Consider the following 115,343-nt stretch of genomic DNA (forward strand, 5'->3'; position numbering starts at 1 on the left):
GTCGTCGGGTAGCGTCGGGCCCGTGACCGAGACGCCGCGCGACTTCGACATTGTGCTCTATGGGGCGACCGGCTTCGTGGGAAAGCTCACCGCCGAATATCTGGCCAGCTCGGCGCCGGACCAGCGGATTGCGCTGGCCGGCAGATCGGCCGACCGGTTGCGGGCCGTCCGCGACACGCTCGGCGGTGCCGCGCAGTCATGGCCCATTCTGAACGCCGACGCTTCGTCGCCCTCGACGCTCAATGAGATGGCGGCCCGTACCCAGGTCGTCATCACCACGGTCGGGCCCTACACCCGCTACGGGCTGCCGCTGGTGGCCGCCTGCGCCGCCGCGGGCACCGACTACGCCGATCTGACCGGCGAGGCGATGTTCGTCCGCGAAAGTATCGACCTCTACCACAAGCAGGCCGCGGACACCGGCGCCCGCATCGTGCATGCCTGCGGATTCGACTCTGTCCCTTCGGACCTCAGCGTGTATGCGCTCTACCGGGCGGCGCGCGACGACGGCGCCGGCGAACTCGGCGACACCGACCTGGTGGTGCGGTCCTTCTCCGGCGGCGTGTCCGGGGGAACCGTCGCGTCGATGTTGGAAGTGCTCGATACCGCCTCGCGCGATGCGGACGCCCGCCGCCAGCTCGCCGACCCGTACACGTTGACCACCGATCGCGGCGCGGAACCCGAAATAGGCCCCCAGCCCGATTTGCCGTGGCGTCGTGGTCGCCGGATCGCGCCCGAGCTGACCGGGTTGTGGACGTCGGGCTTTTTGATGGCGCCCTATAACACCCGAATCGTGCGGCGCAGCAACGCATTGCTGGACTGGGCCTACGGACGCCAGTTGCGTTACACCGAAAGCATGAGCCTGGGCTCGTCGCCGCTGGCTCCGGTGGCCTCCGCCGTGGTGGGCGGGGTCGGCGCGGCTACCTTCGGATTGGGCAGCCGGTATTTCCGTTTCCTGCCACGCAAGCTGGTAGAACGCATTGTGCCCAAGCCCGGAACCGGCCCGAGTGAGGCCGCCCGGGAACGCGGCTACTACCGGATCGAGACCTTCACCACTACGACTACCGGCGCGCGTTACGTGGCGCGCATGGAGCAGCGCGGCGACCCGGGCTATAAGGCGACGTCGGTGCTGTTGGGGGAGTGCGGCCTCGCTCTGGCGTTGGACCGCGACAAGCTCCCGGATCTGCATGGCGTTCTCACTCCCGCGGCCGCGATGGGCGACGCACTGCTGGACCGATTCCCCGCCGCGGGTGTGACATTGGAGGTCGACCGGCTGGGTCAGTGACCCGGCTCACGCATTCGGGCGCTTACATGCGAGCAAACACCGCTCCCTAGAATTGACGGGTGACCGCCAGCCGCAGCCCCGCCACCGACCTGCCCAAGTCGTGGGAGCCGGCTGCGGCCGAAAGCGCGATCTACCAGAAGTGGGTGGACGCGGGGTACTTCGTGGCGGACCCGAACAGCGCCAAGCCCGGGTATTCGATTGTGCTGCCGCCTCCGAACGTGACCGGCAGCCTGCACATGGGCCATGCACTCGAACACACCATGATGGACGCCCTGACCCGCCGCAAGCGGATGCAGGGTTATGAGGTGCTGTGGCAGCCGGGCATGGACCACGCGGGCATCGCGACGCAGAGCGTGGTGGAAAAGCAGCTCGCCGTCGACGGCAAGACCAAGGAGGACTTCGGCCGAGAGCTGTTCATCGAGAAGGTCTGGGACTGGAAGCGGGAGTCCGGCGGCGCCATCGGCGCCCAGATGCGCCGCCTCGGCGACGGCGTGGACTGGAGTCGCGAACGCTTCACCATGGACGAGGGTCTGTCGCGGGCGGTCCGGGCGATATTCAAGCGCCTCTATGACGCCGGGCTGATCTATCGGGCCGAGCGCCTGGTCAACTGGTCGCCGGTGCTGCAGACAGCGATCTCGGATATCGAGGTCGACTATCAAGAAGTCGAAGGCGAGCTGGTGTCGTTCCGGTATGGGGCGATGGACGACTCGCAGCCACACATCGTGGTGGCCACCACCCGGATGGAAACGATGCTCGGTGACACTGCGATCGCCGTGCATCCAGACGACGAGCGGTACCGACACCTGGTCGGTACCAGCCTGCCGCACCCATTCGTGGATCGTCAGCTCGTCGTGGTCGCAGACGAGCATGTGGATCCCGAATTCGGCACCGGCGCAGTCAAAGTCACGCCTGCGCACGACCCGAATGACTTCGAGATCGGCCTGCGGCATCAGCTGCCGATGGTTTCAATCATGGATACCAAGGGCCGAATCAGCGACACGGGCACGCAATTCGACGGCATGGACCGCTTTGCGGCCAGGGTCGCGGTGCGCGAGGCGCTGGCAAGCCAGGGCCGGATCGTCGAGGAGAAGCGGCCGTACCTACACAGTGTCGGACACTCCGAGCGCAGCGGCGAGCCGATCGAACCACGCCTGTCCCTGCAGTGGTGGGTCCGTGTGGAATCGCTTGCCAAGGCCGCCGGCGACGCGGTGCGTAACGGGGACACCGTGATTCACCCGACCAGCCTGGAACCGCGATGGTTCGGCTGGGTCGACGACATGCACGACTGGTGCATCTCGCGCCAGCTGTGGTGGGGCCACCGCATCCCGATCTGGTACGGCCCCAACGGCGAACAGTGCTGTGTTGGGCCCGACGAAACGCCACCGGAAGGGTGGGAGCAGGACCCCGATGTGTTGGACACCTGGTTCTCCTCGGGCCTGTGGCCGTTCTCCACGCTGGGCTGGCCGGAAAGGACTCCGGAACTCGAAAAGTTCTATCCGACAAGCGTTCTGGTCACCGGTTACGACATCCTGTTTTTCTGGGTGGCCAGGATGATGATGTTCGGCACCTTTGTCGGTGACGACGAGGCCATCACGCTGGACGGTCGTCGCGGTCCGCAGGTGCCGTTCACCGACGTCTTCCTGCACGGGCTGATCCGCGACGAGTCCGGCCGCAAGATGAGCAAGTCCAAGGGCAACGTCATCGACCCGCTGGATTGGGTGGAGATTTTCGGGGCCGACGCTCTGCGGTTCACCCTGGCCCGTGGTGCCAGTCCCGGCGGCGACCTGGCCATCGGTGAGGACCACGTCCGGGCGTCGCGCAACTTCTGTACCAAGCTGTTCAATGCCACCCGCTACGCGCTGCTCAACGGTGCGAAGCTGGCCCCGCTGCCCGCGCCGGCCGAGCTCACCGATGCCGATCGATGGATTCTCGGGCGACTGGAAGAGGTTCGCGCGGAAGTTGATTCGGCGTTCGACAGCTACGAGTTCAGTCGCGCTTGCGAGGCGCTCTATCACTTCGCGTGGGACGAATTCTGTGACTGGTACGTCGAATTGGCCAAGACGCAACTGGCCGAAGGGATCATGCACACGACGGCCGTGCTGGCGGCGACACTGGACACCCTGCTGAGGTTGCTGCACCCGGTCATCCCGTTCATCACCGAGGCCCTGTGGCAGGCGCTGACGGGCGACGACGCCCAACACGAGTCGCTGGTGATTGCCGATTGGCCGCAGACCTCCGGTATCAGACTGGATCAGGTTGCCGCACAGCGGATTACAGACATGCAGAAGCTGGTGACCGAGGTGCGGCGGTTCCGTAGCGATCAAGGCCTGGCGGACCGCCAGAAGGTACCGGCCCGGCTGACCGGTGTCGACGAATCGGATCTGGGCGCCCAGGTGAGCGCGGTGACGTCGCTGGCGTGGCTGACCGCCGCCGGCCCGGAATTTCGCGCATCGGCGTCGGTCGAAGTGCGGCTCAGCGGTGGCACCGTCGTCGTCGAGCTCGACACCTCGGGCACCATCGATGTCGGCGCCGAACGTCGCCGGCTGGAAAAGGATCTGGCCGCCGCGCAGAAGGAATTAGCCTCCACCGCAGCCAAATTGGGCAACGCGGACTTTTTGGCCAAAGCGCCGGAACAGGTCGTCACCAAGATCCGGGACCGCCAGCGCCTGGCCCAGGAGGAAACCGAGCGGATCAACGCGCGGCTAGTCGGACTGCAATGAGTGTCCGATGACTGAGCCGCCCGAGTGGCCGCAGGACCCCGACTGGCCGCGAGACGAGGTTCGCGACGAGATCCCGGACCCGGCCCCCACGCCGGATGAGATCGCATCCATGCTGCAGGTCGAGCACCTGCTGGACCAGCGCTGGCCGGAGACCAAGATCGAGCCGAGCCTGACCCGGATCAGCGCGCTGCTGGACCTGCTGGGCTCACCGCAACTGGCCTACCCGTCCATCCATGTCGCGGGCACCAACGGCAAGACTTCGGTGGCACGGATGATCGACGCACTGATCACCGCGCTGCACCGGCGCACCGGGCGCACCACCAGCCCGCACCTGCAATCGGCGGTCGAACGCATCTCCATCGATTCCAAGCCGATCACCCCCGCGCGGTACGTCGCGACGTATCGCGAGATCGAGCCGTTCGTGCAGATGGTCGACGCGCAGTCGCAGGCGGACGGCGGCCCCGCGATGAGCAAGTTCGAGGTGCTGACCGCGATGGCGTTCGCAGCATTCGCGGACGCCCCCGTCGACGTCGCCGTCGTCGAGGTGGGAATGGGGGGACGCTGGGACGCCACCAACGTGATCAACGCCCCGGTAGCGGTCATCACCCCCATCTCCATCGACCATGTCGAATACCTGGGTGACGATCTCGCCGGCATCGCTGGGGAAAAGGCCGGCATCATCTTGCACGCGCCCGAGGGCGCGCCCGATACCGTCGCGGTCATCGGGCGTCAGGCTCCCGAGGCGATGGAAGTGCTGCTGGCCCAAACGGTCCAAGCCGACGCCGCGGTGGCCCGCGAGGATTCGGAGTTCGCCGTCCTGGGCCGCCAGGTCGCGATCGGCGGGCAGGTGCTGCAGCTACAGGGTCTGGGCGGGGTGTATTCCGATGTCTACCTGCCGCTGCACGGCGAACATCAGGCGCACAACGCCGTGGTGGCGCTCGCGGCGGTTGAGGCGTTCTTCGGTGCCGGCGCGCAGCGTCAGCTCGACGTCGAAGCGGTGCGTGCCGGTTTCGCCGGCGTCGCCAGTCCCGGCCGGCTCGAGCGGATGCGCAGCGCACCCACGGTGTTCATCGACGCCGCGCACAATCCGGCCGGCGCGGGGGCGCTGGCACAGACTCTGGCCGGTGAATTCGACTTCCGCTATCTCGTCGGAGTGCTCAGCGTGCTCGCGGACAAGGACGTGGACGGGATCCTGGCCGCCCTGCAGCCGGTGTTCGATGCGGTCGTGGTGACCCACAATGGATCCCCGCGGGCAGTCGACGTCGAGTCGCTGGCCTTGGCGGCCCGCGAGCGGTTCGGGCCCGACCGGGTCAGCACCGCCGAAAACCTGCGCGACGCCATCGACGTCGCGACGGCGCTGGTGGACGACGCCGCGGCGGGCGGGCCAGCCGAAGCCTTCTCCGGCACCGGCATCGTCATCACCGGCTCGGTGGTCACCGCCGGGGCGGCGCGCACCCTGTTCGGTCGTGATCCGCAATGACCGACGTGCCCGGCAACCCCGAGGAGGAGCAGGCCCCGGCGCCACCGGCGGACCCGTGGCGGAGCTTCGGCGCGGTGATGGCCTTGACCCTCTTTCTGGAAGCGATCGTGGTGCTGCTCGCGATCCCGGTGGTCGGTGCGGTCGGCGGCGGTCTGACGACGGCGTCGCTGGTCTACCTGATCGGGCTGGCCGGATTGCTGATCCTGATGGCCGGCGTGCAGCGCAAGCCCTGGGCGATCTGGGCCAACCTCGGCGTGCAGGTGATCCTGCTGGCCGGCTTCGCGGTCTATCCGGGCGTCGGTTTCATCGGGGTGCTCTTCACCGGGCTGTGGGGGTTGATCGCGTACTTCCGGGCCGAGGTCCGGCGCAGGCAGGGGTAGGCCCGCGGTTGGGCGGCCTGAGCAGGCCCCTTGCGGTCACCCGACCCCGCGCCGGCCGATTATGTACGCTGTCCGCCGTGACCGAACGGACATTGGTACTGATCAAGCCCGACGCCGTGCAGCGCCAGCTGGTGGGGGAGATCATCGGCCGCATCGAGCGCAAGGGCCTCTCCATCGCGGCGCTGGAGTTCCGGCCCGTCGGCCGCGACCTCGCCGCCCAGCACTACGCGGAACACGACGGCAAGCCCTTCTTCGAGTCGCTGCTGGAGTTCATCACGTCGGGACCGGTGGTGGCAGCCATCGTGGAGGGGCCGCGGGCGATCGCCGCATTCCGGCAGCTCGCGGGCGGTACCGATCCGGTCGAGAAGGCGATCCCCGGCACGATCCGCGGCGATTTCGGGCTCGAAACGCAGTTCAACCTCGTGCACGGGTCGGATTCGGTCGAGTCCGCAAAGCGCGAAATCGCGCTGTGGTTTCCCAAGGCGTAGACCTGCGACGATGGTGATCGCGGCGCGGTCCTGCGCAACTTCGCCGAAGCGGCTGCATCATGTGTGGCTGGGGCGGCGACGTGATGTGGGATACTGGTCTCGGGTGAACGTCGCCGGACCGGCGTCAGACACCCGAATGAAGACTTAGACAAGCGCGATCATAGCCCTGTCGCCTTGGTTCGCTGCATGTCAGGCCGTCATTCAGCACGGCGCCGAGTAGGTCTGCGATCCTGGACCGCTCGGGGCGAGACCATCACAAGCCCGGGAGAAGTGACCCGGGTCCATAGCGAAGCCCTCGCGTGGCCGCGTCGCAATAGACGCGCCCGGGGGCTTGAGGAGAATACGTGGTAGACGGTGCACCGACTGCAGACCCATCAGAAGAATCGACTCGGCCCGAGGAACTGCCGGACCGCCTGAGAGTTCATTCGCTGGCCCGCACGCTGGGAACCACCAGCAAGCGGGTGCTGGACGCGCTGAGCGAACTGGACGGGCGAGTCCGCAGCGCACACTCCACCGTGGACCGCGACGACGCGGTCCGGGTACGGGACCTGCTGGCTTCCGCGCAGTCCCCTGCCACCGGAGAGGACGGGGTCGACTCGCCGGCGACCGAGGCGAGCGCCGGCGACGAGCCCGAATCCCGGCTGCTGCTCGGGAGCCCGGACACGGCCGCCGAGCGGCCGCATTACATGCCGCTGTTCGTCGCGCCGCAGCCGATCGATGCCAGCGAGGAAGACGCCGGCACCGACGACACCTCGGACTCCGACGATTCCGACAGCGACGACGACGAGCAGGCCGATCGGCCGTCGAACCGGCGGCGGCGTCGCGGCCGTCGTGGTCGCGGCCGCGGGCGCGGTGAGCAGGGCGGATCCGACGGCCAGGGCGACGACGGCGACGACGACGAGGGGCAACCGCGGGGCAAGAAGGGCGGTCAAGCGGACTCCGCCGACTCCGAGGACTCCGACGGTCAGGATTCCGACGACTCCGATGATTCCGACGACTCGGACAACGGTGACGACGGTTCGGCAGACGGCGGCAATCGCCGGCGCCGTCGCCGCCGGAGGCGCAAATCCGGATCGGGCGACGACAACGACGAGGGGTCATCGCCGGATGACCCGCCGAACACCGTGGTGCACGAGCGGTCGCCCCGCAACGGCAAGGGTGGCGGCGACGATTCCGCCGGCTCGAACAACGAGATCAAGGGCATCAACGGCTCCACTCGGTTGGAGGCCAAACGGCAGCGCCGCCGGGACGGCCGCGATGCCGGCCGGCGCCGCCCTCCGGTGCTGACCGAGGCCGAATTCCTGGCCCGCCGCGAGGCCGTCGAGCGGATGATGGTCGTGCGCGACCGGATCCGCACGGAGCAGCCGCATCAGGGGTCGCGCTACACGCAGATCGCGGTGCTCGAGGACGGCATCGTCGTCGAGCACTTCGTCACATCGGCCGCGTCGGCCTCGCTGGTGGGCAACATCTACCTGGGCATCGTGCAGAACGTGCTGCCGTCGATGGAGGCGGCGTTCGTCGACATCGGCCGCGGCCGCAACGGTGTGCTCTACGCCGGCGAGGTCAACTGGGAGGCCGCCGGGCTCGGCGGCTCGGACCGCAAGATCGAACAGGCGCTCAAACCCGGCGACTATGTCGTCGTCCAGGTCAGCAAAGACCCGGTCGGGCACAAGGGCGCGCGGCTCACCACGCAGGTGTCGCTGGCGGGCCGCTACCTGGTCTATGTGCCGGGGGCATCGTCGACCGGGATCAGCCGCAAGCTGCCCGACACCGAACGCCAGCGCCTCAAGGAGATCCTGCGTGAGGTGGTGCCTTCGGACGCCGGGGTGATCATCCGGACCGCGTCCGAGGGCGTCAAAGAGGAGGACATCCGCAGCGACGTCACCCGCCTGCAGGAGCGCTGGAGACAGATCGAGGGCAAGGCGATCGAGATCAAGGAGAAGGCCGCCGGCGCCGCGGTGGCCCTCTACGAAGAGCCCGACGTGCTGGTCAAGGTCATCCGCGACCTGTTCAACGAGGATTTCGCCGGCCTCATCGTCTCCGGTGACGAGGCCTGGACCACCATCAACGAATACGTGAATTCCGTTGCCCCCGACCTGGTCTCGAAGCTGACGAAGTACGAGGCGCCCGCCGGTCCGGACGGGCAGGCCGGGCCGGACGTGTTCGCGGTGCATCGGATCGATGAGCAGCTCGCCAAGGCGATGGAGCGCAAGGTATGGCTGCCGTCTGGCGGCACCCTGGTGATCGACCGGACCGAGGCCATGACGGTGGTCGACGTCAACACCGGCAAGTTCACCGGGTCCGGGGGAAACCTCGAGCAGACGGTCACCAAGAACAACCTGGAGGCGGCCGAGGAGATCGTGCGCCAGCTGCGGCTGCGCGACATCGGCGGCATTGTGGTCATCGACTTCATCGACATGGTGCTGGAGTCGAACCGCGATCTGGTGCTGCGGCGGCTGACCGAGGCGCTCGCCCGCGACCGCACGCGTCATCAGGTGTCCGAGGTGACGTCGCTCGGTTTGGTTCAGCTGACCCGCAAGCGGTTGGGTACCGGCCTGATCGAGGCCTTCTCGACGTCGTGTTCGAACTGCGGTGGGCGCGGAATCCTGCTGCACACCGACCCGGTGGATTCGGCGTCGTCGAACGGGCGCAAGTCGGAATCCGGTGGTGGTGGGCGCCGGGGCAGGCGCAAGAAGAACAAGGCCGAAGAGCAGGTGGTGGCCAAAGTGCCGGCCCACGCTCCCGGCGAGCATCCGATGTTCAAGGCGATGGCCGCCGGCTCCTCCGCGCAGTCCGAGGACGACGAATCCGATGAGGTCAGCGACGACACCACCGACGAGCTCGACCAGGAGAAGGCGGGTCGCGCCGGCGACGTCGCCGACGCCGAGGACTTCGACGACGCCGACGACGAGGACTCGGACGACGATTCGGACGATGACGACGACTCCGACGATGACGACGACTCGGACGATGACGACGATCTGGACGACGATGACGAGGACATCGACGACGAAGAGGACCTCGGCGACGATGACGAGGATCTCGAGCTCGACGACGACGATCTGGACACCGAGGACGACGATTCGGACGACAATGGGCAGGGCCCCGCTGGGGCGGTGGGGGCCGTCGCGGGTCGCCCCCGGCGCAGACGCGCTGCGGGGAGGCCGGCCGGACCGCCGATCCACGCGGACTGAGCCTGCTGACGCCCAAGGCGCGGGTCGTGTCCGGTTTGACCCTGTAGCCGCTGGTCACGTACCCTTGGACAGTTGTCGTCAGGCCGGGCGAGGAAAACTTCGGCCGGCGGCAGCGGGACTCCCGGGGAATCGGCCAGGCCCGCAACCCAGACCCACCACGTGCACCGCGGTTGGTTCGCGCGCGACGCGCAGAGCAGCGGTTGGAAGAAGGAGCAGGAGCGACGATGGCGACCTACGCAATCGTGAAGACGGGCGGCAAGCAGTACAAGGTCGCCGTCGGGGACGTGGTTAAGGTCGAGAAGCTCGAATCCGAGCCCGGCTCGAATGTGTCGCTGCCGGTGGCCCTGGTCGTGGACGGCGCTAAGGTGACCACCGATGCGGCCGCGCTGGCCAAGGTCGCGGTGACCGGCGAGGTGCTCGAGCACACCAAGGGCCCCAAGATCCGTATCCACAAGTTCAGGAACAAGACCGGCTACCACAAGCGTCAGGGTCACCGTCAGCAGCTGACGGTCCTGAAGGTCACCGGAATCAAGTAGCGAAGGCGACACAACATGGCACACAAGAAGGGCGCTTCCAGCTCGCGCAACGGTCGCGATTCCGCCGCACAGCGGCTGGGCGTGAAGCGATTCGGCGGCCAGGTCGTCAAGGCCGGCGAAATCATCGTTCGGCAGCGCGGCACCAAGTTCCACCCGGGCGTGGGTGTCGGGCGCGGCGGGGACGACACCTTGTTCGCCAAGGAGGCCGGCGCCGTCGAGTTCGGCATCAAGCGCGGCCGCAAGACCGTCAACATCGTGGCGGCCGGGCAAGCCACCGACTGACCCGTGTTTCCGGGCCCAGCCCGGTGATTTCGGCGCCCGGTGGTAGGTGAGAGGATCCACGATGCCTCGGTTCGTCGACCGCGTCGTCATCCATGCGCGCGCCGGTGCCGGGGGTAACGGCTGCGCCTCGGTCCATCGCGAGAAGTTCAAACCGCTCGGCGGCCCCGACGGTGGTAACGGCGGCCGCGGCGGCAGCATTGTCTTCGTCGTCGATCCGCAGGTGCACACCCTGCTCGACTTCCATTTCCATCCGCACGTCACCGCGCCCTCGGGTAAGCAGGGGATGGGCAACAACCGTGACGGCGCCGCGGGCGCCGACCTGGAAGTCAAAGTCCCCGACGGCACCGTCGTTGTCGATGAGAACGGTCGGCTGCTGGCCGACCTGGTTGGCGCGGGCACTCGCTTTGAAGCCGCCGCGGGTGGTCGCGGCGGGCTGGGCAATGCCGCTCTCGCGTCGCGTGCTCGTAAGGCTCCCGGTTTTGCGCTGCTGGGCGAGCAGGGCCAAGCACGCGACCTGACCCTGGAACTCAAGACCGTCGCCGACGTCGGCTTGATCGGCTTCCCGTCGGCCGGCAAATCGTCGCTGGTGTCGACGATCTCGGCGGCCAAGCCCAAGATCGCCGACTACCCGTTCACCACGCTGGTGCCCAACCTCGGTGTGGTGTCGGCGGGCGAGCACACCTTCACCGTCGCCGACGTGCCCGGCCTGATCCCGGGTGCATCCCAGGGCCGCGGCCTGGGGCTGGACTTCCTGCGGCACATCGAGCGATGCGCGGTGCTGGTGCACGTCGTCGACTGCGCCACCGCGGAGCCCGGCCGCGATCCGATCTCCGACATCGACGCGTTGGAGGCCGAACTGGCCGCGTACACGCCCACCCTGCAGGGCGATGCGACGCTGGATGATCTCACCGAGCGGCCCCGCGCGGTGGTACTCAACAAGATCGACGTCCCCGAGGCGCGCGAGCTTGCCGAGTTCGTCCGCGACGAGATCGCCCAGCGTGGCTGGCCGGTGTTCCTGGTCTCGACGGTCGCGCGAGAAGGTCTGCAGCCGTTGATCTTTGGGTTGTGGAAAGTGATCTCGGAATACAGGGCCGCACAGCCGGCAATCGTGCCGCGCCGTCCGGTGATTCGTCCGGTACCCGTTGATGACAGCGGTTTCAGCGTTGAGCCCGATCCGGGGCAGTCGGGCGCCTTCGTGGTCAGCGGCGCGCGTCCCGAGCGGTGGATCCGACAGACCAACTTCGACAACGACGAGGCCGTGGGCTATCTGGCCGACCGGCTGGCGCGCCTCGGTGTCGAAGAGGAGTTGCTGCGGCTGGGCGCTCGACCGGGTTGCGAGGTGACCATCGGGGACATGACGTTCGATTGGGAGCCGCAAACGCCTGCCGGACAACAGGTTGCAATGAAGGGCCCGATGTCCGGGAGAGGAACCGACGCGCGATTGGAGCGCACCGAGCGCGTCGGCGCCGCCGAACGCAAGGCCGCCCGGCGCCAGCGCCGCGAACGCGGTGAGGAGTCGTGAGCGAGCACCGCGACGTCATCCGCAACGCTCGCAGCCTGGTGGTCAAGGTGGGGACCAACGCGCTGACCACGCCGGTGGGGGTGTTCGACGCCGGCCGGCTGGCCGGGCTCGCCGACGCGATCGAGGCGCGGATGAAGGCGGGTACCGACGTGGTCATCGTGTCGTCGGGAGCCATCGCCGCCGGCATCGAACCGCTCGGATTGTCCCGCCGTCCACGAGATCTGGCGACAAAGCAGGCCGCCGCCAGCGTCGGGCAGGTGGCGCTGGTGAATTCGTGGAGCGCCGCTTTCGCCCGCTACGGCCGAACGGTCGGGCAGGTGCTGCTGAGCGCGCACGATATCTCGATGCGGGCCCAGCACACCAACGCCCAGCGCACGCTCGATCGGCTGCGCGCACTGCATGCGGTGGCGATCGTCAACGAGAACGACACGGTGGCCACCAACGAGATCCGGTTCGGCGACAACGACCGGCTTTCGGCGCTGGTGGCCCACCTGGTCGGCGCCGAGGCGTTGGTGTTGCTGTCCGACATCGATGGGCTCTACGACTCGGATCCGCGCAAGACCGAGGGCGCGAGGTTCATCCCGGAGGTGTCGGGCTCAGCGGATCTGATCGGTGTAATCGCCGGTCCCGGAAGCGATTTGGGTACCGGCGGGATGACGTCGAAGATGTCCTCGGCGCTGCTGGCCGCCGACGCCGGCGTGCCGGTGCTGCTGGCGGCCGCCTCGGATGCCGCGACAGCGCTCACCGCCGCATCGGTCGGCACGGTGTTCGCCGCACGTCCGGTGCGGATGTCCGCACGTCGGTTCTGGGTGCGTTACGCCGCCGAGGCGGCCGGCGCGCTGACGCTTGACGAGGGTGCCGTGCGCGCGGTGGTGCGGCAGCGTCGCTCGCTGCTGCCCGCCGGGATCACCGCGGTGGCCGGGCGGTTCTACGCCGGCGACGTCGTCGAGTTGCGCGACCCGGACGCGGTGATGGTGGCCCGTGGCGTGGTCGCCTACGACGCGACGGAACTGACTGCCATGATGGGCCGCTCGACCTCCGAATTGCCCGGCGAGCTGCGCAGGCCGGCGGTGCACGCCGACGACCTGGTGGCGGTGTAAGAGGCGCTTCGGCGCGGTGCTGCACGGGTGATGCAGGGTCTGCTGACCATGACGACCCTCACGAACGTGATAGCAATCGCGAACTCGCCTTGTGCAGGGCCAGCGAGTCCGGCCGCGTCAGCGCTCCGAGGCGGGCTTGAGATACAGTGCACCCCAGGCAATCTCGGCCAGGGTGGCGGCCAGCTCGGCGTCGTAGTCGGGTGGCTTGGTCGGCAGGTTTTGCTGACAGGCTCTTTCGACCATCCAGGTCAGCGCGCTGGCGGTGGTCGGCGGGGCCAGCTCCGGGCGGATCGAGCCGTCGGCCTGGCCGGCCTCTATGACGTGGGTGAACTGCTCGGAGATGCCGGTCAGCAGTTCGCGATAGGTTTGCCCCGTCAGCGGGTCATAGGCGGCCATTTCGTTGAGTGCGACCAGCACCGCCTGATGGCGCCGGTAGGTGGCGATGATGCGGCTCATCGCCACTCGCACGTCGTCCGGGTCATGCCGGCCGGCCACGCTCCACCAGCTTCGCGCGCTGTCGGTCAGGTCACCGAAAACCTGGCCCGCGAGCCGTCGCAACAGATGACCCTTGTCCTCGAAGTAGATGTAGAAGCTGGCCCGGGAGATGCCGGCCTCGCCGGAGAGCCGATCCACGCTCAGTTCGGTGAAGCTCGCGCCATCGCGCATCAGCCGCTCGGTGGCGTCGAGCAGTCGGCGCTCCATTTGCTCGCGCCGCTGCTCGCGCCCCAGGCTTCGGTGGCCCGGCGGCTTGCGGGTGAGCGACGGCATTCGACGAGCATAAACGAAGAATCGACATATTGACTAGACACAGTGTCTAGGCATATTGTCGCGGAGTCTGTGACCGGTGTCATAAGGGAGGATCACCATGGCCGTAATGACAGGGAAGTCTGGGACCGACAAGTCCGGTCGTGCCTATGACGAGATCGATCTGTCCTCGCGGGCGTTCTGGTCCACCACCGCGGCGGATCGGGAACGTTCCTTCGCCGTGCTCCGCGCGGAGCGCCCGGTGAGCTGGCATCCACCCGTCGAAGACTCGCTGATGCCCGACCCCACCGACCCCGGCTTCTGGGCGGTCACTCGGCGATCCGACATCGTCGCGGTCAGCCGCAACAACGACGTCTTCCTGTCCGGCCAGGGGGTGATGTTCGAGAGCATTCCGGTGGAGCTGCTCGAGGCGTCGCAGTCTTTCCTGGCGATGGACCCGCCGCGACACACCAAGCTGCGCAAGCTCGCTCACGCCGCCTTCACCCCGAGGCAGGTCCGGCGCATCGAAGACTCGATCAAGGCCAACGCCAAAGCAATCGTCGAAGAACTGCGGGCCGCCGGCACCGGCGCCGATTTCGTCGATCTTTGTGCCAAGGAACTACCCATCCGCACCCTGTCCGACATGGTCGGTATTCCGGAATCCGAGCGCCAACAGGTGGCTCATGCAGTCGACGCCCTGGTGTCCTGGGCTGACCCCGCCTACCTCAACGGCCGCCACCCGCTGGAAGTCTTATTGGAGAATCAGACGTACCTCCACCAAGTCGCCGCGATGCTGGCCGCCGCGCGCCGCGAGCACCCCGGCGATGACTTGTTCAGCAGCCTGGTGACCGCCGAGGTCGACGGCGACCGGCTAACTGACGCGGAGGTGGCCGCGTTCTTCGTCCTGCTGTCGGTGGCGGGAAACGACACCACCCGGCAGACCATCAGCCACGCGATGAAGGCGCTCAGCGATTTCCCCGGCCAAAAGGCTTGGCTGCTCGAGGATTTCGACAACAGGATCGGGACGGCCATCGAGGAGTTCATCCGCTGGGCGACCCCGGTCATGACCTTCCGACGCACGGCCGCTACCGATACCGAGCTGGGCGGCCAACGAATCGCGGCGGGGGAGAAGGTGGTCATGTTCTATTCGTCGGGCAACTGGGACAGCGAGGCGTTCGAACATCCGGAGCGCTTCGATCTGAGCCGCGACCCCAATCCTCACCTCGGTTTGGGCGGTGGCGGGGTGCACTTCTGCCTGGGCGCCAATGTGGCCCGCGCGCAATTGCGCGCCATCTTCGGCGAACTGTTCCGGCAAGTCCCGGACATCCAGGCGGGCGAGCCGGCGTACGTCGCGGGCAATTTTATCCATGCCATCGGCAGCATGCCGTGCACCTTCTAACGCGTTGACGCCGGCGCTAACTCGTCGGCGAGCAGGGCCAGCAACTCCGAGCACCCGCCGTCGACCTTGACGGTGGCCAGATCGTCACCGCGGGTACCGCCCCGGTTGACGATGGCCACCGGAATGCCCAGCGCGGCGGCATGCCGGACGAACCGGTAGCCGGAGAACACGGTCAGCGACGAGCCCGCGACCAGCAGCGCGTCGGACTGCTCGACTAGCTGGTAGGCCGCTGCCACAACGTCTTTGGGGACGCTTTCGCCGAAGTAGACGATGTCTGGCTTCAGCATCCCGCCGCAGCGCTCGCAATCCAGATAATGGAACGACGCGGTATCGGCGACCACGGCGTCGGCGTCCGGAGCCACCGCCAGCCCACCGATCGCCTCGGCGCGCTCGATGAAGCCGGGGTTGAGCGCCTCCAGCCGCTCGCCGAGTACGGCACGCGGCATGGTGCGTCGGCAGTCCAAGCAGACCACCTGCGCGTATGTGCCGTGCAGGTTGATGACGTTTCGGCTGCCGGCCTTGGTGTGCAGCAGATCGACGTTTTGGGTGATCACGCCGGTGACCACCGCCGCGGCCTCGAGCGCCGCCAGCGCCCGGTGGCCCGCGTTGGGCAGCGTGTCGTCCATGTGCCGCCAACCGACGTGGTTTCGTGCCCAGTACCGCTGCCGAAACGCAGGATCGCTGGTGAACTGGCGGATCGTCATGGGATTGCTAGGCGGCGAATCGGGCCCGCGGTAATCGGGAATGCCCGAATCGGTGGAGATGCCCGCGCCCGTCAGCACCGCGATCCGGCGACCGGCCAGCAGAGTGACCAGTTCGGGCGATTCTGCGCAGCCGACGGTCACTCATCCAGGGTAGGGGCTTTAGCCCAGGCAGTCCGCCGCGGTCGTGAGCTCGGCAGACATGTTTTGCTGCATCATCTTGCACGCCGCCTCGCCCAGGTCGTGGTCGATGTGCGCGACGGCATCGGTCGGGATCACCACGGGGAAGTGCCGTACGTAGGCATCCAGAGCCGTGTAGAGGATGCATTGTTCGGTGACCTGACCGGTGATGATCAGCCGTTTGGTTTCCAGCCGGTTGAGCAAATACGCCAGCGGCGTCGCGTAGAACGCGCTATGCCGGACCTTGGTCATCACGCGGCAGCACCCCTCGGTCGGCAGGATCGGCTTCACCAGATCGGGCCGGGCCCCGTCGCAAGCGGAATGGACGATGTCGGAGAACTCCGCGGTGAAATCGCCGTAGTTATCGTTGACGTACACCAGGTCGACGTCGTCGCGCTCGCGTGCCCGCCGAACCAAATCGGTCAACGGCTCGATGATCCTCTCGACATTGGGTATTAGATTTTCAGCGTCGGGATGCTGATAGGTGTTCATCATGTCGACCACCAAGACTGCCGTGTCGCTCATGGCGTCGGGGATACCCGCCGACTCCGGGTTGACACGCATGGGACGACAATGGAAGGGCGATGGACTTTTACAACGCTTACAGCCAGGGCTTTGCCCGCGTCGCCGCATGCACGCACCACACGGTCATCGGCGACCCGGCCGCCAATGCCGAATCGGTCCTGCGAATGGCCAGGGAGTGCCACGACGATGCCGTCGCGCTGGCCGTCTTCCCGGAACTGACGCTGTCCGGGTATTCGATCGAAGACATCGTGCTGCAGGACCTGTTGCTCGACGATGTCGACAAGGCCATCGCGGAGATCGTCGCGGCCTCGGCCGAGTTGTTGCCCGTTCTGGTAGTCGGTGCCCCGCTGCGCCATCGGCACCGGATCTACAACGCCGCCGTGGTCATCCACCGCGGTGAGGTGCTGGGGGTGGCGCCGAAGTCTTACCTGCCTACCTATCGAGAGTTCTACGAGCGCCGCCAGATCGCACCGGGAGACGACGAGCGCGGCACCATCCGTGTCGCCGGCGTCGAGGTGCCGTTCGGTCCCGATCTGCTGTTCGAGGCCTCCGACGTGCCCGGTTTGGTGCTGCACGTGGAGATTTGCGAGGACATGTTCGTGCCGATCCCGCCGAGCGCGGAGGCCGCGCTCGCGGGTGCGACGGTGCTGGCCAACCTGTCCGGTAGTCCGATCACGATCGGCCGCGCCGAGGACCGCTGCCTGCTGGCCCGTTCCGCCTCGTCGCGATGCCTGGCCGCGTACGTGTATTCGGCTGCCGGGGAAGGTGAATCGACGACCGACCTGGCGTGGGACGGCCAGACCATGGTGTTCGAAAACGGTGTGATGCTGGCTCAGTCCGAGCGTTTCCCCAAAGGGGAGCGACGTAGCGTCGCCGACGTCGACATCGAACTGCTTCGCTCGGAACGGCTCCGGATGGGCACGTTCGACGACAACCGGCGCCACCACAGGACGACGACGGACACCTACCGGCGCATCGAGTTCCGGCTGGACCCACCGGGCGGCGACATCGGGCTGCGGCGCGATATCGAGCGCTTCCCCTTCGTTCCCGCCGATCCGCAACGGCTGGAACAGGACTGCTTCGAGGGTTACAACATCCAGGTCGCCGGTCTCGAACAGCGCCTGCGCGCACTGGATTTCCCGAAGGTCGTCATCGGGATCTCCGGCGGCCTGGATTCCACGCATGCGCTGATCGTGGCCGCCCGCGCGATGGATCGCGAACAACGCCCGCGCAGTGACATTTTGGCGTTCACCCTGCCCGGCTTTGCGACCGGCGACCACACCAAGCGCAACGCCGCCGAGCTGTGCCGCACGCTGGGTGTGACGTTCTCCGAGATCGACATTCGTGAGACCGCGGAATTGATGCTCAAGGAGATGGATCACCCGTTCGCCCGGGGCGAGAAGGTGTATGACGTCACCTTCGAAAATGTTCAGGCCGGTTTACGCACCGACTACTTGTTCCGACTGGCCAACCAGCGTGGCGGGATCGTCCTGGGCACCGGCGACCTGTCCGAACTCGGGTTGGGCTGGTCGACATACGGCGTCGGCGACCAGATGTCGCACTACAACGTCAATGGCGGCGTGCCCAAAACGCTGGTCCAGCACCTGATCCGCTGGGTGATCTCGTCGGAACAATTCGAGCCGGAGGTCGGCGAGGTGTTGCAGTCGGTGCTCGACACCGAGATCACCCCGGAGCTGGTGCCCAGCGGCGAGGAGGAAGAGCTGCAAAGCAGCGAGGCCAAAGTGGGACCGTTTGCGCTGCAGGACTTTTCACTGTTCCACGTGCTGCGCTATGGATTCCGGCCATCGAAAATCGCATTCCTGGCCTGGCATGCGTGGAGCGATCCCGAACACGGCATCTGGCCGCCCGGTTTCCCGGAGGACAAACGGCCGTCGTACTCGCTGAAGGAGATTCGGCACTGGCTGCAGGTTTTCGTGCAGCGGTTCTACTCGTTCAGCCAGTTCAAGCGCTCGGCCCTGCCGAATGGGCCCAAGGTGTCGCACGGTGGTTCGCTGTCGCCGCGCGGAGACTGGCGCGCCCCGTCGGATATGTCGGCGCGCATCTGGCTCGACGAGATCGAACGCGAGATCCCCGAGGACTAGTTCGCGCAGCAGCGGGCCCGCCCGGGACTGCCGGGCGGGCCGTTCGGACTCACGCCTGTGCGCGGCGCCAGCCCTGGTACTGCAACTCGGCGAACACCAGCGTGTAAACGCCGGCCGCCAGGTTCAACACCACGCCGGTCGACGTCAACGGGAATACGTCCGCGAGCACGAGGACGATGGCGGCCACCGTGTAGGCCACGTTCGCGATGATGACGGCCATGCCGGCGCGCCGTACCGACGGTAGGGCGGCCAGCCCGAACACGACGATGCCGTAGGCGATCAAGAACGCGCCCATGCCGTACTCGAACGCTTTCGTGGTGCCCGAGATGTCGGCGAGCCAACCGGCCAGCGGCATACCGGCCAAGCCGACCAGTCCGCTGATGGCGGCGTCGGCCCGCATGGCAAGGCGAAGCAAACCGTCCCGGGTGCCCGTGCGGTCAATCGTGGTTGCGGACATGATGTTCCTTTCTCGATGGCGACTGCGATCGCTATCGACGCTGCTCGCGAACCACTGCCAGATCGATCCAGGGCGCTGCCAAACACTGCCATCCGCAGGTCAGGGGGTTGCTCGCCCCCGCTCAGTACGGCATCGAGCGCAAACCGCGAAAGCGGTAGCGGCGCCTAGGACGCGTTGCGGAGTGCCCGCTCGATCGCCTGGGCGTCCGGTGCGCAATCGCCCGCGCCGGCCACCAGCGTCGCCAACGCGCCCGCTGCACAGGCGCGCTGCAACGCGTGCCGCCGCTGATCCGGCGAGCCGGGATTGAGTGGCCAGGTCGCGGCCAGCACACCGGCGAAGACGTCGCCCGCCCCGGTGGTGTCCACCGCATCCACCGCCGGAGCCGGCACCACGTACTCGCCGTCCGTGCCGACGTAACGGGCGCCTTGCGCGCCCAGGGTGACCACCAAATGCTCGGGACGCGAGAGCCATTCGTCGGCTTCTTCTTCGTTGGTGATCACCACGTCCGCGGCGGCCGCCAGGTCGCCCAACGCGCCGGAGTCCTGACCGGCCGGCGACGCGTTCACAACGACGACCGCTCCCGACGAACGTGCGTGTCGTGCCGCCGCGACAGCGGTGGCCACCGGAATCTCCAGCTGGGTCAACATCACGTCGCAGTTTGCGACGACCGCGCGGGCACGGTCGTCGGTCAGTGTGAAACGACCGTTGGCCCCCGGTGCGACCACGATCGTGTTCTCGGCATTCGCGTCGACCAAGACGATCGCCGTGCCGCTGGGGCCGGGAATTTCGATGGCTCCGTCCAGCCCGACGCCGTTGGCCTCCAGGTGCGCGCGCAATTGCCCGGCGGCCGCGTCGTCACCAACCGCTCCGACGAATTGCACGTGCGCACCCGCGCGCGCCGCCGCCACCGCCTGATTGCCGCCCTTGCCGCCGGGGGCGTGCGTCAACGACAACGCCAAAACCGTTTCGCCGGGCCGTGGAAGGGCGTCGACACTCAACGACAGATCGAGATTCACACTGCCCACCACACAGACGCCTGTCATGGCGCCGACGTTAGTCGCGACGAGCGGCAAAGCGCACCAGGGCACCGGCACTTTCGACGCCGAATCGCTTCCCGGCAAACCCCGAATAACTCGATCTCCGCGCGATATTCTGCTGCGTTAGGGGTGCAGGATCCGAAAGAAAAGGGCAGGCGATTGACCACGAGCGAGCTGACGGACGCTGAACCCCATACCGATCCCGAACCGGCTCAACCGGCCGCCAAGCGCGCACGCCGGAATGCCCTGGCCCGATTCCGTTTCGGCATCCAATCCAAAATTCTGATCACCATGTTGCTGTCCAGCATCCTGGGCGTTGCGGTGATCGGCGCCATTGGGGCGGCGTCCGGGCGCAGCGCGTTGCGGCAGGTGGAGTCCGAACGCCTGATCGAGATGCGCGAATCCCAGAAGCGAGCGGTGCAGGCGCTGTTCCGTGAGGTGTCGAATTCGCTGATCATCTGGAGTGGCGGGTTCGGCATCAACCAGGCGACGACGGCCCTCACGGCGGATTTCGCTCAATTGAACAATGCGACGATCTCGCCCGCCCAGCAGCAGTCGTTGGTCGATTACTACGACAACGACATGATCAAACCGATCAAGCAGATCACCGGGGACACCATCGACATCAGGGCCGTCCTGCCAAGTTCGAACGCGCAGAAGTACGTTCAGGCCTACTACACCGCCCCGCCCCGGGCGAACCCAGATGCGTTGCCCGTCCTGGACGCCGGCGACGGCAGCGCCTGGTCGGCGTCCAACGCGCGCTTCGACTTCTACATGCGCGGCATCGTCAACCGGTTCGACTATCGCGACGCGCTGTTGTTGGACATGCAGGGCAATGTCGTCTACAGCGTGCGCAAGGGTCCCGACCTCGGGACCAACATCCTGACCGGCCCGTACCGCGAGTCGAAGCTGCGGGAGGCATACCAGAAAGCCCTGGCGTCCAACGACGTCGACTTCGTCTGGATCACCGACTTCCAGCAGTACCAGCCGGCACTCGATACACCCACGGCGTGGGTGGTGTCACCGATCGGCATGAACGGCAGATTCGAGGGAGTGATGGCGCTGCCGGTGCCGGTCGCGAAGATCAACAAGATCATGACCGCCGACAAACATTGGGAAGCGGGCGGGATGGGGCCGGCGACCGAAACGTATCTGGCGGGTCCCGACGATTTGATGCGTTCCGATTCAAGGGATTTCATCGAGGATCCGAAGGGCTACCGGCGCTCGGCGATCGACGCCGGTACCCCGCCCGACGTGGTCGATCGTGCTATCCGGCTGGGCACCACCACCCTGGTGCAGCCGGTCGACACCGCCGGTCTGCGGGCCGCCAAGCGCGGCGAGACGGGCGTCGTCAGCGCCACCGACTACATGGGCAACAGGGAGCTGGAAGCCTACGCCCCGCTGAACATCCCCAATTCCGACCTGCACTGGTCGATCCTCGCGACGCGCGACAACTCCGACGCGTTCGCCCGCCTGGGCAGGTTCAGCAAGACGCTGGTGATCGCTGTCGCGGCAATGATCTTCGCCATCTGTGTGGCCTCGATGTTCGTCGCACAGGCAGCGGTGCGGCCGGTCCGGCGCCTCGAAGAGGGCACCCGCAAGATCAGCTCGGGCGACTACGAGATCAACATCCCGGTCAAGCGGCGTGACGAAATCGGTGATCTCACAGCGGCATTCAATGAGATGAGCCGGAGTCTGGCGATCAAGGAAGAGCTGCTCAACGAGCAGCGCCGGGAAAACGACCGTGTGCTGCTGGCGTTGATGCCCGAATCGGTGTTGCGACGCTATCGCGATGGCGAGGAGACCATCGCTCAGAAACATCAGGACGTCGCCATCATCTATGCCGACATCATCGGCCTGGACGAGATGTCGAACGACCTGCCCGAAGACGAGTTGGTCGCCACCGTCGACGGTCTTTTCCGGCAATTCGATTCGGCCGCCGAAGCCCTCGGCGTCGAACGGATTCGCACGTTCCACAACGGTTATCTGGCCAGTTGCGGGGTGGTCACCCCGCGGCTGGACAGCATGCATCGCGCGGTCGATTTCGCCCTCGAAATCGGTCGCATCATCGACCGATTCAACGCGCAATCGGCCCACCAGCTGGGCCTGCGAGTAGGTGTGAACACCGGCAATGTGGTGAGCGGGCTGGTCGGCCGCTCCAGCCTGGTCTACGACATGTGGGGCGGCGCGGTCAGTTTGGCCTATCAAATGCACAGCGGCGCACCGCAGCCCGGTGTCTACGTCAGCTCGCAGGTGTACGAGGCGATGCGGGATGTCCGGCACTTCACACCCGCCGGCACCATCTCCGTCGGCGGCGCCGATCAGGCGATCTACCGGTTGCAGGAGCGCTGATGAACCTTTCCAACTCGACATGGTTCTACTGGGCGATCGGCATTGCGGTCGGGTTGCCGATCGGGTTGATCGCGCTCACCGAGCTGCACGACGCGCTGCTGCGCAGGAACAGTCCTCTGGCCCGGCAGGTCGGCCTGCTGCGCAACTATCTGCTGCCGCTCGGTGCGCTGTTGCTGTTGTTGGTGCAGGCCTCGCAGGTCCCGGCCGGCGACGTTCCGGTGCGCGTCCTGACCACGGTGTTCGGCCTGTTGGTGCTGGTGCTCGTGCTGTCCGGCCTCAACGCGACGATGTTCGAAAGCGCACCCGAAAACAGCTGGCGTAAAAGGCTACCCACGATTTTTGTGGACTGTGCCCGCCTGGCCGTGATCGGTGTCGGTCTGGCAGTGATGTCGTCCTACATCTGGGGTGTGCGCATCGGCGGTATCTTCACCGCGCTGGGTGTCACGTCGGTCGTCATCGGTCTGATGTTGCAGAACTCCGTCGGCCAGATCGTGTCGGGCCTGTTCATGTTGTTCGAGCAGCCCTTCCGCATCGATGAATGGCTGGACACCGGCGCGGCCCGCGGCCGCGTGGTGGAGGTGAATTGGCGTGCCGTGCACATCGATACCGGCAGCGGTATTCGGGTCACACCGAACTCGGTGCTCGCCAGCAATGCGTTCACGAATCTTTCTCGCCCGCCCGGGGCGCACAAGCTGTCGGTGACGACGACGTTTTCCAGTGTCGATCCGCCGGACCGCGTGTGTGCCTTGCTGTCGCGTATCGCCGAGCGCTTGCCACAGCTCAGGGCCGGCAGCGTGCCGCGTACCGTGCCGGTCGGCGCGGCCGAGTACCGCACGACCATCGGGTTGAACTCGCCGGCTGACGACGGCGCCGCCAAGGCCACCTTCCTGCGTTGGGCCTGGTATGCGGCGCGACGGGAAGGTCTGCACCTCGACGACGCCGACGACGACTTCTCCACCATCGAACGCGTGGAGCATGCGTTGCACACGGTGGTGGCGCCTGCGTTGCGGATCGGCGCCGAGGAGCAGCGATCGCTGCGGTCCGCCGCGAGGATCGTCCGCTACGGCGCCGCCGAGGTGGTCGAGTACGCCGGCCAGGTCCCGACGAGCATGACGTTCCTAGTTTCCGGGCGCGTGCAGCTGACCGCGACCGCCGACGACGGCTCGCTGGTGCCGATTAGCACGCTGGTCGAGGGGTCGTTCCTGGGACTGACCGCGCTGACTCGGCAACCGAATTTGGCCAGCGCTTACGCGCTCGAAGAGGTCACGGCGCTGGAGATCGAGCGGGAACACATCGAGCACCTGGTGACGCGTGCGCCCCTGTTGCTGCAGAACTTCGGCAACATCATCGAAGAGCGGCGCAGCAAGGTGCGCAGTGCGCGGCGTGGGGAGCGGGTCGGGTAGGGCGTCGCCACCATCTGGGGTCGCGATCGGGTCGCCTCACCCGGGGTTTTGCCGCCCGATACCCTGGTTTGATGAGTCTGCAGGCACCATCGCTTCCTGACTTGCGCCAGGAGGTGCACAACGCCGCGCGCCGCGCCCGTGTCGCGTCACGTGTCCTGGCGTTGCTACCGACGGTTGCCAAAGATCAGGCACTGCGATCTGCGGCCGACGCGATAGCGGCCCACAGCGATCTGATCCTGTCGGCCAACGCCGAAGACCTCGACGCCGCGCGGGCCGCCGGGACACCGTCCGCGATGCTCGACCGGCTGGCGTTGGACTCCAAACGCGTCGAGGGCATCGCCGCCGGCCTGCGTCAGGTCGCAGGGCTGCCCGATCCGGTAGGGGAGGTGCTGCGGGGTTACACCTTGCCCAACGGGCTGCAGCTGCGTCAGCAGCGGGTGCCGCTGGGCGTCGTCGGCATGATCTACGAGGGCCGGCCCAATGTGACCGTCGACGCCTTCGGACTGGCTTTGAAGTCCGGCAACGCCGTACTGCTGCGCGGAAGTTCGTCGGCGACGCGGTCCAACCAGGCGCTGGTCCAGGTACTGCGGGCTTCGCTGGTCAGCGAGGACCTGCCCGCCGATGCGGTCCAACTGCTTTCAGCCGATGACCGCGCCACGGTGACACATCTGATCCAGGCCCGCGGCCTGGTCGACGTGGTAATTCCGCGTGGCGGGGCGAGCCTGATCAACGCGGTGGTCCGCGACGCGCAGGTGCCCACCATCGAGACCGGCGTCGGCAACTGTCACGTCTATGTGCACGAAGGCGCCGACTTGGATGTGGCGGAGCGAATCCTGCTGAATTCCAAGACCCGTCGGCCCAGTGTCTGCAACGCCGCCGAGACGCTGCTGGTCGACGTCGCGATCGCCCAAGACGCGCTGCCCCGGCTGATGACCGCCCTGCAGGACGCCGGCGTGACCGTGCACGGCGGATTTTCGAAGGATGCGGACGAAGAGGACCTGCGCCGCGAGTACTTGTCGATGGACATCGCGGTGGCCGTGGTCGACGGTATCGACGCCGCGATCGCTCACATCAACGAGTACGGCACCGGGCACACCGAGGCCATCGTGACCACGAATATGGCTGCGGCGCAGAAGTTTACGGACGGTGTGGACGCGGCCGCGGTGATGGTGAACGCATCCACGGCCTTCACCGACGGTGAGCAGTTCGGCTTCGGCGCCGAAATCGGCATCTCGACCCAGAAACTGCATGCGCGCGGTCCGATGGGGCTCCCCGAATTGACCTCGACCAAATGGATTGCGTGGGGGGACGGACAAACTCGTCCGGCCTGATAACCGCGTGGCGAAAGCGTTTTAGGAGAACCGATTGTGAGTGTGCCCGCCCGGTCCAAGCCGTTGTTCGACGACATCGACGACGTGTCGCGGCGGCTGGCCGAGACCGGCTACCTGCCCGACACCGCCACCGCGACGGCCGTGTTTTTGGCCGACCGGCTCGGTAAGCCGTTGTTGGTGGAAGGTCCGGCCGGCGTCGGCAAGACCGAACTGGCCCGCGCCGTCGCGCAGGCCACCGGCTCTGGACTGGTCCGCCTGCAGTGCTACGAGGGCGTCGACGAGGCCCGCGCGCTCTACGAGTGGAACCACGCCAAGCAGATACTTCGTATTCAAACCAGCAACGCTGCCGGACACGGGGACTGGAATCAAACCAAGGACGACGTCTTCAGCGAGGAGTTCCTGCTGCAGCGTCCGTTGCTGACCGCCATCCGGCGCACCGAGCCGACCGTGCTGCTCATCGACGAAACCGACAAGGCGGACATCGAGATCGAGGGCCTGCTGCTCGAGGTGCTGTCCGACTTCGCGGTGACCGTTCCCGAACTGGGCACCATCACCGCCGAGCGGACTCCGCTGGTAGTGCTGACCTCCAACGCCACCCGCGAGCTGTCCGAGGCGCTCAAGCGTCGCTGCCTGTACTTGCACATCGACTTTCCCAGCCCCGACCTGGAACGCCGCATCCTGTTGTCCCGCGTCCCCGAGCTGCCCGCGCATCTGGCCGAGGAACTCGTTCGCATCATCGGGGTGCTGCGCGGCATGCAACTCAAGAAAGTTCCGTCCATCGCCGAGACGATCGACTGGGGCCGCACGCTGCTCGCGCTGGGCCTGGACACCATCGACGACGCGGTCGTCGCGGCCACGCTCGGGGTGGTGCTCAAACATCAATCCGACCAGCAGCGCGCGACCGGCGAGCTGCGGCTGAATTAGGACGACTGCAATGGCATCGCGCCGCACCCGACCCTCCCGGCCGCTCGCCCCGCACGGGCTGCCCGGCCATTTGGTCGGATTCGTGGAAGCGCTTCGCGGGGCCGGGATTTCGGTCGGTCCGTCGGAAACGGTGGACGCCGGGCGGGTGATGGCGACGCTCGGCCTGGGTGACCGGAAGGTGCTGCGGGAGGGGTTGGCGTGCGCCGTGTTGCGCCGGTCCGATCACCGCGAGACCTATGACGCCATGTTCGACCTGTGGTTCCCGGCGGCACTGGGCGCACGCGCGGTGGTCAGTGACGACGACGCCGACGACTCGTCGGACGACAGCGCGTTGCCGCCCGACGACGTCGAGGCGATGCGCCAGATGCTGGTGGACCTGCTCACCGAGAACCCCGACCTCGCCGACATGGACGAGCGCCTGGTCGCGATGATCGCCCGGATCGTCGAGGCATACGGCAAATACACCTCCAGTCGCGGCCCGTCCTTCTCGTCGTACCAGGCGCTCAAGGCGATGGCGCTGGACGAGCTCGAGGGCAAGCTGCTGGCCGGGCTGCTCGCCTCGTACGGCGACGAACCCACTCCCAGCCAGGAGGAGATCGCGAAAGCACTTGCCGCGCAGCGGATCAGCCAATTGCGTAAGATGGTCGATTCAGAGACCAAACGGCGCACCGCGGAGCAGCTGGGTCGCGATCACGTCCAGATGTACGGCATTCCACAGCTTTCCGAGAACGTGGAATTCCTGCGCGCTTCCGGTGAGCAGCTGCGCCAGATGCGCCGCGTGGTGGCCCCGCTGGCCCGCACGCTGGCGACCCGGCTGGCGGCCCGTCGGCGACGCGCCCGGGCCGGGTCGATCGATATGCGCAAGACGCTGCGCAAGTCGATGTCCACCGGCGGGGTTCCGATCGACGTCGTGCTGGCAAAGCCGCGACCCGCACGACCGGAACTGGTGGTGCTGTGCGATGTGTCCGGCTCGGTCGCCGGATTCAGCCACTTCACTCTGCTCCTGGTACATGCTCTGCGCCAACAATTCTCGCGGGTTCGCGTGTTTGCCTTCATCGACACGACCGACGAGGTGACCCACATGTTCGGCCCGGAAGCCGACCTGGCCGTGGCCATCCAGCGGATCACCCGGGAGTCGGGAGTTTACAGTCGCGACGGCCATTCCGATTACGGCAACGCGTTCGCGTCGTTCATCCAGGCGTTCCCCAATGTGCTGTCGCCGCGCACCTCGCTGCTGGTGCTCGGGGACGGCCGGACCAATTACCGCAACCCGGAGACCGAGCTGCTGTCCCACATGGTGACCGCCAGCAGGCACGCGCACTGGCTGAATCCCGAGCCCAAGCATCTGTGGGGCAGCGGCGACTCGGCGGTGCCGCGCTACCAAGACGTCATCCGGATGCACGAGTGCAGGTCTGCCAAGCAGCTGGCCGCGGTGATCGACCAACTTCTGCCGGTGTAGGGGCCGAGCGCGTCGGGTCACTCCAGCCACAGCAGTCCCCGCCAGAACGGACACTGCATGTGCCCACCTTCGAGCGACCAGCCCGCCCGCGCCGCTTGTTGTCGCTCGGAGGCAGGCAAAAGGCATGCCACTTCGAGCAGATGCTGGTGTGGCGCATGTGACCACAGCCTGGGAAATCGGGCGGTAACGTCGGCTCAAGTAAGCTGGCAAATCGTGCAAAAGCAGCCTCGCAGGTTAGGAGTGATGGGTGGGACATTCGACCCCATCCATTACGGCCACCTGGTTGCTGCCAGCGAGGTCGCCGACCTGTTCGACCTCGACCAAGTGGTGTTCGTGCCCAGCGGCCAGCCCTGGCAGAAGGAGCGGCACGTTTCCGCTGCCGAGGACCGCTACCTGATGACGGTGATCGCCACGGCGTCCAATCCGCGCTTCTCGGTCAGCCGGGTCGACATCGACCGCGCCGGGCCTACCTACACCAAGGACACCCTGCGCGACCTGCACGCCCTCAACCCGGACTCCGAGCTGTACTTCATCACCGGGGCCGACGCGCTGGCCTCCATTCTGTCGTGGGAGGGCTGGGAGACGGCGTTCGAGCTGGCACGCTTCATCGGCGTCAGCAGGCCCGGCTACGAGCTGCGGCGCGAACACATCACCGGCGTGCTGGGCGAGTTGCCTGAGCACGCGCTGACCCTGGTCGAGATCCCAGCGCTGGCCATCTCTTCGACCGATTGCCGTCGCCGCGCCGCCGAGCGCCGGCCGCTGTGGTACCTGATGCCCGACGGCGTCGTGCAGTACGTCTCCAAACGCCGGCTCTACCGCGATGACGAGGGGCCGCCGGTGATCGTGAACGAAACACGCCTGACCACAGGGGAACGCCCATGAGCGCCACCGACGAGGCCATCGACATGGCGACGGTGGCCGCCGGCGCCGCCGCCGCGAAGCTGGCCGACGACGTCGTCGTCATAGACGTCTCGGCCCAGCTCGCCATCACGGACTGCTTCGTGATCGCCTCGGCGTCCAACGAGCGACAGGTCAATGCCATCGTCGACGAGGTCGAGGAGAAGATGCGCAAGGCCGGCTACAAGCCGGCCCGTCGTGAGGGCACCCGGGAAGGCCGCTGGACGCTGCTGGACTATCGCGACATCGTCGTTCACATCCAGCACCAGGAAGATCGGGACTTCTATGCCCTGGACCGGTTGTGGGGTGACTGCCCGGTGGTGCCGCTAGACCTCGACGAGGGCCGCGACGACTCCGAAGTGCCGGGCGCGCAATGAAAATTCGTCGTCTGATCATGTTGCGGCACGGCCAAACCGAGTTCAACGCCGGCAGCCGAATGCAGGGCCAGCTGGATTCCGAGCTCAGCGAACTCGGGCGGGCACAGGCGGTTGCGGCCGCCGAGGTGCTGGGCAAGCTGCAGCCACTGCTGATCGCGTCGTCGGATCTGCATCGGGCCTACGACACGGCGATCAGGCTGGGGGAGGTGACCGGCGTGCCGATCCGGGTGGACCAGCGGCTGCGGGAAACCCATCTCGGCGACTGGCAGGGGTTGACCCACACCGAAGTCGACGCGCAGGCTCCCGGCGCGCGGCTGGCCTGGCGCGAAGACGCCACCTGGGCGCCGCATGGCGGTGAGAGCAGGGTCGACGTCGCGGCGCGCAGCGTGCCGCTGGTTGCCGAATTGGTGTCCGGCGAGCCGGAATGGGGTGACCCCGACGGCCCGGATCGCCCGGTGGTGCTGGTGGCTCACGGCGGCTTGATCGCCGCGCTGTCGGCCGCGCTGCTGAAGCTTCCGGTCGCCAACTGGCCGATTCTGGGTGGCATGGGCAATGCCAGCTGGGTGCAACTTTCCGGGCATAACGACGATCCCGCGGACGAATTCGACAGCATCCGTTGGCGTCTGGACGTGTGGAACGCTTCGGCGCAGGTGTCCAACGATGTCCTCTGAGCGGCGGCCCAAGCCCACACTGCTGATCTTCGCGGACTCGCTGGCCTACTACGGGCCCACCGGGGGCCTGCCCGCCGACGATCCCCGGATTTGGCCGAACATCGTTGCGGCACAACTTGGTTGGGATGTCGAGTTGATTGGCCGCATCGGCTGGACGTGCCGCGACATCTGGTGGGCGGCGACCCAGGACCCGCGGGCTTGGGCGGCGCTCCCGCGCGCCGGCGCGGTCATCTTCGCCACCGGCGGCATGGATTCGCTGCCGTCGGTGCTGCCCACCGCGCTGCGCGAGCTGATCCGCTATGTGCGGCCGCCCTGGCTGCGGCGCTGGGTCCGTGACGGCTATGGCTGGCTGCAGCCCAAGCTCTCACCGATCGCCAGGCCGGCACTGCCTCCGCACCTCAGTGCCGACTATCTCGAACAGACGCGGGGCGCAATCGATTTCAATCGCCCCGGCATCCCGATCGTGGCCTCGCTGCCGTCGGTACATATCGCGGACACCTACGGCCGCGCCCACCACGGACGCGCGGGGACGGCGGCCGCCATCACCGATTGGGCGCAACACCACGAGGTGCCCTTGGTCGATCTCAAAGCCGCTGTCGCCGAGCAGATTATGAGTGGCCGGGGAAACCCCGACGGCATCCACTGGAATTTCGAGGCCCACCAGGCGGTCGCGGAGTTGATGCTCAAGGCGCTGGCCGAAACCGGCGTTCCCAACGAGAAGCCCCGCGGGTAGTTCGCGTGACTGTGGTGGTGGTGACCGACTCGTCGGCACGTGTGCCGGCCGACCTGCTCGAAAAGTGGGGCATACGCGTCGTTCCGCTGCACATCCTGCTGGACGGCAACGACCTGCGCGACGGTGTCGACGACGTTCCCGGCGACGTCCACAAGCTGCCGGCCACCACCGCGGCGGCCACCCCGGCCGAGCTGGCCGACGTGTACCAGCAGGCGCTGGCCGACAGCGGCGGCGACGGTGTGGTGGCCATCCACATTTCCTCTGCTTTGTCGGGCACTTGCCGGGCCGCCGAACGCACCGCCGCCGATCTCGACCCGAACGTGCGCGTCGTCGACTCCAGATCGGCCGCGATGGGCACCGGCTTCGTCGCTTTGGCCGCCGCCCGGGCCGCGGCCGACGGCAAGGACATCGAGGCCGTCGCGGACGCGGCGCGCGCGGCCGTGGCCGGAGGGCACGCCTTTATCGTGGTGCACCGGCTGGACAACCTGCGCCGCAGCGGACGCATCGGCGGGGCGAAGGCATGGCTGGGCACCAAACTCGCGCTCAAGCCGCTGTTGCGTATCGATGACGGCAAACTCGTTCTGGCCCAACGGGTCCGCACGGTGAGCCATGCGACGGAGGCGATGATCGACCGGGTCTGTCAGGTCGTCGGCGACCATGCCGCCGCCCTGGCGGTGCACCACGTCAACAACCCGGACGGCGCACGCGAGGTGGCGACCGCGCTGGGTGAGCGGTTGCCGGAGTGCGAGCCGGCGATCATCACCGAACTGGGGCCGGTGCTCGCCTTGCATGTCGGCGCGGGCGCCGTCGCGGTCTGCCTGCAGCTGCCGGCTAGCTAACCCGCCGGGGCCGGCACCGGCCGCCGCGCGTTGTCGCCGCGCGGATGAACCACCTGCGGCCACCAGAACCACCGCCCGAGCAGGGTGGCGATCGAGGGCATCAGCAATGTGCGCACGATCAGCGTGTCGAGCAATAGACCGATGCACACGGTCGACCCGAACTGGCCGAGCACGCGCAGATCGCTGCCCAGCATGGACGCCATGGTGAAGGCGAACACCAGGCCCGCCGCCGTCACCACACCACCGGTGCCGGCCATCGACCGGATGATCCCCGTCTTGAGCCCGCGATGGATCTCTTCACGGAACCGCGAGACGAGCAGCAAGTTGTAGTCCGACCCGACGGCCAGCAGGATGATGACCGACAGCGCCATCACGATCCAGTGGATCCGGATTCCGAACAAGTCCTGCCAAATCAACACGGACAGACCGAACGACGCCGCGATCGAGCTCGCCGCGGTGCCGACGATCACCAGCGCGGCCACCACACTTCGCGTCAGCAGCAGCATGATCATGAAGATCAGCGTCAGAGCCGACACCACCGCGATCATCAGGTCGTACTTCTCGCCGTCGGCCATGTCCCGGAACGTCGCGGCGGTCCCGCCGAGGTACACCCTGGCGTCCGACAGCGAGGACTGCTTCAGTCCCTCCTGCGCGGCGGTGCGTTCGGCGTCGACCCGCGCGATGCCTTCCGGCGACATCGGATCGCCCTGATGGGTAATGAAGAACCGCGCCGACTTACCGTCCGGCGACAAGAACATTCGCAGACCCGTCTGGAAGTCCGGGTTTTGGAAGGCCTCAGGCGGCAAATAGAAGAAGTCGTCGTTCTTGGAGTTGTCGAAGCTTTGCCCCATCACGATCGCCGTGTTGCTCATCGCCTCCATCTGGTCGATCATCGCCTTGAACGTCTGGTAGAGCGTCAGCGTGATGCCCCTGGTGTTCTTCAGCGTGTTGATCAGTATGGGGAATAGCGCATTCAGGTCGTGCGTGGCTTTCGCGGTGTGCGCGATATCGGTTGTGAGGTAATGGAACTGCTCGGCGAGCTGATCGAACCCGTCGAACGTGTCAAAGAGGGACCGCAGCCCGATGCACAACGGAATGTCATAGCAGTGTTTCTCCCAGTAGAAGTACGTGCGCACCGGCCGGAAGGTGTCGTCGAAATCCGCGATGTGGTCGCGCAAGTTGTCGGTGATCTGCGACGTCACCGCCGTGGTCTTTGCGCTGTCGTCGGCGGCATTGGCCAGGTCCAGCGACACCTCGTACTGGCGCTGCGTGGTGTTGATCTGGGTCTGCAGGTCATCGGCCATCTTGAGGATGTCGTTCATGCGCTCCTTGAGGAAGCCCATGTTCTGCATCGTGGTCTGGCTTTGGATGCTGTTCTGGAACGGAATCGAGCTGTGCTGGATCGGAATCCCCAACGGCCTGGTGATGTCCTGGACCATGGCGATGCCGAGTGTGCGCATCTCGTTTTTCGCCACCCTGTCCAACACCAGCATGTCGGCCGGATTTCGCATGTCGTGGTCCGATTCGACCATCAACAAGTCGGGATTCATCCGGGCCTCGGAGAAATGCCGATTCGCGGCCTCTTGCCCTTGATTGGACGGGGCTGACAACGGCAGGTAATGGCGGTCGTTGTAGCTCGTCTTGAAGCTCGGCAGGGCGATCATGCCGACCAGCACGACGGCGGCGCTGACGACCAAAATGGCTGCGGGCCAACGCACCACGGCGGTGCCCACCCGGCGCCACAGCCGTCCTCGCTTCGCCTGCTTTTCGAAGAGGTGGAAGCGACTGCCGAGGAAGACGACCGCGGGGCCCAGGCTGAGTCCGGCCAGCACCACGACCAGCATGCCGATCGCCACCGGCGCGCCCATCGTGTTGAACCAGGGCAGCCGAGCAAAACTCAGACAGTAGGTGGCTCCCGCGATCGTCAGGCCGGAGCCCAAGACAACAGGGGCGACTCCCTTGAATGTGGTGTAGTACGCGGTTTCTCGGTCCTCGCCCGCGGCCAGCGCCTCCTGATATCGGCCGACAAGGAAGATGCCGTAGTCGGTTCCCGCGGCGATCGCCAACATGGTGAGGATATTGGCGGCGAATGTGGTGAGCCCGAATGCGTTGTTATAGGCCAAGACCGCGACGACGCCCCGCGCGCACGCGAGCGCCACGAAGGTCATGAACAGCTGCACGAGCGTGGTGACGATCGACCGGTAGACCAGCAGCAACATGATCGCGATCGCGCCCAGGGTGAACAGCGTGATCTTTGCCAGGCTGGCATTGCCGATGATGTGCATGTCGTCGGACAGCGCCGCGGGACCGGTGACGTAGGCCTTCACGCCGGGTGGCGCCTTGTTCTCGTCGATGACCTTGCGGACGGCGTCCACGGAGTTGTTGGCCAGCGTGGTGCCCTGATTACCGGCGAGGTTGACCTGTACGTACGCAGCCTTGGCGTCGGCGCTCTGCGCACCCGCGGCGGTCAGCCGGTCTCCCCAGAAGTCCTGGATGTGCTCGATGTGCGCGGGATCCTGGCGGAGTTGCCGAATCAGGTTGTCGTAGTACTTATGTGCGTCGGGGCCGAGGGGGTGCTGACCCTCCAGGACGATCATGACGGTGCTGTTGGAGTCGAACTCGTGAAAGTTATGGCCCAGGCGCATCATCGCCTTCATCGACGGCGCATCCAGTGGTGCCATCGGCGCCGAGTGCGCCTCCCCGACAACTTCCAGGGTGGGGACCAGCATATTCACCAGGACGGTCACCACCACCCAGCCCAAAATGATCGGTATCGCAAAAATGCGGATCGCATGCGGCAGGTAAGGCCGGTGACCCCGCTCGGCCTTGGACAGGCCCCCCGTTTTGATCGGGCCGGTGTCTGCGGCGCTCAGGTCGCGCTCGGTCTTGCTGTTCACATCGCTCATGCGGACTTCACCAGGCAGAAGGTCTGGGCGTTATGGCCATCGGAGTTCTGGTTGTCGCGGACGATGCCGTCCACGGTGATCTTGCAGCTGATCGTCCCGCCGTCGCTCTGCGCCATGATGTTGGCGCTCACCGACGGCAGCGTGGTCGAGATCGTGGTCGACCAGGGCAGCGGAGCGTTGTTGACCTGGTGCGTGTTGGCGTTCTCGTCCCAGTAGTTGATGTTCGCCGTGGTACCCGGCGAGCCGGAGATCTCGTACACGACGACCTTCGGGTTGAACTGCACGATTTCGATCCCCTTGCCGGCGTTTGCGTTGAGATCTTCCGAGCCGAAGATCTTGTGCAGCCGCGACACGACCAGCGCCGAGACCGCCAGAACGACCACCAGCACCACCGGGATCCACCCTCGTCTCAGGGTGCGGGTCAAGAAGCCGGGGCGGGAATCCGAGTCTGGCCTAGTCACCACCTGACCGCCTTCCGCAAAGCTCACCAACCGTCGCCGACGACACCAATGTCAACGGAACATTTGCTCAGTTAGGGATACTAACCTTAGTGCACGCAAGCGTTCCTCGCGGGGCGGCCGGTTGTGGCGAACGGCATAACCGCTAGCGGGCCAGCCGACCGGTGACCGGCGGCAAATCCGCCAGTGTCACGATTCCGGGCGGGGCGGCCACCACGGCCGGGACGGCATTGGTAACCGGCATCGCGGTGTAGATCATTCCGAGTCCCATGAACCCGGGTTCCGCCCAATCCTTGGGTGGCAGGCAGTGCAACACGGTGCGCATGTTGGGCAACCCGAACACTTGAATGACGTGGCCGTGCTCGAGGGGCTTGGGCGGGACGACGTGACTGCCCATGGTCCAGTTGAACCCGACGCTGACGACGTTGCGATCGCCTACCCAGCCGCGGTGGTAGCCGTAGACGCTGCCGACCGTTCCGGCAGGAATCTTCATAAAGCCCAGATCGGAGTCATCGGTGGCCGCGGTGAAGGTGACGTCGAAGGTCATCTTGTCCAGCTTCGCCCCGATCGCGTCGGCCATCATCGCAGCCGATTCCGCGAAGACCTCGCTTTCCCGCCGGACGTTCTCGGCCAGCCCCGGCGTATCGGGGTCTTGCGAAAACCCCATCGCCGTCTGGGTTTCCGCCGACTCGTAGGTCGAGCAGTCGACCGACTCGGTGATCCGGATCTCGTCGACGCGTTCGCACGAGGCGGACAGCACCATGCCCACCATGTTCGTCATGCCCGGGTGCGCGCCGCTGCCGAAGATCGTCGAATTGCCCCTCGCGCAGGCGTCCTCGATCCGTTTGAAGTCCTGCGGCGTCTGCTTGCCGCCGGTGATCCATGCGGCGCTGGTGCATACGCTGACTCCCGATTCCAGCAGCCGCACCAATTCGTCGACGCTGGGCCACAACGGGTTATAGCAACACGCGTCGGCGCCCAGGGCCAACAGCGCGTCGATGTCGTTGGTCGCGTGCACGCCCGTCGGCTCCGGCCAGCCGGCCAGGTCGGCGGCATCGACGCCGACCTTGTCGGCGCCGTGCGCATACACCCCGGCCAGTTCCAAGTCGGGCCGCCCGATGATGGCGTGCAGCGAGCGGCGACCGATGTTCCCGGTCGTCCACTGGATCACCCGCAGCGGACGGTCTGCGCTTGTCTTGCTCATCGCGGCTCCTTTGCCGTGGGCGAATTAGTTGCTGATATCGAATCCTGCGTTGACCTTGGTCGGCCGCACCCGCACCACCAGTTCACCGGGAACGGCGTTGCGACGGCCGAATTCGTCGGCGCGGTCTTCGCCCATGTAGCGGCGGCCGGTGCGGGTGGCGATGTCCAGCACGTCCTGCATATCCTCGCTGACCGTGGCCAGGCCCTGTACCTGGACGAACGAGTACGGCGGATGGGGATCGTCCACGCAGATCACCACTCGCGAATCCCGAGCCAGGGCCCGGCCTTTGGACGTGTCACGCCCGGTGTTGAACGCCAGTTGGGCGCCCTGTTGCCCGACGTCGACCACGAACCACACCGGCGCGACCAGGGGCCGGCCGTCGGCGGCGAGGTAGCCCAGCATCCCGGTGCGGGTGCCGGCCGATAGGAACTCGATGACCTTCCGGCTCAGTTCCGGGGGCTCGGCCATGCCTTACAGACGCGCCAGGTCGTAGTCGCCGATGTGGTCAATCAGGTTGTGCAGGTGCTCGCCCGAGGTGCCCAGGGTGTTTTCGATCGCGGTGAGACGGGCGGCGTAGTGGCTGACCGGGTATTCCGCCGTCACGCCGATGCCGCCGTGCATCTGGACGGACTCCTGCGCGATGTGCCGGCCCGAGCGACCGATCTGCAGCTTGGCCCGCGAGGCGATCAACGGGTCGATGTTGCCGTCGGCGATCGACATGGCCGCATACAGGGTCATGCTGCGCGCCATTTCCAGCGACACGTACATGTCCGCCGCGCGCTGGGTGAGCGCCTGGAATTTGTTGAGCGTGACGCCGAACTGCTTGCGACTCTTGAGGTAATCGGTGGTCAGCCGCAGCGATTCCTCCATCGCCCCCAGCGCTTCGGCGCACAGCGCCGACTGGATGCGCACGACGGCGTCGCGGATGGCACCCGATGCGTCGCCCCCCTCGCCGAGCGGTTCGGCGCCAGTGGAATCCAGATCGATCTGGGCGCCGCGCTGTCCGTCGAACGTTCGGTACGGGGACCTGGCCACCGACGCCGCATCGACCAGGAACAGCCCGGTGCCACCGTTCGGCAAACTGGCGCTGACCAACAAGGTGTCGGCGCAGTCCCCGGCGAGCACGGGGTTCTTCCGGCCGGTCAGCGTCCACGAATCACCTTGCTGCACAGCCTTCGTGCCCACCTCGACGGACGGCGTGCGCTGGCCCGGCTCGAGATGGGCGAAGGCCAGCAGCCGCTGTCCGCCCGCGACCTCGTCGAGCAGTTGCTTCTGCTCAGCGCTGCCCAGCTCGGCGATCAGCGCACCGGGACCCAGCGCGGCGTGTAGCACCGGTTCGGGCGCCAGCCGGCGCCCGACCTCGTGCAGCACCACCATGATCTCGATCTGGCCGGACTCCTCCGGCTCGAAACCGAGACCGAGAATCCCGGTGTCCGCGAGCTGATTCCAGACCTCGCGGCTCCAGCCGAGATCGGAGCCGATGATCTTGTTGCGGCTTTCCGGGTCATAGGTGCGCGACAACAGGTCGCGGGTGGTGTCGCGGAGCAGGGCTTGCTCGTCGCTCAAGTGAAAGTCCATGGCTGCCTCACAATCCCAGAATCGTCGACGCGATGATGTTGCGCTGCACTTCGCTGCTGCCGCCGTAGATCGTCGTCTTGCGGTAGTTCAGGTAGTGCGGCGCACTGTGTTGCGCCCAGGACGGCGATGAAATGTCTTCGCCGTCGGCCGGCAGCGCATCCGGCCCGGCCACCTCGACGAGCAGTTCGGTGGCGGCCTGTTGCAGTTGGCTGCCGCGCAGCTTGAGCACCGACGAGGCCGGGTTGGGCTGCCCGTCCGCGGAGTCGGTCACCACCCGTGATTGCGTGAGTTCCAGTGCGAGCAGCTCGTTTTCGGCCTCGGCCAGCCGCGCCGCGAACAGCGGGTCGTTAAGCACCCCGGTAGCCTCGGCGTGCTTCTTGACCTCGGCGAGGCGTACCTTGGTCCGCCCTACCCCGGCGATGCCCGTGCGCTCGTTACCCAGTAGGAACTTCGCGTACGTCCAGCCCTGATTCTCTTCTCCGACAAGCTGGTTGGCGGGCACCCGGACGTCCTCGAAGAAGATTTCGTTGATCTCCTGCCCGCCGTCGATCGTCTTGATGGGCCGCAGCGTGATGCCCGGCGTATTCATCTCGAAGAGCAGGAACGAGATGCCGGCCTGCCGCTTGGGCGCCTGCGGATCGGTGCGCACCAGGCAGAAGATCCAGTCCGCGTACTGGCCCAGCGTCGTCCAGGTCTTTTGGCCGTTGACGACGTAGTTGTCGCCGTCGCGGACTGCGGTGGTGCGCAGGGACGCCAGATCGGAGCCGGCTTCGGGTTCCGAGAACCCCTGGCACCACCAGATGTCGAGGCTTGCCGTCGGGGGCAGGAAGCGTTTTTTGACCTCCTCCGAACCGAATTCGGCGATCACCGGGCCCACCATCTTGGTGTTGAAGTTCAGCGGCTCGGGGACACACGCCAGCTGCATCTCGTCGGCCCAGATCTGATGCTGTGTCGGCGTCCAGTCCTTGCCGCCCCACTCGACCGGCCAGCTCGGTACGGCCAGCCCGTGCTCGTGCAGGATCTTGTGACTGGTGACGATGTCGTCGTGGATCGCCTGCGCTGACCCCTGGCGCACCCGCTCGCGCAGCTCCTCGGGAATCTTTGTCGTGTAGATGTTGCGAAGCTCGTCGCGGAACGCGGCTTCCTCGGGTGTGAGCGCCAGTTGCATTGGCAGCCTCCTGTCGTTTTGGGGTGACCGTGACGACACAGCGCCCAGAGCTGTTTTCTGACGGTGCCGGTCGTTCGCTCGACCTCCATCTTGACCCATCCGTCGCGGGCCCTGTGCACAGCCTCGGGTTAATCCACAGATCGGCCCGGCGGCACCGCACATCGGTGCCGTTGCGGTGGTGCGCGGACCTACCGTCGGCCCATGCGAACAGAACTCCCGGCAGAGCGCCTGCAGCGACGGCTCAACGCTGAACCGGAGACCGATGTGCACGCCGAACCCGAGGATGCCCCGACGGAGGACACCGGGGACGACGACCAGAATTCGCTGCTGCCCCGGTGGCTGCCCCACGCGTCGCAGGACCGCGGCTGGTTGGCCAAGATGCGTGCCGACCCCGGACGAGCCGGCGCCATCGGACTGGCGATCGTGGCAGCGCTGGCGGTGCTGATCACCGTGTTCACGCTGCTGCGTGACCGGCCCGCGCCGGTGATGTCGGCCAAGCTGCCACCGGTGGAGAAGGTGTCGACGGCCGGCCCCAGGTCATCGGCAAGCCCCGGTGCCGCACAGCCGCCGAGTCCCGACCGCCCGGTCGTCGTCAGTGTGGTCGGCCTGGTGCGCACGCCGGGCCTGGTAACCCTGGCACCGGGCGCGCGCATCGCCGATGCGCTCTCGGCTGCCGGAGGTGCGGTGAACGGGGCGGACACCATCGGATTGAACATGGCCCGGCCGCTCGGTGACGGCGAACAGATCGTGGTCGGTCTCGCCCCGGTGCCCGGGCAGCCGACGTCGTTGGGCAGCTCGGTGGCCACCGGAACGACGCCCACATCGAAGGCACCGCCAGCCGTGTCGGGATCGGTCAAGCCGAAGGCCGGCCAGGCCATCGACCTGAACACCGCGACCGTTCAGGACCTCGACGCGCTGCCCGGAGTCGGACCGGTCACCGCCGCCGCGATCGTGGCGTGGCGGCAATCCAACGGCAAGTTCACCAGCGTCGACCAGCTCGCCGAAGTCGAGGGCATCGGGCCGGCGCGGTTGGAGAAGCTGCGCGCCTTGGTCCGTGTCTGACCCCGGTCATCCCGGGCCAGATGGATCGCCGACCGGGCACGTCGATGTGCGCCTGGTGCCGGCCGCATTGACCTGTTGGACGGTGACCGCCGGCGGGATCTGGTGGCAGGCCGGCCCGATCCTGGCCTGGTGCTGCGTCGGGCTGGTCGCCGCGTCCGGTGCGCTGGCGTGGCGCACTCTACGCCGGCCCGTCCGAAACGCTCGGCTCGAAGCGATCAGCGCCGGCCTCGCGGCGGTCGGTGTAGTCGGGGCGGGATACGGCTTCGCCATCGCGCTGCGCACCGACGCCGTCGTTCACCACCCGATCACCGCGGCCTTCGGCAGCACCGCCTCGGTCACGGTCACGCCCACCGAGAGCACGGTATCGCTCGGCAGCAGCCGGTTGATGTTTCGGGCCACGCTGCAACGCTTGCGCACCGCCCAAACATCCGGGCGGGTCGTCGTTTTCGCGCGCGCCTCGGACTTTGGCGCCGTGATGGTGGGCCAGCCGGTGCAGTTTTCCGCGCGCATCACCCGGCCGACCCGTCGCGACCTGACGGTCGCGGTGCTCAACGCTTCGGGGCGGCCGACCATGGGCACCGCAAGCGCCGTGCAGCGCGCCGCGCACGGGGTGCGCACCCGATTCGCCGCCGCCGCCCGCGACACGCTGTCCGGTGACCAGGCCGCGATGCTGCCCGCGCTGGTGCTTGGCGACACCACGGCGGTGCCGAGCGATTCCAGCCGCGATTTTCGCGCGGCCGGCATGACGCACCTGATGGCCGTGTCGGGCGCCAACGTGATGATCGTGTGCGCCGCCGTGCTGTTCTCGGCGCGGCTGATCGGCCCTCGGGCGGCCGTCGTGCTTGCCGCGCTGGCACTGGTGGCGTTCGTCATCGTCGTGCAGCCCACGGCGAGTGTGCTGCGGGCGGCGGTGATGAGTGCGATCGCGCTGGCGGGGATCTTGTCGGCGCGGCGGCGCCAAGCCATTCCGGCCCTGGCCGCCACGGTGCTGGTGCTGCTGGCCATCGCCCCCGCGCTGGCGGTCGACGTGGGGTTCGCGCTGTCGGTGGCCGCCACCGCCGCCCTGATCGTCATCGCGCCGGTCTGGTCGCGGCGCCTGGTTGGGAAGGGGTGGCCCAAGCCGCTGGCCGACGCGCTGGCCGTCGCCTGGGCCGCGCAGGTGGTGACCGCGCCTCTGGTCGCAGCGATCTCGGGCCGATTCAGTGTGGTTGCCGCGCTGGCGAACCTCGTCGTGGCCGCCGTCATCGCGCCGATCACGGTGCTGGGCACCGCGGCGGCCGCACTCTGCGGGATATGGCCGGCCGCCGCGCGGCTGCTGATCCGCTTCACCGGTCCCGAGTTGTGGTGGGTCGACGGTGTGGCCCGATGGGCGGCCAACGTGCCGGGCGCGACCCTGCCGGTACCGCAGGGTATGCCCGGCACGCTGATCGTCGGCGGTGCCACGGTGCTGGCAGTGGTGTTGTGGCGGTGGCGGCCATTCCGCGTCGTCGGGGGCGTGGCGGCGCTGGCCGGGCTGGCGTGGGCGCTGTCCGGCCTGGGGTAGGCCGGGTCGTCGAGCCGATCGATCCCCGGGCGGCGCAGTCGGTGGGGCGTGACACCATCGTGGGGTGAGCGAGGTTTCGCCGTTGCACCTGGTCCTGGGAGACGAGGAACTGCTGGTCGAGCGCGCGGTAGCCGACGTGCTGCGGTCGGCGCGAAAGCGGGCCGGCACCGACGACGTTCCAGTCAACCGGATGCGGGCGGGCGACGTCAGCACGTATGAGCTCGCCGAGCTGCTGAGTCCGTCACTGTTCGCCGACGAGCGCATCGTCGTGCTCGAGTCCGCCGGCGAAGCCGGCAAAGACGCTGCGGCGGTAATCGTTTCGGCCGCGAGTGACATGCCTGCGGGTGTGGTGCTGATCGTGGTGCACTCGGGTGGCGGGCGAGCCAAGGCACTGGCCACCGAGTTGCAGTCCCTGGGCGCCGAGGTGCACGCGTGCGCGCGGGTCACCAAACTCAGCGAACGCATCGACTTCGTCCGCAAGGAATTTCGCGGCCTGCGCGTCAAGGCCGACGAGGAGACGGTGACCGCGATGCTGGATTCGGTCGGTTCCGATCTGCGGGAGTTGGCCTCCGCCTGCTCCCAGTTGGTGGCCGACACCGGCGGGGCGGTCGACGCCGCCGCGGTGCGCCGCTATCACAGCGGCAAGGCCGAGGTGAAGGGCTTCGACATCGCGGATAAGGCGGTGGCGGGCGACATCGCGGGCGCCGCCGAGGCGTTGCGGTGGGCGATGATGCGGGGGGAGCCACTGGTGGTGCTCGCCGACGCGCTGGCCGAGGCGATCCACACGATCGGTCGGGTCGGGCCCCTGTCGGGTGATCCCTACCGGCTCGCGTCGCAGCTCGGGATGCCGCCCTGGCGGGTGCAGAAGGCCCAGAAACAGGCCCGGCGTTGGTCGCGTGAGTCGGTGGCGTCGGCGATGAAGGTGGTGGCGGCGCTCAACGCGAACGTCAAGGGAGCGGTGGTGGACGCCGACTACGCCCTGGAATCCGCGGTCAGACAGGTTGCCGAACTAGCCGCCCAGCGCGGCCGCTAAGGGACGCGTCGTCGGCCGGCAGGGCCTCAGATCTTGTTGAGTGCCTGCGCCAGCGCCGACTTCTTGTTCGCGGCCTGGTTCTTGTGGATCACGCCCTTGCTGGCCGCTTTGTCCAGCTTCCGGTTGGTCGACACCAGCAACTCGGCGGCCTTCTCCTTGTCGCCTGCGTGGGCGGCCTCGCGGAAGGCGCGGACGGCGGTACGCAGCGACGACTTCACCGACTTGTTGCGCAGGCGAGCGCGCTCGTTCGTCTTGTTGCGCTTCTGCTGCGACTTGATGTTGGCCACGCTGGAGTTCCTTCTTCGATTAGACGTTTTGTGGGGCGCCGGATATCACCACAGCGACTGCCCAGGTTATCAGTGAGTTACGTTTTCTCCCAAAACGGGAACACGTGGGCTGCCAACGTCGACTTGAGGCAGCATCTGAACAGTGAGTCTTACGAACCAGCTTGACGACACCAAGCGGGGTTTCAGCGCTGCGCGTTCCGAGCGCATTTTCGGCGGGTACAACGGGTCTTCGGACGCGTACGAGATGGCCTTCGACGAGATGTTCGATGCCCAGGGCGCCGTCCGTGGCCCTTACCGGGGTATCTACGCCGAGCTCGCGCCGTCGGACGCCTCGGAGCTCAAAGCCCGCGCCGAAGCGCTCTCCCGCGCCTTCCTCGATCAGGGCATCACCTTTTCGCTATCGGGTCAGGAGCGGCCATTTCCGCTGGACCTGGTGCCGCGGGTCATCTCGGCCGCCGAGTGGACGCGCCTGGAGCGCGGCATCACCCAGCGGGTCAAGGCGCTCGAGATGTACCTCGATGACATCTACGGTGACCAGGAAATACTGAACGATGGGGTGATCCCGCGCCGACTGGTCACCTCTTGCGAACATTTTCACCGCCAGGCGATGGGCATCGTCCCGCCCAACGGCGTGCGGATTCACGTCGCCGGAATCGATTTGATTCGCGATGAAAAGGGCATCTGGCGGGTTCTCGAGGACAACCTGCGCTCGCCGTCGGGCGTGTCCTACGTCATGGAGAACCGGCGCACCATGGCGCGAGTCTTTCCGAACCTGTTCGCCACCCACCGGGTGCGCGCGGTCGACGACTACGCCTCGCACCTGCTGCGGGCGCTGCGCAACTCCGCGGCCACCAACGAGGCGGACCCGACCGTGGTCGTGCTGACCCCGGGCGTCTATAACTCGGCCTATTTCGAGCACTCCCTGCTGGCCCGCCAGATGGGCGTCGAGCTGGTCGAAGGGCGCGACCTGTTTTGCCGCGACAACCAGGTGTACATGCGGACCACCGAGGGCGAGCGTCAGGTGGACGTCATCTATCGGCGCATCGACGACGCCTTCCTGGACCCACTGCAGTTCCGCGCCGATTCGGTGCTGGGTGTGGCCGGCTTGGTCAACGCCGCCCGCGCCGGCAACGTGTCCATCTCCAGCGCGATCGGCAACGGCGTGGGCGACGACAAACTCGTCTACACCTACGTCCCCACGATGATCGAGTACTACCTGGGCGAAAAACCTCTGCTGGCGAACGTGGAGACGTTGCGCTGCTGGCTGGATGACGAGCGGGCAGAGGTGCTGGATCGCATCGACGAACTGGTACTCAAGCCGGTGGAGGGGTCCGGAGGCTACGGCATCGTGTTCGGTCCGGAGGCCTCGGAGAAGGAGTTGGCCGCCGTCGCCAAAAAGGTGCGCGACGACCCCCGGAGCTGGATCGCGCAGCCGATGATGGAGCTGTCGACGGTGCCGACGCAGATCGGGAACACCCTGGCGCCCCGCTACGTGGATCTGCGACCGTTCGCGGTCAACGACGGCAACGACGTGTGGGTGCTGCCCGGCGGGCTGAGCCGGGTGGCCCTGGTCGAAGGATCGCGGGTGGTCAACTCCAGCCAGGGCGGTGGTTCCAAGGACACCTGGGTGCTGGCGTCGCGAGCGGCCGCGGGCGACCATGAGCTCGAGGCGGCGGAGGTGGTGCGCTCGTTGCCCACCTCGATGCCCGACCCGATGGAAGACGCGCAGCGGCTGACGTCTCAGCTGGCGCAACCCACCGACCTGCCCCAGCGCGGCAAGCTCAAGCAACAGCAGCAACAAAAGGCGGCGGACTGATGCTGGCACGTAACGCCGAGTCGCTCTACTGGATCGGTCGCTATGTCGAACGTGCCGACGACACGGCACGAATCCTGGATGTGGCGCTGCACCAACTGCTCGAGGATTCCAGCGTCGACCCGGATCAGGCCTCGCGCCTGCTACTGCGGGTGCTCGGGATCGACCCGCCGGATCACCACCTGGACGTGTGGTCGTTGACGGACTTGGTGGCGTATAACACCAACACCCAGGGCGGCAGCTCGATCGTCGACGCCATCACCGCGGCGCGTGAAAACGCGAAATCGGCGCGCGAGGTGACCTCCAGCGAGATCTGGGAGTGTCTCAACACCACCTATCACGCCCTGCCCGAACGTGAACGTGCCGCCAAACGCCTTGGGCCACACGACTTTTTGTCATTTATCGAAGGACGTGCGGCAATGTTCGCCGGCCTGGCCGACTCGACCCTGTCCCGTGACGACGGTTACCGGTTCATGGTGCTGGGCCGTGCGATCGAACGGGTCGACATGACTGTGCGACTGCTGCTGTCGCGGGTCGGTGACAGCGCCTCTTCCCCGGCGTGGGTGACGCTGCTGCGGTCGGCGGGCGCTCATGACACCTACCTGCGCATCTATCGCGGCGTGTTGGATGCGAGCCGAGTGGTCGAATTCATGATGTTGGACAGGCTGTTTCCGCGTTCGGTGTTCTACTCGTTGCGACTGGCCGAACACAATTTGGACGAACTGGTCCGCAACCGGCAGAGCCGGATCGGGGCCACCGCCGAGGCCCAGCGGCTGCTCGGCCAGGCGCGCAGCGAATTGGAGTTCGTCCAGCCCGGCGTGCTGCTGGAATCGTTGGAAAGCCGACTGGCCGGGCTGCAGCGGACCTGCCATGACGTCGGAGAGGCGTTGGCGCTGCAGTACTTTCACGTGACGCCCTGGGTGGCGTGGTCGGACGCGGGCCAGCGCGCCCGGCTGGCCGGCAGGAAAGGGAACGGCTGATGTGGCGGCTGCGGGTCGTGCACACCACGGGGTACGCCTACCAGTCGCCGGTGACCGCTTCCTACAACGAGGCCCGGCTGACCCCACGGTCGAACACCCGGCAGAACGTCATCCTCAACCGCGTCGAAACCATCCCGGCGACGCGGTCGTACCGCTACATCGACTACTGGGGCACCGCTGTCACGGCGTTCGACCTGCACGCTCCCCATACCGATCTCACGGTGATGTCGTCCTCGGTCGTCGAAACCGAGCGGGCCGACCCACGCCCGACCGACGCGGTCTGGAGCGACCTGCAATCGGAGGCCGTGATAGACCGCTACGACGACCTGCTGCGCCCCACCGAACACACGCCCGCCAGCAAGCGGGTGGCGTCGGTCGGCAAGAAGATCAGCAAGACCCACGAGCCGGCCGAAGCCGTTGTCGCCGCAGCCGATTGGGTGCGCAATGAACTCGAATATCTTCCCGGGACCACCAGCGTGGCCTCGTCGGGGCTTGACGCGCTCAAAAAGGGCAACGGCGTCTGCCAGGACTTCGTGCACCTGTCGCTGATCTTGTTGCGCAGCATGGGAATTCCGGCGCATTACGTCTCGGGTTATTTGCATCCCAAGCGTGACGCCGTGGTGGGGGACACCGTGGACGGGCGAAACCACGCCTGGATCGAGGCGTGGACGGGCGCGTGGTGGAGCTATGACCCCACGAATGCCACCGAGATCACCGAGCAGTACGTCGGCGTCGGCGCGGGCCGCGACTACGCCGACGTTTCCCCGTTGAAGGGCATCTATTCCGGGGAGGGCGCCACCGACCTCGACGTGATCGTGGAGGTGACCCGGCTCGCCTAGCCGGGATGATGTTCGCTCGCCGTGAGCGGCGCGGGGATACCGTTGCAGGAATGAACGATTCAGCCGAGGGGGCGAGTCGGCCATATGAGAACCGACCCAGATGTGGCCGGTGGTGGGCCCTGACGGCGCTGTCCGTGACCTGCATCGGGCTGCTCGCCGGTGGGATCAGCATCGGGGTCGCCGTGGGCGGCGTCATGCCGTTGCCGTACGGCCCGGCGGGCGCCGTCACGAGCTACGTCCGGGCTCAGCCGGTGGCCGTGCGCATCATCGCCGTTGCGACGTTTGCGTCCTCGGTGCCGCTGGCGCTCTACGCGGCGATCGCCGGTGCCCGGTTGCGGCAACTCGGGGCGAGGGCCAGGTCCGCCGCGATCGCGCTGACCGGTGGCGCCCTGGCCGCCGGTGCGCTCGGCCTGGCCGGGTTGCTGGGCTGGACGATGTCGGTCCCGGAAGTAGCGGCGAACGCGGCGTTGGTCCGGGCGCTTTACCTGCTGGTGTTCCTCGTCGGCGGCCCGGGACACATCGTGGCGCTGGGACTGCTGGTCGGCGCACTCGCCGCGTCCGGCACAGGGGCGCTGCCCAGAACGGTCGCCCGGATCGGTCTGGCGACCGCCGTCCTCGCCGAAGTGACGGCGGTGGTGCTGATCTGGCCGGCGGTGGGCGTCATCCTGCCGGTCGCGCGGATCCTGTCGCTGACGTGGCTGACGGTGGTAAGCGTAGTGTTATCACCTGCGGCGCAACGAGATTCGACAGTCCGGTGAGCGGCGCCCGTCACGTCCGTGCGTCGACCTGGACCCGATGCAGATCGTCACCAAGTTCGATGCGCCCACCGAACTGCGCGGCCGCCAGAGCCCGCCACTGTTCTTCCTGGCCGGGCACCAGTGCCGGGACGTAATGCGTCATGACAAGGGTGCCCACCCCCGCGCGGGCTGCGGTCGCGGCCGCTTCCTCGACCGACGAGTGGTAGTCGCAGATGTCCTGCAGTCGCTGCTGAGGGATGGTGGCGACGATGTCCTTGCGGATCACGGTGTGCACCAGCGCGTCGGCGCCGGCTGCCAGCTCGTCCAGGCCGGCGCACGGGACGGTGTCGCCGGCGAGCACCACCGAGGCGCCCTCGTGGTCCATCCGAAAGCCGATGGTCGGGGCCACCGGCCGGTGATCGGTGGGGGCCGCCCGGATGGTTATTCCGTCGCCGTCCCAGACGGGGCCTTCGGTGTATTCGTGGACGTCGACCGCCGGCGGCTCGTTGATGTCGCGGTGATGGGCGATCCGGTAGCCGATGTCGTGCCGGAACGCGTTCAGCGTCGCCGCGACCGCCTCGGCGGTGCCGGGCGGACCGATGATGGGCAGCGGTGCGGGATCGGGGGTGAAGGTGCTGATCCACCGCGTGATGAGGATGTCGCCGAGGTCTGCGATGTGGTCGCTGTGCAGGTGAGTGAGCAGCAACGCCGTCAACCCGGCCGCACCCACACCGACCGCGGCCGCGCGCTGCAGCACGCCACGCCCGCAATCGACCAGAAACGACTGCCCGCCGGCACGCACCAGAGTTGACGGCCCGGCGCGGTTCGGATCGGGAATCGGACTTCCGGTACCCAGCAGCGTGACCTCGATCATGGCCCTATTTTGCAAGTCCGCGGTGCCCGCAGTTGACCAATCGGCCGATCAGCGGGCTTTTCACCGATTTGGACACGATCTGTATGCAGGTTCTTTTGGTGGCTGTTGCGCCGCGCGAGGAAGCCGTAGCCTGGTGTGAAGCGGATCACGACCCGGCTGGAGGCCTCGATGCGGATAGCGGACGTCTTGCGGAACAAGGGCGCGGCGGTGGTGACCATCAACCCCGACGCGACGGTTCGCGAGCTGCTTGCGGGGCTGAGCGACCAGAACATCGGCGCCATGGTGGTGGTCGGCGACGAGGGCGTGGTCGGCATCGTGTCGGAGCGCGACGTGGTGCGCCAGCTGCACACGCACGGCGCCAGCGTGCTGTCTCGTCCGGTGTCCAAGATCATGACGTCGATGCTGGCCACCTGCACCAAGACCGACGAGGTCGACGCCATCAGCGTGCTGATGACCAAGAATCGGGTGCGGCACGTGCCGGTCCTCGACGGCAAGAAGCTGATCGGCATCGTCAGCATCGGTGACGTGGTGAAGACCCGGATGGAAGAACTCGAGGCCGAGCAACAGCAGCTGCAGTCCTACATCACCCAGGGCTGACTGAACAGCACTCGGGTCCGCGCCGCTCGACGACCTGTCAACGCCAGGAGTATTCGGCGCGCAGGCGCGCGGCCACCACATCGAAGATCTCGCGATCCAGGATGGCGCCTTCGCGGCGAATGCCCTCTTCGGGCACGTCAAGCACCCGGTCCAGCCGGACCCAGCTGGGCCTGCCTTCGTAATCCCAAGGGCCAGAACCGATTCCGACCCAGTCGTGATCCGCGGCGTGGCGCTCCTGGCTGGAGACCATCAAGCCAAGCAGGACGCTGCGGTCCCGTCCCACGACCAGGACTGGGCGGTCCTTGCCCCGGGTGGGGTCGTCCTCGTAGACCACCCACGTCCAGACGATCTCACCGGGGTCGGCCCGGCCGTCCAGGCTCGGCGCGTACACCAACTTGCGGGCCCGGTGCGCGGTCGGCAGGCTGCCGCTGGTCACCGGCCTGCCGGTGACGGGCGCGTCGGAGGAAGGAGGTGAAACCGCGGCAATCACGTTCGCGGTGATCCGCACCGCCTGTTGCAGCTCACGCAGCACGGTCTGGGAATTCTGCACCTGGCGGACCAGGCGTGGGGCGCCGTTGAACACCAAATTCTCGGCAAACCGCTGAAACGTCTTCCACTGGGATTTCCGGGACGACGCCATATTCGCAGCATAGACGCGAGCGGCGGCGCGCGATCGTGACCAAGTAGGTCACGGCGGCCCTGTCTGGATACGCTGGACATACCCGCGATCCGCCTCAGAAACGGCGGCAAAGCACCCGTCGAGCTTGCACGCACCAGGAGATTCCCATCAGCAGTTTCGCCGACAAGACCTTCACTGCGCCGGCGCAGATTCGGAATTTCTGCATCATCGCCCACATCGACCACGGAAAGTCCACACTGGCCGACCGGATGCTCCAGCTCACCGGCGTCGTCGACGAGCGGTCGATGCGCGCCCAGTACCTGGACCGAATGGACATCGAGCGTGAGCGCGGGATCACCATCAAGGCCCAGAACGTGCGCCTGCCGTGGAAGATCTCCGGCGGCCCCGACGCCGGAAAAGAATACGTGCTGCACCTGATCGACACCCCCGGCCACGTCGACTTCACCTACGAGGTGTCGCGCGCGCTGGAGGCGTGCGAGGGCGCGGTGCTGCTGGTCGACGCCGCGCAGGGCATCGAGGCGCAGACCCTGGCCAACCTCTACCTGGCGCTGGACCGCGACCTGCACATCATCCCGGTGCTGAACAAGATCGACCTGCCCGCGGCCGACCCGGATCGCTACGCCGCCGAGATCGCACACATCATCGGTTGCGAGCCGGGCGACGTGCTGCGCGTCTCCGGCAAGACCGGAGACGGCGTCGCCGACCTGCTCGATCACGTGGTGCGCGAGGTGCCACCCCCGCAGGGTGAGGCCGACGCGCCGCTGCGGGCGATGATCTTCGACTCGGTCTACGACATCTACCGCGGCGTGGTGACCTACGTCCGGGTGGTCGACGGCAGGATCACCCCGCGTGAGCGCATCGCGATGATGTCGACCGGCGCGACCCATGAACTACTGGAGGTCGGCATCGTCTCGCCGGAACCGAAGGCCAGCGACGGCCTGGGCGTGGGGGAGGTGGGCTACCTCATCACCGGTGTCAAGGACGTCCGCCAATCCAAGGTGGGTGACACCGTGACGACGGCCCGCCACGGCGCCGCCGAAGCGCTGACGGGATACCGCGAACCCAAGCCGATGGTCTACTCGGGCCTGTACCCGGTGGACGGGTCGGACTACCCGGTCCTGCGCGACGCCCTGGACCGACTGCAACTCAACGACGCGGCCCTGACCTACGAGCCGGAGACGTCGGTGGCGCTGGGCTTCGGATTCCGTTGCGGCTTTTTGGGTCTGCTGCACATGGAGATCACCCGCGAGCGCCTGGAGCGCGAGTTCAACCTGGACCTGATCTCGACGTCGCCCAACGTGGTCTATCGCGTGATCAAAGAGGACAGCACCGAGATCCGGGTGACCAACCCGTCGGACTGGCCAGAGGGCAAGATCCGCGAGGTCTACGAGCCGGTGGTCAAGACCACGATCATCGCGCCAAGCGAGTTCATCGGCACCATCATGGAACTGTGCCAGTCGCGTCGCGGCGAGCTGGGCGGCATGGATTACCTGTCACCTGAACGGGTCGAGTTGCGCTACACCATGCCGCTGGGCGAGATCATCTTCGACTTCTTCGACTCGCTGAAGTCGCGCACCCGCGGCTACGCCAGCCTCGACTACGAGGAGGCCGGCGAGCAGGAGGCTCAACTGGTCAAGGTCGACATTCTGTTGCAGGGCGAGGCGGTCGACGCGTTCAGCGCGATCGTCCACAAGGACGGGGCGTCGGCCTACGGCAACAAGATGACCACCAAGCTCAAAGAACTCATCCCGCGCCAGCAGTTCGAGGTGCCCGTCCAGGCCGCCATCGGATCGAAAATCATTGCGCGCGAGAATATTCGTGCGATCCGCAAGGACGTGTTGTCCAAGTGTTACGGCGGTGACATCACCCGCAAGCGCAAACTTCTCGAAAAGCAGAAGGAAGGCAAGAAGCGGATGAAGACCATCGGGCGCGTCGATGTGCCGCAGGAGGCGTTCGTCGCGGCGCTGTCCGCCGACGCCGCGGGGGACAAGGCCAAGAAATAGCCATGCGAACACGTGGGGTCGCGGCGGCGTTGATGGCGGTCGCCGCGTTGGCGGCGGGCTGCGGAGGTGTTGTTCAAGGCACGGCGAAGCCGGCGCCGAACCTAAAGCCGGGACCGCTGCGCGGCGCGACGGTCAAGCAGGTGCTGCTGGACGGCGCGACGCTGTCGCGGATGCTCAATCAGACCTTCGTGGCGCGTGAACCGGCCGTATTCGGCGGGCCCGAAAAGCTTTATCAGGTCAAGCGATCGACGTCGCAGGCCGGTTGTCTGGGCGTGACGGCGATGTTGCAGCAGGGCGTATACCGGTCCGCCGACGTGAAAGACGTTGCGTCAGAATCATGGTGGAACAACGGCGAACCGGCGCAGGTGATCGTCGTTGAGGAGGGCGTGGTCACGCTTCCGTCGGCCGCGCAGGCGCAGGCGTTGTTCGCACAGTTCTCCCAGCAGTGGCAACAGTGCAACGGGATGACGACGTCCGAACAGTCCGGTCCGATCAGCACCACCAACGTGATAAGCGATGTGCGCGCCACCGATTCGACCCTCGCGGCCACCAAGACCGCGACGTCGATACTGCCCAACATGCCGCCCCTGCGGCCCACCCCGCAGGCGCGCGCCATCGGCATCCGGTCGAATTGCCTCGTCGAGGTCCAGGTGGTGTTCTTCGGCGGCCGACGGTCCTCCGACCCGGGATCGGCGGACATCAACTCCAGCGCCATCGACGTCGCGCGTGCCCTGATGGACAGAGTCAGCACACTGGGCTGACGCCGCGCCGGGAGCGGAAGGGCAGGGACGAAGTGAAGCGCAGCTGGCGCTCGCTGGCCGTTTGGATCGCGGTGCTGTTGACGCGCGGGTGCACCCAAACGACCTTTGGCACAGCAGTTTTGGCGCAGAACGCGGGCCGGGTGCCGGCAATCAAGGGGGCGTTGTTCGACGGCACCGCGCTGGCCAGGCTGCTCGGCCAGCCATTCCAGCCGTACCCGCACTACTCGGAGTTCGGGGGCGTCGACAAACTGGGGATTAATTGGGATAACGGGCAGCCGGCCGACTGCATCGGGGTCGTGCACCTGATGCAGCGGGTCACGTACGGCTCCGCACCGATCCAGCAGACGGCCGCCAAAATGTGGGTGCACAAAGGTGATTCCGTGAAGGTCGACAGCGTCCAGGAAGGCGTCGTCGCGTTGCGGACGGTCCCGGAGGCCAACGCGCTATTCGCCAGGTTCATCGCGCAGTGGCAGAAGTGCGACCGGACTACGCTGACCGTGGAGCCCATCGATGTATGGGGGTCGGACGTCGGACTCACCCACGCGCTGATGGACAAACTCAGCGTCCGCGGTTGACGCGCCCTACATCGGCGCGTTCGCCGGCTGGAACATTCCGGATCCGTCGGCTTCCTCCTCGGCGCGGATGACGTGCACCACCGCATTGATCAACGCCAGGTGGGTGAACGCTTGCGGGAAGTTGCCCAGTTGCCGTCCGGTGCGCGGCTCGATCTCCTCGGCGTAGAGGTGCAGCGGGCTGGCGTAGGACAGCAGCCGCTCACAGAGGCGTTTGGCGCGCCGCACCTCCCCGATTTCGACCAGCGCCGACACCAGCCAGAACGAACAGATCGTGAAGGTTCCCTCCTCGCCGGACAGCCCGTCATCGGTCTCCTCGACCCGGTAGCGCAGCACCAGGCCTTCCTGGGTGAGTTCGTCGGCGATCGCCAGGACGGTGTTCCGCACCCGCGGGTCATCCGGGGGCAGGAACCGCGTCAGCACCACCAACAGCAGCGAGGCGTCCAGCGCGTCGCTGCCGTAGCGCTGGGTGAACACCCCGCGGGAGTCCACGCCGTGCTGCAGGATGTCGTTCTTGATCTCCTCGGCGATCCCCCGCCACTGCTGGGCATAGCTCTTCTCGCCCTGCCGCTCGGCCAGCTTGGCGCCGCGGTCGAGCGCCACCCAGCACATCACCTTCGACGACGTGAAATGCTGCGGTTCCCCGCGCACCTCCCAGATGCCGCGGTCCGGCTCGCGCCAGTGCTTGATCGCCTCCTCCACCTGCTTCTTCAGCACCGGCCACAACGTCTCCGGGACTTGCTCGCGCGACTTGGCGTGCAGGTAGAAGGAGTCCAGGATGGAGCCCCAGATATCGTGCTGAATCTGGTCGTAGGCGCCGTTGCCGATTCGCACCGGGCGGGCGTGGTCATAACCGGACAGGTGATGCAGCTCTTCTTCGACCAGGCTGCGCTCACCGCCCACGCCGTACATGACCTGCAGGGGATGCCGCTCGTTGTGGTTGGCGCCGGAGACGTCGGCGATGAACGCGAAGAAATCGTCGGCCTCGCGGTCGAGTCCCAGCGTGTACAGGCCCCACAACGCGAACGTCGAGTCGCGCACCCAGGCGTAGCGGTAATCCCAATTGCGTTCGCCCTGCGGCGTTTCCGGCAGCGACGTGGTGCTGGCCGCCAGCAGCGCACCCGTGGGCGAGTAGGTCAGACCCTTCAACGTCAGCGCGCTGCGCTGCAGGTAAGCCCGCCACGGGTGGTCCGGGAAGTTACCGATGTTGATCCACTGCCGCCAGCACTCGGTGGTCTGCCACATCTTGTCTGCGGCCTCTTGATACGTCTGGGGCGCCGGGTGCTTGGTCCAGCTCAGGGCGACGAACACGTCGTCGCCCTCTTTCATCCGGGTGCGCGCGCGTGCCTCCCGGCCCTCCAGCCCGATGCGCAGATTGCTGGTGAGCCGCAGCGTCGGGTGGGCGTCGGGGTCCTTGGTGGCGCGTGCGACGGCCTCACCGTACGCGTTGGCGGAGTACTCCCAGGCGGCGCCGACGCGGTGGTAGTCGAACGCCGGCTCGCAGCTCATCATCAATTCGACGGTGCCGCTGACGCAACGCACGGTGCGCAGCAGGATGTGCTCGGCGTCCCAATCCATCGGCGTGCGGCGATGGGTCCGCGACCGGCGCTCCACATCGTGCCAGGGGCCCATGACCAGCGCATCCCGCACGATCAGCCACCCGGTGTGGGTCTGCCAGGTGGTCTCCATGATGAGGCTGCCCGGAAGGTACCGGCGCGCCGAGGGCACCGAGACGCCGTACGGTCCCAGCCGGAAGTGGCCGGCGCTGCGGTCCAAGATGGCGCCGAACACGCTGGGGGAGTCCGGTCGCGGCACACACAGCCATTCCACCGACCCGGCCGGCGAGATCAGGCAGGTGGTCTCCCAGTCCGACAGGAACGCATAGTCGGCGATCGGCGGAAACGGATTCCGCAGGGCTGCGCTGGGAGCCAGCGGCCCGGCCGTGCGCAAGTCGATCGACGCAGACAGCGCGGCCGTGGCGGCCGCGGGAAACGCTTCCTCGGGCGCTGTGTCGGCCGGCTGGTCTTCGGGTTGGGCGTGCAGAACCATCTGGACATCATTGCTGCTCAGTGATCGCGCGTCCAACGTTTCGCCGACGTGGCGCGCCCCGGGCCGTCATGCGCCGGCGTTCACCCATTGGTCTGCGGCAGCCGGGCCGAATAGGGTAAGCCGCGTGAACGCGTTCCTCAATTGGTGGGACGGCAACGAGCTTTGGCTTTCGGGGCTCCCTTTCGTACTCCAGGCCATGGTGGTGATGCCGATCGTGCTGGTCGTCGCCTACGCGGTGGCAGCAGCGTTAGACGGCCTCCTGGGCAAGGGCATCGAGCTGATGCGCCGGGCCCGTCATGCCGACGGAACGCCCGAGTAACACGCATGCCTCGATCACACGTGACCCTGATCCTTGGCATCCTGGTGGCGCTGGTGCTCGTCACGTGGTTGGTAACCCACCTGATGCACCACTAGCGTGCGTTCGCTCACCCCCGTTGCGGTGGCGGCAACGTCAATTCCTGTTAGGCTTCCCGCCATGCGCGTGGCATTCGGCATTCCGGGTTGCTATGCCTTTGTGCACTGTTGTCGCTGACTCCCACACCCGTACGCGGTCTGGTCTGGAGTTTTCGAACCCTCCTGAAGTTCTAGGTGCCTATCCGCAGTAACGGGACCAAATCCCCCCGTTCCGCATCGGAAGGCCCTCCATGGACATCAGGACCGCATCACATTGGCGGCCCGTCCTCGCCCTCGCCCTGATTGCCGGCCTCATCGCCGGGTGCCACGGCGGTGCCAGTGATGCCGTCGGCGGCGGCGGGCTGGACAACGCGCGCACCAGCATCACCCTGGTCGCCTATTCGGTCCCAGAACCGGGGTGGAGCAAGATAATTCCGGCGTTCAATGCCTCCGATGAGGGCAAGGGCGTGCAAGTCGTCACCTCCTATGGGGCATCCGGCGACCAGTCCCGCGGTGTCGTCGACGGCAAGCCGGCCGACGTCGTGAACTTCTCCGTCGAACCCGACATCGCTCGTCTGGTGAAGGCCGGCAAGGTTTCCAAGGACTGGAATGTCGACGCTACCAAGGGAATACCGTTCGGCTCGGTGGTCACACTCGTGGTACGAAAGGGCAACCCGAAGAACATCAAGGATTGGGATGACCTGCTTCGGCCGGGCGTCGAAGTCATCACCCCCAGCCCGCTGAGTTCCGGATCGGCCAAGTGGAATCTGCTCGCGCCGTACGCCGTCAAGAGTGAAGGCGGCGCACACAGTGACGCCGGTGTGGATTTCATCAAGAAGCTGGTGACCGAACACGTCAAACTGCGCCCCGGATCGGGCCGGGAAGCCACCGACGTCTTCGTCCAGGGCAGCGGTGATGTGTTGATCAGCTACGAGAACGAGGCCATCGCCACCGAGCGGGCCGGAAAGCCGGTCGAACACATCAATTTGCCGCAGACCTTCAAGATCGACAATCCGGTGGCCGTCGTCACCACCAGCCCGCATCTGGATGCCGCCGTCGCCTTCAAGAACTTCCAATACACGGCCGCGGCCCAAAAGGTCTGGGCGCAGGCCGGTTTCCGCCCGGTCGATCCGGCCGTCGCCGCCGATTTCCGAAACCAGTACCCGGTGCCGGCGAAATTGTGGACCATCGCCGACTTGGGTGGCTGGGCCACAGCGGATCCGCAGCTGTTCGACAAGACCACCGGGAGTATCACCAAGATCTACACGAAGGCCACCGGATGACGGCCATCACGCCGGACCCGCTGGCAATCCGGCCCGAGCGCGGCGGCGACGCACCACCCGGACCGGTTGCCGGCCGCGGCCGCGGGACCACCGCCCTTCGGGTCGGAGCGGCCACGGTGTGGCTGTCGGTGATCGTGTTGCTGCCGCTGGCGGCAATCGCCTGGCAATCCGCCGGTGGCGGCTGGCGCGCCTTCTGGCTCGCGGTCTCCTCGAATGCCGCGGTCGAGTCGTTCCGGGTGACCCTGACGATCTCGGCGGGGGTCACCGTGCTCAACCTGGGCTTCGGCCTGGTGATCGCGTGGGTGCTGGTGCGGGATGACTTTCCGGGCAAGCGGCTGGTCGACGCGATCATCGATCTGCCGTTCGCACTGCCCACCATCGTCGCCAGTCTGGTGATGCTGGCGTTGTACGGCAACAACAGCCCGGTCGGCCTGCACCTGCAGCACACGTCGTGGGGTGTGACGGTGGCGCTGGCCTTTGTCACGCTGCCGTTCGTGGTGCGCGCCGTCCAGCCGGTGCTCTTGGAATTGGATCGCGAAACCGAGGAGGCCGCGGCGTCGCTCGGTGCCAGCGGTCCGAAGATCTTCACCTCCGTGCTGCTGCCGTCGCTCCTGCCCGCGTTGTTATCCGGGGCGGGCCTGGCATTCTCACGAGCGATCGGCGAGTTCGGATCCGTGGTGCTCATCGGTGGTGCGGTGCCGGGCAAGACCGAAGTGTCATCGCAGTGGATACGCACCCTGATCGAGAACGACGACCGCACCGGCGCCGCTGCAATATCGATTGTCCTGTTGGCGATTTCGTTTGTCGTGCTGCTCATCCTGCGAATCGTGGGCGGGCACGCCGCCAAGCGAGAGGAACTGTCCGCATGACATCGTCTGCGGGAGTGCGCTATTGGTTGCGGTTTATCGCGCTCGGCTACATTTTCGTCCTGTTGGTCGTGCCGGTGGCATTGATACTGTGGCGGACATTTCAACCCGGGCTCGGCCAGTTCTACGCCTGGGTGAGCACCCCGGCCGCGATATCGGCGTTGAACTTGACGCTGCTGGTGGTGGCCATCGTGGTGCCCCTCAACGTCGTGTTCGGCATTCCCACGGCATTGGTGCTGGCGCGCAACAGGTTTCGTGGCAAGGGTGTGCTACAGGCCGTCATCGATCTTCCGTTCGCGGTCTCACCCGTCATCGTGGGTGTGGCGTTGATCGTGTTGTGGGGGTCGGCCGGCGCGCTCGGGTTCGTGGAGCAAGACCTCGGGTTCAAGATCATCTTCGGCCTGCCGGGAATCGTGCTTGCCAGCATCTTCGTCACGCTTCCCTTCGTCGTTCGCGAAGTGGAGCCGGTGCTGCACGAGCTGGGCACCGACCAGGAGGAGGCGGCGGCGACGCTGGGTTCGGGCTGGTGGCAGACCTTTTGGCGGATCACCTTGCCGTCCATCCGGTGGGGTCTGACCTACGGCATCGTGTTGACCATCGCACGTACCCTGGGGGAATACGGCGCCGTGCTGATGGTGTCGTCGAACCTGCCGGGGAGGTCGCAGACGCTGACCCTGCTCGTCTCCGACCGCTACAACCGCGGCGCGGAGTACGGCGCCTACGCACTGTCCACGCTGCTGATGGGAGTTGCCGTGCTGGTGTTGGTTTTCCAGGTGGTGCTTGACGCCCGCCGCGCACGAGCGGCCAGACAGGCCTGACGAGGGGAATGACCATGACTGGTACCGACAGCGACGACCTCGCCATCATCGTGCGTGACGCCAACAAACGTTATGGCGATTACGTTGCCCTGGACCACGTGGATTTCGTCGTGCCCACCGGCTCGCTGACGGCATTGTTGGGTCCCAGCGGTTCGGGCAAATCGACCCTGCTGCGTACCATCGCCGGCCTCGACCAGCCCGACACCGGAACCGTCACGATCTACGGCAATGACGTGACGCGGGTGCCACCCCAGCGCCGCGGCATCGGCTTCGTGTTCCAGCACTATGCGGCGTTCAAGCACTTGACGGTCCGCGACAACGTGGCCTACGGGCTCAAGGTCCGCAAGCGACCCAAGGCCGAAATCAAAAGCAAAGTGGACAATCTACTGGAAGTGGTGGGACTGAGCGGGCTGCAGGGCCGCTACCCCAACCAGCTGTCCGGCGGTCAGCGGCAGCGGATGGCACTCGCGCGGGCGCTGGCCGTCGACCCGCAAGTGCTCCTGCTCGACGAGCCGTTCGGCGCGCTGGACGCCAAGGTGCGTGAGGATCTGCGAGCGTGGCTGCGGCGCCTGCACGACGAGGTGCACGTGACCACGGTGCTGGTCACCCACGACCAGGCCGAGGCATTGGACGTCGCCGATCGCATCGCCGTGCTGAACCAGGGCCGAATCGAGCAAATCGGCTCCCCAACCGACGTCTATGACGCGCCGGCGAACGCATTCGTGATGTCGTTCCTCGGTGCGGTGTCCACGCTGAACGGCACCCTGGTGCGCCCGCACGACATCCGGGTGGGTCGCAACCCCGAGATGGCGATCGCCGGCGGGGACGGCACCGCCGACTCCGTCGGCGTGGTGCGCGCCGTCGTCGACCGGGTGGTCACGCTGGGTTTCGAGGTACGGGTCGAGTTGACCAGCGCCGCCACCGGCGGCTTCTTCACCGCCCAGATCACCCGCGGTGACGCCGAGGCGCTGGCCCTGCGGGACGGCGACACCGTCTACGTGCGCGCCACCCGCGTCCCGCCGATCGCCCTCGATTCGACCGACGCCGGTCGTGCGGCCGGGGCCGACGAGGATGACAACACACTGACGTCGGCGTAACGGCCCGAATCGTCATCGGTTTGCGCGCTGTCGTTACGACGCGTGCAATCCGCATTCGGTCTTGGCCCGCCCCTGCCAGCGTCCGCTGCGCGGGTCCGCGCCCGCCAGCGGCTTGGCCGTGCAAGGCTCGCAGCCGATCGACGAATAGCCTTCGTAGATAAGCGGATTCACCAGCACGCTGTGCTCGTCGATGTAATTCTGCACGTCTTCGTCGGACCATTCGACCAGCGGGTTGACCTTCACCAGCTTGAAGCCCTCGTCGAAGCCGACCACCGGGGCGTTGGCGCGTGCGGCCGTCTCGCCGCGGCGCAGCCCGGTCACCCAGGCGGAGTATCCGCGCAGCGTCTTGCCCAGCGGCTCGACCTTGCGAAGCCGGCAGCACTCACCGGGGTCGCGCGCGAACAGGTCCTTGCCCAGCATCTTGTCCTGCTCGGCGACGCTCTGCTCGGGCGTGACATTGAGCACCCGAATGTCATACACGGACTCGATCGCGTCCCGGGTGCCGATGGTTTCCACGAAGTGGTATCCGGTGTCCAGGAACACTACGGGCACGCCCGGACGCGCCTTTGCCGCCAGATCGATCAGCACGGCCTCCTGCATGCTGGAGGCCACCACATAGTTACAGGTGGCCCAGCCCCGCGGCCCATTGACACCGCCGAATGTCCGGTCAGTCCAGCGCAACACGTCGGCGGCGCTGGCGCCCTCCAGCTCGGCCGCCCCGCGCGCGGCCAGCGCGCGCAGTTCGGCTTCCGGAAGTCTGGTTGGTCGTTCGCTCATCGCAAATCGTCCTCGTCTGCCCTCATAGCCCACTGTGCGAAACGTTCACCCTCGCCGCGATATTTCAGGAAGTTGCGTGTGACCCGTTCGATGTAGTCGCCGAGCTCGTCGCTGGTGACCTTGTGCTGACGCAGCTTTCGGCCAAACCCGCTGTCCAGGCCCAGGCTGCCGCCCAGGTGAACCTGGAAAGCCTCGACCGAGCCCCCCTGTCCGTCGTCGACCATCTGGCCCTTGAGCCCGATGTCGGCAACCTGGATGCGCGCGCATGAATTGGGACAGCCGTTGATGTTGACGGTGATCGGCACGTCGAGTTGCTCGTTGATGTCCGCGAGGCGGCGTTCCAGGTCGGGCACCAAAGACTGCGCCTTGACCCGGGTTTCGGCGAAGGACAACTTGCAGAACTCAATCCCGGTGCACGCCATCACATTCCGGCGCCAGTGCGACGGCCGCGTGTGCAGGCCGAGTGCCTCCAGGCCCGCAATCAGCTCGTCGAGCTTGTCGTCGGGTACGTCGAGGATGACCAGCTTCTGGTAAGGGGTGAGCCGGATCCGGTCCGAGCCGGTCCGCTCGGCGAGGTCGGCCACCGCGGTGAGGATGGTGCCCGACACCCGTCCCGCGATCGAGGCGACGCCCACCGCGTTGAGCCCGTTTTTGAGCCGCTGCACGCCGACGTGGTCGATCGGGTGCTTCAGCGGCTCGGGAGCCGGGCCGTCGATCAGCGGACGCTTGAGGTATTCGGTTTCCAGGATTTCGCGGAACTTTTCGACGCCCCAGTCCTTGATGAGGAACTTCAGCCGCGCCTTGGACCGCAGCCGTCGGTAGCCGTAGTCGCGGAAGACGGAGGTCACCGCGTTCCACACCTCGGGCACCTCGTCGAGCGGCACCCAGGCGCCCACCCGCTGGGCCAGCATCGGGTTGGTCGACAGCCCGCCACCGACCCACAGGTCCAGTCCCGGGCCGTGCTCGGGGTGGTTGACGCCGATGAACGCGATGTCGTTGACCTCGTGCACCACATCCTGCAGGCCCGAGATCGCGGTCTTGTACTTGCGCGGCAGGTCGGCGAAGTCCGGCTGGCCGATGTAGCGGCGCGCGATCTCCTCGATCGCCCAGCTGGGGTCGAGCACCTCGTCGAGTGACTCCCCGGCCAGCGGTGAGCCCAGGATCACCCGGGGGCAGTCGCCGCACGCCTCGGCGGTCTGCAGCCCCACCTCGGCCAGCCGCCGCCAGATTTCGGGAACGTTCTCTACCTCGACCCAGTGGTACTGCACATTCTCGCGGTCGGTGATGTCGGCCGTGTCGCGGGCGAATTCGGTGGAGATCTGGCCCACCGTGCGCAGCGCGGCCGCCGAGAGCGCGCCGCCGTCGCAGCGCACCCGCATCATGAAGTACTTCGCTTCCAGCAATTCCGCATTGTCGTCGCCGGTGAACGTGCCGTCGTAGCCCTGTTCGCGCTGGGTGTAGAGGCCCCACCAGCGGAAACGCCCACGCAGATCGCTCTTGTCGATGCTGTCGAAGCCGTTGCGGGCATAGACGGTCTCGATGCGCTCCCGCACGTCCAGCGGGGCGCCGGCCTGCTTCATCTCTTCGTTCGGGTTCAACGGCTCACGATTCCCCAGTGCCCATTGGCCCTCGTTACGAGGCTTCGCGGGTCGGGCGGTGGTCATCGGAAGTTCTCTCCTCTAAAAAGATCGCCAGCGCGGCCAGCACAGTTCACCGGCACTTATGGGTGGCGCGGAACCGTCGGCCAGCTGGAGACGCAGGGGGCCTGGGTCTACCACGTCAAGGCAGACAGATACAGCTGCAAACGCGCTTGAGATCAATGTGCCGTCTCGCTACCAGCACGATGTGCACGCTGGGCTGGTCGACAGTCACCGCACCATTGTGCCACGGATGCCGAAGGGCGGTGCGAGCAGGTTAAATCTTGGCTCACGGTGATTAAAATTACCGGCCGACCCTGGGAGATCGCACTGGCAAAGCCTTAGAAGTTCATGCGACCTTCGCTCGGGTGAGCGCCGCACCCGAGCCGACGACCCGGGCCTATTCGAGCCCTCGTGGGATCATTTGGCATGGCCATTCGCGAGGCACCGGTCGACCTGCCCGACGTCGGGGTCCTCGCCGGGCGGCCGTTTGGCATCTATGTGCATGTGCCGTTCTGCATAACCCGGTGCGGCTACTGCGATTTCAATACCTACACCCCGGCCGAGCTGGGTGGCGTCAATCCGGACGCCTGGCTCGGCGCGCTTGGGGTGGAACTGGAGCTGGCCGCCGCAAGGTTGCAGGCGCCGCCGGTAAGCACCGTGTTTGTCGGTGGCGGGACGCCGTCGCTGCTCGGGGGCCCGCGGATGGCGACGCTGCTGGGCATGGTGCGTCAGCACTTCACGCTGGCATCCGATGCCGAGGTCACCACCGAGGCCAACCCGGAGTCGGCATGGCCGGATTTCTTCGATGCCATCCGAGCGGCCGGCTACACGCGCGTGTCGCTGGGGATGCAGTCGGTGGCGCCGAAGGTATTGGGTGTCCTTGATCGCATCCACACGCCGAACCGGTCCGCGGCCGCCGCCCGCGAGGCGCTGGCCGCGGGCTTCGAGCACGTCAGCCTCGATTTGATCTACGGAACTCCGGGGGAGTCCGACGACGACCTGTTGTGCTCGGTCGACACCGCCATAGAGACCGGCGTGGATCACGTATCCGCCTATGCGCTGGTGGTCGAGGAAGGCACCGCGCTGGCCCGGCGAGTGCGGCGCGGGGAACTGGCCGCACCCGATGACGACGTCTTGGCCCACCGGTACGAATTGGTGGATGCGCGGCTGTCGCAAGCGGGTCTGTCCTGGTACGAAGTGTCCAACTGGTCGCGGCCCGGCGGTGAGTGCCGGCACAATCTCGGCTACTGGGATGGCGGCCAGTGGTGGGGCGCGGGCCCGGGTGCGCACGGGTACGTCGGTGCGACGCGCTGGTGGAATGTCAAGCATCCCAACGCTTATGCGGAGAGTTTGAGCGTCGCGGCATTGCCGGTGGCCGGGTTCGAGCAGCTCGATGCCGGCGCCTTGCACACCGAGGACGTGCTGCTGAAAACCCGGCTGCGGCAAGGCCTTCCAGTTGAGCTACTCAGCGCTGCCGAGCGCGATCGCGCCCAGCGTGCGGTTGCCGACGGGTTGTTGGTGTCGGACGGTGACAGGCTTGTCCTGACTCCGCGCGGACGGCTGCTGGCCGACGCGGTGGTGCGAACGCTATTGGGGTAGCGGCGTTGTCCGTACGGTCAGACGCCGAACCAATGTTCGAAGGCGCGGGCGATCTCGATGTAGAGCGGGATTCCCACGGTGACGTTGTACGAGAACGTCAGGCCCAGTGAGGCGGCCAGCGGCAACGTTGGGCTCGCCTCGGGGATCGCCAGGCGCTGCACCGCGGGAACGGCGATGTAGGAGGCCGCACCACACAGGACCGCGAATAGCACGTAGGTTCCGGTCTTGAAGTCGGTGTGAGTCAGCGATGCGTAGCTGCAGGCAACGATGATGCCCAGTGTCGCAAAGACATTCGGCGCCAACAGGCCGAATACGATGAAACCGGGTCCCGCGGTGCGAAGGTCCTTCAACTTGCGCGACGCCGTCATCCCCATCTCGAGCAGGAACAAACACAGCACACCCTGGAAGGCCAGCACGAAGAATTTGTCGTCGTCGGCGACGACCTTCTGTCCCTGCAGTCCACTGACGAGGCCGATGATGATGCCGCCCATCAGCAGGACGAGACCGGGATTGAGGAAGACCTCCTGGAACAGCTCCCGGGAAAAAATCGGCACCCTCTTGCTTTTGCGCGCGGGCCTCGGGTCCGGCTCCCAATCCGGGTGCTCCAGCTTTTCGAGCGAGAGCTCCAGCTCCTGCTCGATGGCGGCTTCCTCTTGGCTCTCGAGACTCTGGCCCTGCGGGGGACGCGCCGCGGTGCCGGGTCCGACGCCGACCTTGACGGGCGGCGTGTAGCCGTCCTCGTCGGGCATGTAGCCGGCGGAGTCCATCCCACGATGGCGCAGTCGCGCCACGAAATACAGGGCCACCAAGCAGCCCGGGATCTCCATGACCGCGAGCATCACCGGCATGTAGGCGTTGAAAGCGACGTTAACCGCTGCCAGGACGGCCACGCAGGTGGCAAAGGTTCCGGCCGAGTCCGACCCGTAGTAACCGGCGATGGTCGCGCGGTCGACTTTTCGCAGGGATTTGAGGCGACTGAGGCCCAGGTAGGCCAGGCCGCCGATCGCACAGTTCAGCACGAAGCCCAGGACCATGAATCCCACGATGGCCCCGACGCTCGACGCACTGACCTGTGCGAGTTCTTCCCCACCGTGCCAGCCGATAGCCAGCAACAGGTACATCGTCAATCCCTGATAGATGACGTAGGGAAATTCGAACCGCACCTTGAGGATGGGAATCAGGAACCCGAAGTAAAAGAACAGCAGAAGCGGTTTGAACAAGTTATGGGTGAAGTTGTGCCAGAACTCTTGCAGCATCGATGCCTCCGTTGGTTAGAGCGCTGATCTGGGGAAGCACCGTCCGCAAGCGGAGCAACCACGAAACATCCCGACGACCGTCAAGAATTTATCCCCACCGCTGACTCGCCGCCAGTTGAACACGCACAGGGAAACTGACGCCGCACGGCGCGCCGAGTGACCGTCAAAACCGCTGGTCAACGCGAAATCGATCGGACAAAATATCTCATTCGTGCGTCCCTCGCGCGCCATTAGTTTGGTGTGAACCTGCTGTGCATTTACTGTGGAGTTAATACGGGGTCAACGCGCCGACGAAACGAGTGACGGCCTGACGCCGGCTCCCTTTTTGCGGTGCGTTACCGACAGCCATGCCGACGGCGAGTAATGCGTCGTGATTTCCTCGAAACCGTCGACCCGGGAAACCGAAAGCACACCGGTCTGTTGATTGAGTTCGAGCTCGTCGCCTTCGCTTGCGTGCACTTCCTCGCCGTTGGAGAGCCGGATTATGAACACCGTGACCCTCCAATCCAGCGGATTCCGTGCGAGCGGGCGGTAAGCGCTATGAAAATTCTGGCCGCAGGAGCCGCTTGTTGTGCGGCCGCAATGTAAACGGTTGGGAAACACTTGGAGAGGCCGTCTTCATCGGCGCAGTCGAGGGACCGGTTGCGCGCAGCTACATAGGTTAGGCTACATTTACTAACCGTGACCGAGGTCAGCGTCGAGACAACTTCCGCCGACTCGGAGTCGCCGTCGATCCCGCTCCCCCCGCACACCGACCCGGCCGACCTGGCAGCCGCGCTGGTGGTGGAGCTGTCCGAGCGCGTCGGCGAAGAGTATCTGCTCTATGAGCGCAGCGGTGAATGGGTGCTGGCCACCGGCGTGCGCGCGATGATCGAGCTGGACAGCGACGAGCTGCGCCTGAGCCGTGACGGCGTGATCCGGAACGAACGATGGTCGGGCAGGCCTGGGCCGGTCCTCGGTGAAGCCATCGATCGGCTGTTGCTGGAAACCGACCAGCTCTTCGGCTGGATCGCCTTCGAGTTCGGCGTGTACCGCTACGGGTTGCAACAGCGCCTGGCACCGGGAACGGCGCTGGCCCGGGTGTTTTGGCCGCATGGCCGCATCGTGGTGACCCGGGAGGAGGTCCGGCTGTTCGGTACCTCCGCGGGCCACCGGGACGACGTTTTGAGCGTGCTGGACGACGGCGTGCCCGACGTGCGCGACGCCTCGGCGGTCGACGTGGTCGTTGACCCGTCCGCCTATCGCGATCGGGTGGCGTCGGCCGTCGGCGAGATCGCCGCCGGCCGTTATCACAAGGTGATCCTTTCCCGTTCTCTCGCAGTGCCTTTCGCGCTTGATTTCCCGTCCACGTATCGGCTGGCCCGTCGGCACAACACGCCGGTGCGGTCGTTCCTGCTGCGGCTCGGCGGCATCCGCGCCGTGGGTTATAGCCCCGAACTCGTCGCGGCGGTCCATCGTGACGGCCTGGTGGTGACCGAACCGCTGGCGGGCACGCGTGCGCTCGGTCATGGCGAGGTCCGTGACCGCCAGGCTCGCGACGAACTGGAGTCGAATTCCAAAGAGATTGTCGAGCACGCTATTTCGGTGCGAAGTTCGCTGCAGGAAATGGCCGAGATCGCCGAGCCGGGCACCGCCGTCGTCACCGACTTCATGACCGTGCGGGAACGGGGGAGCGTGCAGCACCTCGGCTCTACGGTCAGCGGTCGACTCGGTACGGGCAACGACCGGATGGATGCGCTCGAAGCGCTGTTCCCGGCGGTCACCGCGTCGGGCATCCCAAAAGCGAATGGCGTCGAAGCGATCATGCGCCTCGACGAGGGGCCACGCGGGCTGTACTCGGGTGCGGTCGTGATGATTTCGGCCGACGGGGGCCTCGATGCGGCGCTGTCGCTGCGGGCCGCATACGAATGTGACGGCAAGACGTGGCTGCGGGCCGGTGCGGGAATCATCGAAGGGTCCACACCCGACCGTGAATTCGAGGAGACCTGCGAAAAGCTGTCGACGCTCGCGCCGTATCTGATTGCTCGCCAATAGCTTTGCCGTTGCACGGCACCAGGCTCAGACCGCAGAGCTCGATTCGAGGTAGTCGGCCAAGATGCGGCCAACGAGCGATTCGATACTGGATTCGATCGACGAGGCGAGCGTGGCGGTGACGGTCGCCACCGCTTGAGTTCGGAAGCGCACCAGCATGGTGATCAGTTCGGCGATCTCGGCGTCGGCCGGCAGCGGTTCGCCGGGCTTGATGCGATCCAGCACGTGCTCGGCTCCCGCGCGCACCAGCATGTCGCTGATCTTGTCGATTTCGGGAACGATCTGCTCGTGGAGGTCTATGAGCTTGTCGAACTTGACGCCGTAGCCGCGGATTTCGTTGAAGGCTTCGATGAGCTTGGGGCGGGTGACCGTTGCTTGGTTCCCATCGATCCGGATCACCTGCAGCCCCACCAGGCGATCGAACGCGTCGGCGTCGTCGACCAGGCGCTGGGCGTCGGCCAGCGTCATCGTCTCGGGCTTCTCGGTAGTCCAGGTGCCGACGATGGCGGTTTCGAGGCCCAGGACGTCACCGAGGTTCTTGCCTTCCTCCCACGCGCTGAGCATCTCTCGCACGTGCGCGATGTTGTAACCGCGGTCGAGCATCGAGGTGATGAGCCGTAGCCGGGTCAGGTGGGTGTCGTTGAACAGCGCTATTCGGCCCACCCGCAGTGGAGGCGGCAGCAGTCCGCGATCGCGGTAGACGCGGATATTGCGGGTGGTGGTGCCGGCCAGCCGGGCCAGGTCGTCGATCCGGTATTCGCCGGAGTTCGCCGTGCCGTGCGGGTGCCGGGCGGCCGCATCGAAGAGCTGTGACACCGCCCCCTCGATGAGTTGGCGGTATTCCCGCGATTGGCGCCGAACCCTTTTGGGTGCGCGCCGCACGTTGTGCAGCACGCTCGCGATGGTGCCCGGGTCGGGCCGCGCAGCGCGTTCGGTTGCCATGTCAGTGCGGCATCTCAGGCCGACGCGGTGGCCTGCGACTTGGCGTGACGTGCCACCGCCTGATAGTCCTCGTACCGGAAATCCCTCATTTGGCGAAGATACTGCGTGGCGAAACCGGGGTACGTCGAGCCGTTGAATCCGTCCTTGGTGAGGTACCAGCTGCGGCAACCCGACATCCAGGTCGTCTTGGTGAGCCGGCGTTGCAGGCCCTCGTTGTGGCGACGCTGGACCTCTTCGCGCACATCGAGGTAGCGCAGGTCGTTGTTCAGCACGGCGGTGATCCCTCGTACCGCGTAATCCAGCTGACCTTCGATGTAAACCAGCAGCGAATTGTGGCCGGGCCCGGAGTTGGGGCCGGTCATGACGAACAGGTTGGGGTAGCCGTGCACGTTGATGCTCTTGTAAGCCTGTGCGCCATCGGCCCACTCGGCGGCCAGCGACCGGCCGCCGAGTCCGGTGACTCCAAAGGGCGGGCCGGTCAGGTGCACGTCGTAACCGGTGGCGAAGACGATGCAATCGAGGTGGTGTTCGATGCCGTCGCTGGTGCGAATGCCAGCCGGGCTCAACGTGGCGATCGGCCAGTCGATGAGCTTGCAGTTCTCGCGTTGCAGCGCGGGGTAGTAGTCACTTGAGACCAGCATGCGCTTGCAACCCGGCCGGAAGTCTGGCGTCAGCTGACGCCGCAACCACGGATCTTTCACCTGAGCGCGCAGGTGTACTCGCCCGAGCCGGGCGACCAGCGACGTCAACGGCGTGTCCCAGACCAGCGCCGTGGCGCTGGCTTCGTGGCCCCAGTAGAGCGCCTGGCGCGCAAGCTGTTGGGTGGCAGGAACTTTGGTGAACAGGGATTGCACGGCCGGCGGGGTGGCGACGTCCAGTCGCGGCAGCACCCAGCACGGCGTGCGCTGAAATACCTTGACGAACCCGGCCCGCTTGACCAGCTCGGGGATGATCTGGATTGCACTGGCACCGGTACCGATGACCGCGACGCGCTTGCCGGCGAAGTCGTAGTCGTGGTCCCACCGCGCGCTGTGGATCTTGTGTCCGCGGTAGCTGTTGAGGCCGCGGATGTCGGGAAAGCTGACGTCCGACAGGGGGCCGGACGCCAGCACGACCGTGCGGGCGCGAAACTTCTTGCGGTTCTTGGTGGTCGCCGTCCATACGCCGGCGTCCCCGTCGAAGGTCAAGTCCTTGACTTCGTGGCCGAACTTGATGCGGCTGCGGATGTCGAACCTGTTGGCCATGTCCTCGAGATGCCGGTAAATTTCCGGGGCCGGCGAATAGGTGCGTGACCACGTCGGGTTCTTGACGAACGAGTATGAGTACAGCACTGACGGGACATCGCAGCTGGCACCCGGATAGGTTGTGTCGCGCCATGTTCCGCCGACCCGGTCGGCCCGTTCCAGCATCACGACGTCGTCGATTCCGGCTTCGGCCAGGCGGATCGCCGCCCCCAGTCCGGTGAAGCCGGCCCCGATGATGAGCGCCGCATGGGCGCGGTTGTTCGCCACGGTCACGCCGCCGGCTCGTGGGTGAGTTCTCCAACCCATGTCGGTACCGACGGAAGCAGGGGCCGCGGATATCGGTCGGACAGCCACACCATCGAATTCGCCAGCAGGTGGTAGGGGTGGCGTGGGTTTGTGACCACTCCGGCGTAGCGCCTCAGGAACCGATAAGTCGGTACCCGCCTGGTACGTTCGCCGCGATCACCTAGCTCTTTGAATCGTTTCACTGCCCGGTAAAGCCGCTCGGGCTCCATGCCCATGGCGGTGATCTCGTTGCGGATCCTGTTGATCAGCGGTGCTCCCGTGATCGCGCCGATGATGAGGCCTGGAGTGGCGTTGTGACCGACGAAGTCGATCAGCAACCGCCGGATCTTCGCGTGCCCGATCATGTCGAGGACTTCGAAATCGACGACCAGGTGGCGTGATTCGTCATTGTTGATCTTCTCGAAAACCTGGTGGCACAGGGGGTCGTGCACCTCGTCGAGGAGGAATTTCAACAGGGCGCCGTCCAGTGCGACTTCGAGCATCGGGATGACGGTGCCGAGCAGAGACAGTGGCATGTCGTCGGCCCAGCGATCCAGCCAGTCGATCGCCAGGCGGATGTTGACGTTCGGTTCGGGAATCTCGCCGTCCTTGAGCATGCCCCAGCGCTTCATCAGCGCCAGTTCAGCGTTGGCGTGGCGCTGCTCCTCGGCGTGGAAGTAGCGGTAGATCTCGGCGATTGTCGGTGTGGGTGCCTTCTTCGCCAGCGCGGCGAAGCCCCTGGCGCCGATGTTCTCGATCCAGCACAGGTCGGCCATGAACGCCTTGAGTTGTGGCCGCTGTTCATCACTGATCATGTCGGCGCCGGGTACGTCCCAATCGATGTCGGCTAGGGCCCACTGCCGATCCTTGATCTTGGCGAGCATGGCTTCCATGTCGATGGCCATCGAGCGCTCCTTTCCGTCGGGTGATCAGGGCAGGTTGATTCGGGACACCAGGCCGGCCGCGCGCGTATAGGTCTGCGGGGCCAGGCGTTTGATGTTCCAGCCGATCTTGGCGTCGATCTGCGGCATGCAGTACAGCTCGCCACGGTCGTGGGCGTCCAAGCAGGTGCGCGCGACCTTCTCCGCGGATAATCCCGTCCAGCGCATCAATTTCCCGGCCAGCTCGCTCGATTGCTCACTGATGCGGCCGGACTCGAGGATGTTGGTCTTGACGAAGGTAGGGCACAGCACGGTGACTCGCACCCGCGTGCCGGCCAATTCGGCAGCGAGGGTCTCCGAGAGCGAGAGCACGCCGGCCTTGCTGACGTTATAGGCGGCCATGCCAGGCGCCGCACCGAATGCCGCCGCCGAGGCCACGTTGATGATGCCCCGCGGCGCGCGCGACGGGTCGGCCTCGCGCAGGATCGGGGTGAACACGTGGCACCCGTGGATGGGGCCCCACAGATTGATGCCCAAGGTCCACAGCCAGTCGTCCAGCGGCGCTTCGCCGATCGCGGCGCCGCCCGCACCGACGCCGGCGTTGTTGATCACCAGAGTGGGTGGCGCCGCTAACCAGGACTGCGACTGTTCGGCCAACGCTTGCACGTCGTCGAATCGCGATACGTCGCAACGGATAGCGACCGCCTTTGCACCGAGCGCGATGATCGTGTCGGCCGTCTGTTGCGCGGCCGCCTCGTTGATGTCACTGCACACCACCGCGCCGCCGCGCTTGCCCAGTTCGATGGCGAAGGCGGCACCGATGCCGCTTCCCGCGCCGGTCACCACCGCCGAGGCGCCGCGGCTGGTTTTCGACCGGTCGAGCAGTCTGTCCAGGGGGCCGAACATCATCAGTGGACCTCCTCGGTGACGGCGCGCGCATCCTGCAGGGCGTGAGCGATGAACCGCGCGACGTAGGCCATGGCCTTGGCGGCCTCGGGTGTCATGCGCGGCAACGCTTGAAAGACGTGCACCTGGTGCGGCCAGATCTGCAGTTCGCATCTGCCACCGGCGGTGCGGATGTCGGCGGCGAGCTGGCGCGCATCCTCCTGCAGCATCTCGGCTCCACCCGCCTGGATGAGGGTTTGGGGAAGCGCGGGGCCGGCGGCCACGTCGAGTGTCAAGCGCTGGTGGTTGACCTCGACGCCGCTGTGATAGAGGCCGACGAGGCGGACCGCGCTCGCCGCCCGGGTGGCGGGATCCGGGCGGATCCGCTCGCGGGCGAGCGCCAGTTCGAACGTGAGGTCGTACAGCGGAGAGAACAGCACCATGGCGGCGGGGTGCTCGACGTCGGGCTGCAGCAGCAAGTCCACCGACAGGTGACCGCCCGCCGAATCACCGGCGATCACAATCTGTGTCTGCGGCACCCCGCGGGTGTTCACCAACCAGTCCCAGCCCGCGCGCACGTCGTCGGCCGCGGTGGGGAAGCGATGCTTCGGGGCCAGTCGGTAGTCGATGCAGAACACCGGCAGGCCGGTCAGGGCTGATAGCCAAGATATCAAGCGGCGGTGGGTCTTTGGCGAGCACACCGCATACCCACTGCCGTGCACGTAGTAGATCGCACCGTCGCTGATCGAGGAGCGCTCGGTCTCGCTGGTGGGCGTTCGCGGTCCATAGACCCATTCACCCTTGACGCGGCGGCCGTCGGGCAGCCTGACGTCCACCGGCTCGACGCAAGTACCCGCGAGCGAGGGACCGAAGGTCCCCATGATCCTGGCGATGATCCGGCGCGACAACCACAGCCCCCAGGCCCGTTCGGGCGGAATCACGCTGGTGATCGGCCGGAGGGTGTACGTACTTACCGCTGCCGCGCCGCGGGATCGCAACGACCCGCGAGCCGGAACGCCGTCCGTCATGAAACGTAGTCAACACCAAATGGTGACATTGGTCAATGGCAACTTGTGGAAGTTAAAGACGGCCGGCCGGGTGTCCATCACTGCGGGGGCGGACGGCATGGCTCTCGGAGTTGACGCACGCTTATGACGTCTTCGCCGAAGCGCGTTACGAACAGAAGTTCGTCAGCCCGAAAGGTGGCCCCTCACCGCTGACTCCGTTGCGGCTCAAAGCGTTAAGGCCGGGCGGGACCTTCACGCGTCAGGGCCAGCGCGTAGCGGCGTGCAGGTCCTTGGCTGTCGCCGAGGTCGGTACCGTCGACGGATCCGGGTACGTGCCGAGAAGTCGGTCGGCGGTTCCGGTGGTGGTGACGGTGAACCAGTAGTGTTCGTTTTTGAAATGGTGTCGCCGGTGATTGCGCCAAATCGACCGATACGTAGCGGTTTTCGCTTTGTAGTCGGTGTGGATGAGATAATGTGTCCACTCGTAGGCCAGCCCGAGGGCGGTCAAAACGGCCAGGTACGTCAGCCCGAGGCCGAGTCGAGGGAACGCCACCAAGGCCATGGTGACGGCAGTCGGGATCACCCACAGCAGCGTCTGCCATGGCATGAAGATGAGCTCAACTTTTCGTGGGTCGCTGTGATGCTGGCGATGTTTGCGTGCCAACAGCGGATCCACGGCGAGACCGCCGAGCCTGCGCGGCCGCCAGTGCAGGATGGCGACATGAATGATCCATTCGAACACGGGGAACGTGGCCACCATGATTGCCGGTAGCACGGCGTCGGTGAGCCGCCAGTCACCGACCACGATGCGGGCCGTCAGTGCTGCTAGGAAAGTCAGTGCGATCGCCGGGGGGGAGGGGTGGCGCCAAAACTCCCGGGCCGCCTCGGACAGGGTCAAGCTGTTGCGTGCGTGTGTTGTCACCGTCGTTCGTCCAAGCCAGATAGCGCGGCGAGCAGGCCGTGGCTGGTCGGCTCGAGCAGTTTCTTCGCGGCGCGGTTGGCCGCCGCCGCATCGGCGGCGGTGATCGCATCTGCCACTTGCCGGTACAGCTCCGGGTGGCTGATCTCGGCGGCCATCACCGTGGCGAGCGCCGGGAGCGCGGGTTCATACGTCGCACGCAGCGTGTTGAACATCAGCCGGAAGACGATGGAGTCGGCTGCGTCGACGACGTGGTCCCAGAATGTCAGCGCGGCGCGCTGACGTTCCACCGGATCCCCTGCGGCGGCCAGCGTATTCACCGCGCTGTCGAGCAAAACGGCCGCCTGCGGGCCGCCGCGCTGCGCTGCCAGTTCGGCGAGTTTGGGCCCATTGTGCAGCCGGGCCTCCAAAATACTGCGCACGACCGCTAAGTCCAGCTGGTCAGCACGATCGCCGTCGCGGAGCAGCAGGCGGGGCAGCAGGTCCAGGCCTGCATGACGTCGGTAGTCCCGCACAGTGGTGGCGTCCCCCTGCCGGACCTCGACCAGGCCGGCAGCGCTGAGACGCTTGAGCGCCTCCCGGACCACCGGGCGGGACACACCCAGCACTTCTGCGAGTCTGCGCTCGCTGGGCAGCATTTCTCCGGGCGCCATTTCACCACTGAGGACGTCGGACATGATCTGTTCGAAAACGTGTTCAGGTATCGATTGCCGGATGACCGGCCGCAGAGCCATATGGGTACGCTCCCCGAGATCTGGCTAGACGTCAAGTGGTCAGACCAATTTCCAGGTAGCGAGGTGGCGACCCCTTGCTCGGCCCGGTTCAGCGCCGACCATCAGTTCGTGGCGTCCACGATTTGGCTGAGGTCGAGCCCTTACCGACCTTCGCGCCTGTTGCGGGTCTGGGCGCAGCAGCCTTAGCGAATCGCGCGGCCCGGGCGGCGTCGCTGGCTATCGAAGTCGTCGATGGGTCGAGTTTCGACTCGTTGCCTGCTGACAGACCCACCCTTCGGGGATGCGGCCGGTGCAGATGAACGTGGTGAGTTCTTCGCGCGTTGATGCTGGTAGGTCATAGTTAGCGTGCAGATAAATCACCGGCTCCTCTTTGAAGCTGTGCCGGTGAAGTTGCTCGAGTAGCCGATTGCAAGCGGCCCTGAGCCGCGGACTGTCGTCCGGATCGCTGAGTAGCTCGCTCAAGCTTTCCATCGTTGCCCATAGCTGGCCGTGTTCGCGCATCATGGCAACGATCGGCGTCGATATCCCTGCCTCCCGGAGAGGCGGGAAAAGGAAGACTTCCTCGAGATAGATGTGCCGGCGCAGTGCATCCAACATCGCCGCGATTAGGTCGGTCTGTATGTCGCCGACTTCAAGCTTTCGGATGAAGATTTCCACCGCACCACAGATTTCGCGGTGTTGTCGCATTAGTGCGGCTGATATCACGTGGCGGGGTGTCATCTGTTCCCTATGTTTGCGAAGGTTGTCTGGCTGAGCGAGTGTGAAACACCTTGATGCGCGCTAGTTTTCACTTGCAGCTGTGCCGCCGAAGGCTTTGGAGTTTGAGCCATTCGGATGGGGCTTCGGCGCACGCCGGCGCGGAGGTCCGGAATTCAGCTGACCAGGTTGAGGCCAGCCCATGTCAGAGTTCGTGCGGCCAGAGCGAGCAGATTGCGACTCGACAACGAAAGTCGTATCGCTGTATCAGCTGCAGCGAATGGTTGGCACACCTGGTGCACGGAACCTACCGGTGGCTCGCCTTCGGCCTAGGTCAGTGGTGGTGCCGCGCCGGAGGATTGCGTCGTTCGATCAGCAGCGGGCTACGCAATGTTGGATCAAAACATTCTGGTCGATGCAGCGCGAAGATGGCGCGCGAGTGGGCAGCTCGACCGGCTGCTCCGACCACATGAGCCTGACCGTCGGGGGGAGGGCAGATCCCGCCGAGCGCGGCGTGGCCAATGCTAAGGCCGCTGGCCGATTACGCTTGAGCCCAACACTTTTGAATGCTTTGTCGTCGTTCACGCTGGACCTAGGGTCAAGGTGACGAACGAGGATCGAGCTTTTGCTCAACTGCGTCGGGCCAGACACCGAGCCGATCGATGACGCCGCTACCTCTGGCCGCGAGGCGTCAGCGTGCGTCTCGGCGCGCAAAGGCCCGAAACCGAGCACCGCTGCGAGGAGGGCCAGCGCAGCAACGGTGGCTGACACAAATTGCAGTCGTGACCACGGTGAACGTATCCCCACTCCGAAATTCACAGTGTCCCGGACACTACCAGCCGCGATCCTTTCGCTGTGATGCGGGCGTGATAGGCCGTGCCGCGACCGCGGTGCACCGGCTCGAGCGACTCGGGCAGACCGCGGCGAGCCGTTACTACGGCGGGCTACCTACCGCGGCACATTGACGGCGCCGTCGCGCGCTATGTCCCGTGAATGGGCGATGATGGTCTGGACACTCGCCGTTCGAAGTCACCGTGCAATATCCGCAGAACGGATCCTGACCATGCCTGATGAACTCCGAGGGCCGGCCAGGCTGTTCGATGCGTTGACCACCAAGGGCACCGCCTTCACCGAGTCCGAGCGTCGACGGCTGGGTCTTCTGGGTCTGCTGCCGACGACGGTGAAGACGCTGGAGCAGCAAGCTCAGCATTGCTGGCACGAATTCTCCACTCGTCGTGACGATCTCGATAAACACATCTATCTACGGGCTTTGCAGGACCGCAACGAGACATTGTTTTACCGGGTGTTGCATGACCACATCCCGGAGGCGCTGCCGATCGTCTATACACCCACCGTGGGTGAGGCCTGCCAGCGCTTCAGCGAGATCTACCGGCGGCCGCGGGGGCTGTTCGTTTCCTACGCCGAGGGTGATTGCCTGGACGAGGTGCTCGACAACCGGCCGCAGCGCGAAGTCGATGTGATCGTGGTGACCGATGGGCAGCGCATCCTCGGCCTGGGGGATCAGGGCATCGGCGGGATGGGCATTCCCATCGGAAAGCTGTCTCTTTACACCCTGATCGGCGGCATCGATCCTGCGCGCACCCTTCCGATCGTGCTCGACGTGGGCACCGACAACAGCGAATTGCTCGACGATCCCCAATACCTGGGCTGGCGGCACCGGCGCGTCGACGACCACGATTATTACGCTTTCATCGACAAGTTCGTGGGCGCGGTACGCAGGCATCTGCCCAACGTGCTGCTGCAGTGGGAGGACTTCGCCACGACGCACGCGTTGCCGATCCTGGCCCGCTATCGCGACGAGCTCCTCACCTTCAACGACGACATCCAGGGAACGGCCGCCGTCACCCTCGGGGCGCTGCACGGCGCCGCCAAAGTCGCCGGCCGCCCCCTCTCGCAGCAACAGGTCGTCATGCTCGGCGCCGGCTCGGCCGGTATCGGAGTGCTCGACATGATTCGACGGCAGATGATGAACGAAGGGCTGTCCGAACAGGCGGCCTCGCAGCGCATCTGGGTCATCGATGTGGTCGGCCTGCTCACCGATGACCGCACCGACCTGTCCGACGCCCAGCGCGGATTCGCCCAGCCGGCCAGCCGCGTCGCGGGGTGGGGGCTGTCACGTCGGGCTCAGCTCGCGGATGTCGTTCATCATGTCGACGCCAGCGTTTTGCTCGGCCTGTCGACCGCGGCGGGTGCCTTCACCGAGAGCATCGTGCGCGAACTCGCCGGCAAGACACCGCGGCCGATCATCTTCCCGCTCTCCAACCCGACAAGTCGCGCCGAGGCCCACCCAGCGGAATTGGATCGATGGACCGGAGGGCGCGCCTTGATCGCCACCGGATCACCGTTCGCGCCGCTGCACCGAAACGGCGTGGAACACGCTGTAGCCCAATGCAATAACGTTTATATCTTCCCAGCGATGGGACTCGCCGTGACTGCGGCTCAAGCGACCCGCGTCACCGACGAGATGATGCGGGTCGCTGCGGAGACCTTGGGCGAGGCGTCCCCCGCCCTGGCCGACCCCGACCAGCCGCTGCTGCCCGCCTGGTCGGACGTGCCCGACGTCGCCGTCCGGATCGCGCACGCCGTCGCCGTCCAAGCCGTGGCGGACCGCGTTGCCCCGACGCGTAGCGACGCAGAACTCGGCGAACGCATCGCTCACGTGCGTTGGCGGCCCGAGTACCCCGCCTCGGCGAGCCCGTGAACTCCCTAGCCGCGTCGGTCCTCCGTATGCCTCTGGTCGATGCGTGCTTACCCTGCGACCAGGCTGCCGCCAACACTTGCGCTTGACTTCATACATACAGTGTGTATGTTAATACATACTGTATGTATCTGGAAGGGAGCGGCATTGAGTACCACGATCGACGCCATAGCGGAAGAACGCAGACTCGTGTTGGAGCTGTGCTCACAGATACCGGATGCGATGTGGGAGAAAGACAGTGGTTGCTCCGGCTGGTCGGTACAGGACCTCGTGTCGCACATGGCATGTAGCTTTTGGCTGGCGGTCGATCCGTCGGCGCTGCCCAGCCCGGGCGAAATTCCCGCCGAACGCGCGGCAGATCTCTACGTCGCCTCGCGGCGTTCGATGACTCCCAAAGCGGTTGTGGCCGACTATGAATCGGTCAGCGCTCGAGGGCTGGAAGTGCTCGCAGCGATCGAGACTCAGGATATCGACATACCCATAGGCGACGTCGGGACCTATCCCGCGTCGGTCGTTCCGACGACCTTCGTCTTCGAATCCTTCATTCACATCCGGTATGACCTGTTCCCACCGGATGGCCCGTTGGATGGAGATCCGCCGCCCGTCGACGCGCTACGGCTTGCCCCCACGCTTGACTGGATCGAAGCGGCGCTGCCGCAGCAGAACGTGCACTTGCTCAACGACTTACACACGGGCGTAGAGGTGTGCCTCGACGGGTTGTGCGAACGAACCCTGCATATCGGCGCCGACTCCGGTGTCGCAGCGCACATCACATCGGATTCGCAGGCCTTTGTCCGGTGGATCACCCAGCGCGGCATCTGGGCGGACCTGGGCGTGCAGGCCGAGGGCGACCCGTCGTCGCTGGATCTCGTTCGCCGGCTCAGGGTGTTCTGAGCCGGGCGCCGACCACGACGCCACATCCGCCGGTAGCGGAATCCCGGACCTTTCATACGGTATGTATGAAAATGCATGGGTAACGCGAAAGGTATGGGTCGATGGCGAAGATTGGTCGCCGCACGCAGGCCGAGCGTGCGGCCGAGACACGCGATGCGTTGATCGGTGCCGCCCGCCCGTTGTTTGCCTCCGTAGGGTTCGCCGACGCGTCCCTGGAAACGATCGTCCGCGACGCGGGGGTAACGCGCGGAGCGCTGTACCACCATTTCACTGACAAGACAGAGTTGTTCGCGGCGGTATTCGAGCGGGTGGAGGGCGAGATGGCCGCCCGGATGAGTGAGGCGGTCGCGGCCGCGGGCCACTCCGATCCGGTCGAGATCATGCGGCTTTGTTCAGGTCTTTGGCTGGACGCGTGCTCCGAACCCGAGATTCAGCGCATCGTCTTGCTCGAGGCGCTGGCCGTACTCGGATGGGAACGCTGGAGCGACATCGGACATCGGTACAACATCGGATTCGTGACCAAACTGCTCACCGACGCCATCGAGTCCGCCAGCATTCCCCGCCAGCCCGTCGAGGCGACGGCCCTGACGATCATGGGGGCGCTGCGCGAGGCAACGCTCTACATCGCCCGCGCGACGGATCAGCGAAAGGCCCGCGCGGACGCCGGTGCGGTGATGGACCGGCTAATCGATGCGTTGCGCGCCAATACATCTGGTTAGTCTGAGGCGATGTGACGGCGGTCGCAAACTGCCAGGTTGTCATACGCCTGACTCCGCATGGTATCTTCGCCGACGTGAATATCGGCGTGCGCGCGTATTGGCGCTTTATCGTGGCTCCGGGTGGAGCCAGCGATGCAGCGTCTGGTTGACGCAACCGCACGACTGATACCCGGAGCCCAGCAGTGACCACCAGGTCGCTGCTTTTCGTTTTTCAGGGCATCGGGAACCAGCGGGCGTGCCCTGGGAGCCAGCAGAAAGGCACACACCCCCATGTCCATGACCAATTGCGAAACGGCGACGATCGATACGTCCGATCATCGGATCGTTTCGTTCCGGGAACTCTCGGCTCCCGTCGTGATCCGCACCGAGCTGCCGTTGACGGCTCGGCGCGCCCAGACCGTCCAGCGCGATCGCGAGGAGATCTCGGCGATCCTGGCCGGTGGTGATGACAGGCTGTTACTGGTCGTCGGGCCCTGCTCGGTGCACGATCCCGCCGCCGCGCTCGATTACGCACGCCGACTTGCGCCGATCGCCGCCGAGTACGCCGATCGGCTGAAGATCGTGATGCGGGTCTACTTCGAAAAGCCGCGCACCACCATCGGCTGGAAGGGACTCATCAACGATCCCGACATGGATGGCAGCTTCGACGTCGAACATGGACTCCGGATTGCGCGCGGCTTGCTGCTCGACATCATCGACGTCGGCCTGCCGGTGGGATGTGAATTCCTCGAGCCCACCAGCCCGCAGTACATCGCCGACGCCGTCGCCTGGGGCGCGATCGGCGCCCGGACCACCGAGTCGCAGGTGCATCGCCAGCTGGCGTCCGGTCTGTCCATGCCGGTGGGGTTCAAGAACGGCACCGACGGCAACGTCCAGGTCGCCATCGACGGCGTCAAAGCCGCTGCGGCAGCCCACCATTTCTTCGGTACCGACGACGTCGGTCGCGCGGCCGTTGTCGAGACCGTGGGCAATCCCGACTGCCACGTGATCCTTCGAGGTGGCACAGCCGGGCCCAACTACGACACCGCCTCGGTGACCACCGCCATCGAACGGCTCAGCAAGGCGGGGCTTTCGGCGCGGGTGATGATCGATTGCTCACACGCCAACTCCGCGAAAGACCATGTGCGGCAAGCCGAGGTCACCGCGGGGGTGACCGGACGCATCGCGGCGGGCGAGCGCGGTATCGCCGGCCTGATGCTGGAGAGCTTCCTGGTGGCCGGCGCCCAATCGCTCAGCGGCGAGCTGACCTACGGCCAGTCCGTGACCGATCAGTGCATGGACTTTCAGACCACCGCGGGCCTGCTGGCCGACCTCCACGCGGCGATGGGCTGATCGCGGGGCCCGGCCGGCGGCTGGGAACGCGCGCACCTTACCGCCGCTGGTGCGCTTGCTGCGCCGAAACCTGGTTAGCGATGGCCTTTTTGTCGATCTTGCCGATCGGGGTAGTGGGCAGCGACGTCATCGCAATTAGGACGTCGGGACGGGCGTGCGCAGCCACGCCACGCTCGTCGAGGTGGCCGTTCAATTCGGAAAGCGATAGCTCGGCGCCGTTGAAAACCACGGCCGCGCAGATTTTCTCGCCCAGGTAGGCGTCGGGCAGTGCGACCGCGGCGGCCGAGAAGATCGACGGATGGGTGTGCATCTGCTCCTCGAGGTCCGCCGCGGAAATCGTTTCCCCGCCACGGCAGATCACGTCTTTGACTCGGCCGGTCACCACGAGATAGCCGTCGTTGCGCACCCGCACCACGTCGCCGCTGCGGAAGAACCCTTGCGCGTCGAAGCTGCGTTCGTTGTCGCGCCCGGCGCGAAAGTAACCGTTGAAGGTGTACGGCCCGCGGACCAGTAACTCGCCTTCCTCGCCCTGGGGCACCGGATCGCCCTGTGCGTCGACGACGCGTAGTTCGTCGGCTGCCGACAACGGCCGCCCCTGGGTCTGTTCGGTGAGTTCCGGGGGATCGTCGAGCCGGGTGTAGTTCAGCAGCCCCTCGGCCATCCCAAACACCTGCTGCAGAACCGGGGTCATGGCGTCGCGCACCAATCTGGCATCCTCGGGTTCCAACTTGGCGCCACCAACCTGTAAGAGCCGCAATGTCTTTGGTGTCACGGGTTCCCAGTCGCAGGCTCGAGCCCACAACTTGGCCAACGCCGGCACCAGGGCGGTCACGGTGACGCCGTGGCGGGCGATGGCGGCAAAGGCCGCTTCGGGGCTGGGATCGGTGGCGAAAACGGTCGTGGCGCCCACGGTCATCGCGCCGAGCAGGCCCGGGCAGGCAAGCGGGAAGTTGTGGCCGGCCGACAGCACCGTCAAATAGACATCGTCTGAGGTGAGCCCGCAGAGTTCGGCGCTGGCCTTCGCGTTGAACACGTAGTCGTCGTGGGTGCGGGGGATGAGTTTGGGTGTTCCCGTGGTGCCGCCGGAAACCAGTAGCAGCGCAGGTGTTCCCGGGTCGGGCGACGGTGGCGGCGAGCCGGTCGCCGCCTGATCGCGCAATTTCGCCCACGAGGTGAATGGTCCCGGGTCACCGTCGACGATGACATGCTTGAGCGCGGCAAGCTCTTCGGACAGCCCGCTGGCCATCGCCCGATAGTCGAAACCACCCGCGGTATCGGCGATCAGCAGCCCGGTGGCATCGCTGACCGTGGCGAAATGCCGCAGTTCGGCGGCGCGGTGGCCCGGAAGGCACATCACCGGGATCGCTCCCGCGCGCAGCAGGGCGAACAGCGCGACCGCGAACTGGCATCCATTCGGCAACTGCAGCAGCATCCGGTCGCCCGGCGCGATGCCCGCGCGCACGAGTCCACCGGCCGCGCGGTCAGCCTGGTCGTCGAGGTCCGCATAAGTGATGCCGGTGTCGGCCATCGCGTCGACTATGGCGATCCGGTCGGGCCATTGCTGTGCCCCGTCGCGCAGGATCGTGTCCAGGGGACGTCCCGTCCAGTAGCCGGCCGCTCGATAGGCGGCGGCCCGATCGGCGGGGAACGGCACGAACCCGTCGAGGACTCTGGCCGGCGGCTGCGGGGTGTTTGGGCTCATGGCTCCTCTGGCGGGCGGTGTCGAGTGGGGCTAGTAGCGAGGACGTAGGGAGTAAGGATAGGGTAACCAAAAAATAGGGCAGCCTGTGCTAATCAGGGAGGGTCTGTGGTGCACGCCTCGGCACGCTCGGAGGACATCCGCGCGGAGGTGGCCGAATTGCTCGACGTTGACGTCGACGCAGTTCAGCCGGGTGGCAACCTGATCGGCCAGGGCCTGGACTCCATCCGGATCATGACGCTGGCCGGCCGCTGGCGCCGGAGGGGCATCGCCGTCGACTTCGCCACGCTGACCGAAACCCCGACGATCGAAGCCTGGGCCCGGCTGGTCGATGCGGGTGGGCAAGGTTCCGAACAGCAGGTCCTCCCTATCGCCGAGGCTCCCGGCGACCTGCCCGGCGAGGACGAACCGTTCCCCCTGGCCCCGATGCAGCACGCGATGTGGGTCGGTCGCCACGACCACCAGCAGCTGGGTGGGGTTGCCGGTCATCTCTACGTGGAGTTCGACGGTGGGGCGCTCGACGCCGAGCGCCTGCGCGCGGCAGCCACCGCGCTGGCGCGCCGTCATCCGATGCTGCGGGTGCGCTTCCTGCCCGACGGAAGCCAGCGCATCGCCCCTGCCGACGAGAGCGGCGCGTTCCCGGTCAGCGTCGAGGACCTGCGCTCCCTGAGCGCCGACGAGGTCGAGCAGCGGCTGGCCGCGATCCGCGACGCCAAGTCGCACCAGCAGCTCGACGGCGCGGTGTTCGAACTTTCGGTGACGCTGCTGCCGGGCGAGCGGTCACGGCTGCACGTCGACCTGGACATGCAGGCGGCCGACGCGATGAGCTATCGCACCCTGATGGCCGATCTGGCTGCCTCCTACGGCGGCCGGGACCTTTCCGAGCTGAGCTACACCTATCGGCAATACCGCCAAGCCATCGAGGCCGAAAACGCGCAGCCGCAGCCGGCGCGCGAGGCCGACCGGGCTTGGTGGGCGCAGCGGCTCCCGGAGCTGCCAGACCCGCCCGCTTTGCCGTCGACCGGTGGCCGCGGCACGAGTCGGAGCACCCGGCGCTGGCATTGGCTGGACCCGCAAACCCGCGATGCGCTGTTCGCCCGCGCCCAAACCCGCGGCATCACCCCGGCGATGGCGCTCGCCGCGGGATTCGCCAACACCGTGGCCCGCTGGTCGACCACCTCGCGCTTCCTGCTCAACGTCCCGCTGTTCGGGCGCCAGGCTCTGCATCCGGACGTCGACTCGGTGGTTGGCGACTTCACCTCCTCGTTGCTGCTCGACATCGATCTCGTCGGCGCAAAGACCGCGGCGGCGCGGGCTCGGGCGGTGCAGGACGCGATGCGTACGGCCGCCGCCCATTCCGCCTATCCCGGGCTGTCGGTGCTGCGTGACCTCAGCCGCCATCGCGGTACCCAGGTGCTCGCTCCGGTGGTGTTCACCAGCGCGCTGGGGCTGGGCGAATTGTTCGGCCGCGAGGTGATCGGCCAGTTCGGCACGCCGGGATGGATCATCTCCCAGGGTCCGCAGGTGCTGCTCGACGCGCAGGTCACCGAGTTCGACGGCGGGGTCCTGGTGAATTGGGATGTGCGCGAAGGCATCTTCCCGGCGGGCGTCGTCGACTCCATGTTCGCCTATCACATCGATGAGCTGTACCGACTGGCCTCTGACGACGACGCATGGGACGAGCTGGGCCCACCGTCGCCGCCGGAGGCGCAGCGCGCGGTACGTGCGGCGATCAACGCGCGCACCGCCGAGCCAAGCGGAGAAGCCTTGCACGACGGGTTCTTTCGGCAAGCCGAGCGGCAACCCGACGCCCCGGCCGTGTTCGCCAGTACCGGTGACCTCAGCTACGCGCAGCTGCGCGACCAGGCGTGGGCGGTGGCCGCGGCGCTGCGCACCGCCGGCGTCACCGCCGGCGACACCATCGCGGTGACGGGGCCGAAAGGCGCCGAGCAGATTCCGGCGGTGCTGGGCATCCTGTCCGTCGGTGCCGTTTACCTGCCGATCGGCGTCGACCAACCGCGTGACCGCGCCGAGCGCATCCTTGACACCGGGCGCGTGAGCTTGGCGCTGGTGTGCGGCGGACGACGGCTGTCGCTACCGGTGCCCGAGCTGGTAATCGCCGAGGTGCTTCGCGACACCTCCGCCGGTGCTGAGAAGGCTTCAGCGAGAACCGACCCCGCCGAACTCGCCTACGTGTTGTTCACCTCGGGCTCCACCGGGGAGCCCAAGGGGGTAGAGGTCACCCACGACGCGGCGATGAACACTGTCGAATTCATCGGCCGCCACTTCGAGATCGGCACGGGCGATCGATGCCTGGCGCTGTCGACCCTGGAGGGCGACATCTCGGTGATGGACGTGTTCGTCACCTTGCGCACCGGCGGGGCCATCGTGACGGTCGACGAAGCGCACCGGCGTGATCCCGACGTCTGGGCCCGGCTCATCGACACGCATAAGGTCACCGTGCTGCACTTCATGCCCGGCTGGCTGGAGATGCTGATCGAAGTCGGCCGTGGGCAACTGTCCTCGGTGCGGGTGATTCCCACCGGAGGCGACTGGGTGCGACCCGAGGTGGTACGCCGTCTGCGGGCGGAAGCGCCGAGCCTGCGCTTCGCGGGCCTCGGCGGTGCGACCGAAACCCCAGTGCACAACACCATTTTCGAAGTGACCCAGCAGATACCGGAAGATTGGGCGGCGCTGCCCTTCGGTGTCCCTCTTCCCAACAACGCGTGCCGCGTGGTCGGCGACACCGGCGCCGACTGCCCCGACTGGGTCCCCGGGGAACTCTGGGTGTCCGGCCGGGGCATCGCGCGCGGCTACCGCGGACGTCCCGATCTCACCGCGGAACGCTTCGTCGAGCACGACGGCCGAATCTGGTACCGCACCGGCGATGTGGTGCGCTATTGGCCGGATGGCACGCTCGAATTCGTCGGCCGCGCCGACCACCGCGTCAAGATCAGCGGGTACCGCGTCGAGCTGGGCGAGGTCGAGACCGCGCTACGGCGCGTGCCCGGCGTGCGGACGGCGGTGGCCGCCCTGATCGACGTATCCGGGGAATCCGACGTGCTTGCCGCGCAGGTGTGCACCGACGACCCCGCGTTGACCACCGAACGGATCGGCCAGCGTCTTGGCGAGCTGGTTCCCGCGCACATGGTCCCGCGCCACATCATGGTGGTGGAGCGGATCGGTTTCACCGACGCCGGCAAGCTCGACCGGCGGGCAGTCGCACGCGAATTGAAAACCGCGGTCTCACAAGCGCGGCGGCCCGGCCACCGCTGCGCGTCGACGCCCTTGGAATCCGCGCTGGCACTGATCGTGGGCGATCTACTCGGCCGGGAAACCATCGGAATCGACGATGACTTCTTCGCGCTCGGCGGTGATTCGGTGCTCGCCACCCAGGCGGTGGCCAGAATTCGGTCCTGGCTGGACGTATCGGACATCATCGTCGCGGACATCTTCGCCAACCGAACCGTGTCGGCGCTGGCCGCGGTGCTCACCGCCGGCGAGGACGACCCCGGCCGCCTCGACCAGGTCGCCGAGCTGTACCTGGAAGTAATCGGCATGGACGCCGAATCGGTTCTGGCGGCCTGTGGGCGGCCCGCGAAATCATCGACGACGCAATGACATTGAACAGTATGATCACCGTGTCGTCCACATTCCCGTCCTGGATCAAGCTGACCCCGGGCCGCGGCAACGGATCATCGAGCGGCGCCACCGTGATATTTCCGCACGCCGGTGCGGCCGCCGCGAGCTACCGGGTACTGGCGGCGGCGCTGGCCGCCGGCGGCGACACCTACGTCATGCAGTACCCACAGCGGGCCGACCGCCTCACCGAACCGGCCCACGACAGCGTGCACGACCTGGCCGCCAGCCTATTTCAGGCCGCACCATGGCGGCGCGTCGCTCCGCTGAAGCTGTTCGGGCACAGCATGGGCGCCGTCGTCGCATTCGAGTTCGCCCGCGTCGCCGAAACGTGCGGCGCGGCCGTGCAGAAGCTTTGGGTATCGGCTGGTCCGCCGCCATGCGTCGTCGCCGACATGCCCGAACTGCCGACCAGTGACGACGGTCTGCTGGCCGATATCGCCGATCTGGGGGGTACCGACCCCGAATTGCTTGCCGACGAGGAGTTCTCCGAACTGCTGACCACCGCGGTGCGGGCCGACTACCAGGCCTTCAACGGGTATGAACCCAGCCCCGATGTCCGCATCCACGCCGACATCCACGTTCTGGGCGGCCACGATGACCACCGCATCGCCGCAGGTGTGCTTGCGCAGTGGGAAAGGCACACCGCCGGATCCTTCGCGGTGTCGCTGTATGACGGCGGGCACTTCTACGTCTATGACCATGTCGAGGCGGTCGCCGCGCGGGTGAACGCCGGGTGATGCCGATGTCTGCCAATTCTTTTGGCGAGGGCCTTGACGCCGACGGCGCGGATCCCGTCGTGATCGTGGGAATGGGTGTGGAGGCGCCCGGCGGCATCGAAACCACGGAGGGCTACTGGGAACTGCTGGCACGCGGCCGTGAGGCACTGGGCCCGTTTCCCACCGACCGCGGATGGGCGGTGCGCGAGCTGCTGGCCGGCTCGCACCGTAGCGGCTTCAAAGAGATCCACGACCGCGGTGGATTCCTAGACGGGGCAACAACATTCGATCCAGAGTTCTTCGGCATCTCACCCCGCGAGGCTGTCGCGATGGATCCGCAGCAGCGGGTGGCGTTACGGGTGGCGTGGCGTGCCTGCGAAAACAGCGGCATCAATCCCGACGACTTGGCCGGGCACGATGTGGGCTGCTTCGTCGGCGCCTCGGCCACCGGCTACGGGCCCGAGATGGCCAAGTTCTCCGAACACAGCGGTCATCTGCTGGCCGGCACCGCGCTCAGCGTGATCTCGGGCCGCATCGCGTACACGCTCGGATTGACCGGGCCGGCACTGACCCTGGACTCCTCGTGCGCATCCGCGCTGGTGGCCTTCCACGTCGCGACGCGCTCCCTGCAGAACGACGACTGCGAGCTGGCCATCGCGGGCGGGGTCAACGTGTTGGGTTCGCCGGGCTTCTTCGTCGAGTTCTCCAAACAACACGCACTCTCCGATGACGGATATTGCCGGCCCTACAGCGCACAGGCCAGCGGAACCGTGTGGGCCGAGGGAGCGGCGATGTTTGTGCTGCAGCGTAAATCGGCCGCTCTGCGGGCCGGCCGGAGGATCGTCGCCGAGGTGCGGGCAACCGCGATGAATCAGGACGGGCGCAGCGCCGGTTTGAGCGCGCCCAGCGGTGCTGCCCAGGTGCGGCTGTTCCGGCGCGCGATCAGCCAGGCCGGGATCAAGCCCGCTGAAGTGGGGATGATCGAGGGGCACGGCACCGGCACCCGCCTCGGCGACCGGACGGAGTTGCGGTCGCTGGCCGAGACATATGGCGATACCGAACCGGGCGGCGGAGCGTTGCTGGGGTCTGTGAAATCCAACGTGGGCCACTCGCTGGCCGCCGCCGGTGCGCTGGGGCTGGCCAAAGTTCTGGTATCGGCCGAACACGGCGCCGTGCCACCCACCCTGCACGCGAGCGAAGCGAGCCCCGAAATCGAATGGGAGAAACAAGGTTTGCGGTTGGCGCAGACTTTGACGCCGTGGCCGGCCATCGACGGGCGGCGCACCGCCGCTGCGTCCGCGTTCGGGATCGCGGGCACCAACGCGCATCTGATCGTGTCCGTCCCCGAGGTCGCGTGATGCTTACCCATCGACTGCCGGACGGGCGCGTCCCGGTGCTGCTCAGCGCCCACGACCCAGAGCTGATCCGTCGGGACGCCTCGGCGATCGCGGACTACCTGGATCGCGCCGACGGCTCGGCAGACCCGACCGCCGCCGTCGCCACCACCCTGCTGCGGTTGCGCCGGGTGAGACGTCACCGCGCGGTGGTGCGAGCGGCTGACAGGGCCGAACTCCTCGCGGGACTGTCCGCGATCGCTCGCGGCGAGGAACACGAGCTGGTCTCGCGATCCGCCAAAACCACGCCGCCGTGCATCGCGTTCGTGTTCCCGGGCCAGGGGAATCAGTGGCAGGCGATGGGAGCCGATGCCTACCGGCAGTTGCCGGCCTATCGCGAGGCCGCCGACCGGTGCGCGCACGCGTTCGCCTCCGCCGGATTTCCTTCTCCGTTGCCGTATCTGGTGAGCGACGAGGGGCGCACCTGGTCGCGAGCCGAGATTCAAGCGGCGCAGTTCACCCACGCGGTGAGTCTGTCGGAAGCGTGGCGATCCTGTGGAGTGCTGCCCGATGTCACCATCGGCCATAGCCTCGGCGAGGTGGCGGCCGCGTATGTGGCGGAGGCGCTTTCGCTGCCCGACGCGGTCGGGTTGGTGGTCGCGCGCGCCACCGTCGTCGACCAGCTGCCCGGCCGCTACGCGATGGCGGTGCTCGGGACCGGCCTCGACATCGCGCGCTCGCTGCTGGCCGAGGCGCCCGGTTGGCTGGAAGTCTCGGCGGTCAACGGGCCGTCGTCGACCGTGGTCGCCGGCGATCACGAGGCGGTGGCGGCCGCGGTGCGGCTGGCGCAACAGCGCGGAATTTTCGGCCAGCGGCTGTCGGTCGACTATCCCGGCCACACCAGCGCGCTGCGGAAGTTGCGGGGGATCCTTGCCGAGCTGACGCCGAAGTCGGCGTTCCGGGACGGGCCGGTGCGGTTCATCGGCTCCACGTTGGGCACCGAATTGGCCGGCACGACCGACTTCGCCGACTATTGGTATGAAAACCTTTGTGGCACGGTGCGGTTCGACCGCGCTGTCGAACATGCTCGCGGCCGCGGGGCCGACGCGTTCGTAGAGCTTTCGGCGCACCCGTCGCTGCTCTACCCGCTGGGCGGCATGGTCGACGACGAGTCCACCGTCATCGTCGGCTCGGGCCATCGCGACCGTTCCATCACCGAATCGCTCTCGGCGAGCATCGCCGCCATGGCGACCGCGGACCCGGGCTGCAGCTGGGCCGACGCGGTCCCGATCGCGGAGCGGCCCGCACTGCGGGGATTTCCGAATGCGCCGATGCGGGCCGTGCACCTGTGGGCGGCACCGGAACGGGTGACCGAGGCGGCGCCGATGCCGGCGCTGACCGTGGCCGTCGAGGACTGGCAGCCGGCGACGGCGCCGATCACATCGGCTGCGATGACCGTCGGCATCGGCTTCGTCGGTGCGGGCGCACTCGCGCAGCGCCTCGTCGATGCCGTTGCGGCACATAGCGGCTGCCGAGCGGTGTCACCGAATGAGGCCGAAATCCTCGTGGTGGCCGCCCCGGAACTCGACGAGCTCGACGCCGCCGCCGCAATCGATCAGATCGCCGTCCGGCCCGATGCGGGCCTTCCCGACTACCCCGCACTCATTGGTCCTCGATGCCGGGCCGTCTGGTTGCTCACCGCCCGTGCCGAACAGATCGACCGGGATGACCTCGACGTCTCGCCGGCGCAGGCGGCGCTGGCGGGCATGCATCGCAGCGTCGGCTTCGAATTCGCGGACCAGGCCTTCGGGCATCTCGACCTCGCGCACCGCGAGGTCGATCGCGCCACGGCGCAAGCCGCCGTCGAGGTGCTGCTCGGGGAGGCCGCCGAGGTCGCGTTGCGCGGCGGCGCCGGATCGCCGCGACGCTACGCCCGGACGTTCCGCTCGTCCCGCGAATCGGCGACCCACCGACCACTCGATGCCGCCGCGCTGGACCACGTGGTGATCACCGGCGGCAGCGGAGCCATCGGGCTGCAGTACGCGCGTTATTGCCTGAACCGGGGCGCCCGGACCGTTACACTATTGAGCCGCAACGGCGTTGACCCGACGGTGCTGCGTGAGCTCGCCGACCCGCATGACGCCGAGGTCCACGCCCCGCGGTGCGATATCACCGATCGCGCCGCACTGGCCGCCGTCGCCGCGAACCATGCGGGATCGGGTGCGTCATTGGTGATCCACGCCGCGGGCATCGCGCAGGCGCGCTCGCGTTCGGAGCTGACCGGTTCGGACGTGGCGGTGGTCTGCGCGGCGAAGGTCAACGGATTGGCGGTGCTGGCCGACGTGTGGCCGCTGCGGCCGGACTGCCGGATCCTCGCCTGCTCATCGGTATTCGGGGTTTGGGGCGGCCATACGCACGCGGCGTACGCGGCCTCCAACCGGATGCTCGACGTAATGGCCGCCCAGTTGCGTGCCAAGGGCCGCGACTGCACGGCGATCCGGTGGGGCCTGTGGCACGGCGCCGGGGTGGTGGTGGGTGACGAGATCACCCGCACCGAGCGATCCGGGTTGGTGGCAATGGAGCCGGAGCAGGCGATCGAGGCCAGTCTGTATGGCTACGAGCGCGATCCACTGATTTTCGACGCGGACTTCCGGCGGCTCCAGACGTTCTTCGAAAGCCAGGGAGCGCCAATGTCATTCACCGTCCCACGCACCGGCGAAAACCACAGCCGTGAAATCTCGGTTCAGAGCACACTCGCCGAGATAATCCGGGCCGAATTGGCCGCGACGTTGCACCTGGGTGATTCACCCTCGATAGACCCGGGCGCGTCGCTCGTCGACCTGGGTGTGGACTCGTTGCTCGCACTCGACTTGCGTAAGCGGCTGCGCCGCACGGTAGGCAATTCCGTTCCGGTGTCCCGCATGCTCGGCGGCATCACCGTGACGGAGCTGATCGAAGCGTTGCGCGCCGATTCGACCGGCGGGCCCGGTTCCCCGCGGTCATTCGAGAGCGCCGGCGCCGCCAGCGGTGCGCACCACTCAACGCTCGCGATGCTAGAAAGGTTGGACTCCTAGCGTGACAGACACCACCGGCGTCAGCACCCGTCTCGACGACGAGCGCCTGGAATTGCTGCGCCGCAAGCTCGCTGAGCGCGGCCTGGCCAGGACGACCGCCGAGGCGCCGGTCGCGGGCGACGGCGAGCCGCGCATGTCGGTCGGGCAGCACCGCATGTGGTTCGTGCAGTCCGTCGACCCCGACAGCGCGCTACTCAACATCTGTGTCTCCTACCGCCTCTCCGGCACGGTCGACATCGCGCGGCTGCACCGTGCGGTCGACGCCGTCGCCGCGCGGCACCGCGTGCTGCACACGACGTATGCCACCGGCGCTGAGGGCGACCCGCATCCCGTGGTTCGCCGGGACCTGCGACCCGAGTGGGCCGAGCACGATCTGACCGGGTTGCCCGATCAGGCGCGCCGGCTGCGGCTGGATGTGCTGGCGCAGCGAGACTTTCGCAGGCCATTCGATCTGAGCACCGATTCACCGCTGCGAGTCACGGTGGCGCGCCTGGCTGACGACGAGCAGATGCTGCTGATCACCGCGCACCACATCGCCTGGGACGACGGCTCCTGGGCACCGTTCTTCGCCGATCTGACCCGCGCATACACCGAACCGGACGCCTTCGCCGATGGCCGGGTGCTGACGGATCGTTCGGCGGCTGCGACCGCGATTCGGCAGGAGGACTTGGACTACTGGCGGGCGCTGATGGCCGACCTACCGGAACCCCTCGAGCTTCCCGGAGCCAACGGCTCGGTGGTACCCACCACGTGGCGTGCGCAGCGCGCGTTCGCGAAGTTGTCGGCGGACACCGTCGAGCGGGCGGCCGCGCTGGCCCACGAGACGGGCGCCACCCCGTACATGGTGTTGATGGCCGCGTTCGCCGCGCTCGTGCACCGATACACCCAATCGACCGACTTCCTGGTGGCGGCGCCGGTGCTCAACCGCGGCGTGGGCACCGAGGATGTGATCGGGTATCACGGCAACACGGTGGTGATTCGGCTGCGACCGCAACCACACCGGACTTTCCGTGAGCTGCTGGCCCAAACTCGTGACGACGCGGTAGGCGCCTTCGCCCATTCGCGCGCCGATCTGGACTGGCTCGTGCGCGAGTCGAATCCCGATCGTCGGCATGGCGCCGACCGGATGACCCGGGTGAGCTTCGGGCAGCGGGAGCCCGACGGCGTCGGCTTCTGTCCGCCGGGCGTGCGCTGCGAACGGGGCGAATTGCGCGGGCATTTCAATCAATTGCCGCTGAGCCTGATGGTCGAGCTGGACCGGACGCCGGACGGCCCCGGCGGCGGCATTGTCGAGGCCGAGTACCTGGTTGAGGTCATGGATCAGCAGTTGGTCGAGCAGCTGCTGCGCCATTACGCCACCTTGCTCGACGGCCTGCTCGCGGAGCCCGACTCGAAGCTGTCGGCATGCGCGTTGATGAGCGGCGAAGACGCCGAGTGGCTGCGCGCGGTGTCGACCGGCGAGAAGTTCGTCACCCCAGCCAGCACGTTGCCCGAGCTGGTCGCTCGCAGGGCGGGTATGACGCCCGACGCCATAGCCGTCGTCTACGAGGGCCGCGATTACAGCTACCGGGAGATCGACGAAGAGTCGAATCGCTTGGCGCACTGGCTCATCGCGCACGGCATCGGCACCGAGGACCGTGTCGCGGTGCTGCTGGACAAGTCTCCCGAATTGGTCATCACCGCACTCGGGGTGCTTAAGGCGGGCGGGGTCTATCTACCGGTGGATCCCACCTACCCGGAGGATCGACTCGCCTTCATCCTCGAGGATGCGGACGCCAAACTGGTTGTGCGCGAGCCGGTTAGCGATGCCGCAGAGTACCCGGCCACGGCGCCGGCCGAGCTGATCCGACCGCTGAGCCCGCACAACACCGCCTACCTGATCTACACCTCGGGCTCCACCGGGCTGCCCAAAGGTGTTCCGGTGCCACACGCGCCCATCGCCGAGTATTTCATCTGGTTCGGCGACGAGTACCGGGTCGACGACACCGACCGTCTGCTGCAGGTCGCCTCGCCCAGTTTCGACGTGTCGATGGGCGAAATCTTCGGCACGTTGATCATGGGCGCCCGCTTGGTGATTCCGCGGCCCGATGGGCTGCGCGACATCGGCTACCTGACCGACCTGCTGGCGCGCGAGGGCATTACGTCGATGCACTTCGTGCCGTCGCTGCTCGGGCTGTTCCTCTCATTACCCGGCGTGGGCCAGTGGCGGACCCTGCGACGCGTGCCCATCGGCGGGGAGCCCCTGCCCGGCGAGATCGCCGACAAGTTCCACGCCACCTTCGACGCGTCGCTGTACAACTTCTACGGTCCGACCGAGACGGTGGTGAACTGCACCAGCTATCCGGTGGAGGGCGCCCAGGGCACCCGGGTGGTCCCGATCGGCCGACCCAAGATCAACACGAAAGTGTATCTGCTCGACAACGCGCTGCGGCCGGTTCCCGTCGGCGTGATCGGTGAAATCTATATTGGCGGGACGCATGTCGCGCATGGCTATCACCGAAGGCCCCAAATGACGGCCGAGCGATTCGTCGCCGACCCGTCCACGCCCGGTGGGCGGATGTACCGCTCCGGTGATTTGGCCCGCCGCAACGCCCGGGGTGACATCGAGTTCGTCGGCCGCGCCGACGAGCAGGTGAAGATCCGCGGCTTCCGCATCGAGTTGGGTGAGATCGCGGCGGCGATCTCGGTCGATCCCAGCGTCGGGCAAGCGATCGTGGTGGCGATGGACCTGCCCCAGTTGGGCAAGAGCCTGGTGGGATACCTGACGCCGGCCCAGGGCGCCGGAACGGAAACGGTTGACGTCGAGCGCATCCGGGCGCGGGTGGCCGCCGCGCTGCCGGACTACATGACCCCGGCCGCCTACGTCGTGCTCGACGAGATCCCGATCACCGCGCATCAGAAGATCGATCGCGCCGCGCTGCCACAACCACAGATCGCAACGACTACCGAATTCCGGGACCCCACTACTCCCACCGAACAGCGTGTCGCGCAACTGTTTTCGGGGCTGCTCGGCCATGAGCGGGTGGGCGCCGACGACTCGTTCTTCGATTTGGGTGGCCATTCGCTGGTCGCCACCAAGCTGGTCACCGCCATTCGTGCGGAGTGCGCCGTGGAAATCGGGATCCGCGACGTGTTCGAACTCGCCACGGTCGCGGCGCTGGCCGAACGGATCGACCAGCTGGCTGCGGGTGAACTTCGGCAGTCGCGGCCCAGGCTGATCGCCACCGCGCACGACGAACCCATGGCGCTCTCGGCGTCACAGCTGCGCAGCTGGTTCGCCTACCGCGTCGACGGACCCAGCCGGGTCAACAACATCCCCTTCGCGGCGAAACTGACCGGGCCGTGGAACATCGACGCGCTGATCGCCGCGGTCGGCGATGTCGTTGCCAGGCACGAAATCCTGCGCACCAGCTACGTCGAGCTCGATGGTGTGCCGTATCAAGTCGTGGGTGCGGCCGGTGTCGAAGTTCCGGTGCGCCGCGAAGATGGACCCGACGACGCCTGGCTGCAGCGGCAGCTCGACGTCGAGCGGTGCCACTGCTTCGAGCTTGACGCCGAATTGCCGATCCGGGTCGCGGTGCTGCGCACCGAGAACTCAGGCGAGCACGTGCTGTCTGTAGTCGTGCACCACATCGCCTCCGACCACTGGTCGGCCGGCGTGCTGTTCTCCGACGTGATGTCCGCCTACCGGGCCCGTCGCGGCAAAGAAGCGCCGTCCTGGACCCCCCTGCGTGTGCAGTATGCGGACTACGCTACGTGGCAGCGCACGTTCCTGGGGGACGCCAATGGCCAGGAGTCCGCGATCGCCGGTGAGCAGCGGGAGTACTGGACCCGGCAGCTGGCCGGGTTGCCGGAGGACACCGGGCTGCGTCCGGACTTTCCGCGCCAGCCGGTGCCCAGCGGCGAGGGGCGGTCCGTCGACTTCCACATCGACTCGGCCACCCGCGCCAAGCTCGGTGAGCTATGTCGCGAGCTGGGCATCACCGAATTCATGCTGCTGCAAACGGCCGTCGCCGTGGTCTTGCACAAAGCCGGTGGCGGAACCGACATTCCGCTGGGCACCCCGGTCGCCGGCCGCACCGAAGCCGAGTTGGATCAGCTGATCGGATTCTTCGTCAACATCCTGGTGCTGCGCAACGATTTGGACGGCAACCCGACGTTGCGTGAGCTGCTCAAGCGGGCCCGGGAGACCGCCCTCGCCGCCTACGCCCACCAAGATCTGCCGTTCGACCGCATGGTCGACAGCGTCAGCCCGGTGCGCTCGCTGTCACGCAACCCGCTGTTCCAGGTCGTCGTGCACGTCCGGGATCACCTGTCCGCGACGAGGGTCATCGAGACTGCGCCCGCGGGCAGTGACGAGCAGGACACCGTGTGCACCTCGCTGGACCCGATCTTCGACATGGCCCACGCCGATCTGAGCGTCAATTTCTTCGGGACCGACGGCTCCGGTGACATCGGCTACCACTGCAATGTCATCTACCGCACCGAACTCTACGCCGAGACCACCGTCGAGCGGTTGGCGCATTGGCTGACCCAGACGCTCACTGAGTTTGCCGACGACGTCGATCAGACTTTGCGGGATGTCCAGCTCATCGACGCCGAAGAACAGCGCCGCATTCTGCGGGACTGGAGCCGCGGCGGGCAGCCGCAACGCGACCGGCTGAGCACCATCCCGGAGTTGCTGGAACCCAGCCGGACGTGGGGCTCCGACCGCATCGCGGTTCGTTGCGGCACGGAAAGCATCGATTACCCTGCGCTGCATCGCCGTTCGGACAACCTGGCCGCGCTGCTCGCGCTGAGCGGAGTGGGCGCCGGGTCGCTGGTCGGGTTGTCGACCCGGCGGAGCGTCGAGCTGGTGGTGGCGCTGGTGGCCATCATGAAGGCCGGCGCCGGTTACTTTCCCATCGATCCCGGTTATCCGCCGGCGCGAAAGCAATTCATGCTCGACGACGTGCGACCGCCGGTCGTGGTCGCGACGGTCGAAGCGATGGACGCCATGCCGCGGCTGCCCGGGGTCGAGCTGATCTCGCTGGACGACCCACAGGTACGCGCCCTAATGGACAGCGACGCCGTGCGTCCGGTGCCGGGGGCCCTGCCGCTTCCGCGCCCCGACGACCCGATGTACCTGGTGTTCACGTCCGGGTCCACCGGCAAGCCGAAAGGTGCCGTGGGAACTCATCGCTCGATGGCAGCGCGGCTCGACTGGCAGCTGCGGAACTACCCGCCGCGAACGGACGACGTCCGCCTGGCCCAGGCCTCCATCACTTTCCTCGAAGGCGGCATGGAGATGCTGGCCGGCCTGGCGGCCGGCGCGACGATGATTCTGGCCGACGATGCCGAGCACCGCGATCCGGAGGCCCTCGGGGACTTGATGGAGCGGTATTCGGTCGCTCAGGTAACCGCGGTGCCCAGCCTGGTCTCGGCGTTGGTGGACAGCCGGCCCGACGCCGTGCGCTCATTGTCGCGGCTGGTGTGCGGCGGCGAACCGGTCAGTACGGCGCTGCTGCAGCGCCTGGTGTCGGTGTGCGCCGACGAGGACGGCCCCGGCACGGAGCTGCTGAACAACATCGGGTCCACCGAGACCTCCGGCGCGGTGTCCCGCGGGAAGCTGGGTCTGCCGAATCCGCTTGTCGGAAAACCAGTCCCGGGTGCCGAGGCCTATCTGCTCGACGATGGATTGCGTCCCGTCCCGGTCGGTGTGGTGGGCGAACTGTACTACGCCGGTGACCAGCTGGCCCGAGGCTATTGGAAACGCGCGGGTCTGACCGCCACCCGGTTTATCGCCAGTCCCTATGGCGTAAAGCCGGGTTCGCGGTTGTACCGCAGTGGCGACCTGGCCCGATGGACCGAGGACGGCCAACTGGAATTCGTCGGACGCTCCGACCACCAGGTGCAGGTGCGCGGTTTCCGCGTCGAGCTGGCCGAGGTCGAGGCGGCGCTGGCCGCAGCGGACGGCGTCGCGGCCGCGGCAGCGCGCACGTGGGAGCTGCACGGCGGCACATCGCTGGCCGGATATGTTGTGCCGCAACGACCGATCGCCGATGGCGCCGAGAAGGCGGCTTTTGCGGGGGATGTGCGTGCCGCGATCGCCACGACACTGCCGGGGTATATGCTGCCGTCGTCGCTCACCGTGCTCGACGTCCTGCCAAAAACCGAATCGGGCAAGCTGAACCGGCCCGGACTGCCGCGGCCGGCGGTCAGCACCGGCGGACAGACCGAACCCCCGTGCACGGACACCGAGCGGGCGCTGGCCAAGGTCTTCGCGCAGTTGCTGTCGACTCCCGAAATCGGGCGCTGCGACGACTTTTTCGCCCTCGGCGGCGACAGCATCCTGTCCGTGCAGCTCGCCTCGCGGGCGCGGGCGGCCGGCCTGGCCGTGAGTCCGCGCATGATCTTCGAGAATCCGACGGTGCACCAGTTGGCCGCGGCGCTGGACGCTCTGGGTGGCGAAGGGGCCGACATCCAGCAGGGCGGGCAGGCGACCGATACCCGATTCGAGCCGATGAGTGCCTCCGGACTGTCGCCATCGGATCTGGCTGCCGTGACACGACTGTTCTCCTCGTCGCGTGAAGGCACGACATGACCGCCGCCAAAACGGATGTTGCTCCCGACATCGACGATGTGATGGCACTGAGCCCGCTGCAGGAGGGCTTGTACTCGCTGACCACACTCGCCGAATTCGCCGACGGGGACGCGGCGGATGACCCGTACGTCATCGGGATCGGGGCGGACATCTCCGGCGGACTCGATGTCACTCTGTTACGCGGGTGCGCGGAGCAGATGTTGGTGCGGCACCCGAACCTGCGGGCCAGCTTCTTCAGCCGGGGAATTCCGCGACCGGTGCAGATCGTGCCGTCCCGCGTCGAGCTGCCCTGGCGCCTGGTGGCCGCCACACCCGGCGACGTGCCGGCGCTGGAAACCGGCGAGCGCCGTCGACCGTTCGATCTGGAACGTGGGCCGGCGATCCGCTTTCTGTTGATCGAATTGCCCGGCGCGCAATGGCGGTTGGTGCTCACCGCCCATCACATCGTGATCGACGGATGGTCGCTGCCGGTGTTCGTCAACGAGATGATGATCCTGTATCAGGCCGGCGGCGACCCGTCGGCGCTGCCCGTGCCCCCGCGGCCGTACCGCGACTACATCGGCTGGCTGGCGAGCCGCGATCCGGAAACCAGCCACCGCGTCTGGCGCGAGCACCTGGCGGGCATCCCGGGGCCCACCCTGCTCGCCGCGTCGCTCGGATCCCTCGAGACGACCGAGGGCCGGCAGAGACCGCTGCCGCGCACCACCCGGCTGCGACTGCCGGCGGACACCACCAGACGGCTGATCGACGAAGGCCGATCCCGCGGCATCACCGTCAACACCCTGATGCAAATGGCGTGGGCGCTGGTGTTGTCGCGGCTGACCGACACGCACGATGTGGTTTTCGGCGTCACCGTTTCCGGCCGTCCCCCCGAACTGGCCGGCGTCGAGACCATGGTCGGCCTGTTCATCAACACCGTGCCGCTGCGCGTGGTGCTGGAGCCGGCCGCGACGGCCGGCGAGCAATGCCGCGCCGTGCAGCGCAACGCCGCGCTGCTGCGTGAGCACAGCTACCTCGGGCATGCCCAACTTCGGGCCCTCGGCGGGGTCGGGGAAATGTTCGACACCCTGCTGGTCTACGAGAACTTCCCGATGAACGGACTGGCCGCGGGGGGCGAATTGACCGCTGACGGAGCGACATTCCGCCCGTCCGCCCTGCAAACTCTGTCACATTTTCCGATCGCCATCGCCGCCCATATGGAGGGCGGCGAGCTGGTGGTGCTGATCGAAGCGATCGACGGGGCGCTGGGTGCCGTTCCCGCCGCCACATTAGGACGGCGGGTGCTCACCACCGCGGAGAGGCTGTTGCAGGGCTGGGAGCGTCCGCTGCGCGAAATCGGTGTCCTGCTCGACGATGAGGCGGACCCGCTGCGCGCCGCCGGTACGCCAAAGCCGGTGTCGCCGTTGAGCGTCCACGCCCGATTCGCCGGCGTCGTGGCCAGGGCACCGGACCGGCCGGCGGTCAGCTGGGCTGGTGGCACGCTGAGCTATCGCGAGCTGGACCTGCACAGCACCCGGCTGGCGGCGCGACTAGCCCACAAGGGAGTCACGCCCGAAACGCCGGTGGGCATCAGGCTTTCCCGGGGCCCGCGGTACGTCATCGCGATACTCGCCGTGCTCAAAGCCGGTGGCATGTGCGTTCCGATGGAGCCGGGAACGCCCCCCGAAAGGGTGAGCTCGATCCTGCGTCAATCGGGCGCACCGATCGTGTTGGACGAAGAGCTGACCGAAGAGCTGCTCGACGGCGGCGAACAGCTTGACGATGACTTCAACCCCGTGGACGTTCCACTCGCCCAGGCCGCATACGTCGTGTTCACCTCGGGCACGACCGGAGAACCCAAGGGCGTCATCGGAACTCATGGCGCGATAAGCGCCTACGCCGACGATCACCTGGACCGCGTGCTGCGGCCCGCCGCAGGCGAACTGGGCCGGCCGCTGCGCATCGCGCACGCGTGGTCGTTCGCCTTCGACGCCGCGTGGCAGCCGCTGGCCGGCCTGCTCGACGGACACGGCATTCATATCGTCGACGAACACACCCAGATCGATGCCGAGGCTCTTGTCGCGCTGATCGCCGCGCACGATATCGACATGATCGACACCACGCCGTCGATGTTTGCCCAGCTGCAAGCGTTTGGTTTGCTGACCGACGCGTCACTGGCCGTGCTGGCGCTGGGCGGCGAGGCGGTCGGCAGATCGGCCTGGGCCCGGATTCGCAACGCGTGCGGCGCAACGGCGATGACGGCCTACAACTGCTACGGGCCCACCGAAACGACGGTCGAGGCGGTGGTCGCCGCCATCGCCGAGCACGACGAGCCATCCATCGGGCGGCCGACCCGGCACACCCGCGGCTACGTGCTGGATTCCGCGCTACGCCCGGTGCCCTCTGGAGCGACGGGCGAACTGTATCTGGGCGGTGCCCAGCTGGCCCGCGGCTACCTGGGCCGCGCTGCGGAGACCGCCGCCCGCTTTCTCGCCGACCCGTTCGCACCGGCCGAACGGATGTACCGCACCGGCGACCTGGTGCGCCGGTTACCCAGCGGCTCGGTGCAATACGTAGGACGCGCCGATGCACAGGTGAAGATCCGCGGCCACCGCGTCGAACCCGGCGAAATCGCCGCCGCACTCGAATCACACCCAGCCGTGCAGCACGCGGGAGTGTTGGTGCAGCAGCGCCGGGGCCATGCGCGGCTCACCGCCTACGTGGCCCCGGACACGACCGCGGGCCGGCCCGCAACGGCCGAGCTGCGGAGCATGCTCAGCACGCGGCTGCCGCGCTACATGGTTCCACAGCGCATCGTCCTGGTCGACGAAATCCCGTTGACCGCCAACGGAAAGCTGGACGAAACCGCGTTGGCCGCTCTCGATGACGGCGAGTCCGAGGTCGGCGCGGCGACGCCCGACACCGCCACGGAATACGCGTTGGCCGACCTGCTCGCCGAGCTGCTCGGGCAACCGCGCATCGACGTCACCGCGGACTTCCTGCAGCTCGGCCTGGACAGCATCATGGCGCTGTCGGTGGTGCAAGCGGCCCGTGCACGCGGAATTGCCCTGCGCGCCAGGCTCATCCTCGAGTGCAGCAATGTTCGCGAACTGGCCGAGGCGATCGACGCGGAGACCACGGCCGCTGCCCAGCAGGTGGACACCGGCAGCGGGCCAATGCCGTTGCTGCCCAACGCGCGGTGGCTCTACGAATTCGGCGACCCGCGCAGGCTCGCCCAGACCGAAGCCATCCGCTTGCCCGAGACGCTGCGCCGCGAGCAGTTGGATGCGGCTCTGGCCGGCATCATCGAGGGCCACGAAGTGCTGCGCACCCGGGTGAACCGTTCCACCATGACCCTGACGCCCGTACCGGCCGCCGATATCGTCAGCCTGGTCAACGAGGTTGATGTGGTTGGCGATCTGGTCGCCGCCGTGCCCGAACATGTCGCCCAGGCCCTCGATCGCCTCGACCCCGAAGGCGGCGCGCTGCTGTCCGCTGTGTGGTTACGGCCGCCGGTGGGAGAGAGCGTCCTGCTGCTGGCGGCGCATGTCGTCGCGCTGGACCCGGCGTCGTGGCGGGTCGTCCTCGGCGAACTCGGTGCCGCCCTGACGGCCGCGGCCGCCGGCCACGCACCGGCGCCCATTCGCGAACACACCAGCTATCGACGCTGGGCGGACGCGCTCATCGCGCGGGCACACCGGTTGGACACGGTGCAATTCTGGGCGGCCCAGCTGGAGGGCGACGATCCTGACCTCGGTGCCCGGCGGCTCGATCCCAGCCGCGACCGGGCTCGCGATCTGCTCGTTCGTAACATCGCCACCGACGCTGAGGTCACCCGCCGGCTGCTGGAATCGGGGCTGTCGTTGCCCACGCTCCTGGTCGCCGCCACCGCGGCGACGGTGACGCGCTGGCGCGAGCTGCGCGGTCAGGCCACGCCGCCCCCGCTGCTCGCACTCGAAACCCACGGTCGCGCGGATAGTTTGGTGGACGCGCCGGGTGCGCACACCGTCGACACCAGCGACACGGTCGGTTTGCTCAGCTCCATCTACCCGGTGCGACTGGACTCGAGTGATCCGCGCGAAGTGGGGGAGAGGTTGTCGGCGATCCCCGGCGATGGACTCGACTACGGATTGCTGCGCTACTTGCGGGATGACACCGCCGACCGGCTCGCCGCTTTTCCACCACCGCAACTGCTGCTGAACTATCTCGGCGCCGCCCACACCGACGGTGGCACAGGGCTGCGGCTCGAACGCGAGTTACTGGCCGGGACGTCGCCGGTCCCGGAGCCTGAGCTGGCGGTGCGACACGAGCTCACCATCGCGGCGATAGTGCTGACCTACGACGGCGAGCGGGTTCTGGCGGCGCAGTGGCGCGCCCTGCCCGACATTCTCGATGAGGCGGATATAGCTGCGCTACAGGAACTTTGGATTGATTCGCTGCGGGAGATGGTGAGATGAGCACACTGGCGATCCTGGGTGCCGGCGCCAAGGCGGTGGCGGTGGCCGCCAAGGCCTTCGCCCTGCGCGAAATGAACATCGAGGTCCCGGACGTGGTGGCCGTGGAGCGGATCGGCGTGGCGGCGAACTGGCAGGCCAGCGGTGGCTGGACCGATGGCGCGCACCGGCTGGGCACCAGCCCGGAAAAAGACGTCGGCTTTCCCTACCGCTCGGCGTTGGTGCCGCGCCGCAACGCCGAACTCGACGAGAGGATGACCCGCTACAGCTGGCAGTCGTATCTGATCGCGACGGCGTCGTTCGCCGAGTGGATCGACCGCGGCAGGCCGGCGCCGACGCATCGTCGGTGGAGCCAGTACCTGGGTTGGGTCGCCGGCCATGTGGGAATGAACGTGATTCACGGTGACGTCGAACGAGTGGCGATCGCCGGGGACCGCTGGGCGCTACACACTCACGAGACCACCGTTCACGCCGATGCGTTGATGATCACCGGCCCGGGCCAGGCCGAAAGGTCCTTGCTTCCCGGCAATCCGCGCATGCTGTCGATTGCCCAATTCTGGGACCGTGCCGCCAATCACGACCGGATCAATGCGGAGCGGGTGGCGGTGATCGGCGGTGGCGAGACGGCCGCGGCAATGCTCTATGAACTCTTCCGGCACCGAGTGTCGAGCATCACCGTGATTTCGCCACAGGCCACGTTGTTCACCCGTGGCGAGGGGTTTTTCGAGAACTCGCTGTTCTCCGATCCCACCAACTGGCCGGCCCTCACCCTTGCCGAACGCCGCGATGCGTTGGCCCGCACCGACCGCGGGGTGTTCTCGTCCAACGTGCAGGAAGCGCTGCTGGCCGACGATCGCATTCACCACCTGCGTGGCCGCGTCGCGCACGCGGTAGGCAAGGAGGGACAGATCCGGTTGACGCTGTCCACCAACCGCGGGAGCGAGAACCTCGAGACGGTACATGGGTTTGATCTCGTGATCGACGGCTCGGGCGCCGATTCACTCTGGTTCGCATCGCTATTCAGCCAGGATGCACTGGATCTGCTCGAACTAGGTCTGGGTGGGCCACTGACCTCAGAGCGGCTGTCCGAGGCGATAGGTTATGACCTGGCCGTCACGGATGTGACGCCCAAACTGTTCCTGCCCAACCTGTCGGGACTTACCCAGGGGCCCGGTTTTCCCAACCTGAGCTGCCTCGGATTGCTGTCCGATCGGGTGTTGGGATCCACCGTGGGCCCGGCGAGGTATTCGGTGACCACTACACACGATGCGCGCCGACCCCTTTGACGATGGCGGGGCCGCGCGACCGTAGCGTCGTCATAACGTGACCCACCTGAGACACAAATTCAGGTGTCACAGTGCACACTTACACCATCTTCATCCATGGAGACGTGTGACCGCGTGCGGCCATCCGCAAGATATCCGCGACGGTCCATGTGCATCGAAGGGGGACCTGTGAAATCCGTGAAGTCCATTGCCACGGGCGTGGCGGCCTTGACCGCCATTGGCGGCGCCGCCGCCGGTGTGGCTTCCATCGCAGCACCGATCGGCCTCGATCAGGTGCAACTCGCTGCGGTCGGCGCGCCACTGCCGCAGGACCCGCCGCCGCCTCCGCCGCCCGCGCCACCGGGAGCGCCAGGGCAGTTGCCGACGGCTGACCAATTGGCCAACCTCTGCACGCAGGCCACCGACCCCGGCGTCAACTACAGGGACAAGGCCAACCTGGTCGAAAACGGCATCCCCCAAAACGAGGGTATGGTGGCCGACCACGACCTGCGGAAGGCCTACCGCAACGGGAACTTCCCCGAGCAGTTCAACGTCACCAACATCACGCCGGCGGGTCCGAACATGGCCCAGGCCGACGTGGCCATCACGGGGCCGAAGTTCGCCGGACCGGTCAACAAGCACCTGGTGTTCGTCAACCAGAACGGAACCTGGGTCTTGCAACACGATGCCGCGCTCGCCCTGCTGCAGGCGGCGACCGCGACCAACTAAGGCAGATCCGCGTCGAGTAATACCGACGCTTCGAACCGAATCCCATGCGCCCCGGAAGGCGGCGCATGGGATTTGGCGTTCATGCCCCCGTCCACACAGATCAATCACCCCGGCGGCATCAACGAAACTTCCCTCATCGGATGGCCGTAACGTATCGGTGCCCAGGCGCGAAATACGAGACGCGAAAGGCGCGCTGACACCATCCACACCGCCACCAATTGGCGATGCCGGTTGCTGATCGTGCATCGAGATTCGTGCTGGTCAAAAAGGGGGAACCATGGGAATCGTCAAGACCGTTGCCACCGGGGTGGCTGCGCTGGCCATCGTCGGGGGCGTCGCCGGCGGCGTGGCCTCGGCCGTGACGCCGAGTGCGCTGGCCGCCGGAGTGCGACTCACCACCGTCGGCTTGCCGATTCCGCAGGATCCGCCGCCCGCGCAGCCGGTTGCGGGCGCCAGCGTGCCCACCTCCGATCAGCTGGCCGGCGTGCTCGACACCCTTGCCGACCCTAAGGTCTCCTTCGCCAAGAAGAGCAACCTGGTGCAGGGCGGCATCAGCGGGATGGAAGCGCACGTCGCAGACAAGAAGCTGCAGAAGGCGGCCAAGAACGGCGACCTGCCGCTGTCGTTCGGCGTCACCAACATCCAACCCGCCGCGGCCGGTTCGGCGACCGCCGACGTCGCGGTCTCCGGCCCCAAGCTGGCGTCGCCGGTCACGCAGAACGTCACGTTCGTCAACCAGGGCGGCTGGGTGCTGACGCGGGCGTCGGCGATGGAACTGCTGCAGGCCGCCGGTCAGTGATCGGCGCGTAACGCGCGCAGGTCCAACTTGGCGATGCGCGCCGGATCCGCCAGCACGTCGATCGCGCGGATTCGGCCGTCACGCACCACGAAACCCATGACGGATGCGGCGCGGCCGGCGACGAAAATCACCGCTCCGGCGGCGCCGTTCACGGTGGCGCTGCGCACCTCGCGTTCCGGCCCGCCGTAACTGCGGGCCAGCTTGGCCACCGAGGACGCGCCTTCGGCGCGGAAGACGGCCGTGGCGGGGCCGAAGTCGCCACGCAACACCACGTCGGGATGGAGCACCGCGACCAGGCGGTCGAACTCGCCGCTGCGCCCCGCCGCGAAGAAGGCGTCGACCACCTCGCGCTGCGCGATCAAGGTGCCGTCGGGCGCCGGGTCGGCCCGCTCGATCCGGCGTCGGGCCCGGCTGGCCAGCTTGCGGGCCGCCTCCGGCGTTCGGTCCACGATGGCCGCGATCTGATCGAACGGCACGGTGAAGACGTCGTGCAGCACGAACGCCAGGCGCTCGGCCGGCGGCAGCGTGTCCAGCACAACGAACAGCGCCAGTCCCACCGCGTCGGCCAGCATCGCGCGGTGCTCGGGATCGAATTCACCGACCGCCTCCACAATCGGATCGGGCAGGTGACCGGAAAGTTCCTCGCCGCCGCGAGTCCGGCGGTCGCGCAACATGTTCAGGCAGATGCGCGCTACCACGGTGGTCAGCCAGGCGTCCAGGTTGGCGATGCGGTTCGCGCCGTCCGATTCGGTGCTGCGGCTCAGCCGCAACCACGCCTCCTGCACCGCGTCCTGAGCGTCGTCGATCGAACCCAGCATGCGGTAGGCGATCGCGCCCAGCTGCGGTCGGGCCGCCTCGAAGCGAGCCGCCAATGACGGATCCGCCGTCACGGCCGGTCGGTCTCGGGCAACGCGCACACCCGGTTGGCCGAGAAGCCCGACGAGCCGATACCGAGGGCGATGTTGAACCGGGCGCGCATGTTGCCCAGGTTGATGACGTGGGTCAGGCCGACGAGCTGCGGCGTGTCGAAGTGGACACGCAGCGCGTCGAAAAGCTCATCGGTCACCTCGACCGGGGTGCGGCTCATCGCGGTGGCGTACTCCAGGATCAGCTTGTCGACGTCGGAGAAACAGACGGCGTTGCGGTAATTCGCCATCGCCAGCAACTCCGCGTCGGTGATGCCCCACTGCCGGGCGATCTGCGAGCCGAGGTCGATGCAGTACTCACAGCGCACCGTCGTCGCCGCCTTGAGCTCCGCCAGCGCGCGATGTCGGGGGCTGAGGATGTCGAGTTTCGACTCGGCCTGCTCCAACTTGCCGTAGGCGCTGAGCAATCGGGGGATATGCGCGTACATCCGCAGCGGCTCGAGCATCCCCACGGTTTCGAGCCCGGCCATCTGCGCGAGCTTGCGTTTGGTGAAGAAGAAGGCGATTTTGGCGCCGAGGCCGGCGTCGCGGTCGGAGACCCCTTGCAGCCGTGACATGGCGATCCTCCTGGCAAGTTGTGGCTTGAAACCAACGTCCTTACTAGGTCGACCCGCGGCGAACCCCGAACGTGACACTTATGCGGGCGACCCCAGCGGCATATCCATGTCGAACACCCGGGCATGCAGCACGGTGCGGTTCCGCAGCGCCGCGCGCACCGCGCGATGCAGGCCGTCTTCGAGATAGGTGATGCCCTTCCAGCGGACGGCGTGCGGGAAGAGGTCGCCGTAGAAGGTGGAGTCCTCGGAGAGCAAGCGGTCCAGTGCGAGGACCGTTGTGGTGGTGACCAATTCGTCGAGCCGGATCTGCTGCGGCGGTATCTGGGACCAATCCCGATAGGACAGGTTGTGTTCGGGATACGGCTTACCGTCGCGCACGCCCTTGAAGATCATCGGCCGACCTCTTCTGACTCGTTGCTGTGGCCCGACCGCTTCATTCTGGAAAGGCTAGCCGGACCGACGTTCGGCAGCACCTGTGCATCCGAACAGAGTCGTCCGACAGCCGCCGCGGGCGCCCCGGCGATGACGGGCGGTGGTCCTTGCGGCAACCGGTTCCGCCGAACCGCCGCTCGTGACGGTCGGCATCGCCCGAGCCCGTAAAATGAATCCGGTCAACGCGGTATCGAAGGAGGTGGCGGCCGGTGGGAAGTGCCGATGACCGTCGGTTTGAGGTGCTGCGCGCCATCGTCGCCGACTTCGTCGCCACCAAAGAGCCGATCGGGTCGAAGGCGTTGGTGGACCGCCACAACCTGGGCGTCTCGTCCGCCACGGTCCGCAACGACATGGCGGTACTCGAGGCCGAGGGCTACATCACCCAGCCGCACACCAGTTCCGGCCGGGTCCCTACCGAGAAGGGCTACCGCGAGTTCGTCGACCGGCTCGACGACGTCAAGCCGCTGTCCTCGGCCGAACGGCGCGCGATTCAGAGCTTCCTCGAGTCCGGCGTCGACCTCGATGACGTCCTGCGCCGGGCGGTCCGGCTGCTGTCGCAACTGACCCGGCAGGTGGCCGTGGTGCAGTACCCCACGCTGTCGTCGTCCACCGTGCGGCACCTCGAAGTGATCGCCCTGACCCCGGCGCGGCTGCTCATGGTCGTCATCACCGACTCCGGCCGGGTCGACCAGCGGGTGGTCGAACTCGGTGACGTCATCGACGATCACGAACTTTCACAGCTGCGGGAGATGCTCGGCCAGGCGCTGGTCGGCAAGAAGTTGTCGGCCGCCTCCGTCGCGGTGGCCGACCTCGCGGGACAGCTGAGCAGCCCAGACGGCTTGGGCGACGCCGTCGGCCGGTCGGCGACGGTGTTGCTGGAATCGCTCGTCGAACACACCGAAGAGCGCTTGTTGCTGGGCGGTACCGCGAACCTGACCCGTAACGCGGCCGATTTCGGTGGCTCGTTGCGCTCCATCCTGGAAGCGCTGGAGGAGCAGGTGGTGGTGCTGCGGTTGCTGGCCGCCCAGCAGGAAGCCGGTAAGGTGACGGTGCGAATCGGCCATGAGACGGCCGCCGAGCAGATATTGGGCACCTCCGTGGTGACCACCGCCTACGGCACCTCCGACACCGTTTACGGGGGAATGGGTGTGCTGGGGCCCACCCGGATGGACTATCCGGGAACTATCGCCAGCGTTGCTGCGGTTGCCCTATATATCGGCGAAGTCCTGGGTGCTCGATGAACGCGCACCCGCAGGGTGGGTACGCGCGGGGATAGACCAGGTATAGGAGAGTCAAGCGTGGCACGCGATTACTACGGGCTGCTCGGCGTGAGCAGAAACGCCAGCGACGCGGAGATCAAGCGCGCGTACCGCAAACTGGCGCGCGAACTGCATCCCGACGTCAACCCCGACCAGGCCGCGCAGGCGAAATTCCAGGAGATCTCTGCCGCCTACGAGGTGCTGAGCGATCCCGAGAAGCGGCGGATCGTGGACCTGGGCGGCGACCCGTTGGAGAACGCGGCCGCGGCGGGCGGCGGGTTCGGCGGATTCGGTGGCGGGCTTGGCGACGTATTCGAGGCCTTCTTCGGCGGCGGCTTCAGCGGCGGCGCGACCTCCCGCGGCCCGATCGGGCGGGTGCGTCCGGGCTCGGACTCGCTGCTACGGATGCGGCTCGACCTCGAAGAGTGCGCTACCGGCGTGACCAAGCAGGTCACCGTCGACACCGCGGTGCTGTGTGACCGGTGCCAGGGCAAGGGCACCAACGGCGATTCGGTACCGGTGCCCTGCGACACCTGCGGTGGCCGCGGCGAGGTGCAGACGGTGCAGCGCTCGCTGCTCGGCCAGGTGATGACCTCGCGACCGTGTCCAACGTGCCGTGGTGTCGGCGTCGTCATCCCCGACCCGTGCCACCAGTGCATGGGCGACGGCCGGGTGCGGGCCCGCCGCGAGATCAGCGTCAAGATACCGGCCGGCGTCGGCGACGGCATGCGCGTCCGGCTCGCCGCCCAGGGCGAGGTCGGGCCCGGTGGCGGCCCGGCCGGTGACCTGTACGTCGAGGTGCACGAACAGGCCCACGACGTCTTCGTCCGCGAAGGCGACGACCTGCACTGCACGGTTTCCGTCCCGATGGTCGACGCGGCGCTGGGCGTCACCGTCACCGTCGACGCCATCCTGGACGGCGTCAGCGAGATCACCATTCCGCCCGGGACCCAACCGGCTTCGGTCATCACGCTGCGTGGCCACGGCATGCCGCACCTGCGATCCGGCACCCGGGGCGATCTGCACGTCCACGTCGAGGTGGTGGTTCCGGCCCGGCTCGACCACCGCGACACCGAATTGCTGCGCGAGCTGAAGGCTCGCCGCAACCGCGACGTGCCCGAGGTCCGCTCGACACATGCCGGCGGAGGCTTGTTCAGCCGGCTCCGCGAAACCTTCACCGGACGCTAGCCGGCGCCCGGAGGCGCGCACATGGTCGCGACCCTGTTCTACCTCGACGGTCTGCCGGAGCCCGGCTCGGTCGCCGTGCTGGGCGGTGACGAGGGTTTCCACGCGGCCACCGTGCGGCGAATCCGTCCCGGCGAACGACTCGTGCTCGGCGACGGTGCCGGAGCCCTGGCCCACTGCGAGGTGGAACATGCCGGGCGCGACGGACTGCGGGCGCGGGTGCTCGAGCGCTGGAGCGTCGCGCCGGGGTCCCCGCCCGTGACGGTCGTGCAGGCCCTGCCGAAGTCGGAGCGTTCGGAGCTGGCCATCGAGCTGGCCACCGAGGCCGGCGCCGACGCCTTCGTGGCGTGGCAGGCCGCGCGATGCGTGGCCAATTGGCAGGGCAATCGGGTCGACAAGGGGTTGCGCCGATGGCGTGCCGTCGTCCGGTCGGCGGCCCGGCAATCCCGTCGGGCACACATCCCGGCGGTCGACGGCGTGTTGTCCACCGCAGAGCTGACACGGCGGATCCGCGACGAGGTGGCCGCGGGCGCGACGGCGCTGGCCTTGCACGAGTCGGCCACCGACCGACTCGCGGATATCGAGCTGGCACAGGCGAAGTCACTGCTGCTGCTCATCGGTCCAGAAGGGGGGATCGCCGACGACGAGATGGCGGCGTTGTCCGAGGCGGGCGCGGCGGCGGTGCGGCTCGGACCCCAGGTGCTGCGGACGTCGACAGCCGCGGCCGTGGCGCTGGGTGCCCTGGGCGTGCTGACCCCGCGCTGGGACCCGCCGGGCGATGTGCCGGCAAACGGCCTGGCGCAGCAGGTTCGCGACACCGGCGCGCCGTCGAGTACGTTGCTGAACACTGACCAACCCGGGCCCTCGGCGTAGACTGAGACGGCCCAGCAACCCACCGACAAGCCGAGAAAGCAGGCATCGAGAGCCACGTGACACCCCGCGAGACCAGCGCTGCTGACGCAGCCGGAGCCGTCCCCGCCTCTGCTCAGGTTCGCAGCAGCATCGATGTTCCGCCCGATGTCGTGATGGGCTTATTGGGTTCGGCCGACCAGAACCTGCGGGCCCTGGAGCGCAGCCTGAACGCCGATTTGCACGTGCGTGGCAATGCGGTCACCCTCGCCGGTGAGCCCGCCGACGTCGCGCTCGCCGAGCGGGCGCTCTCCGAACTGATCGCCATCGTTGCCGGTGGTCAGCCGCTGACCCCGGAGGTGGTTCGCCACAGCGTCGCCATGCTGGCCGGCACCGACAACGAGTCACCGGCCGAGGTGCTGACGCTGGACGTCTTGTCGCGGCGCGGAAAGACGATCCGGCCCAAGACGCTCAACCAGAAGCGCTATGTCGACGCCATCGACGCCAACACCATCGTCTTCGGGGTCGGTCCGGCCGGCACCGGCAAGACGTATCTGGCGATGGCCAAGGCGGTCAACGCCCTGCAGACCAAACAGGTCAGCCGCATCATCTTGACCCGCCCGGCCGTGGAAGCCGGTGAGCGCCTTGGCTTTCTGCCCGGAACCCTCAGCGAAAAGATCGATCCATATCTGCGGCCGCTGTATGACGCGCTGTACGACATGATGGATCCCGAGCTGATCCCCAAACTGATGACCGCCGGAGTCATCGAGGTTGCGCCGCTGGCCTACATGCGCGGACGGACCCTCAATTCCGCGTTCATCGTTCTCGACGAGGCGCAGAACACCACCGCTGAGCAGATGAAGATGTTCCTCACCCGACTCGGCTTCGGATCGAAGATCGTTGTCACCGGCGACATCACGCAGGTCGACCTTCCGGGCGGCGCCAGGTCAGGCCTGCGCTCGGCGATGGAGATCCTGGACAGCGTGGATGACATCCACGTCGCCGAGCTGACCAGTGTGGACGTGGTCCGCCACCGGCTCGTCTCGGAGATCGTCGACGCCTATGCGAAGTTTGACGAGCCCGGCCTGACGATGAACAGGGCGTCGCGGCGGGCGGCGGGCTCGCGTGGTCGTCGATGATGGTGCGGTGAGTGGATTCTATGAGCATTGAGGTATCCAACGAATCGGGTATCGACGTCTCCGAAGCCGAACTGATCAGCGTCGCGCGGTTCGTCATCGCCAAGATGGACGTCAATCCGGCTGCCGAGCTGTCGATGGTGCTGCTGGACACCGCCGCGATGGCCGACCTGCACATGCGCTGGATGGATCTGCCCGGCCCGACCGACGTGATGAGCTTTCCGATGGACGAGCTCGAGCCGGGCGGGCGGCCGGATGCCCCCGAGCCGGGACCCTCGATGCTGGGCGACATCGTGCTGTGCCCGGAGTTCGCTGCCGGCCAGGCGGCCTCGGCGGGTCACAGTCTGGGGCACGAGCTGGCGCTCCTGGCCATCCACGGCGTGCTTCACCTGATCGGCTACGACCACGCCGAGCCGGACGAGGAGAAGGAGATGTTCGCCCTGCAGGACCGGCTGCTCGAAGAATGGGTCGCCGAGCAGGTCGAGGCCTACCATCAGGACCGCCAAGAGGAGCGGGACCGCCGATTGCTGGACAAGTCAAGGTATTTCGACAATTGAGGGCACTCAAAATTCTGGCGGCAGCCGCCATCGCCTTCGCACCGTTGCCGGTGTGGGTCATCACCGACACCGAGGCGCGGGCGGCCCCGTGCGCGGGTGCGGGATCGAACCCCGTCGCCTGCGAGCACTGCATGTTCTACGTGAACGCCTATCACACGGCGAACGTGTGCAACGAGGACCGCCACGGCGTCCAGGGGCCCCCCAGCAACGCGCCCTCACCGGTTCCGCACGTTCCCGTTCCGGTGTACGAGCCGCCCCCGATCCCGTTGCCGGCGGAGAGCCCGCTGGTACTTCCGCCGCCCAACTCCGGTCAAAGCCCCGTCCCGGTGGTGGAGATCAATCCGCCGGGCCCGGACACGCCACGAAACGCCCCGGTGGTGGCACCGCCGCGGGGGCTGGATGCGCCGTCGCTGGCGATTGCGGCGGCCAAGGCCGCGCCGGTCACGCGCGTCGACCCCGCCAACCCACCGAAGCCGCCTACGCAGGTTGATTTCGACCAGCAGGTGCAGAACGTCGTGACTACCCACCGGGACAACGTCGACATCCTCAAGATTGACGATCAGAAGTTCGTCCGGCCGCGCCACTGGGACTACATCGACTACGACGACGCCTATCGCCGTCCGACGATCTACAACCCGCTCAGTCAGCCCGTGACGTTCCGTTACTTCTACAACGGCGCCTATCAGCAGGCGTACCTGCCGCGCGGAGCGCGGATAGTGCTCGACGCCACCACCGTCGGCGTCGTCCCGTTCACCGCGGTCAGCGACAGCTACGTCGCTGCCGGCAGCTTCTACGGCGCAGGTTCGATACCGCCGAACGACCCCAACGCCGCGACGGCGCCGGACCGCAAGCCGGCGCCCCCGAGGCTCTACGACACCGTCACGGTGTCCGTACCCGCCAAAGGCGAAATCGTCGAAGTGGGCCACGTGGCGGTGGTGGGTCACGACGGCAGCCAACCCGCGGGCGGCCAGGACACCTTCCTGCTCGACGACTCCACCCTGGCCTGGGGGCAGATCGACAACTCCAGCAGCGCCCCCGCCCAGATCAGGGTGATCAAGACCCAGCCGACGCCGGGCGTCGGGCCGACCGACGACGGCAGCTTCTTGGTGCTGCTGGCCGTCCACCATCAGGAGCCAGGTCAGCCCCAGCAATCCGGGTGGACCCTACCGCTGCGCTTCGGCGGGTTCGCGGTAGTGGTGGGCCTGATCGCCTGGCTGCTCAACCGCCGTAATCGGAACGAGGAGCAGCGAGCCGAGGAGCAGAAGGCGCAGGAGGAGAAGGCCGGCACCTAGCGGTCGCCGTCATCGGCACCGACCGACCGCTAAACTGCAGCTCAAAGCCACAGGGGAGTCAGTGACCAAGTCAAGGTATCTCGACAATTGACGGGCTGGTCTGAGCTGCTCGGTGCAGTCGCGCTGATCGCGCTGGGCGGACTGTTCGCGGCGATCGATGCGGCCATCAGCACGGTGTCGCTGGCCCGGGTCCAGGAGTTGGTGCGCGACGAGCGGCCCGGCGCGGTGGCCCTGTCCAAGGTGATGTCGGAGCGGCCGCGCTACATCAACCTGGTGGTACTGCTGCGAATCGCCTGCGAGATCACGGCGACGGTACTGCTGGTGGTGTTTCTCTACGACAACTTCGGGCTGAAATGGGGATTGTTCGGCGCGGCCGCCATCATGGTGGTGACCAGCTTCGTCGTCATGGGAGTGGGGCCACGCACCCTCGGCCGTCAAAACGCCTACTCCATCGCGCTGACCACAGTGCTTCCGCTGCAGGCGATCTCGTGGCTGTTGATGCCGATCAGCCGGTTGCTGGTGGTGCTGGGTAATGCGGTGACTCCCGGCCGCGGCCTGCGGAACGGGCCGTTCGCCTCCGAGATCGAACTGCGTGAAGTCGTCGATCTGGCCCAGCAGCGCGGCGTCGTCGCGGCCGAAGAGCGCAGGATGATCCAGTCGGTCTTCGAGCTCGGTGACACCCCGGCCCGCGAGGTGATGGTGCCGCGCACCGAGATGATCTGGATCGAAAGCGACAAGTTCGCCAGCCAGGCCATCAACCTGGCGGTGCGCAGCGGGCATTCCCGCATCCCGGTGATCGGTGAGAACGTCGACGACATCGTCGGCGTCGTGTATTTGAAAGACCTTGTCCAGCAGACGGTTTTGTCTGGGGACGGCGGCCGGACCCCGCCGGTGTCGAAGGTGATGCGTCCGGCGGTCTTCGTGCCGGATTCCAAGCCTCTGGATTCGCTGCTGCGGGAAATGCAGCGCGACCGCAACCACATGGCTCTTCTCGTCGACGAGTACGGCGCGATCGCCGGCCTGGTCAGCATCGAAGATGTGCTGGAGGAAATCGTCGGTGAGATCGCCGACGAGTACGACGAGGCGGAGACGGCGCCGGTCGAAGACCTGGGCGACAAGCACTTCCGGGTGTCGGCGCGGCTGCCGATCGAGGATCTGGGCGAGCTGTATGACGTGGAATTCGACGACGACCTCGACGTCGACACCGTCGGAGGGCTGCTCGCACTGGAATTGGGACGGGTGCCGCTGCCGGGCGCTGAGGTGGTTTCACACGGCCTGCGGTTGCATGCCGAGGGCGGCACCGATCACCGTGGCCGGGTGCGCATCAACACCGTCCTGCTCAGCCCTGCCGAATCGGGCGATTCTTCCGATGGCGAGGAACCGGAGCAGCATGACTGAATTTCGCTCCGGCTTCGTATGCCTGGTCGGCCGCCCCAACACCGGGAAATCGACGCTGACGAACGCGCTCGTCGGGACCAAGGTCGCGATCACCTCGATGCGGCCGCAGACCACCCGGCACACCATCCGCGGCATCGTGCATCGAGAGGACTTTCAGATCATCCTGGTTGACACCCCGGGCCTGCACCGGCCGCGCACCCTGCTGGGCCAGCGGTTGAACGACCTTGTGCGCGATACCTATTCCGAAGTCGACGTGATCGGGCTGTGCATTCCGGCCGACGAAGCGATCGGTCCGGGAGACCGGTGGATCGTCGATCAGATCCGTTCGACCGCGCCGAAAACGACTTTGATCGCGATCGTCACCAAGATCGACAAGACGCCCAGAGATCGGGTAGCCGCGCAGCTGGTGGCGGTCAGCGAGCTGGTCGGTGACTCGGCCGAGATCGTCCCGGTGTCGGCGGCGACGGGGTCGCAGGTCGACGTCTTGATCGACGTGCTGGCCGCCGCACTGCCGCCCGGGCCGGCGTACTACCCCGACGGCGAGCTGACCGACGAACCCGAAGAGGTCCTGATGGCCGAACTCATCCGGGAGGCCGCCCTCGAAGGTGTTCGCGACGAGCTGCCGCATTCGTTGGCGGTGGTCATCGACGAAGTCAACCCGCGGGCGGACCGTGACGACCTGATCGACGTCCACGCTCTGCTCTACGTCGAACGCGACAGCCAGAAGGGGATCGTCATCGGCAAAGGTGGCGCCCGGCTGCGGGAGGTCGGGACCGCCGCGCGCGCCCAGATCGAAAAGTTGTTGGGCACCAAGGTTTACCTCGACCTGCGCGTCAAGGTCGCCAAAAACTGGCAGAGCGACCCTAAACAGCTTGGCCGGCTTGGGTTTTAGGGCATGTGGGACCGGCGCACGCCCATGCGCGGCTAACCGGCGCCGCCGGTGTCACCAGGTTTGGTGAACGTTGTCATGGGTAGCCGCGCCGGTCGCAAGCCAGGGATTTGAGGCGCCGATGCACCGTGATCAGAAGGTAGCAGGTCCGCTTTATCGAAGGTCATGGGTGCAACCAACCGCGTGCCCCCGGATACCGTCAAAGCCGTTGGTAACCGGGTGATGTCGAGGCCGCGGGGCAATCGAAGCAACCGCTCGAAGGGTCAGGCCAGCACTCGGATGGTCTGCATCGACGGATCCGCCGCGTCGGGAAGATTCATGCCGGCGTTGGCGCCGGAGCACAGGTAATCCAGCACCGCGTCATTGAGACGTTCGCCGGGGACAACGGCGGGAATGCCCGGTGGGTAGGGCGTGATCTGTTCGGCGGCGATCCGGCCGCCGGTGCTGTCGGTGGGTATCGCCTCGACTCGTCCGAAAAACGCCTCGCGGGGCAACTCGACGGTTTCCAATTGCAGGTCCGTGGGCGACGGCAGCGCGATGCGCGGCGCCGGCGCGAAGTCGTCGGCCGCGGTTCGCCAAGCCCGCAAAGCATCGGTGAGACGTCCCAGTGTTTGCTTGTCGTCGGCCATGGACAAGGTGGCCAGGATGCGACGGTGATCGGTCATCCCCACATCGATGTGTGCGTGCGCGCGCAGCCAGTCGGCGGCCTGATAACCCGATGTGCCCGTGGCCGATACGTCGATCAGCACCTGCATCCGGTCCAGGTCATGAGAGGCCTGGACCCCGAGCAGCTCGTCGTCGAGCACCTGCACGTCGGGAATGAGTTCGATTTCTGCGCGGACTTGCCGCGTCAAATCCATTGCGGTCCCGAGCAATTCGTGACCACCTCTACCATCTGCCGGCGCCACCCGTCCATGGCCGCATACAGGAGGACGTTGGGGCTGGTGGTCATCAGCAGATCCGCGCAGCTGGACAGGCGGTCCCGATCGATCAAATTCCCCTGCACGTGGAACACCGAGCCCTGCTCGAAACCCGCGCCCATCTTGTGCACGCTGACCACGCAGACATCCGCGCCCGCATCCATCGCCCAGGTCGGCAGGTCCTCATGGAACGGCAGGTGGGCCCCCCACGCTTCGTCGATGATCAACGGCTTTCCGCGCCGATGGCACACCTCGGCGATGCCGGCGATGTCGGCGCAGGTGCCATACGGGCTTGGGCTCACGACGAGCGCGCCGGAGGCGTCCGGGTGCTTATCCCAGGCTTGTTCAACCTGCTGGGGCGAGGGCGATTGCGAAAAGTGGTGCTCGGCATCCCATCGGGGGTGATCCAGCGCGGCTGCACACCGGAGAAGAT

92 protein-coding genes and 3 pseudogenes (1 of these 95 running past the window's edge) are annotated in these 115,343 nt (G+C 66.9%); 62 read left to right on the top strand and 33 right to left on the bottom strand.

The annotated features are described in order from the left end of the window. Positions 1-22 precede the first annotated feature (22 nt). The 10 genes from AC5Y4H_RS07585 (at position 23) to proB (ending at position 12,984) form a co-directional block, all read left to right on the top strand. Positions 23-1,282 carry a saccharopine dehydrogenase family protein gene (locus tag AC5Y4H_RS07585; protein ID WP_499980280.1) on the top strand — a complete coding sequence of 420 codons (1,260 nt, stop codon included), beginning with the start codon at positions 23-25 and terminating at the stop codon, positions 1,280-1,282. Between the two features lie 59 nt (positions 1,283-1,341). Beyond that, on the top strand, positions 1,342-4,002 hold the full coding sequence (locus AC5Y4H_RS07590; RefSeq protein WP_499979980.1) for a valine--tRNA ligase: 2,661 nt from the start codon (positions 1,342-1,344) through the stop codon (positions 4,000-4,002). 109 nt (positions 4,003-4,111) lie between these two features. Further along, positions 4,112-5,482, top strand: a complete 1,371-nt coding sequence (gene folC / locus AC5Y4H_RS07595) for a bifunctional tetrahydrofolate synthase/dihydrofolate synthase (RefSeq protein ID WP_499980283.1) — start codon at positions 4,112-4,114, stop codon at positions 5,480-5,482. Then, on the top strand, positions 5,479-5,862 hold the full coding sequence (locus AC5Y4H_RS07600; protein WP_499979981.1) for a DUF4233 domain-containing protein: 384 nt from the start codon (positions 5,479-5,481) through the stop codon (positions 5,860-5,862). The genes folC and AC5Y4H_RS07600 overlap by 4 nt, the downstream gene beginning before the upstream one ends. Positions 5,863-5,939: 77 nt before the next feature. Next, positions 5,940-6,350 carry a nucleoside-diphosphate kinase gene (gene ndk / locus AC5Y4H_RS07605; protein ID WP_499979982.1) on the top strand — a complete coding sequence of 137 codons (411 nt, stop codon included), beginning with the start codon at positions 5,940-5,942 and terminating at the stop codon, positions 6,348-6,350. Positions 6,351-6,694: 344 nt separating this feature from the next. Beyond that, a complete protein-coding gene (gene rne / locus AC5Y4H_RS07610; protein ID WP_499979983.1) occupies positions 6,695-9,544 on the top strand; it encodes a ribonuclease E in 2,850 nt (949 codons plus the stop codon). A gap of 224 nt (positions 9,545-9,768) precedes the next feature. Continuing rightward, positions 9,769-10,080: a 50S ribosomal protein L21 gene (gene rplU, locus AC5Y4H_RS07615; protein ID WP_007769829.1), complete on the top strand. Its 312-nt coding sequence runs from the start codon at positions 9,769-9,771 to the stop codon at positions 10,078-10,080. Between the two features lie 15 nt (positions 10,081-10,095). Next, positions 10,096-10,362 (top strand): 50S ribosomal protein L27, encoded by a 267-nt coding sequence (gene rpmA, locus AC5Y4H_RS07620; protein WP_008255217.1) that lies wholly within the window; start codon positions 10,096-10,098, stop codon positions 10,360-10,362. A gap of 61 nt (positions 10,363-10,423) precedes the next feature. Further along, positions 10,424-11,884 carry a GTPase ObgE gene (gene obgE / locus AC5Y4H_RS07625; protein WP_499979985.1) on the top strand — a complete coding sequence of 487 codons (1,461 nt, stop codon included), beginning with the start codon at positions 10,424-10,426 and terminating at the stop codon, positions 11,882-11,884. After that, the gene (gene proB / locus AC5Y4H_RS07630) at positions 11,881-12,984 is read left to right on the top strand and encodes a glutamate 5-kinase (protein ID WP_499979989.1); all 1,104 of its coding nucleotides are present in this window, start codon (positions 11,881-11,883) and stop codon (positions 12,982-12,984) included. Before obgE ends, proB begins: the two co-directional genes overlap by 4 nt. Before the next feature lie 117 nt (positions 12,985-13,101). On the opposite strand, the gene AC5Y4H_RS07635 is transcribed toward proB, so the two are convergent. Next, positions 13,102-13,752, bottom strand: a complete 651-nt coding sequence (locus tag AC5Y4H_RS07635) for a TetR/AcrR family transcriptional regulator (RefSeq protein WP_499979992.1) — start codon at positions 13,750-13,752, stop codon at positions 13,102-13,104. Positions 13,753-13,849: 97 nt separating this feature from the next. On the opposite strand from AC5Y4H_RS07635, the gene AC5Y4H_RS07640 reads away from it, so the two are divergent. After that, entirely contained in the window at positions 13,850-15,127 is a 1,278-nt protein-coding gene (locus AC5Y4H_RS07640) for a cytochrome P450 (protein ID WP_499979994.1), read from the top strand. Here AC5Y4H_RS07640 and AC5Y4H_RS07645 read toward each other — a convergent pair. Further along, the gene (locus AC5Y4H_RS07645) at positions 15,124-15,972 is read right to left on the bottom strand and encodes an NAD-dependent protein deacetylase (protein WP_499979995.1); all 849 of its coding nucleotides are present in this window, start codon (positions 15,970-15,972) and stop codon (positions 15,124-15,126) included. The two genes, AC5Y4H_RS07640 and AC5Y4H_RS07645, sit on opposite strands and share 4 nt — an antisense overlap. 18 nt (positions 15,973-15,990) lie before the next feature. Then, positions 15,991-16,533 carry a cysteine hydrolase family protein gene (locus AC5Y4H_RS07650; protein ID WP_499980287.1) on the bottom strand — a complete coding sequence of 181 codons (543 nt, stop codon included), beginning with the start codon at positions 16,531-16,533 and terminating at the stop codon, positions 15,991-15,993. Positions 16,534-16,592: 59 nt separating this feature from the next. Here AC5Y4H_RS07650 and AC5Y4H_RS07655 point away from each other — a divergent pair, with 59 nt between their 5' ends. Continuing rightward, complete coding sequence (locus tag AC5Y4H_RS07655; RefSeq protein WP_499979999.1) at positions 16,593-18,635, top strand: NAD(+) synthase; 2,043 nt, start codon at positions 16,593-16,595, stop codon at positions 18,633-18,635. Positions 18,636-18,684: 49 nt separating this feature from the next. Here the strand turns inward: AC5Y4H_RS07655 and AC5Y4H_RS07660 are convergent, their stop codons facing one another. Both AC5Y4H_RS07660 and AC5Y4H_RS07665 read right to left on the bottom strand, forming a co-directional pair. Beyond that, positions 18,685-19,092, bottom strand: coding sequence for a hypothetical protein (locus tag AC5Y4H_RS07660; RefSeq protein WP_499980000.1), 408 nt, complete (start codon positions 19,090-19,092; stop codon positions 18,685-18,687). Positions 19,093-19,256: 164 nt separating this feature from the next. Then, entirely contained in the window at positions 19,257-20,135 is an 879-nt protein-coding gene (locus AC5Y4H_RS07665) for a ribokinase (protein ID WP_499980001.1), read from the bottom strand. Between the two features lie 153 nt (positions 20,136-20,288). Here AC5Y4H_RS07665 and AC5Y4H_RS07670 point away from each other — a divergent pair, with 153 nt between their 5' ends. From AC5Y4H_RS07670 to AC5Y4H_RS07715, 10 genes are all read left to right on the top strand, one after another. Continuing rightward, entirely contained in the window at positions 20,289-22,481 is a 2,193-nt protein-coding gene (locus AC5Y4H_RS07670) for an adenylate/guanylate cyclase domain-containing protein (protein ID WP_499980003.1), read from the top strand. Next, on the top strand, positions 22,481-23,884 hold the full coding sequence (locus AC5Y4H_RS07675) for a mechanosensitive ion channel domain-containing protein (protein WP_499980006.1): 1,404 nt from the start codon (positions 22,481-22,483) through the stop codon (positions 23,882-23,884). Before AC5Y4H_RS07670 ends, AC5Y4H_RS07675 begins: the two co-directional genes overlap by 1 nt. A gap of 71 nt (positions 23,885-23,955) precedes the next feature. Continuing rightward, positions 23,956-25,215: a glutamate-5-semialdehyde dehydrogenase gene (locus AC5Y4H_RS07680; RefSeq protein WP_499980007.1), complete on the top strand. Its 1,260-nt coding sequence runs from the start codon at positions 23,956-23,958 to the stop codon at positions 25,213-25,215. 36 nt (positions 25,216-25,251) lie between these two features. Continuing rightward, positions 25,252-26,139 (top strand): AAA family ATPase, encoded by an 888-nt coding sequence (locus tag AC5Y4H_RS07685; RefSeq protein WP_499980008.1) that lies wholly within the window; start codon positions 25,252-25,254, stop codon positions 26,137-26,139. 10 nt (positions 26,140-26,149) lie between these two features. Continuing rightward, positions 26,150-27,598: a vWA domain-containing protein gene (locus AC5Y4H_RS07690; RefSeq protein ID WP_499980009.1), complete on the top strand. Its 1,449-nt coding sequence runs from the start codon at positions 26,150-26,152 to the stop codon at positions 27,596-27,598. Between the two features lie 213 nt (positions 27,599-27,811). After that, on the top strand, positions 27,812-28,480 hold the full coding sequence (nadD, locus tag AC5Y4H_RS07695; protein WP_499980010.1) for a nicotinate-nucleotide adenylyltransferase: 669 nt from the start codon (positions 27,812-27,814) through the stop codon (positions 28,478-28,480). After that, positions 28,477-28,872: a ribosome silencing factor gene (gene rsfS, locus AC5Y4H_RS07700; RefSeq protein WP_499980012.1), complete on the top strand. Its 396-nt coding sequence runs from the start codon at positions 28,477-28,479 to the stop codon at positions 28,870-28,872. The genes nadD and rsfS overlap by 4 nt, the downstream gene beginning before the upstream one ends. Next, positions 28,869-29,543, top strand: coding sequence for a glucosyl-3-phosphoglycerate phosphatase (gene gpgP, locus AC5Y4H_RS07705; RefSeq protein ID WP_499980013.1), 675 nt, complete (start codon positions 28,869-28,871; stop codon positions 29,541-29,543). Before rsfS ends, gpgP begins: the two co-directional genes overlap by 4 nt. Beyond that, positions 29,533-30,276: a diglucosylglycerate octanoyltransferase gene (gene octT / locus AC5Y4H_RS07710; protein WP_499980015.1), complete on the top strand. Its 744-nt coding sequence runs from the start codon at positions 29,533-29,535 to the stop codon at positions 30,274-30,276. The genes gpgP and octT overlap by 11 nt, the downstream gene beginning before the upstream one ends. A 5-nt stretch (positions 30,277-30,281) precedes the next feature. Then, positions 30,282-31,115: a DegV family protein gene (locus AC5Y4H_RS07715; RefSeq protein ID WP_499980017.1), complete on the top strand. Its 834-nt coding sequence runs from the start codon at positions 30,282-30,284 to the stop codon at positions 31,113-31,115. On the opposite strand, the gene AC5Y4H_RS07720 is transcribed toward AC5Y4H_RS07715, so the two are convergent. The 6 genes from AC5Y4H_RS07720 to AC5Y4H_RS07745 form a co-directional block, all read right to left on the bottom strand. Next, entirely contained in the window at positions 31,112-34,021 is a 2,910-nt protein-coding gene (locus AC5Y4H_RS07720; RefSeq protein ID WP_499980018.1) for an MMPL/RND family transporter, read from the bottom strand. The two genes, AC5Y4H_RS07715 and AC5Y4H_RS07720, sit on opposite strands and share 4 nt — an antisense overlap. Then, the gene (locus tag AC5Y4H_RS07725) at positions 34,018-34,446 is read right to left on the bottom strand and encodes an MmpS family transport accessory protein (RefSeq protein WP_499980289.1); all 429 of its coding nucleotides are present in this window, start codon (positions 34,444-34,446) and stop codon (positions 34,018-34,020) included. Before AC5Y4H_RS07725 ends, AC5Y4H_RS07720 begins: the two co-directional genes overlap by 4 nt. A 178-nt stretch (positions 34,447-34,624) precedes the next feature. Continuing rightward, a complete protein-coding gene (locus tag AC5Y4H_RS07730; protein ID WP_499980019.1) occupies positions 34,625-35,683 on the bottom strand; it encodes an NAD(P)H-dependent amine dehydrogenase family protein in 1,059 nt (352 codons plus the stop codon). Between the two features lie 24 nt (positions 35,684-35,707). Continuing rightward, positions 35,708-36,151, bottom strand: coding sequence for a PPOX class F420-dependent oxidoreductase (locus AC5Y4H_RS07735; protein ID WP_499980021.1), 444 nt, complete (start codon positions 36,149-36,151; stop codon positions 35,708-35,710). A gap of 3 nt (positions 36,152-36,154) precedes the next feature. Beyond that, complete coding sequence (locus tag AC5Y4H_RS07740; protein ID WP_499980023.1) at positions 36,155-37,261, bottom strand: acyl-CoA dehydrogenase family protein; 1,107 nt, start codon at positions 37,259-37,261, stop codon at positions 36,155-36,157. 7 nt (positions 37,262-37,268) lie between these two features. Next, entirely contained in the window at positions 37,269-38,429 is a 1,161-nt protein-coding gene (locus AC5Y4H_RS07745; protein ID WP_499980025.1) for an acyl-CoA dehydrogenase family protein, read from the bottom strand. A gap of 201 nt (positions 38,430-38,630) precedes the next feature. Here AC5Y4H_RS07745 and AC5Y4H_RS07750 point away from each other — a divergent pair, with 201 nt between their 5' ends. The 3 genes from AC5Y4H_RS07750 to holA all read left to right on the top strand — a co-directional run bounded on the left by AC5Y4H_RS07750 (position 38,631) and on the right by holA (position 42,067). Then, complete coding sequence (locus AC5Y4H_RS07750; RefSeq protein ID WP_499980026.1) at positions 38,631-39,491, top strand: ComEA family DNA-binding protein; 861 nt, start codon at positions 38,631-38,633, stop codon at positions 39,489-39,491. A 46-nt stretch (positions 39,492-39,537) separates the two neighbouring features. Beyond that, complete coding sequence (locus AC5Y4H_RS07755) at positions 39,538-41,034, top strand: ComEC/Rec2 family competence protein (protein ID WP_499980291.1); 1,497 nt, start codon at positions 39,538-39,540, stop codon at positions 41,032-41,034. A gap of 64 nt (positions 41,035-41,098) precedes the next feature. Then, on the top strand, positions 41,099-42,067 hold the full coding sequence (gene holA, locus AC5Y4H_RS07760; protein WP_499980028.1) for a DNA polymerase III subunit delta: 969 nt from the start codon (positions 41,099-41,101) through the stop codon (positions 42,065-42,067). Positions 42,068-42,093: 26 nt separating this feature from the next. Here holA and rpsT read toward each other — a convergent pair whose 3' ends face one another. Further along, a complete protein-coding gene (gene rpsT, locus AC5Y4H_RS07765; RefSeq protein ID WP_007769864.1) occupies positions 42,094-42,354 on the bottom strand; it encodes a 30S ribosomal protein S20 in 261 nt (86 codons plus the stop codon). A 142-nt stretch (positions 42,355-42,496) separates the two neighbouring features. Between rpsT and AC5Y4H_RS07770 the strand changes: the two genes are divergently transcribed. The 4 genes from AC5Y4H_RS07770 to AC5Y4H_RS07785 all read left to right on the top strand — a co-directional run bounded on the left by AC5Y4H_RS07770 (position 42,497) and on the right by AC5Y4H_RS07785 (position 46,744). Then, positions 42,497-44,170 carry a circularly permuted type 2 ATP-grasp protein gene (locus tag AC5Y4H_RS07770; protein WP_499980030.1) on the top strand — a complete coding sequence of 558 codons (1,674 nt, stop codon included), beginning with the start codon at positions 42,497-42,499 and terminating at the stop codon, positions 44,168-44,170. Next, positions 44,170-45,147, top strand: a complete 978-nt coding sequence (locus AC5Y4H_RS07775) for an alpha-E domain-containing protein (protein WP_499980032.1) — start codon at positions 44,170-44,172, stop codon at positions 45,145-45,147. Before AC5Y4H_RS07770 ends, AC5Y4H_RS07775 begins: the two co-directional genes overlap by 1 nt. Next, complete coding sequence (locus tag AC5Y4H_RS07780; protein WP_499980036.1) at positions 45,147-45,986, top strand: transglutaminase family protein; 840 nt, start codon at positions 45,147-45,149, stop codon at positions 45,984-45,986. The genes AC5Y4H_RS07775 and AC5Y4H_RS07780 overlap by 1 nt, the downstream gene beginning before the upstream one ends. A 182-nt stretch (positions 45,987-46,168) precedes the next feature. Then, on the top strand, positions 46,169-46,744 hold the full coding sequence (locus AC5Y4H_RS07785) for a hypothetical protein (protein ID WP_499980292.1): 576 nt from the start codon (positions 46,169-46,171) through the stop codon (positions 46,742-46,744). 10 nt (positions 46,745-46,754) lie between these two features. Here AC5Y4H_RS07785 and AC5Y4H_RS07790 read toward each other — a convergent pair whose 3' ends face one another. Beyond that, on the bottom strand, positions 46,755-47,597 hold the full coding sequence (locus AC5Y4H_RS07790; RefSeq protein WP_499980037.1) for a ribonuclease Z: 843 nt from the start codon (positions 47,595-47,597) through the stop codon (positions 46,755-46,757). A 168-nt stretch (positions 47,598-47,765) separates the two neighbouring features. On the opposite strand from AC5Y4H_RS07790, the gene AC5Y4H_RS07795 reads away from it, so the two are divergent. Beyond that, entirely contained in the window at positions 47,766-48,194 is a 429-nt protein-coding gene (locus AC5Y4H_RS07795; protein WP_067830401.1) for a CBS domain-containing protein, read from the top strand. Between the two features lie 37 nt (positions 48,195-48,231). Here AC5Y4H_RS07795 and AC5Y4H_RS07800 read toward each other — a convergent pair whose 3' ends face one another. Next, a complete protein-coding gene (locus tag AC5Y4H_RS07800; RefSeq protein ID WP_499980040.1) occupies positions 48,232-48,834 on the bottom strand; it encodes a type II toxin-antitoxin system PemK/MazF family toxin in 603 nt (200 codons plus the stop codon). Between AC5Y4H_RS07800 and lepA the strand changes: the two are divergent. From lepA to AC5Y4H_RS07815, 3 genes and pseudogenes are all read left to right on the top strand, one after another. Continuing rightward, positions 48,816-50,837: pseudogene (lepA, locus tag AC5Y4H_RS07805) on the top strand (translation elongation factor 4). The gene AC5Y4H_RS07800 and the pseudogene lepA overlap by 19 nt on opposite strands. 2 nt (positions 50,838-50,839) lie before the next feature. Then, complete coding sequence (locus AC5Y4H_RS07810; protein WP_499980041.1) at positions 50,840-51,598, top strand: sensor domain-containing protein; 759 nt, start codon at positions 50,840-50,842, stop codon at positions 51,596-51,598. A 32-nt stretch (positions 51,599-51,630) separates the two neighbouring features. Next, positions 51,631-52,173, top strand: coding sequence for a sensor domain-containing protein (locus AC5Y4H_RS07815; protein ID WP_499980045.1), 543 nt, complete (start codon positions 51,631-51,633; stop codon positions 52,171-52,173). A 6-nt stretch (positions 52,174-52,179) separates the two neighbouring features. Here AC5Y4H_RS07815 and AC5Y4H_RS07820 read toward each other — a convergent pair whose 3' ends face one another. After that, positions 52,180-54,219 (bottom strand): glycoside hydrolase family 15 protein, encoded by a 2,040-nt coding sequence (locus AC5Y4H_RS07820; protein WP_499980050.1) that lies wholly within the window; start codon positions 54,217-54,219, stop codon positions 52,180-52,182. 124 nt (positions 54,220-54,343) lie between these two features. Between AC5Y4H_RS07820 and AC5Y4H_RS07825 the strand changes: the two genes are divergently transcribed. From AC5Y4H_RS07825 to AC5Y4H_RS07845, 5 genes are all read left to right on the top strand, one after another. Next, positions 54,344-54,538: a hypothetical protein gene (locus tag AC5Y4H_RS07825; protein WP_499980051.1), complete on the top strand. Its 195-nt coding sequence runs from the start codon at positions 54,344-54,346 to the stop codon at positions 54,536-54,538. A gap of 325 nt (positions 54,539-54,863) precedes the next feature. Beyond that, a complete protein-coding gene (locus tag AC5Y4H_RS07830; protein ID WP_499980054.1) occupies positions 54,864-55,895 on the top strand; it encodes a sulfate ABC transporter substrate-binding protein in 1,032 nt (343 codons plus the stop codon). After that, positions 55,892-56,764: a sulfate ABC transporter permease subunit CysT gene (gene cysT, locus AC5Y4H_RS07835; protein WP_499980058.1), complete on the top strand. Its 873-nt coding sequence runs from the start codon at positions 55,892-55,894 to the stop codon at positions 56,762-56,764. The genes AC5Y4H_RS07830 and cysT overlap by 4 nt, the downstream gene beginning before the upstream one ends. Then, positions 56,761-57,579 carry a sulfate ABC transporter permease subunit CysW gene (cysW, locus tag AC5Y4H_RS07840; RefSeq protein ID WP_499980061.1) on the top strand — a complete coding sequence of 273 codons (819 nt, stop codon included), beginning with the start codon at positions 56,761-56,763 and terminating at the stop codon, positions 57,577-57,579. The genes cysT and cysW overlap by 4 nt, the downstream gene beginning before the upstream one ends. A gap of 8 nt (positions 57,580-57,587) precedes the next feature. Further along, positions 57,588-58,676 (top strand): sulfate/molybdate ABC transporter ATP-binding protein, encoded by a 1,089-nt coding sequence (locus AC5Y4H_RS07845; RefSeq protein ID WP_499980062.1) that lies wholly within the window; start codon positions 57,588-57,590, stop codon positions 58,674-58,676. 33 nt (positions 58,677-58,709) lie between these two features. Here the strand turns inward: AC5Y4H_RS07845 and AC5Y4H_RS07850 are convergent, their stop codons facing one another. The 3 genes from AC5Y4H_RS07850 to AC5Y4H_RS07860 form a co-directional block, all read right to left on the bottom strand. Then, positions 58,710-59,453 (bottom strand): phosphoadenylyl-sulfate reductase, encoded by a 744-nt coding sequence (locus AC5Y4H_RS07850; RefSeq protein ID WP_499980064.1) that lies wholly within the window; start codon positions 59,451-59,453, stop codon positions 58,710-58,712. After that, a complete protein-coding gene (locus AC5Y4H_RS07855) occupies positions 59,450-61,117 on the bottom strand; it encodes a nitrite/sulfite reductase (protein ID WP_499980067.1) in 1,668 nt (555 codons plus the stop codon). The genes AC5Y4H_RS07850 and AC5Y4H_RS07855 overlap by 4 nt, the downstream gene beginning before the upstream one ends. 115 nt (positions 61,118-61,232) lie before the next feature. Further along, positions 61,233-61,325 carry an Ms4527A family Cys-rich leader peptide gene (locus AC5Y4H_RS07860; protein WP_499980070.1) on the bottom strand — a complete coding sequence of 31 codons (93 nt, stop codon included), beginning with the start codon at positions 61,323-61,325 and terminating at the stop codon, positions 61,233-61,235. 194 nt (positions 61,326-61,519) lie between these two features. On the opposite strand from AC5Y4H_RS07860, the gene hemW reads away from it, so the two are divergent. Next, the gene (hemW, locus tag AC5Y4H_RS07865) at positions 61,520-62,692 is read left to right on the top strand and encodes a radical SAM family heme chaperone HemW (protein ID WP_499980072.1); all 1,173 of its coding nucleotides are present in this window, start codon (positions 61,520-61,522) and stop codon (positions 62,690-62,692) included. A 17-nt stretch (positions 62,693-62,709) separates the two neighbouring features. Here the strand turns inward: hemW and AC5Y4H_RS07870 are convergent, their stop codons facing one another. Both AC5Y4H_RS07870 and AC5Y4H_RS07875 read right to left on the bottom strand, forming a co-directional pair. After that, on the bottom strand, positions 62,710-63,948 hold the full coding sequence (locus AC5Y4H_RS07870; protein WP_499980074.1) for a sodium-dependent bicarbonate transport family permease: 1,239 nt from the start codon (positions 63,946-63,948) through the stop codon (positions 62,710-62,712). A gap of 279 nt (positions 63,949-64,227) precedes the next feature. Continuing rightward, positions 64,228-64,440 carry a hypothetical protein gene (locus AC5Y4H_RS07875; RefSeq protein ID WP_499980077.1) on the bottom strand — a complete coding sequence of 71 codons (213 nt, stop codon included), beginning with the start codon at positions 64,438-64,440 and terminating at the stop codon, positions 64,228-64,230. Between the two features lie 189 nt (positions 64,441-64,629). Here AC5Y4H_RS07875 and AC5Y4H_RS07880 point away from each other — a divergent pair, with 189 nt between their 5' ends. Then, positions 64,630-65,982 (top strand): salicylate synthase, encoded by a 1,353-nt coding sequence (locus tag AC5Y4H_RS07880; protein WP_499980079.1) that lies wholly within the window; start codon positions 64,630-64,632, stop codon positions 65,980-65,982. Between the two features lie 24 nt (positions 65,983-66,006). On the opposite strand, the gene AC5Y4H_RS07885 is transcribed toward AC5Y4H_RS07880, so the two are convergent. From AC5Y4H_RS07885 to AC5Y4H_RS07905, 5 genes are read right to left on the bottom strand one after another with little or no spacing between them, the layout of a single operon-like run. After that, positions 66,007-66,921, bottom strand: coding sequence for a MerR family transcriptional regulator (locus AC5Y4H_RS07885; protein WP_499980081.1), 915 nt, complete (start codon positions 66,919-66,921; stop codon positions 66,007-66,009). 14 nt (positions 66,922-66,935) lie between these two features. Next, complete coding sequence (locus AC5Y4H_RS07890) at positions 66,936-68,438, bottom strand: flavin-containing monooxygenase (RefSeq protein ID WP_499980083.1); 1,503 nt, start codon at positions 68,436-68,438, stop codon at positions 66,936-66,938. Beyond that, positions 68,435-69,355, bottom strand: a complete 921-nt coding sequence (locus AC5Y4H_RS07895) for a ferritin-like domain-containing protein (RefSeq protein WP_499980085.1) — start codon at positions 69,353-69,355, stop codon at positions 68,435-68,437. Before AC5Y4H_RS07895 ends, AC5Y4H_RS07890 begins: the two co-directional genes overlap by 4 nt. A gap of 24 nt (positions 69,356-69,379) precedes the next feature. Continuing rightward, entirely contained in the window at positions 69,380-70,237 is an 858-nt protein-coding gene (locus AC5Y4H_RS07900; protein ID WP_499980293.1) for an SDR family NAD(P)-dependent oxidoreductase, read from the bottom strand. A gap of 2 nt (positions 70,238-70,239) precedes the next feature. Then, positions 70,240-71,244 (bottom strand): alpha/beta hydrolase, encoded by a 1,005-nt coding sequence (locus AC5Y4H_RS07905; protein ID WP_499980086.1) that lies wholly within the window; start codon positions 71,242-71,244, stop codon positions 70,240-70,242. Positions 71,245-71,342: 98 nt separating this feature from the next. On the opposite strand from AC5Y4H_RS07905, the pseudogene AC5Y4H_RS07910 reads away from it, so the two are divergent. Beyond that, a pseudogene (locus tag AC5Y4H_RS07910) lies at positions 71,343-71,453 on the top strand (type 1 glutamine amidotransferase domain-containing protein); the annotation flags it as partial. 29 nt (positions 71,454-71,482) lie between these two features. Here AC5Y4H_RS07910 and AC5Y4H_RS07915 read toward each other — a convergent pair. From AC5Y4H_RS07915 to AC5Y4H_RS07925, 3 genes are all read right to left on the bottom strand, one after another. Continuing rightward, positions 71,483-72,145, bottom strand: a complete 663-nt coding sequence (locus AC5Y4H_RS07915) for a sterol desaturase family protein (protein ID WP_499980088.1) — start codon at positions 72,143-72,145, stop codon at positions 71,483-71,485. Beyond that, entirely contained in the window at positions 72,142-72,876 is a 735-nt protein-coding gene (locus AC5Y4H_RS07920) for a FadR/GntR family transcriptional regulator (RefSeq protein ID WP_499980090.1), read from the bottom strand. The genes AC5Y4H_RS07915 and AC5Y4H_RS07920 overlap by 4 nt, the downstream gene beginning before the upstream one ends. Positions 72,877-73,092: 216 nt before the next feature. Then, positions 73,093-73,596, bottom strand: a complete 504-nt coding sequence (locus AC5Y4H_RS07925) for a hemerythrin domain-containing protein (protein WP_499980095.1) — start codon at positions 73,594-73,596, stop codon at positions 73,093-73,095. A gap of 1,039 nt (positions 73,597-74,635) precedes the next feature. On the opposite strand from AC5Y4H_RS07925, the gene AC5Y4H_RS07930 reads away from it, so the two are divergent. From AC5Y4H_RS07930 to AC5Y4H_RS07945, 4 genes are all read left to right on the top strand, one after another. Then, on the top strand, positions 74,636-76,294 hold the full coding sequence (locus tag AC5Y4H_RS07930; RefSeq protein WP_499980099.1) for an NAD-dependent malic enzyme: 1,659 nt from the start codon (positions 74,636-74,638) through the stop codon (positions 76,292-76,294). Between the two features lie 105 nt (positions 76,295-76,399). After that, the gene (locus AC5Y4H_RS07935) at positions 76,400-77,185 is read left to right on the top strand and encodes a maleylpyruvate isomerase N-terminal domain-containing protein (RefSeq protein ID WP_499980102.1); all 786 of its coding nucleotides are present in this window, start codon (positions 76,400-76,402) and stop codon (positions 77,183-77,185) included. Positions 77,186-77,286: 101 nt separating this feature from the next. Further along, on the top strand, positions 77,287-77,904 hold the full coding sequence (locus tag AC5Y4H_RS07940; protein WP_499980105.1) for a TetR/AcrR family transcriptional regulator: 618 nt from the start codon (positions 77,287-77,289) through the stop codon (positions 77,902-77,904). 270 nt (positions 77,905-78,174) lie between these two features. Further along, entirely contained in the window at positions 78,175-79,236 is a 1,062-nt protein-coding gene (locus AC5Y4H_RS07945) for a 3-deoxy-7-phosphoheptulonate synthase (protein WP_499980108.1), read from the top strand. Positions 79,237-79,273: 37 nt separating this feature from the next. Here the strand turns inward: AC5Y4H_RS07945 and AC5Y4H_RS07950 are convergent, their stop codons facing one another. After that, the gene (locus AC5Y4H_RS07950; protein ID WP_499980109.1) at positions 79,274-80,938 is read right to left on the bottom strand and encodes a (2,3-dihydroxybenzoyl)adenylate synthase; all 1,665 of its coding nucleotides are present in this window, start codon (positions 80,936-80,938) and stop codon (positions 79,274-79,276) included. A gap of 105 nt (positions 80,939-81,043) precedes the next feature. On the opposite strand from AC5Y4H_RS07950, the gene AC5Y4H_RS07955 reads away from it, so the two are divergent. From AC5Y4H_RS07955 to AC5Y4H_RS07995, 9 genes are all read left to right on the top strand, one after another. Then, positions 81,044-84,556, top strand: coding sequence for a non-ribosomal peptide synthetase (locus AC5Y4H_RS07955; protein WP_499980111.1), 3,513 nt, complete (start codon positions 81,044-81,046; stop codon positions 84,554-84,556). After that, positions 84,553-85,314 carry a thioesterase II family protein gene (locus AC5Y4H_RS07960; RefSeq protein ID WP_499980112.1) on the top strand — a complete coding sequence of 254 codons (762 nt, stop codon included), beginning with the start codon at positions 84,553-84,555 and terminating at the stop codon, positions 85,312-85,314. The genes AC5Y4H_RS07955 and AC5Y4H_RS07960 overlap by 4 nt, the downstream gene beginning before the upstream one ends. Then, positions 85,311-86,651, top strand: coding sequence for a beta-ketoacyl [acyl carrier protein] synthase domain-containing protein (locus AC5Y4H_RS07965; RefSeq protein WP_499980115.1), 1,341 nt, complete (start codon positions 85,311-85,313; stop codon positions 86,649-86,651). Before AC5Y4H_RS07960 ends, AC5Y4H_RS07965 begins: the two co-directional genes overlap by 4 nt. Beyond that, positions 86,651-89,701, top strand: coding sequence for a mycobactin polyketide synthase MbtD (mbtD, locus tag AC5Y4H_RS07970; protein WP_499980117.1), 3,051 nt, complete (start codon positions 86,651-86,653; stop codon positions 89,699-89,701). The genes AC5Y4H_RS07965 and mbtD overlap by 1 nt, the downstream gene beginning before the upstream one ends. 1 nt (position 89,702) lies before the next feature. Continuing rightward, a complete protein-coding gene (locus AC5Y4H_RS07975; protein WP_499980119.1) occupies positions 89,703-96,284 on the top strand; it encodes an amino acid adenylation domain-containing protein in 6,582 nt (2,193 codons plus the stop codon). After that, positions 96,281-100,720 (top strand): amino acid adenylation domain-containing protein, encoded by a 4,440-nt coding sequence (locus AC5Y4H_RS07980; protein ID WP_499980120.1) that lies wholly within the window; start codon positions 96,281-96,283, stop codon positions 100,718-100,720. The genes AC5Y4H_RS07975 and AC5Y4H_RS07980 overlap by 4 nt, the downstream gene beginning before the upstream one ends. After that, positions 100,717-102,003 (top strand): NADPH-dependent L-lysine N(6)-monooxygenase MbtG, encoded by a 1,287-nt coding sequence (mbtG, locus tag AC5Y4H_RS07985; RefSeq protein ID WP_499980121.1) that lies wholly within the window; start codon positions 100,717-100,719, stop codon positions 102,001-102,003. Before AC5Y4H_RS07980 ends, mbtG begins: the two co-directional genes overlap by 4 nt. Positions 102,004-102,171: 168 nt before the next feature. Continuing rightward, positions 102,172-102,711, top strand: a complete 540-nt coding sequence (locus AC5Y4H_RS07990; protein WP_499980123.1) for an MTB12 family secreted protein — start codon at positions 102,172-102,174, stop codon at positions 102,709-102,711. Between the two features lie 277 nt (positions 102,712-102,988). Next, positions 102,989-103,510 (top strand): MTB12 family secreted protein, encoded by a 522-nt coding sequence (locus tag AC5Y4H_RS07995; RefSeq protein WP_499980125.1) that lies wholly within the window; start codon positions 102,989-102,991, stop codon positions 103,508-103,510. Here AC5Y4H_RS07995 and AC5Y4H_RS08000 read toward each other — a convergent pair. The 3 genes from AC5Y4H_RS08000 to AC5Y4H_RS08010 all read right to left on the bottom strand — a co-directional run bounded on the left by AC5Y4H_RS08000 (position 103,504) and on the right by AC5Y4H_RS08010 (position 105,386). Further along, positions 103,504-104,400, bottom strand: a complete 897-nt coding sequence (locus tag AC5Y4H_RS08000; protein ID WP_499980126.1) for a sigma-70 family RNA polymerase sigma factor — start codon at positions 104,398-104,400, stop codon at positions 103,504-103,506. The genes AC5Y4H_RS07995 and AC5Y4H_RS08000 overlap by 7 nt on opposite strands. After that, positions 104,397-104,993, bottom strand: a complete 597-nt coding sequence (locus AC5Y4H_RS08005; RefSeq protein ID WP_499980127.1) for a carboxymuconolactone decarboxylase family protein — start codon at positions 104,991-104,993, stop codon at positions 104,397-104,399. The genes AC5Y4H_RS08000 and AC5Y4H_RS08005 overlap by 4 nt, the downstream gene beginning before the upstream one ends. Before the next feature lie 78 nt (positions 104,994-105,071). Next, positions 105,072-105,386: a type II toxin-antitoxin system VapB family antitoxin gene (locus tag AC5Y4H_RS08010; RefSeq protein ID WP_499980129.1), complete on the bottom strand. Its 315-nt coding sequence runs from the start codon at positions 105,384-105,386 to the stop codon at positions 105,072-105,074. Between the two features lie 248 nt (positions 105,387-105,634). Here AC5Y4H_RS08010 and hrcA point away from each other — a divergent pair, with 248 nt between their 5' ends. The 8 genes from hrcA (at position 105,635) to era (ending at position 113,993) form a co-directional block, all read left to right on the top strand. Continuing rightward, positions 105,635-106,666, top strand: coding sequence for a heat-inducible transcriptional repressor HrcA (gene hrcA / locus AC5Y4H_RS08015; RefSeq protein ID WP_067123147.1), 1,032 nt, complete (start codon positions 105,635-105,637; stop codon positions 106,664-106,666). A 57-nt stretch (positions 106,667-106,723) separates the two neighbouring features. Beyond that, entirely contained in the window at positions 106,724-107,872 is a 1,149-nt protein-coding gene (dnaJ, locus tag AC5Y4H_RS08020; protein ID WP_499980130.1) for a molecular chaperone DnaJ, read from the top strand. Positions 107,873-107,893: 21 nt separating this feature from the next. Beyond that, on the top strand, positions 107,894-108,742 hold the full coding sequence (locus AC5Y4H_RS08025; protein WP_499980133.1) for a 16S rRNA (uracil(1498)-N(3))-methyltransferase: 849 nt from the start codon (positions 107,894-107,896) through the stop codon (positions 108,740-108,742). 56 nt (positions 108,743-108,798) lie between these two features. Beyond that, positions 108,799-109,857 (top strand): PhoH family protein, encoded by a 1,059-nt coding sequence (locus AC5Y4H_RS08030; protein WP_499980135.1) that lies wholly within the window; start codon positions 108,799-108,801, stop codon positions 109,855-109,857. Between the two features lie 20 nt (positions 109,858-109,877). Then, positions 109,878-110,411, top strand: coding sequence for an rRNA maturation RNase YbeY (gene ybeY, locus AC5Y4H_RS08035; RefSeq protein WP_499980136.1), 534 nt, complete (start codon positions 109,878-109,880; stop codon positions 110,409-110,411). Beyond that, the gene (locus tag AC5Y4H_RS08040) at positions 110,408-111,703 is read left to right on the top strand and encodes a hypothetical protein (protein WP_499980137.1); all 1,296 of its coding nucleotides are present in this window, start codon (positions 110,408-110,410) and stop codon (positions 111,701-111,703) included. Before ybeY ends, AC5Y4H_RS08040 begins: the two co-directional genes overlap by 4 nt. A gap of 87 nt (positions 111,704-111,790) precedes the next feature. Further along, a complete protein-coding gene (locus AC5Y4H_RS08045) occupies positions 111,791-113,101 on the top strand; it encodes a hemolysin family protein (protein WP_499980139.1) in 1,311 nt (436 codons plus the stop codon). Beyond that, entirely contained in the window at positions 113,094-113,993 is a 900-nt protein-coding gene (gene era / locus AC5Y4H_RS08050; protein WP_499980140.1) for a GTPase Era, read from the top strand. The genes AC5Y4H_RS08045 and era overlap by 8 nt, the downstream gene beginning before the upstream one ends. Before the next feature lie 260 nt (positions 113,994-114,253). Here the strand turns inward: era and AC5Y4H_RS08055 are convergent. Further along, a pseudogene (locus AC5Y4H_RS08055) lies at positions 114,254-115,343 on the bottom strand (aminotransferase class I/II-fold pyridoxal phosphate-dependent enzyme); it runs 366 nt beyond the window's last position.

It is taken from the genome of Mycobacterium sp. NGS58 (genome assembly GCF_059812385.1).

Coding starts and splice junctions, on each gene's coding strand:
- rplU (WP_007769829.1), top strand. CDS start 9,769: ATGGCGACCTACGCAATCGTGAAGACGGGCGGCAAGCAGTACAAGGTC.
- AC5Y4H_RS07850 (WP_499980064.1), bottom strand. CDS start 59,453: ATGAGCGAACGACCAACCAGACTTCCGGAAGCCGAACTGCGCGCGCTG.
- obgE (WP_499979985.1), top strand. CDS start 10,424: ATGCCTCGGTTCGTCGACCGCGTCGTCATCCATGCGCGCGCCGGTGCC.
- octT (WP_499980015.1), top strand. CDS start 29,533: ATGTCCTCTGAGCGGCGGCCCAAGCCCACACTGCTGATCTTCGCGGAC.
- AC5Y4H_RS07655 (WP_499979999.1), top strand. CDS start 16,593: ATGGACTTTTACAACGCTTACAGCCAGGGCTTTGCCCGCGTCGCCGCA.
- AC5Y4H_RS07830 (WP_499980054.1), top strand. CDS start 54,864: ATGGACATCAGGACCGCATCACATTGGCGGCCCGTCCTCGCCCTCGCC.
- AC5Y4H_RS07800 (WP_499980040.1), bottom strand. CDS start 48,834: ATGGCGTCGTCCCGGAAATCCCAGTGGAAGACGTTTCAGCGGTTTGCC.
- AC5Y4H_RS07660 (WP_499980000.1), bottom strand. CDS start 19,092: ATGTCCGCAACCACGATTGACCGCACGGGCACCCGGGACGGTTTGCTT.
- AC5Y4H_RS08005 (WP_499980127.1), bottom strand. CDS start 104,993: ATGTCACGGCTGCAAGGGGTCTCCGACCGCGACGCCGGCCTCGGCGCC.
- AC5Y4H_RS07600 (WP_499979981.1), top strand. CDS start 5,479: ATGACCGACGTGCCCGGCAACCCCGAGGAGGAGCAGGCCCCGGCGCCA.
- AC5Y4H_RS07855 (WP_499980067.1), bottom strand. CDS start 61,117: ATGACCACCGCCCGACCCGCGAAGCCTCGTAACGAGGGCCAATGGGCA.
- AC5Y4H_RS07675 (WP_499980006.1), top strand. CDS start 22,481: ATGAACCTTTCCAACTCGACATGGTTCTACTGGGCGATCGGCATTGCG.
- AC5Y4H_RS07740 (WP_499980023.1), bottom strand. CDS start 37,261: ATGGACTTTCACTTGAGCGACGAGCAAGCCCTGCTCCGCGACACCACC.
- AC5Y4H_RS07905 (WP_499980086.1), bottom strand. CDS start 71,244: ATGACGGACGGCGTTCCGGCTCGCGGGTCGTTGCGATCCCGCGGCGCG.
- AC5Y4H_RS07820 (WP_499980050.1), bottom strand. CDS start 54,219: ATGGTTCTGCACGCCCAACCCGAAGACCAGCCGGCCGACACAGCGCCC.
- rsfS (WP_499980012.1), top strand. CDS start 28,477: ATGAGCGCCACCGACGAGGCCATCGACATGGCGACGGTGGCCGCCGGC.
- AC5Y4H_RS07900 (WP_499980293.1), bottom strand. CDS start 70,237: ATGTTCGGCCCCCTGGACAGACTGCTCGACCGGTCGAAAACCAGCCGC.
- cysT (WP_499980058.1), top strand. CDS start 55,892: ATGACGGCCATCACGCCGGACCCGCTGGCAATCCGGCCCGAGCGCGGC.
- mbtD (WP_499980117.1), top strand. CDS start 86,651: ATGCTTACCCATCGACTGCCGGACGGGCGCGTCCCGGTGCTGCTCAGC.
- mbtG (WP_499980121.1), top strand. CDS start 100,717: ATGAGCACACTGGCGATCCTGGGTGCCGGCGCCAAGGCGGTGGCGGTG.
- AC5Y4H_RS07665 (WP_499980001.1), bottom strand. CDS start 20,135: ATGACAGGCGTCTGTGTGGTGGGCAGTGTGAATCTCGATCTGTCGTTG.
- AC5Y4H_RS07780 (WP_499980036.1), top strand. CDS start 45,147: ATGTGGCGGCTGCGGGTCGTGCACACCACGGGGTACGCCTACCAGTCG.
- AC5Y4H_RS07940 (WP_499980105.1), top strand. CDS start 77,287: ATGGCGAAGATTGGTCGCCGCACGCAGGCCGAGCGTGCGGCCGAGACA.
- AC5Y4H_RS07690 (WP_499980009.1), top strand. CDS start 26,150: ATGGCATCGCGCCGCACCCGACCCTCCCGGCCGCTCGCCCCGCACGGG.
- AC5Y4H_RS07735 (WP_499980021.1), bottom strand. CDS start 36,151: ATGGCCGAGCCCCCGGAACTGAGCCGGAAGGTCATCGAGTTCCTATCG.
- AC5Y4H_RS07885 (WP_499980081.1), bottom strand. CDS start 66,921: ATGGCAACCGAACGCGCTGCGCGGCCCGACCCGGGCACCATCGCGAGC.
- AC5Y4H_RS08010 (WP_499980129.1), bottom strand. CDS start 105,386: ATGATCTTCAAGGGCGTGCGCGACGGTAAGCCGTATCCCGAACACAAC.
- AC5Y4H_RS07635 (WP_499979992.1), bottom strand. CDS start 13,752: ATGCCGTCGCTCACCCGCAAGCCGCCGGGCCACCGAAGCCTGGGGCGC.
- AC5Y4H_RS07650 (WP_499980287.1), bottom strand. CDS start 16,533: ATGAGCGACACGGCAGTCTTGGTGGTCGACATGATGAACACCTATCAG.
- AC5Y4H_RS07680 (WP_499980007.1), top strand. CDS start 23,956: ATGAGTCTGCAGGCACCATCGCTTCCTGACTTGCGCCAGGAGGTGCAC.
- AC5Y4H_RS08025 (WP_499980133.1), top strand. CDS start 107,894: ATGGTCGCGACCCTGTTCTACCTCGACGGTCTGCCGGAGCCCGGCTCG.
- AC5Y4H_RS07775 (WP_499980032.1), top strand. CDS start 44,170: ATGCTGGCACGTAACGCCGAGTCGCTCTACTGGATCGGTCGCTATGTC.
- AC5Y4H_RS07960 (WP_499980112.1), top strand. CDS start 84,553: ATGACATTGAACAGTATGATCACCGTGTCGTCCACATTCCCGTCCTGG.
- AC5Y4H_RS07925 (WP_499980095.1), bottom strand. CDS start 73,596: ATGACACCCCGCCACGTGATATCAGCCGCACTAATGCGACAACACCGC.
- AC5Y4H_RS07720 (WP_499980018.1), bottom strand. CDS start 34,021: ATGAGCGATGTGAACAGCAAGACCGAGCGCGACCTGAGCGCCGCAGAC.
- AC5Y4H_RS07845 (WP_499980062.1), top strand. CDS start 57,588: ATGACCATGACTGGTACCGACAGCGACGACCTCGCCATCATCGTGCGT.
- era (WP_499980140.1), top strand. CDS start 113,094: ATGACTGAATTTCGCTCCGGCTTCGTATGCCTGGTCGGCCGCCCCAAC.
- AC5Y4H_RS07895 (WP_499980085.1), bottom strand. CDS start 69,355: ATGGCCATCGACATGGAAGCCATGCTCGCCAAGATCAAGGATCGGCAG.
- ybeY (WP_499980136.1), top strand. CDS start 109,878: ATGAGCATTGAGGTATCCAACGAATCGGGTATCGACGTCTCCGAAGCC.
- AC5Y4H_RS07870 (WP_499980074.1), bottom strand. CDS start 63,948: ATGCTGCAAGAGTTCTGGCACAACTTCACCCATAACTTGTTCAAACCG.
- AC5Y4H_RS07930 (WP_499980099.1), top strand. CDS start 74,636: ATGCCTGATGAACTCCGAGGGCCGGCCAGGCTGTTCGATGCGTTGACC.
- AC5Y4H_RS07995 (WP_499980125.1), top strand. CDS start 102,989: ATGGGAATCGTCAAGACCGTTGCCACCGGGGTGGCTGCGCTGGCCATC.
- AC5Y4H_RS07945 (WP_499980108.1), top strand. CDS start 78,175: ATGTCCATGACCAATTGCGAAACGGCGACGATCGATACGTCCGATCAT.
- AC5Y4H_RS07795 (WP_067830401.1), top strand. CDS start 47,766: ATGCGGATAGCGGACGTCTTGCGGAACAAGGGCGCGGCGGTGGTGACC.
- rpmA (WP_008255217.1), top strand. CDS start 10,096: ATGGCACACAAGAAGGGCGCTTCCAGCTCGCGCAACGGTCGCGATTCC.
- AC5Y4H_RS07980 (WP_499980120.1), top strand. CDS start 96,281: ATGACCGCCGCCAAAACGGATGTTGCTCCCGACATCGACGATGTGATG.
- AC5Y4H_RS07935 (WP_499980102.1), top strand. CDS start 76,400: ATGTTAATACATACTGTATGTATCTGGAAGGGAGCGGCATTGAGTACC.
- folC (WP_499980283.1), top strand. CDS start 4,112: ATGCTGCAGGTCGAGCACCTGCTGGACCAGCGCTGGCCGGAGACCAAG.
- AC5Y4H_RS07920 (WP_499980090.1), bottom strand. CDS start 72,876: ATGGCTCTGCGGCCGGTCATCCGGCAATCGATACCTGAACACGTTTTC.
- AC5Y4H_RS07810 (WP_499980041.1), top strand. CDS start 50,840: ATGCGAACACGTGGGGTCGCGGCGGCGTTGATGGCGGTCGCCGCGTTG.
- AC5Y4H_RS07750 (WP_499980026.1), top strand. CDS start 38,631: ATGCGAACAGAACTCCCGGCAGAGCGCCTGCAGCGACGGCTCAACGCT.
- AC5Y4H_RS07730 (WP_499980019.1), bottom strand. CDS start 35,683: ATGAGCAAGACAAGCGCAGACCGTCCGCTGCGGGTGATCCAGTGGACG.
- AC5Y4H_RS07950 (WP_499980109.1), bottom strand. CDS start 80,938: ATGAGCCCAAACACCCCGCAGCCGCCGGCCAGAGTCCTCGACGGGTTC.
- AC5Y4H_RS07640 (WP_499979994.1), top strand. CDS start 13,850: ATGGCCGTAATGACAGGGAAGTCTGGGACCGACAAGTCCGGTCGTGCC.
- cysW (WP_499980061.1), top strand. CDS start 56,761: ATGACATCGTCTGCGGGAGTGCGCTATTGGTTGCGGTTTATCGCGCTC.
- AC5Y4H_RS07790 (WP_499980037.1), bottom strand. CDS start 47,597: ATGATCGAGGTCACGCTGCTGGGTACCGGAAGTCCGATTCCCGATCCG.
- gpgP (WP_499980013.1), top strand. CDS start 28,869: ATGAAAATTCGTCGTCTGATCATGTTGCGGCACGGCCAAACCGAGTTC.
- hemW (WP_499980072.1), top strand. CDS start 61,520: ATGGCCATTCGCGAGGCACCGGTCGACCTGCCCGACGTCGGGGTCCTC.
- AC5Y4H_RS07745 (WP_499980025.1), bottom strand. CDS start 38,429: ATGCAACTGGCGCTCACACCCGAGGAAGCCGCGTTCCGCGACGAGCTT.